General features: G+C 67.6%; 112 protein-coding genes, 2 tRNA genes, 2 pseudogenes and 1 riboswitch (1 of these 117 running past the window's edge). Of the genes and pseudogenes, 47 read left to right on the plus strand and 69 right to left on the minus strand.

Annotated features, from left to right (window positions below; all coding sequences use genetic code 11):
- Positions 1-287: 287 nt before the first annotated feature.
- Positions 288-1,124, plus strand: a complete 837-nt coding sequence (locus ABIC32_RS02565) for a hypothetical protein (RefSeq protein ID WP_354072119.1) — start codon at positions 288-290, stop codon at positions 1,122-1,124.
- 208 nt (positions 1,125-1,332) lie between these two features.
- On the opposite strand, the gene ABIC32_RS02570 is transcribed toward ABIC32_RS02565, so the two are convergent.
- The 4 genes from ABIC32_RS02570 to ABIC32_RS02585 all read right to left on the minus strand — a co-directional run bounded on the left by ABIC32_RS02570 (position 1,333) and on the right by ABIC32_RS02585 (position 3,910).
- Positions 1,333-1,656: a YnfA family protein gene (locus ABIC32_RS02570; protein WP_354072121.1), complete on the minus strand. Its 324-nt coding sequence runs from the start codon at positions 1,654-1,656 to the stop codon at positions 1,333-1,335.
- Positions 1,653-1,928 carry a GIY-YIG nuclease family protein gene (locus tag ABIC32_RS02575; protein WP_354072123.1) on the minus strand — a complete coding sequence of 92 codons (276 nt, stop codon included), beginning with the start codon at positions 1,926-1,928 and terminating at the stop codon, positions 1,653-1,655. The genes ABIC32_RS02570 and ABIC32_RS02575 overlap by 4 nt, the downstream gene beginning before the upstream one ends.
- A 180-nt stretch (positions 1,929-2,108) precedes the next feature.
- The gene (locus ABIC32_RS02580) at positions 2,109-2,885 is read right to left on the minus strand and encodes an RNA methyltransferase (protein ID WP_354072125.1); all 777 of its coding nucleotides are present in this window, start codon (positions 2,883-2,885) and stop codon (positions 2,109-2,111) included.
- 5 nt (positions 2,886-2,890) lie between these two features.
- Positions 2,891-3,910, minus strand: a complete 1,020-nt coding sequence (locus ABIC32_RS02585; RefSeq protein ID WP_354072127.1) for a phospholipase C/P1 nuclease family protein — start codon at positions 3,908-3,910, stop codon at positions 2,891-2,893.
- Between the two features lie 215 nt (positions 3,911-4,125).
- Between ABIC32_RS02585 and ABIC32_RS02590 the strand changes: the two genes are divergently transcribed.
- The gene (locus ABIC32_RS02590; RefSeq protein WP_354072129.1) at positions 4,126-4,746 is read left to right on the plus strand and encodes a DUF4168 domain-containing protein; all 621 of its coding nucleotides are present in this window, start codon (positions 4,126-4,128) and stop codon (positions 4,744-4,746) included.
- A 3-nt stretch (positions 4,747-4,749) separates the two neighbouring features.
- Here the strand turns inward: ABIC32_RS02590 and ABIC32_RS02595 are convergent, their stop codons facing one another.
- Positions 4,750-6,612 carry a monovalent cation:proton antiporter-2 (CPA2) family protein gene (locus tag ABIC32_RS02595; RefSeq protein WP_354072131.1) on the minus strand — a complete coding sequence of 621 codons (1,863 nt, stop codon included), beginning with the start codon at positions 6,610-6,612 and terminating at the stop codon, positions 4,750-4,752.
- Between the two features lie 165 nt (positions 6,613-6,777).
- Here ABIC32_RS02595 and ABIC32_RS02600 point away from each other — a divergent pair, with 165 nt between their 5' ends.
- The 5 genes from ABIC32_RS02600 to ABIC32_RS02620 all read left to right on the plus strand — a co-directional run bounded on the left by ABIC32_RS02600 (position 6,778) and on the right by ABIC32_RS02620 (position 13,157).
- Positions 6,778-8,637, plus strand: coding sequence for a vWA domain-containing protein (locus ABIC32_RS02600; RefSeq protein ID WP_354072133.1), 1,860 nt, complete (start codon positions 6,778-6,780; stop codon positions 8,635-8,637).
- 61 nt (positions 8,638-8,698) lie between these two features.
- Positions 8,699-9,106, plus strand: a complete 408-nt coding sequence (locus ABIC32_RS02605; RefSeq protein ID WP_354072135.1) for a CBS domain-containing protein — start codon at positions 8,699-8,701, stop codon at positions 9,104-9,106.
- Positions 9,107-9,183: 77 nt separating this feature from the next.
- Positions 9,184-9,753: a hypothetical protein gene (locus ABIC32_RS02610; protein WP_066624111.1), complete on the plus strand. Its 570-nt coding sequence runs from the start codon at positions 9,184-9,186 to the stop codon at positions 9,751-9,753.
- 90 nt (positions 9,754-9,843) lie between these two features.
- On the plus strand, positions 9,844-12,228 hold the full coding sequence (locus ABIC32_RS02615; protein ID WP_354072137.1) for a PAS domain-containing sensor histidine kinase: 2,385 nt from the start codon (positions 9,844-9,846) through the stop codon (positions 12,226-12,228).
- Positions 12,229-12,278: 50 nt separating this feature from the next.
- On the plus strand, positions 12,279-13,157 hold the full coding sequence (locus tag ABIC32_RS02620) for a hypothetical protein (protein ID WP_354072139.1): 879 nt from the start codon (positions 12,279-12,281) through the stop codon (positions 13,155-13,157).
- A gap of 27 nt (positions 13,158-13,184) precedes the next feature.
- On the opposite strand, the gene ABIC32_RS02625 is transcribed toward ABIC32_RS02620, so the two are convergent.
- The 5 genes from ABIC32_RS02625 to ABIC32_RS02645 form a co-directional block, all read right to left on the minus strand.
- Complete coding sequence (locus ABIC32_RS02625) at positions 13,185-14,381, minus strand: acetyl-CoA C-acyltransferase (RefSeq protein WP_354072141.1); 1,197 nt, start codon at positions 14,379-14,381, stop codon at positions 13,185-13,187.
- A 47-nt stretch (positions 14,382-14,428) separates the two neighbouring features.
- On the minus strand, positions 14,429-15,451 hold the full coding sequence (locus ABIC32_RS02630) for a flavin reductase family protein (RefSeq protein ID WP_354072143.1): 1,023 nt from the start codon (positions 15,449-15,451) through the stop codon (positions 14,429-14,431).
- A gap of 155 nt (positions 15,452-15,606) precedes the next feature.
- Complete coding sequence (locus ABIC32_RS02635; RefSeq protein ID WP_354072145.1) at positions 15,607-16,233, minus strand: DUF1190 domain-containing protein; 627 nt, start codon at positions 16,231-16,233, stop codon at positions 15,607-15,609.
- A gap of 4 nt (positions 16,234-16,237) precedes the next feature.
- Positions 16,238-16,651, minus strand: a complete 414-nt coding sequence (locus tag ABIC32_RS02640) for a DUF350 domain-containing protein (RefSeq protein WP_017506364.1) — start codon at positions 16,649-16,651, stop codon at positions 16,238-16,240.
- 25 nt (positions 16,652-16,676) lie between these two features.
- Positions 16,677-17,324 carry a DUF2491 family protein gene (locus ABIC32_RS02645; RefSeq protein ID WP_354072147.1) on the minus strand — a complete coding sequence of 216 codons (648 nt, stop codon included), beginning with the start codon at positions 17,322-17,324 and terminating at the stop codon, positions 16,677-16,679.
- Positions 17,325-17,462: 138 nt separating this feature from the next.
- Here ABIC32_RS02645 and ABIC32_RS02650 point away from each other — a divergent pair, with 138 nt between their 5' ends.
- The 7 genes from ABIC32_RS02650 (at position 17,463) to pelA (ending at position 27,716) form a co-directional block, all read left to right on the plus strand.
- The gene (locus ABIC32_RS02650) at positions 17,463-18,143 is read left to right on the plus strand and encodes a YjfI family protein (protein WP_354072149.1); all 681 of its coding nucleotides are present in this window, start codon (positions 17,463-17,465) and stop codon (positions 18,141-18,143) included.
- A 16-nt stretch (positions 18,144-18,159) separates the two neighbouring features.
- Positions 18,160-18,900, plus strand: a complete 741-nt coding sequence (locus tag ABIC32_RS02655) for a PspA/IM30 family protein (protein WP_045811908.1) — start codon at positions 18,160-18,162, stop codon at positions 18,898-18,900.
- Positions 18,901-18,903: 3 nt separating this feature from the next.
- Positions 18,904-20,082: a glutathionylspermidine synthase family protein gene (locus tag ABIC32_RS02660; RefSeq protein ID WP_354072151.1), complete on the plus strand. Its 1,179-nt coding sequence runs from the start codon at positions 18,904-18,906 to the stop codon at positions 20,080-20,082.
- Between the two features lie 71 nt (positions 20,083-20,153).
- A complete protein-coding gene (locus ABIC32_RS02665; protein WP_354072153.1) occupies positions 20,154-21,032 on the plus strand; it encodes a hypothetical protein in 879 nt (292 codons plus the stop codon).
- A 282-nt stretch (positions 21,033-21,314) separates the two neighbouring features.
- Entirely contained in the window at positions 21,315-22,943 is a 1,629-nt protein-coding gene (locus tag ABIC32_RS02670) for a family 43 glycosylhydrolase (RefSeq protein WP_354072155.1), read from the plus strand.
- A 183-nt stretch (positions 22,944-23,126) separates the two neighbouring features.
- Positions 23,127-26,537 carry a TonB-dependent receptor domain-containing protein gene (locus ABIC32_RS02675; protein WP_354072157.1) on the plus strand — a complete coding sequence of 1,137 codons (3,411 nt, stop codon included), beginning with the start codon at positions 23,127-23,129 and terminating at the stop codon, positions 26,535-26,537.
- Between the two features lie 102 nt (positions 26,538-26,639).
- Entirely contained in the window at positions 26,640-27,716 is a 1,077-nt protein-coding gene (pelA, locus tag ABIC32_RS02680; protein ID WP_354072159.1) for a pectate lyase, read from the plus strand.
- A 166-nt stretch (positions 27,717-27,882) separates the two neighbouring features.
- On the opposite strand, the gene ABIC32_RS02685 is transcribed toward pelA, so the two are convergent.
- From ABIC32_RS02685 to coxB, 11 genes are all read right to left on the minus strand, one after another.
- A complete protein-coding gene (locus ABIC32_RS02685) occupies positions 27,883-29,094 on the minus strand; it encodes a M16 family metallopeptidase (RefSeq protein ID WP_354072161.1) in 1,212 nt (403 codons plus the stop codon).
- Between the two features lie 58 nt (positions 29,095-29,152).
- Complete coding sequence (locus ABIC32_RS02690; RefSeq protein WP_354072163.1) at positions 29,153-29,893, minus strand: SURF1 family protein; 741 nt, start codon at positions 29,891-29,893, stop codon at positions 29,153-29,155.
- A complete protein-coding gene (locus ABIC32_RS02695) occupies positions 29,890-30,291 on the minus strand; it encodes a DUF983 domain-containing protein (RefSeq protein ID WP_292078914.1) in 402 nt (133 codons plus the stop codon). The genes ABIC32_RS02690 and ABIC32_RS02695 overlap by 4 nt, the downstream gene beginning before the upstream one ends.
- On the minus strand, positions 30,288-31,196 hold the full coding sequence (locus ABIC32_RS02700; RefSeq protein WP_055806286.1) for a cytochrome c oxidase subunit 3: 909 nt from the start codon (positions 31,194-31,196) through the stop codon (positions 30,288-30,290). Before ABIC32_RS02700 ends, ABIC32_RS02695 begins: the two co-directional genes overlap by 4 nt.
- 114 nt (positions 31,197-31,310) lie before the next feature.
- Positions 31,311-32,012, minus strand: a complete 702-nt coding sequence (locus tag ABIC32_RS02705; protein WP_354072165.1) for a hypothetical protein — start codon at positions 32,010-32,012, stop codon at positions 31,311-31,313.
- A gap of 73 nt (positions 32,013-32,085) precedes the next feature.
- Positions 32,086-32,502, minus strand: coding sequence for an NUDIX domain-containing protein (locus ABIC32_RS02710; protein WP_354072167.1), 417 nt, complete (start codon positions 32,500-32,502; stop codon positions 32,086-32,088).
- Complete coding sequence (locus tag ABIC32_RS02715) at positions 32,499-33,035, minus strand: cytochrome c oxidase assembly protein (RefSeq protein ID WP_045809756.1); 537 nt, start codon at positions 33,033-33,035, stop codon at positions 32,499-32,501. The genes ABIC32_RS02710 and ABIC32_RS02715 overlap by 4 nt, the downstream gene beginning before the upstream one ends.
- Complete coding sequence (locus ABIC32_RS02720; protein ID WP_017505721.1) at positions 33,032-33,202, minus strand: cytochrome c oxidase system small membrane protein; 171 nt, start codon at positions 33,200-33,202, stop codon at positions 33,032-33,034. Before ABIC32_RS02720 ends, ABIC32_RS02715 begins: the two co-directional genes overlap by 4 nt.
- A 4-nt stretch (positions 33,203-33,206) precedes the next feature.
- Positions 33,207-34,172, minus strand: coding sequence for a heme o synthase (gene cyoE / locus ABIC32_RS02725; protein ID WP_055806296.1), 966 nt, complete (start codon positions 34,170-34,172; stop codon positions 33,207-33,209).
- A gap of 88 nt (positions 34,173-34,260) precedes the next feature.
- Entirely contained in the window at positions 34,261-35,943 is a 1,683-nt protein-coding gene (gene ctaD, locus ABIC32_RS02730) for a cytochrome c oxidase subunit I (protein WP_055753981.1), read from the minus strand.
- Positions 35,944-35,960: 17 nt separating this feature from the next.
- A complete protein-coding gene (coxB, locus tag ABIC32_RS02735; RefSeq protein WP_055806299.1) occupies positions 35,961-36,941 on the minus strand; it encodes a cytochrome c oxidase subunit II in 981 nt (326 codons plus the stop codon).
- A 260-nt stretch (positions 36,942-37,201) separates the two neighbouring features.
- On the opposite strand from coxB, the gene ABIC32_RS02740 reads away from it, so the two are divergent.
- From ABIC32_RS02740 to ABIC32_RS02760, 5 genes are all read left to right on the plus strand, one after another.
- A complete protein-coding gene (locus tag ABIC32_RS02740) occupies positions 37,202-37,546 on the plus strand; it encodes a PadR family transcriptional regulator (protein ID WP_039244893.1) in 345 nt (114 codons plus the stop codon).
- Complete coding sequence (locus tag ABIC32_RS02745) at positions 37,543-38,142, plus strand: DUF1700 domain-containing protein (RefSeq protein ID WP_066549694.1); 600 nt, start codon at positions 37,543-37,545, stop codon at positions 38,140-38,142. Before ABIC32_RS02740 ends, ABIC32_RS02745 begins: the two co-directional genes overlap by 4 nt.
- Positions 38,139-38,921: a GIN domain-containing protein gene (locus ABIC32_RS02750; RefSeq protein WP_354072171.1), complete on the plus strand. Its 783-nt coding sequence runs from the start codon at positions 38,139-38,141 to the stop codon at positions 38,919-38,921. Before ABIC32_RS02745 ends, ABIC32_RS02750 begins: the two co-directional genes overlap by 4 nt.
- 120 nt (positions 38,922-39,041) lie before the next feature.
- On the plus strand, positions 39,042-40,073 hold the full coding sequence (locus tag ABIC32_RS02755; RefSeq protein WP_066549689.1) for a UbiA family prenyltransferase: 1,032 nt from the start codon (positions 39,042-39,044) through the stop codon (positions 40,071-40,073).
- A 22-nt stretch (positions 40,074-40,095) separates the two neighbouring features.
- Positions 40,096-40,920 carry a DUF3298 and DUF4163 domain-containing protein gene (locus ABIC32_RS02760; protein ID WP_354072174.1) on the plus strand — a complete coding sequence of 275 codons (825 nt, stop codon included), beginning with the start codon at positions 40,096-40,098 and terminating at the stop codon, positions 40,918-40,920.
- A 36-nt stretch (positions 40,921-40,956) separates the two neighbouring features.
- On the opposite strand, the gene ABIC32_RS02765 is transcribed toward ABIC32_RS02760, so the two are convergent.
- Genes ABIC32_RS02765 through ABIC32_RS02775 form a run of 3 tightly spaced genes read right to left on the minus strand, consistent with a single transcriptional unit; the run spans position 40,957 to position 42,546 of the window.
- A complete protein-coding gene (locus ABIC32_RS02765; RefSeq protein WP_354072176.1) occupies positions 40,957-41,904 on the minus strand; it encodes an alpha/beta fold hydrolase in 948 nt (315 codons plus the stop codon).
- Positions 41,905-41,941: 37 nt separating this feature from the next.
- The gene (locus ABIC32_RS02770) at positions 41,942-42,142 is read right to left on the minus strand and encodes a helix-turn-helix transcriptional regulator (protein WP_354072178.1); all 201 of its coding nucleotides are present in this window, start codon (positions 42,140-42,142) and stop codon (positions 41,942-41,944) included.
- Positions 42,139-42,546 carry a hypothetical protein gene (locus tag ABIC32_RS02775; RefSeq protein WP_354072180.1) on the minus strand — a complete coding sequence of 136 codons (408 nt, stop codon included), beginning with the start codon at positions 42,544-42,546 and terminating at the stop codon, positions 42,139-42,141. The genes ABIC32_RS02770 and ABIC32_RS02775 overlap by 4 nt, the downstream gene beginning before the upstream one ends.
- 127 nt (positions 42,547-42,673) lie before the next feature.
- Between ABIC32_RS02775 and ABIC32_RS02780 the strand changes: the two genes are divergently transcribed.
- Complete coding sequence (locus ABIC32_RS02780) at positions 42,674-43,648, plus strand: fatty acid desaturase family protein (RefSeq protein ID WP_354072182.1); 975 nt, start codon at positions 42,674-42,676, stop codon at positions 43,646-43,648.
- Positions 43,645-44,295, plus strand: a complete 651-nt coding sequence (locus ABIC32_RS02785) for a class I SAM-dependent methyltransferase (RefSeq protein ID WP_354072184.1) — start codon at positions 43,645-43,647, stop codon at positions 44,293-44,295. Before ABIC32_RS02780 ends, ABIC32_RS02785 begins: the two co-directional genes overlap by 4 nt.
- Here the strand turns inward: ABIC32_RS02785 and ABIC32_RS02790 are convergent.
- Positions 44,292-44,858: a type 1 glutamine amidotransferase domain-containing protein gene (locus ABIC32_RS02790; protein WP_112861320.1), complete on the minus strand. Its 567-nt coding sequence runs from the start codon at positions 44,856-44,858 to the stop codon at positions 44,292-44,294. The two genes, ABIC32_RS02785 and ABIC32_RS02790, sit on opposite strands and share 4 nt — an antisense overlap.
- A 106-nt stretch (positions 44,859-44,964) precedes the next feature.
- Between ABIC32_RS02790 and ABIC32_RS02795 the strand changes: the two genes are divergently transcribed.
- The 4 genes from ABIC32_RS02795 to ABIC32_RS02810 all read left to right on the plus strand — a co-directional run bounded on the left by ABIC32_RS02795 (position 44,965) and on the right by ABIC32_RS02810 (position 48,422).
- Complete coding sequence (locus ABIC32_RS02795; protein ID WP_354072186.1) at positions 44,965-45,354, plus strand: hypothetical protein; 390 nt, start codon at positions 44,965-44,967, stop codon at positions 45,352-45,354.
- Positions 45,355-45,432: 78 nt separating this feature from the next.
- The gene (gene ypfJ / locus ABIC32_RS02800; protein ID WP_307512521.1) at positions 45,433-46,284 is read left to right on the plus strand and encodes a KPN_02809 family neutral zinc metallopeptidase; all 852 of its coding nucleotides are present in this window, start codon (positions 45,433-45,435) and stop codon (positions 46,282-46,284) included.
- Positions 46,285-46,320: 36 nt separating this feature from the next.
- Entirely contained in the window at positions 46,321-47,958 is a 1,638-nt protein-coding gene (gene pgm, locus ABIC32_RS02805; RefSeq protein WP_307512522.1) for a phosphoglucomutase (alpha-D-glucose-1,6-bisphosphate-dependent), read from the plus strand.
- A gap of 5 nt (positions 47,959-47,963) precedes the next feature.
- Positions 47,964-48,422, plus strand: coding sequence for a hypothetical protein (locus ABIC32_RS02810; RefSeq protein ID WP_354072189.1), 459 nt, complete (start codon positions 47,964-47,966; stop codon positions 48,420-48,422).
- Here the strand turns inward: ABIC32_RS02810 and ABIC32_RS02815 are convergent.
- Positions 48,406-49,353 carry a retropepsin-like aspartic protease gene (locus ABIC32_RS02815; protein ID WP_354072191.1) on the minus strand — a complete coding sequence of 316 codons (948 nt, stop codon included), beginning with the start codon at positions 49,351-49,353 and terminating at the stop codon, positions 48,406-48,408. The two genes, ABIC32_RS02810 and ABIC32_RS02815, sit on opposite strands and share 17 nt — an antisense overlap.
- Before the next feature lie 184 nt (positions 49,354-49,537).
- Here ABIC32_RS02815 and thrC point away from each other — a divergent pair, with 184 nt between their 5' ends.
- Positions 49,538-50,971 (plus strand): threonine synthase, encoded by a 1,434-nt coding sequence (gene thrC, locus ABIC32_RS02820; protein ID WP_354072193.1) that lies wholly within the window; start codon positions 49,538-49,540, stop codon positions 50,969-50,971.
- Between the two features lie 6 nt (positions 50,972-50,977).
- On the opposite strand, the gene ABIC32_RS02825 is transcribed toward thrC, so the two are convergent.
- The 4 genes from ABIC32_RS02825 to ABIC32_RS02840 form a co-directional block, all read right to left on the minus strand.
- Positions 50,978-51,292, minus strand: a complete 315-nt coding sequence (locus ABIC32_RS02825) for a CsbD family protein (protein WP_295225791.1) — start codon at positions 51,290-51,292, stop codon at positions 50,978-50,980.
- 93 nt (positions 51,293-51,385) lie between these two features.
- Positions 51,386-52,339: a homoserine kinase gene (gene thrB, locus ABIC32_RS02830; protein WP_354072195.1), complete on the minus strand. Its 954-nt coding sequence runs from the start codon at positions 52,337-52,339 to the stop codon at positions 51,386-51,388.
- 4 nt (positions 52,340-52,343) lie between these two features.
- Positions 52,344-54,095, minus strand: a complete 1,752-nt coding sequence (locus ABIC32_RS02835; RefSeq protein WP_354072197.1) for an amino acid kinase family protein — start codon at positions 54,093-54,095, stop codon at positions 52,344-52,346.
- 102 nt (positions 54,096-54,197) lie between these two features.
- The gene (locus ABIC32_RS02840; RefSeq protein ID WP_354072199.1) at positions 54,198-54,338 is read right to left on the minus strand and encodes a hypothetical protein; all 141 of its coding nucleotides are present in this window, start codon (positions 54,336-54,338) and stop codon (positions 54,198-54,200) included.
- A gap of 187 nt (positions 54,339-54,525) precedes the next feature.
- A riboswitch (SAM riboswitch) is annotated at positions 54,526-54,642 on the plus strand.
- 75 nt (positions 54,643-54,717) lie between these two features.
- On the opposite strand from ABIC32_RS02840, the gene metX reads away from it, so the two are divergent.
- The 5 genes and pseudogenes from metX to galE all read left to right on the plus strand — a co-directional run.
- Positions 54,718-55,770: a homoserine O-succinyltransferase MetX gene (gene metX / locus ABIC32_RS02845; RefSeq protein ID WP_354072201.1), complete on the plus strand. Its 1,053-nt coding sequence runs from the start codon at positions 54,718-54,720 to the stop codon at positions 55,768-55,770.
- Entirely contained in the window at positions 55,767-56,948 is a 1,182-nt protein-coding gene (gene metB / locus ABIC32_RS02850) for a cystathionine gamma-synthase (RefSeq protein WP_354072203.1), read from the plus strand. Before metX ends, metB begins: the two co-directional genes overlap by 4 nt.
- A gap of 52 nt (positions 56,949-57,000) precedes the next feature.
- Positions 57,001-57,075, plus strand: a tRNA-Glu gene (locus tag ABIC32_RS02855).
- A 216-nt stretch (positions 57,076-57,291) separates the two neighbouring features.
- Positions 57,292-57,558 carry a hypothetical protein gene (locus tag ABIC32_RS02860; protein WP_354072205.1) on the plus strand — a complete coding sequence of 89 codons (267 nt, stop codon included), beginning with the start codon at positions 57,292-57,294 and terminating at the stop codon, positions 57,556-57,558.
- A gap of 78 nt (positions 57,559-57,636) precedes the next feature.
- A pseudogene (galE, locus tag ABIC32_RS02865) lies at positions 57,637-58,626 on the plus strand (UDP-glucose 4-epimerase GalE); the annotation flags it as partial.
- Positions 58,627-58,636: 10 nt separating this feature from the next.
- Here the strand turns inward: galE and ABIC32_RS02870 are convergent.
- The 4 genes from ABIC32_RS02870 to ABIC32_RS02885 form a co-directional block, all read right to left on the minus strand.
- Positions 58,637-59,581 (minus strand): hypothetical protein, encoded by a 945-nt coding sequence (locus tag ABIC32_RS02870; RefSeq protein ID WP_354072207.1) that lies wholly within the window; start codon positions 59,579-59,581, stop codon positions 58,637-58,639.
- A 4-nt stretch (positions 59,582-59,585) separates the two neighbouring features.
- On the minus strand, positions 59,586-60,746 hold the full coding sequence (gene carA / locus ABIC32_RS02875) for a glutamine-hydrolyzing carbamoyl-phosphate synthase small subunit (protein ID WP_354072209.1): 1,161 nt from the start codon (positions 60,744-60,746) through the stop codon (positions 59,586-59,588).
- Positions 60,747-60,843: 97 nt separating this feature from the next.
- Entirely contained in the window at positions 60,844-63,081 is a 2,238-nt protein-coding gene (locus tag ABIC32_RS02880) for a glycoside hydrolase family 3 N-terminal domain-containing protein (protein ID WP_307512541.1), read from the minus strand.
- Between the two features lie 234 nt (positions 63,082-63,315).
- Positions 63,316-64,095, minus strand: coding sequence for a ZIP family metal transporter (locus ABIC32_RS02885; protein WP_045809883.1), 780 nt, complete (start codon positions 64,093-64,095; stop codon positions 63,316-63,318).
- Positions 64,096-64,162: 67 nt separating this feature from the next.
- Between ABIC32_RS02885 and proB the strand changes: the two genes are divergently transcribed.
- Positions 64,163-65,320 carry a glutamate 5-kinase gene (proB, locus tag ABIC32_RS02890; protein ID WP_354072212.1) on the plus strand — a complete coding sequence of 386 codons (1,158 nt, stop codon included), beginning with the start codon at positions 64,163-64,165 and terminating at the stop codon, positions 65,318-65,320.
- On the plus strand, positions 65,317-66,579 hold the full coding sequence (locus ABIC32_RS02895; RefSeq protein ID WP_354072214.1) for a glutamate-5-semialdehyde dehydrogenase: 1,263 nt from the start codon (positions 65,317-65,319) through the stop codon (positions 66,577-66,579). Before proB ends, ABIC32_RS02895 begins: the two co-directional genes overlap by 4 nt.
- 177 nt (positions 66,580-66,756) lie before the next feature.
- Here ABIC32_RS02895 and ABIC32_RS02900 read toward each other — a convergent pair whose 3' ends face one another.
- Complete coding sequence (locus ABIC32_RS02900) at positions 66,757-69,168, minus strand: membrane-bound PQQ-dependent dehydrogenase, glucose/quinate/shikimate family (RefSeq protein ID WP_354072216.1); 2,412 nt, start codon at positions 69,166-69,168, stop codon at positions 66,757-66,759.
- A 232-nt stretch (positions 69,169-69,400) separates the two neighbouring features.
- Here ABIC32_RS02900 and ABIC32_RS02905 point away from each other — a divergent pair, with 232 nt between their 5' ends.
- From ABIC32_RS02905 to ABIC32_RS02925, 5 genes are all read left to right on the plus strand, one after another.
- Positions 69,401-70,828 (plus strand): NAD(P)-dependent oxidoreductase, encoded by a 1,428-nt coding sequence (locus ABIC32_RS02905; protein WP_066554497.1) that lies wholly within the window; start codon positions 69,401-69,403, stop codon positions 70,826-70,828.
- Positions 70,825-75,336 carry a glutamate synthase large subunit gene (gltB, locus tag ABIC32_RS02910; protein WP_354072218.1) on the plus strand — a complete coding sequence of 1,504 codons (4,512 nt, stop codon included), beginning with the start codon at positions 70,825-70,827 and terminating at the stop codon, positions 75,334-75,336. Before ABIC32_RS02905 ends, gltB begins: the two co-directional genes overlap by 4 nt.
- Before the next feature lie 28 nt (positions 75,337-75,364).
- Positions 75,365-76,678 (plus strand): ammonium transporter, encoded by a 1,314-nt coding sequence (locus tag ABIC32_RS02915; RefSeq protein WP_295240341.1) that lies wholly within the window; start codon positions 75,365-75,367, stop codon positions 76,676-76,678.
- Between the two features lie 115 nt (positions 76,679-76,793).
- A complete protein-coding gene (locus ABIC32_RS02920; RefSeq protein ID WP_137722377.1) occupies positions 76,794-77,216 on the plus strand; it encodes an Hsp20 family protein in 423 nt (140 codons plus the stop codon).
- A gap of 64 nt (positions 77,217-77,280) precedes the next feature.
- Complete coding sequence (locus ABIC32_RS02925) at positions 77,281-77,532, plus strand: DUF1150 family protein (protein WP_017506777.1); 252 nt, start codon at positions 77,281-77,283, stop codon at positions 77,530-77,532.
- A 43-nt stretch (positions 77,533-77,575) separates the two neighbouring features.
- On the opposite strand, the gene ptsN is transcribed toward ABIC32_RS02925, so the two are convergent.
- From ptsN to ABIC32_RS02965, 8 genes are all read right to left on the minus strand, one after another.
- Entirely contained in the window at positions 77,576-78,043 is a 468-nt protein-coding gene (gene ptsN, locus ABIC32_RS02930; protein WP_354072221.1) for a PTS IIA-like nitrogen regulatory protein PtsN, read from the minus strand.
- Positions 78,044-78,121: 78 nt separating this feature from the next.
- The gene (hpf, locus tag ABIC32_RS02935; RefSeq protein ID WP_055754032.1) at positions 78,122-78,766 is read right to left on the minus strand and encodes a ribosome hibernation-promoting factor, HPF/YfiA family; all 645 of its coding nucleotides are present in this window, start codon (positions 78,764-78,766) and stop codon (positions 78,122-78,124) included.
- A gap of 74 nt (positions 78,767-78,840) precedes the next feature.
- On the minus strand, positions 78,841-80,340 hold the full coding sequence (rpoN, locus tag ABIC32_RS02940; protein ID WP_354072224.1) for an RNA polymerase factor sigma-54: 1,500 nt from the start codon (positions 80,338-80,340) through the stop codon (positions 78,841-78,843).
- Between the two features lie 255 nt (positions 80,341-80,595).
- Positions 80,596-81,387, minus strand: coding sequence for an LPS export ABC transporter ATP-binding protein (gene lptB / locus ABIC32_RS02945; RefSeq protein ID WP_174087076.1), 792 nt, complete (start codon positions 81,385-81,387; stop codon positions 80,596-80,598).
- Between the two features lie 29 nt (positions 81,388-81,416).
- The gene (locus ABIC32_RS02950) at positions 81,417-81,911 is read right to left on the minus strand and encodes an LptA/OstA family protein (protein WP_165118279.1); all 495 of its coding nucleotides are present in this window, start codon (positions 81,909-81,911) and stop codon (positions 81,417-81,419) included.
- On the minus strand, positions 81,908-82,567 hold the full coding sequence (lptC, locus tag ABIC32_RS02955) for an LPS export ABC transporter periplasmic protein LptC (protein WP_354072226.1): 660 nt from the start codon (positions 82,565-82,567) through the stop codon (positions 81,908-81,910). The genes ABIC32_RS02950 and lptC overlap by 4 nt, the downstream gene beginning before the upstream one ends.
- Positions 82,568-82,574: 7 nt before the next feature.
- Positions 82,575-83,189 carry a ribonuclease D gene (locus ABIC32_RS02960; RefSeq protein WP_153923049.1) on the minus strand — a complete coding sequence of 205 codons (615 nt, stop codon included), beginning with the start codon at positions 83,187-83,189 and terminating at the stop codon, positions 82,575-82,577.
- 166 nt (positions 83,190-83,355) lie between these two features.
- Positions 83,356-83,442, minus strand: a tRNA-Leu gene (locus ABIC32_RS02965).
- Positions 83,443-83,666: 224 nt separating this feature from the next.
- Here ABIC32_RS02965 and ABIC32_RS02970 point away from each other — a divergent pair.
- From ABIC32_RS02970 to ABIC32_RS02980, 3 genes are all read left to right on the plus strand, one after another.
- Positions 83,667-84,527, plus strand: coding sequence for a WecB/TagA/CpsF family glycosyltransferase (locus ABIC32_RS02970; RefSeq protein WP_354072229.1), 861 nt, complete (start codon positions 83,667-83,669; stop codon positions 84,525-84,527).
- A 98-nt stretch (positions 84,528-84,625) separates the two neighbouring features.
- The gene (locus ABIC32_RS02975; RefSeq protein WP_354072231.1) at positions 84,626-85,957 is read left to right on the plus strand and encodes an FAD/NAD(P)-binding protein; all 1,332 of its coding nucleotides are present in this window, start codon (positions 84,626-84,628) and stop codon (positions 85,955-85,957) included.
- Positions 85,958-86,012: 55 nt separating this feature from the next.
- Positions 86,013-86,549 carry a polysaccharide biosynthesis/export family protein gene (locus ABIC32_RS02980; RefSeq protein WP_271041853.1) on the plus strand — a complete coding sequence of 179 codons (537 nt, stop codon included), beginning with the start codon at positions 86,013-86,015 and terminating at the stop codon, positions 86,547-86,549.
- A 7-nt stretch (positions 86,550-86,556) separates the two neighbouring features.
- Here the strand turns inward: ABIC32_RS02980 and fliE are convergent, their stop codons facing one another.
- The 3 genes from fliE to flgB are packed head-to-tail and all read right to left on the minus strand — an operon-like array spanning position 86,557 to position 87,719.
- Positions 86,557-86,859, minus strand: a complete 303-nt coding sequence (gene fliE, locus ABIC32_RS02985; protein ID WP_045809720.1) for a flagellar hook-basal body complex protein FliE — start codon at positions 86,857-86,859, stop codon at positions 86,557-86,559.
- Positions 86,860-86,869: 10 nt separating this feature from the next.
- Complete coding sequence (flgC, locus tag ABIC32_RS02990; RefSeq protein WP_369796239.1) at positions 86,870-87,289, minus strand: flagellar basal body rod protein FlgC; 420 nt, start codon at positions 87,287-87,289, stop codon at positions 86,870-86,872.
- Positions 87,290-87,314: 25 nt separating this feature from the next.
- On the minus strand, positions 87,315-87,719 hold the full coding sequence (gene flgB / locus ABIC32_RS02995; RefSeq protein WP_017506835.1) for a flagellar basal body rod protein FlgB: 405 nt from the start codon (positions 87,717-87,719) through the stop codon (positions 87,315-87,317).
- Positions 87,720-87,864: 145 nt separating this feature from the next.
- Between flgB and ABIC32_RS03000 the strand changes: the two genes are divergently transcribed.
- The 3 genes from ABIC32_RS03000 (at position 87,865) to ABIC32_RS03010 (ending at position 89,357) form a co-directional block, all read left to right on the plus strand.
- Complete coding sequence (locus ABIC32_RS03000; RefSeq protein WP_354072234.1) at positions 87,865-88,155, plus strand: FliO/MopB family protein; 291 nt, start codon at positions 87,865-87,867, stop codon at positions 88,153-88,155.
- Positions 88,152-88,964: a flagellar type III secretion system pore protein FliP gene (gene fliP, locus ABIC32_RS03005; protein WP_354072236.1), complete on the plus strand. Its 813-nt coding sequence runs from the start codon at positions 88,152-88,154 to the stop codon at positions 88,962-88,964. Before ABIC32_RS03000 ends, fliP begins: the two co-directional genes overlap by 4 nt.
- A 114-nt stretch (positions 88,965-89,078) precedes the next feature.
- The gene (locus ABIC32_RS03010; protein WP_017506838.1) at positions 89,079-89,357 is read left to right on the plus strand and encodes an HU family DNA-binding protein; all 279 of its coding nucleotides are present in this window, start codon (positions 89,079-89,081) and stop codon (positions 89,355-89,357) included.
- A gap of 78 nt (positions 89,358-89,435) precedes the next feature.
- Here ABIC32_RS03010 and ABIC32_RS03015 read toward each other — a convergent pair whose 3' ends face one another.
- Complete coding sequence (locus ABIC32_RS03015) at positions 89,436-92,285, minus strand: tetratricopeptide repeat protein (protein ID WP_354072238.1); 2,850 nt, start codon at positions 92,283-92,285, stop codon at positions 89,436-89,438.
- A gap of 123 nt (positions 92,286-92,408) precedes the next feature.
- Here ABIC32_RS03015 and ABIC32_RS03020 point away from each other — a divergent pair, with 123 nt between their 5' ends.
- Positions 92,409-92,798 (plus strand): DUF983 domain-containing protein, encoded by a 390-nt coding sequence (locus ABIC32_RS03020; RefSeq protein ID WP_055753964.1) that lies wholly within the window; start codon positions 92,409-92,411, stop codon positions 92,796-92,798.
- A 10-nt stretch (positions 92,799-92,808) separates the two neighbouring features.
- Here ABIC32_RS03020 and ABIC32_RS15245 read toward each other — a convergent pair.
- The 16 genes and pseudogenes from ABIC32_RS15245 to tolB all read right to left on the minus strand — a co-directional run bounded on the left by ABIC32_RS15245 (position 92,809) and on the right by tolB (position 106,929).
- Positions 92,809-93,387: pseudogene (locus tag ABIC32_RS15245) on the minus strand (DUF3885 domain-containing protein).
- 47 nt (positions 93,388-93,434) lie between these two features.
- Positions 93,435-94,010, minus strand: coding sequence for a nucleotidyltransferase family protein (locus tag ABIC32_RS03035; RefSeq protein WP_354072244.1), 576 nt, complete (start codon positions 94,008-94,010; stop codon positions 93,435-93,437).
- Positions 94,007-94,807 carry a bifunctional hydroxymethylpyrimidine kinase/phosphomethylpyrimidine kinase gene (gene thiD / locus ABIC32_RS03040; protein ID WP_354072246.1) on the minus strand — a complete coding sequence of 267 codons (801 nt, stop codon included), beginning with the start codon at positions 94,805-94,807 and terminating at the stop codon, positions 94,007-94,009. The genes ABIC32_RS03035 and thiD overlap by 4 nt, the downstream gene beginning before the upstream one ends.
- On the minus strand, positions 94,804-95,148 hold the full coding sequence (locus ABIC32_RS03045) for a DMT family transporter (RefSeq protein WP_017506766.1): 345 nt from the start codon (positions 95,146-95,148) through the stop codon (positions 94,804-94,806). The genes thiD and ABIC32_RS03045 overlap by 4 nt, the downstream gene beginning before the upstream one ends.
- A gap of 42 nt (positions 95,149-95,190) precedes the next feature.
- On the minus strand, positions 95,191-95,547 hold the full coding sequence (locus ABIC32_RS03050) for a DMT family protein (RefSeq protein ID WP_354072248.1): 357 nt from the start codon (positions 95,545-95,547) through the stop codon (positions 95,191-95,193).
- 64 nt (positions 95,548-95,611) lie between these two features.
- The gene (folP, locus tag ABIC32_RS03055; RefSeq protein ID WP_354072937.1) at positions 95,612-96,400 is read right to left on the minus strand and encodes a dihydropteroate synthase; all 789 of its coding nucleotides are present in this window, start codon (positions 96,398-96,400) and stop codon (positions 95,612-95,614) included.
- Positions 96,401-96,420: 20 nt separating this feature from the next.
- On the minus strand, positions 96,421-97,017 hold the full coding sequence (locus tag ABIC32_RS03060; protein WP_354072250.1) for a YdeI/OmpD-associated family protein: 597 nt from the start codon (positions 97,015-97,017) through the stop codon (positions 96,421-96,423).
- Positions 97,017-97,319: a winged helix-turn-helix domain-containing protein gene (locus ABIC32_RS03065; RefSeq protein WP_295165834.1), complete on the minus strand. Its 303-nt coding sequence runs from the start codon at positions 97,317-97,319 to the stop codon at positions 97,017-97,019. The genes ABIC32_RS03060 and ABIC32_RS03065 overlap by 1 nt, the downstream gene beginning before the upstream one ends.
- Positions 97,320-97,322: 3 nt before the next feature.
- The gene (locus tag ABIC32_RS03070; protein ID WP_316409296.1) at positions 97,323-97,976 is read right to left on the minus strand and encodes a hypothetical protein; all 654 of its coding nucleotides are present in this window, start codon (positions 97,974-97,976) and stop codon (positions 97,323-97,325) included.
- Between the two features lie 64 nt (positions 97,977-98,040).
- Positions 98,041-99,264: an acyltransferase family protein gene (locus tag ABIC32_RS03075; RefSeq protein WP_354072253.1), complete on the minus strand. Its 1,224-nt coding sequence runs from the start codon at positions 99,262-99,264 to the stop codon at positions 98,041-98,043.
- Between the two features lie 168 nt (positions 99,265-99,432).
- Complete coding sequence (gene ftsH / locus ABIC32_RS03080; protein ID WP_091749975.1) at positions 99,433-101,388, minus strand: ATP-dependent zinc metalloprotease FtsH; 1,956 nt, start codon at positions 101,386-101,388, stop codon at positions 99,433-99,435.
- 86 nt (positions 101,389-101,474) lie between these two features.
- Positions 101,475-102,719, minus strand: a complete 1,245-nt coding sequence (gene tilS / locus ABIC32_RS03085; RefSeq protein ID WP_502909307.1) for a tRNA lysidine(34) synthetase TilS — start codon at positions 102,717-102,719, stop codon at positions 101,475-101,477.
- Positions 102,710-103,555: a tol-pal system protein gene (locus ABIC32_RS03090; protein WP_354072256.1), complete on the minus strand. Its 846-nt coding sequence runs from the start codon at positions 103,553-103,555 to the stop codon at positions 102,710-102,712. The genes tilS and ABIC32_RS03090 overlap by 10 nt, the downstream gene beginning before the upstream one ends.
- A 41-nt stretch (positions 103,556-103,596) precedes the next feature.
- Positions 103,597-104,736, minus strand: a complete 1,140-nt coding sequence (locus ABIC32_RS03095) for a DUF3667 domain-containing protein (RefSeq protein ID WP_354072258.1) — start codon at positions 104,734-104,736, stop codon at positions 103,597-103,599.
- A gap of 127 nt (positions 104,737-104,863) precedes the next feature.
- On the minus strand, positions 104,864-105,427 hold the full coding sequence (gene pal, locus ABIC32_RS03100) for a peptidoglycan-associated lipoprotein Pal (RefSeq protein WP_039246161.1): 564 nt from the start codon (positions 105,425-105,427) through the stop codon (positions 104,864-104,866).
- Positions 105,428-105,567: 140 nt separating this feature from the next.
- Complete coding sequence (gene tolB / locus ABIC32_RS03105) at positions 105,568-106,929, minus strand: Tol-Pal system beta propeller repeat protein TolB (RefSeq protein ID WP_354072260.1); 1,362 nt, start codon at positions 106,927-106,929, stop codon at positions 105,568-105,570.
- A 123-nt stretch (positions 106,930-107,052) separates the two neighbouring features.
- Between tolB and ABIC32_RS03110 the strand changes: the two genes are divergently transcribed.
- Together ABIC32_RS03110 and ABIC32_RS03115 are read left to right on the plus strand one after the other, a co-directional pair.
- A complete protein-coding gene (locus ABIC32_RS03110; protein WP_197458414.1) occupies positions 107,053-107,304 on the plus strand; it encodes a CopG family transcriptional regulator in 252 nt (83 codons plus the stop codon).
- Complete coding sequence (locus ABIC32_RS03115; protein ID WP_066626804.1) at positions 107,301-107,735, plus strand: TA system VapC family ribonuclease toxin; 435 nt, start codon at positions 107,301-107,303, stop codon at positions 107,733-107,735. Before ABIC32_RS03110 ends, ABIC32_RS03115 begins: the two co-directional genes overlap by 4 nt.
- A 3-nt stretch (positions 107,736-107,738) precedes the next feature.
- On the opposite strand, the gene tolA is transcribed toward ABIC32_RS03115, so the two are convergent.
- The 6 genes from tolA to ABIC32_RS03145 all read right to left on the minus strand — a co-directional run.
- Positions 107,739-108,617 (minus strand): cell envelope integrity protein TolA, encoded by an 879-nt coding sequence (gene tolA, locus ABIC32_RS03120; protein ID WP_354072263.1) that lies wholly within the window; start codon positions 108,615-108,617, stop codon positions 107,739-107,741.
- A 5-nt stretch (positions 108,618-108,622) separates the two neighbouring features.
- Positions 108,623-109,078 carry an ExbD/TolR family protein gene (locus ABIC32_RS03125; RefSeq protein WP_039246166.1) on the minus strand — a complete coding sequence of 152 codons (456 nt, stop codon included), beginning with the start codon at positions 109,076-109,078 and terminating at the stop codon, positions 108,623-108,625.
- Between the two features lie 3 nt (positions 109,079-109,081).
- A complete protein-coding gene (gene tolQ / locus ABIC32_RS03130; RefSeq protein ID WP_185224505.1) occupies positions 109,082-109,834 on the minus strand; it encodes a protein TolQ in 753 nt (250 codons plus the stop codon).
- A 140-nt stretch (positions 109,835-109,974) separates the two neighbouring features.
- Entirely contained in the window at positions 109,975-110,409 is a 435-nt protein-coding gene (locus tag ABIC32_RS03135) for a hypothetical protein (RefSeq protein WP_307512603.1), read from the minus strand.
- A 26-nt stretch (positions 110,410-110,435) separates the two neighbouring features.
- A complete protein-coding gene (ybgC, locus tag ABIC32_RS03140; RefSeq protein WP_026108605.1) occupies positions 110,436-110,894 on the minus strand; it encodes a tol-pal system-associated acyl-CoA thioesterase in 459 nt (152 codons plus the stop codon).
- Between the two features lie 5 nt (positions 110,895-110,899).
- Positions 110,900-111,253 carry the final stretch of a hypothetical protein gene (locus ABIC32_RS03145; RefSeq protein ID WP_307512605.1) on the minus strand. The gene runs 510 nt beyond the window's last position, so the window shows 354 of its 864 coding nt (coding positions 511-864); the start codon falls outside the window, past its right edge; the stop codon is at positions 110,900-110,902.

Raw genomic sequence — 111,253 nt, forward strand, 5'->3', positions numbered from 1 at the left:
TTTGGGCGGCATCATGTCAGCTTGACCATAAGCAGATCGAATATTCGCGTTATTCTTGCATGGGCACGGAACCATCGCCTCAGTGAAGACGTTGCGCCGCCGACGGCCAATGCCGGAGGGCGGACACGCTCATCTATCATCGCTCTGCGCCGTCGCGCGGTTGTATTCACGACGACGCCACTTTCCTGACGCGACCGAATGTTTTCAACGGAGCCTGGCGGTTTTTACAGGCGTTTTGTCCCCATGACCATGCGGCGGCGTGTTCAACTCCCATCACGGATCGGCGATTGAGCGCGGCGCGCACACGGCGCTGGGCGCTGGCGGCGACGCCGATCCTGGCCGCGCATCTGGGGCTGGCGCTGCTGATGCACGGCCAGGCGGAGCCGATCGTCGAGGCGCCGCAGACGCCGCCCATGATGGTCGAACTGGTCGAGCCGCCCCCGCCGCCTCCGCCGCCGCCCGCGCGCGTGATCGCGCCCGATCCCTCGCCAAAGCCCGACGCGCCGGCCGCCGCCGCCCAGGCGGCCGCGCCGCCCAAGCCCGCGCCCCAGCGGCGACCGCCGGCCGTGGCGGCGGCGCGACCGAGACTGGTGGTCAGCAAACGCCCGCCGGACGTCGAACCCCTGCCCGCCGCGCCCGCCCCGCCGGGTCCGCCCCTGCCGCTGCTGGGCGCGGCCCAGATCGCCGGCGCCATGACGGTCGGCGCAGGTCCGGGCGGCGGCGGCGGATCGGGCGTCGGCGGATCGGGCGGTTCGGGAGGGACCGGCGCGGGTTCAGGCTCGGGCGGCGGGTCGTGCGACATGGTGCGCTGGGTCCAGGACGCGGTGCGCGACGACCAGGCCGTGCGCCGCGCTGTCATCGCCGCGTCCCAGGACATGGATGCGAACGGACGCGCCATCCTGGTCTGGAACGGCGACTGGCTGCAAAGCCGCAACCAGGCGGGCAAGGGTCTGGCGGGCGTGCGCCAGGCCATCGCCCTGGAAGTCGCCTTCGCCCCGGCCGAATGCAAGAGCCAGCGCATGACGGGCCTGGCGGTCCTGAAGCTGGAAGACCGCCCCGGCGGCGCGCAACTGGCCCTCGGCAAGGGCAGCTGGCGCTGGTCGGACCTGCTGGGCGCGGGCTGACGCGCCGACGCCCATTCAGACGGTCGCCCGCAAAAACACCGTCTAATTCGTCTAATTCGTCTGATCTCGTGCCTCCTCGACCGTGCGACACGCCCGCTGCGGGCGAACAGAGACAGGATCGCACGGCCTGAGGGCGTGGGCAGGAAGATGACGCTGGCGCGAGGCAAGGGGTTGAAATGTCTGCGATCGTGTCTCGCAGATCGGCTGGTTAGCCGCGCGGGCCGAACAGGATGAGCCCGGCGCCGATCAGACAGACAAGGCCGCCCAGAATGTCCCAGCGATCCGGCGGGGTCTTCTCGACCAGCGCCATCCAGATCAGGGAGGCGCAGATATAGACGCCGCCGTAGGCCGCGAAGGCGCGGCCCGCCGCGTCGCTGGGGACGAAGGTCAGGAGCCAGGCGAAGGCGATCAGGCAGGCGACGCCGGGCGCCAGCCACAGGGGTGAACGATCCAGCTTCAGCCAGGCCCAGAAGGCGAAACAGCCGCCGATCTCCGCCAGGGCCGCCAGCGGATAGATCAGCATAGGCTTCATGGGCGGACGCTATACCAGTCGTCGGCCAGATCGAGCCATTGCGGATTTGCGGCTTCGATCAACGCCAGTTTCCAGGACCGCCGCCATTTCTTCAGCGCCTTTTCACGCACGATCGCCTCAATGATGGTCTCATGCTGCTCGTACCAGACCAGGGTCTTGCAACCCTGCTCTGAAGCGAACCCCGGCGTGGCGCCAGTGCGATGCTGCCATATTCGCTGCATCAGATCGCTGGTGACGCCAGTATAGATCGTGCCGTTGCGAAAGTTCGCCATTATATACACGGCGATGACGGCGTCCGCTCTCATGTGCAGAACATGGGCATGCGGGCTGAAGCTGCACAATAGACGTCACTCCGGGGCCGCGCAGCGGAACCCGGAGCCCAGAGCGGCCCCCGCTCGATGATGCGGTCCTGGGTTCCGGGTTCTTCGCTACGCGAAGCCCCGGAATGACGGCTATTTTTCCTTCGCCGCCCGTTCGGCCGCCAGCTTGGCCAGGACCCGGCCGCGGCCGCGCGCCAGCGCGTGGATGGCGCCGCGCATGGTGGCGACCTCTTGCTCCGAGAAGGCGGCGCGGCCCAGCATGACGCGCAGGTTCTGGCTCATCGAGCGCTTCTTCTCGGGCGGATAGAAGAAGCCGCCGTTTTCCAGCTCTTCCTCCAGATGCTCGTACATGCCGATCAGCAGGTCGTTCGACGCCGGCGGTTCGCTGTCGCGGAAGCGCGGCGGCGGGGCGTCCAGGATCAGGGTGCGCCACTCATAGGCGTTGATCGCCACGGCCTGGGCCAGGTTCAGCGAGTGGTGCTTCGGATCGATCGGAATGGTGACGATGCCGGCGCACAGGGCGATGTCGGTCGTCTCCAGTCCGGCGCGCTCGCCGCCGAACAAGAGGCCCGTCTTCAGGCCCGAGGCCGTGTCGTCATAGAGGACGCGGCTGGCCTCGCGCGGCGTGCGCACGGGCTGGCGCGTCTCGCGCGGGCGGGCGGTCGTGGCGAAGACGGTGTTCAGGTCGGCGATGGCCTCGGCGACACTGTCGAACACCCGCACCCTGTCCAAGACCCAGTCGGCGCCCGAGGCCGTGGCCCAGGCCCGCTCTTGGGGCCAGCCGTCGCGGGGGCTGACCAGGCGCAGGTCCGACAGGCCGAAGTTGGCCATCACCCGCGCCACGGCGCCGATGTTCTCGGCCATCTGCGACTTGTCGAGGATGACAGCGGGAGGTGTCAGCTCAGGCAACGCAATCAGTCCTCGCCCACCATGGCGATCCAGGGGTCTGCGGTTCCGGCCTCGACCTCGGCGACCTTGACGGCGGGCCAGCCGATGGAGGCGCTGCCCGAGGCGGTCCAGGCGGCGACGATGAAGTCGCGCAGTTCGCCGGCGCCCGCCGCCAGACGTTCGTTGACGAAGGCCGCGCCGCGCGGGTCGCTGTCGCGGAAACCTCCGGCCTTCTCCAGACGATAGAAGGGGATCACCGTGCCCAGGGTCGTGGTCAGATAGGAGACGGTGCGCGCCTTGACGTCGAAACCGTCCAGTTTGGCGGCCGGCATGGCGGCCTCGACGGCGTCTAGACGGGCGACGCGGTTGGTGAACTCGCCCTCGAACACGGCGTGGGTCTGGCGCGAGTTGGTGAAGCCTTCCGGGTTCGGGAAGTCGCCCCAGCCGTTGTAGTGAATGCTGGTGTGATGCGGTTGCGAACCGTCGCCGACGTAGTGGCCCATGACGCCGATGTCGCGCAGGATCAGGGCCTCGCGGCGAATGCGGTCGGCGCGATACCAGGCCTGGCGCTCCATATTGGTCTCGCGCTTTTCGGCGGCGTTCAGCACGCGCCAGTAGGCGAAGTCGCGGCCCAGCTGCTGCCAGGCGTCCATCATGGCGTAGGGCAGATAGCCGGCGTCGTTGACGTCCAGACCGGCCTTGGTCAGGGCGGCGTCATATTCGGACTTCAGGCGCGGCAGGTCGTTGAGGTTCATGCCGCGCTGGTCGTAGACGCGCCCCTGGTCGTCCAGATCGACGAAGTGGGCGGTGTCGCGCTCGCGGTCGTGCGGCTGACCGGCGCCCTTCCAGCGGTCGGGCTCGCGCGCCAGTTCGCCCACGTCGGCAATGGCGGCGGGGGTGCGCAGGAAGGCCGGCAGTTCGTCCGGCAGGGCCCGCATCGCGGCCACGCCGATCAGGCGGTGGCCGGTGTTGCCCCAGGCGGTGACGGTGACAGCCGGCGCGGCGACCGCGACGAGGGCCAGGGCGGCGATGGCGAGACGTTTCATGGACAAACCTCAACAAGGATCACGCCCGTCTAACGCATCCTTGATCGCGCCTCCAGCGTCCAAGGGGTGGTGCGAGGCGCATCGGCGCCTAGGTTATGAAGGCTCCCCCTTCGTCTGTTTCAGGCTCCACGCCCTTGGGGAGCGATGACGTGATTGCGTCGTCGCCGTCGTCGGACGGCCCTTTCCAGTGGACGCCAGACCGAAAGGACATTCCCATGCGCACGCCCCGCATCGCCCTTCTTGCTTCCGTCGCCCTTCTTGCGACCGCCGCGACCGCTCACGCCCAAGACGCATCAACCACATCGCAGACGCCGGCGGCCGCGCCGATGGCCGGCTCGACCACCTTCACCGATGACGAGCTGAAGAAGTTCGACGACGCCATGGCCAAGGTGAGAGCGGTCAGCGACACGCTGAACGGCGCCCAGCCGACGCCGGAACAGCAGGCGCAGATGGCCGCCGCAGTGCAGGATTCGGGGCTGGAAGTGACGCGCTTCAACACCCTGTCCAACGCCGTCGCCGCCGATCCGGCCCTGGCGGCGCGCATTCGGGTGGTCAACGCTACGCCGCCCGCGCCCGGCACGCCGGCCGCCTCCGTGACGGACGACGAACTGAACCGCTTCGTCACCGCCATGACGCAAATCCGCGCCGTCACGGCCGAGGTGCAGAACAATCAGGCGACGCCCGAACAGAGCGCCAAATTGACGGCGGCGGTCGAGGCGTCCGGCCTGACGACCGAGCGTTTCAACGCCATCTCGCAACTGGTGTCCGCGACGCCCTATCTTCAGGCCAAGGCGCAACTGGCCGGCGCGCGTCTGGAAAAAGGCGTGAGCCAGTAGGGATCAGGTGTCGGCGGGCTCGCGCCGGGTGTCCGGCGCGGCCGGGCCCGCCTCGTCCTCGTTCAGCAGACGGCCTTCGCGGCGGGGCTTGATATAGGGGGCGGGCTGGGGCGTCGGCATATTGCCGCGCATCAGCTGACGGCCGGCCTTGAGCCCGCCGGTCAGCTGCAGGTCCAGTCGGGCCTCGTCGCGACGGCGCACGTCGCCGATGGTCTCGGCCGCCTCATGCTCGTCCAGCCCCAGTTCGACCAGGGCGCGCTCGCCGAACTTGAGCGCCGACTCGAAGGTCTCGCGGATCTGGTAGTCCACGCCGGCCTGGATCAGGCGCATCGAATGCCCTCGGTCGAAGGCGCGGGCCATGATCCGGGTGGTCGGGAACTCCGACTTGATTAGTTCGACGATGCGGTCGGCGGCCTCGGGCTTGTCGACGCAGACCAGGACCATCTCGGCCTCCTCCGCGCCCGAAGCGCGCAGGGTGTGCAGCTGGGTGCCGTCGCCGTAATAGACCTTGAACCCGAACTGGGAGGCGGCCTGGATCATCTCCACGTCGTTCTCGATGATCGACACGTCGACGTCGCGGGCCAGCAGGGGTTGGGACACGACCTGGGCGAAACGGCCGAAGCCGATAATCAGCACCTGGCCGCGCAGGTCCTTGGCGAAGTCCACGCCCTCGGCGCTTTCGGCGTCCTGGACCGGCTTGGGCGACAGCCGTGCAATCAGCAGCGAGGTCAGGGGCGTCAGGGCCATCGACAGGATGACCACCGCCGACATCATCGCGCCGATGCGGGCGTCGAACAGGCCGGCGGCGACGGCGGCGCCGTACAGGACGAAGGCGAACTCGCCGCCTTGTGCGAACAGGCCCGCGCGCTCGACCGCCTCATGATGCGAGGCCTTGAACAGGCGCGCGACGGCATAGATGCCCACGCCCTTGACCAGCATGAAGGCCACGACCCCGCCCAGCACCAGACGCCAGTCGGCGACCACGACCGACACGTCCAGCGACATGCCGACGCTGAGGAAGAACAGGCCCAGCAGGATGGCGCGGAACGGCTCGACATCGGCCTCCAGCTGGTGACGGAAGGTCGATTCCGACAGCAGGACCCCGGCCAGGAACGCGCCCATGGCCATGGACAGGCCGCCCAGGGACATGGCCCAGGCGGCGCCGACCACGACCAGCAGGGCCGCCGCCGTCATCACCTCGCGTCCGCCGTACTGAGCCAGCAGGCGGAAGACCGGATTGACCAGATATTTGCCGGCCAGCAGCACCCCGCCGACCGCCGCGACCGCGAAGCCGACGGTCTGCCACAGGGGCGGCGCCTGTTCGTTCGCCACGCCCAGCACCGAGGCCAGGACGGCGACGATGGCCAGAAGCGGCACGATGGCCAGGTCTTCGAGCAACAGGATGGAGACCGCCCGCTGGCCGGGCCCGCCCGCGATTTCGCCGCGCTCTTCCAGCATCTGCATGATGACGGCGGTGGACGACAGGACAAAGCCCATGGCGCCGACGAAGGCGACAGGCGCGGAGAAGCCGGCCAGCATGGCCGTCAGGGTCAGGATCAGGCCGCAGAACAGCACCTGGGCCGCGCCGAGGCCGAAGATTTCCTTTCTTAGTCCCCACAGACGTTTGGGCCGCATCTCCAGCCCGATGATGAACAGGAAGATGACCACGCCGAACTCGGCGACGTGCAGGATGGTCTCGGGCTCGCGAAACAGCTTCAGGCCGAAGGGACCGATGGCCAGGCCCGCCGCCAGATAGCCCAGCACCGACCCCAGGCCGATGCGCTTGAACACCGGCACGGCGAGCACACCCGCGGCCAGCAGAGCGGCCGCCGCGCCCAGATCCAGTCCCGTCGTCGCCTCAGCCATCGCATTCCCCCAAGCTTGGCCTCTATTGTGGGGGGCCTTGGCGGCGATTGCGAGAGGACACGAAAGACACGCTGAAAGATCATCGTGCGTCGAGGGGGATTTGGCGCCACAGTTTCGCCCCATGACGACCCGCGATTGGCGTCAAGAAAACAACCGGAGGAAGCCATGTCACGCGTCATCAGGATCGCGGCCCTGTCCGTTCTGAGCCTGTCGTTCGCCGCGCCGCCGGTCGCCGTGCCGAGCGTCGCCCTGGCCAAGCCGCTGGATGGCGAGCCGACGCCGGCGGCGTGCCGGCCTCTTGGCTTTGAGTTGGGATCGCCTGAGCCTGTCGTCGCACCACCCGCGCCGCGCGCCGGTCCGCCGACGCCGCCGGTGAGGATCACGCCGACCCGCAAGGAAGATCGCGTCCCCTACGGCGCCCCACCGCCACCGCCACCGCCACCGCCGCCTCCTCCGCCTCCGCCGCCCCCTCCATCGCCCGCCCCCGCGCCGTCATCGACGGCGGCCCAAGATATCGTCGTCACAGCCTCCCGGATCACGCGATCACCAGGCGCCCCGACGTCGCCCGGCATGATGACGCCGCCCCCTGTCGACACCGAACGCTATCCGGATGCGACGCCCAATCCGGTGAAGCGGACCAGCGATCAGCCGGTGTCGACCTTCTCCATCGACGTGGACACGGCGTCGTATTCGAACGTGAAGCGCTTCATCGACGAGGGGCGTGCGCCGCCCAAGGATGCGGTGCGGGTCGAGGAACTGATCAACGCCTTCGACTATGACTATGCCCGGCCGACCAGCCAGACCCGGCCCTTCGCGATCACGACGGCGGTCGCGGCCTCGCCCTGGGCTGACGGGCGCCAGATCGTGCACATCGGACTGCAAGGTTATGAACTGCCGGCGGGCGAGCAGCGGCCGCTGAACCTGACCTTCCTGGTCGACGTCTCCGGCTCGATGCGCAGCCCCGACAAGCTGGATCTGGCCAAGAAGGCGATGAACCTGGCCATCGATCGGCTGAGGCCGCAGGACACCTTGGCCGTCACCTATTACGCGGAAGGCGCCGGCACGACCCTGCAGCCGACCAAGGGCGACGAAAAGCTGAAGATGCGCTGTGCGGTCGCCAGCCTGAAGGCGTCGGGCGGCACGGCCGGGGCGACCGGCATGACCAACGCCTATGACCAGGCCCAGGCGAACTTCGCCCGCGACAAGGTCAATCGCATCCTGATGTTCACCGACGGCGACTTCAACGTCGGGGTGACCGACAACAAGCGGCTGGAGGACTATGTCGCCGAAAAGCGCGGGACCGGGATCTACCTGTCGGTCTACGGCTTCGGGCGCGGCAACTATCAGGACGAACGGATGCAGACCATCGCCCAGGCGGGCAATGGCGTCGCGGCCTATGTCGGGGACCTGAGGGATGCGCGACGCCTGTTCGGGCCGGCCTTCGACAAGGGCGCCTTCCCCATCGCCGACGACGTCAAGATCCAGGTCGAGTTCAATCCCGCCCGCGTCGCCGAATGGCGGCTGATCGGCTATGAGACCCGGCTGCTGAACGAGGAAGACTTCAACAACGACCAGATCGATGCGGGCGAGGTCGGATCCGGCGCCAGCGTCACGGCCCTGTATGAAATCACCCCCGTCGGCGGCCCGACGCAGATTCCCGAAAGGCGCTATCCCGATAACCGCATCGGGGTCGGCGGCGGCGATCCGAACGGCGAGATCGGCTTCGTCCAGGTACGCTACAAACAGCCGGGCCAGAGCCGATCGGACCTGATCCAGCAGCCGCTGACCAACCGCGCGGGCGGGCCAGTCAGCGCCCAGCCGCCCGAGGCCACGCGCTGGGCCATCGCGGTCGCCGGATTCGGTCAGAAGCTGCGGGGCGATCCGTGGATGACGGCCGACTATGGCTGGGACCGGATCATCGATCAGGGGCAAGGGGCCAGAGGCGAAGACCCCTATGGCGACCGGGCCGAGTTCGTTCAGCTGGTGCGGGCGGCCGAGGGCCTTGCCCCGATGCGAACGCCCTGACCGGAACCGCCACGCTCGCGGCGGGTTTTCCAGCGCAACGCTTCAACCAAGGAAACCCGCCATGAAGATCCGCGACGTGATGACCAAGGACGTGCATCTGGCCCGCCCCGCCGACACCATCCAGGACGTGGCCAGCCGCATGGCCAAGGGCGGCTTCGGCTTCGTGCCCGTGGCGGACGGCGATCAGCTGATCGGCACCATCACCGACCGCGACATCGTGGTGCGCGCCCTGGCCACGGGCGCAGCCTCGAGCGCCTCGGTTGTGGAGTTCATCACCCGCGATCCGCAGACGGTGCTGGACACCGACGACCTGAAGGTCGTGTTGGACCTGATGGGCACCAAGCAGATCCGTCGCGCCCCGGTCGTGGACAAACATGGCCGGGTGGTCGGCGTCGTGTCGCTGGGCGACCTGTCGACGCGGGTGAAGGAGAAATACGCCGGCGAGACGCTGGAAAGCATCTCGCGTTAAGACCTGCGTAACCGCGCCCCGACACCGGGCGTCAAGGATCGTCGTTCATGCTGTTCCTTCGAATATCGGAGGATGGCATGGCGCGCGCACAGTTCCAGAAGGGTCAGAAGGTCTGGGTCGAGTGCGTCGGCGCCTGGGCCTTTATCGAACAGGTCCAGCCCGTCTGGGCCAAGGGGTTCGAAGAGCCCGTACGCGTCACCTATGACGTCGGCTTGGGGCGCGAGTTCACCGCCAACGAACTGTTGCTCGCGACCGACGATCCGGCCTCGGATCAGGGCTTGGGCGACTGGCGGCTGCTGCGGGCACGCAACAAGTGGCAGCTACCCGAGGATTGCCTGCATCACCCCCACCCCGGCACCTATCCGGTCGTCGTCACCGATCGGGCGGATTGGGGCGGTTGGCGCGTGCCGGGCGCCGAATACGACCGCGATCCCCAGCATATCGAGTTTCAGGCCCGGCTGATCGCCGCCGCGCCCCAACTGATGCGCCTGGCCCAGGATCTGGTGGATCTGGTCGCCGAGACGCCTGACGATGCGCCGCCGGCTGTCCTGACCCTGGCCCGACAGGCGCGCGATACGCTGCATGGCGTGACGCGTGTGCTGGAGCCCGCGCCCGACCGCCTGCTGTCGCCGGTCGCCGCCGCTTAAAAACCCGTTAAAAGCGCGCACCGAGCCTCGACACGAATCCGCGACGCAGCCTAGATTCCCGCAACGAAGTGTTTGTCGGAGGGTCGGGGCTTGCGGGACGAGGAGCGGCGGGAAAATCGGTCGGGGCGTCGCGCCTCCGACCGCGCCGTCGGCGCACCCGCCTGGTTGCGGATCGCCGTCCTGGTCCTGGCGCTGATCGCGGCCGCCTATGCCCTGATGGCGTCGCGTGAGTTCAGCCGGCCGACCCGCGAAATTAGCCGCCTGGAAGCTGAAAATCTGAAGCTGAGCGCCGAGTTGGTCGCCAGCCAGACCGCGGCGCTGATCCAGTCGGCCGATGCGGGCCTGGCCGCGGGTCGCACCGCCATTGTCGCCAAACGCGCCCCCATAGAGGTCGTGGAAACCGCGCAGGCCGCCGCGCCCAAGGTCGCCTTCACCCTGGTCGGTCCCGGCGAGACGGTGCAGGCCGCCAAGGGCGAAGGATCGGTCGCCGCCGGCCAGGCCAATGCCGACGGTCTGAGGCTGGAGGCGCGGATCGCGCCGGTCCTGCCGACAGGCGGCGAGACGCGGATCGTGTCGGCGGGCGGCGTGGTGCTGGCCTCGGCGCGCGCCGCCGAGATCGGCCAACCCATCCGCACCCTGATCGGCGTCGATGCCTCGGCCCTGGTCGGTCAGGCCGAACCGCGTGCCGTGACGCTGGGGGGGCAGGCCGGCCTCGCTGCGGCCGCTCAGGCCCGGGCGGGCGGCCCTTATGTGGTCGCAATCTCGGAAGGGACGACCGCCTCCGTCTTCGACGACGCCTGGGTGGTGCTCGCGCCGCTAATGCTGGGTGTCGGGGTCGTGGTTCTGTTCGTCCTCTACGGCCTGCGCCAGACGCGCCAGCACCGCGAACGGGTGGCCACCGAAAAGCGGTTCCGCATCGCCGTCGAAGCCGCGCGGTGCGGGGTGTGGGAGTGGGATCTGGCCAAGGGCGAGGTGTCGCTGTCGGACTATATGGCCGCGCTGCTGGGCTTTTCGCGCGGCGGTGTGACCGACGCCGAAGATGTGATCGGCCGCGTCCATCCGCGCTTTCAGGAAGATTTCCGCCACGCCTTGCGCCAGGCGGCGGCCTATGGCGCCTTTGAGATCACCTTCCCGGTGGCGGGACCGGACGGGCGGGCGCGGTGGATCGACGCGCGGGGCCAGGCGCGCGGCGAGCGCGGCGACATGGGCTTTTCCGCCATCCTGGGCGTGGCGCTGGACATCACCGAGGCCCGCCGCGCCAAGGCCGCCGCCCAGGCCGCCGAAAGCCGGCTGCGCGACGGGGTGGAGAGCATCTCCGAGGCCTTCGTCCTGTTCGATCGTCAGGGGCGGCTGATCCTGTGGAACCAGGCGTTCGAGGACGCCTTCGGCTTCGATCACGGCGTGGTGCGGCGCGGCGCCATGAAGGACGAGCTGAACCGGATCGCCGGCCTGGCCATCAAGGCCGAGCATCGCCCAGCCAGCGGTCGTGCGGGCCTGCGCGAGGTCGAGCTGAACGACGGGCGCTGGCTGCAACTGTCCGAGCGGTTCACCTCCGAAGGCGGCTCGGTCGTCACCGCCGCCGACATCACCGCCATCAAACGCCAGGAGGCCGAGCGCCGCCGCGCCGCCGACGATCTGCGGGCCACCGTCGATCAGCTGGAATCCAGCCAGGAGAAGCTGTCGCTGCTGGCGCGCAAATACGAGGTCGCCATGACCCGGGCCGAGGCCGCCAACCAGGCCAAGTCCGAGTTCCTGGCCAATATGAGCCACGAGCTGCGCACACCGTTGAACGCCATCAACGGCTTCTCGGAGATCATGGCCAGCGAGCTGTTCGGGCCGCTGAACGAGAAATACAAGGGCTACGCCGGCGACATCCTGAAGTCGGGCCAGCACCTGCTCAGCCTGATCAACGACGTGCTGGACATGGCCAAGATCGAGGCCGGCAAGATGACCCTGCACTTTGAGCCGGTCTCCTTGCGCGAGGTGTGCGAGGACGCGGTGCGGCTGATGCGCGGCAAGGTGCAGGAGGCGGGCCTCAAGATCGCGGTCGAGGCCGGCGACCTGCCCGACATCGAGGCCGATCAGCGCGGCGTCAAACAGGTGATGCTGAACCTGATCTCCAACGCCGTGAAGTTCACGCCCGAGGGCGGCTCCATCGTCGTGTCGCTGAAACCCTTCGTGGGGGCCGAGGGCGAGGACCGCGTCCGCGTCGCCTGCGCCGACACCGGCATCGGCATCGCGCCCGAAGACCTGGTGCGTCTGGCCCGCCCGTTCGAACAGGTCGAGGGCCAGCATTCCAAGACCACCCAGGGCACCGGCCTGGGTCTGGCCTTGACCAAGTCGCTGATCGAAATGCATGGCGGTCAGCTGAGCATGGAAAGCCAGCCGGGCGTCGGCACGGTCGTCAGCTTCGACCTGCCGGTGAAGCGGCCGGATCAGACCGTGCAGCCGATCCGGGCGGCGTTCGCGGCTTGAGCATGGTCTGCACTATTGCAGATTGACGCGATGCGGATCACGCTCACCCCATGGTCATCAAGCTTTCCACATCGTTCGCCGTCGCCTTGGCGGCCATCGCCGCCGTGGGATCCTTACGAGCGCAGACTTCGGGCGCACTAGCCACGATTAGGGTGACAGGAGATCCCTATTACACACTGCCGCATGAGATCGTGATTGAACCCGATACACCGCACATCGGGCGAACCCGGCGGGAGATAGAGATGCGGACCTGGCGGGCTGTGAGGACATCCGAAGGCCGGACCGATAGCATCACCTCGGAGCAATGCCCGGCCCTTCGCGACGCTGCCTTGGCGTTCGGCAACGTATCCGGCCAAGCATTGCGGGCGCGCGCCCTGACCGTAGCGTCAGACCCCATTCCGATGGGACCCACGATGAAGGACGGCTTTTCAACGGAGGTGACGTTCACCGGGCTTCAGAGCGATGGCACGAGGGTCGAGCTCACGGCCAAGGGCGGAGCTTTCGCACAGTGGGGCCACGCCACCGTCGCCGCCCTGCTTGACTGTTGGGCGCCGCTGATTCCTTCACCGCCTTCTGACCTAACGCCGCTGCAGCTTTTGAGCGGCCTGGACCTGACCTCTTTCCGCAACTCGACTGGCCCTTCCAGAGCCGAAGGCTTGAAGCGTCCCCACGATTGGGGTTTCGCCCGCGTTGTAACCCGCGACGACGTCGTCGCCTTGGAACGCCCCGGCGACTGGATCGTCGGTTTGCGAACTATTCGATGGACGCCCGAAGGCTTCATCGTCTGCTTTACGGACAAAGCTCTGAACGGCGGTTCCTATAACGCGCAGAGCACCCTGCGGCTGACCAACGATGGCTTGGGCGGTTTCAAGGCGGAAGAAACGCTGGCGCCCGATCCCACCTGCCTGCCCAATGCGGGACAGGGCTGACCAGCCGCCAACGCCTAAACGCCTCCCCTAAACCAACTCCACGCCCATTGCGGTGGCTTCGCCGCCGCCGATGCAAAGGGCGGCCATGCCGCGGGTCTTGCCGTGGGCTTTGAGGGCGGACAGGAGGGTTGTCAGGACGCGGGCGCCGGAGGCGCCGAGCGGGTGGCCCAGGGCGCAGGCGCCGCCGTTGACGTTGATCTTGTTGTGGGGAATGCCGAGTTCCTGCATGGCGATCATCGGCACGATGGCGAAGGCCTCGTTGACCTCCCACAGATCGACGTCGTCGGCGCTCCAGCCCGCCTTCTTCAGCGCCTTTTGCAGGGCGAAGACCGGGGCGGTGGTGAACAGGTGCGGCTCGTGGGCGTGGGCGGCCTGGCTGACCACGCGGGCGATCGGCGTCAGGCCCAGGGCCTGGGCCGTCGACTGGCGCATCATGACCAGGGCGGCGGCGCCGTCCGAGATCGAGGCGGCCGAGGCGGCGGTGATCGTGCCGTCCTTTCCGAACGCGGGCTTCAGATTGGGAATCTTGGAGGGGTCGGAGCGGGTCGGCTGTTCATCGCGGTAGACGGTGACGGGACCCTTGCGGGTCTTGACCTCGACCGAGGCGATCTCGGCGTCGAATGCGCCTGATTCCTGGGCGCGCTTGGCCCGGCCGGCGCTTTCGATGGCGTAGGCGTCCTGCTGTTCGCGGGTGAACTGATAGTCCTTGGCCGTGTCCTCAGCGAACTGGCCCATCAGCTTGCCGGGGGTGTAAGCGTCCTCCAGCCCGTCCAGATACATGCTGTCAGAAATGACGTCGTGGCCGATGCGCGCGCCGCCCCGGTGCTTTTGCATCAGATACGGGGCGTTGGTCATGGACTCCATGCCGCCCGCCACGATCACGTCGGCCGAACCAGCGGCCAGCGCATCGTGCGCCATCATGGCCGCCTGCATGCCCGAGCCGCACATCTTGTTGATGGTGGTCGCCTCGGTCGAGACGGGCAGGCCTGCGCCCATGCCCGCCTGACGCGCCGGCGCCTGGCCGAGGCCCGCAGGCAGGACGCAGCCCATGATGATCTGCTCGACCTTTTGCGGATCGAGGCCGGCGCGGTCCAGCGCCGCCTTGACGGCCACAGCGCCCAGGTCAGTGGACTTGGCGTCGGACAGCGCGCCCTGGAAACCGCCCATCGGGGTGCGGGCGTAGGAGACGATGACGACGGGATCGGCGGACGTGGTCGCGGACATGGGGACGGCTTCCTCTATTTCGGGCGAGAGATAGCGATCCCGGCCGGTCAGGAAAAGTGCAGCCGCCGATACTTGCCCCGGAAATAGAGCAGCGGATCGCGGCGCGGCTCGAACCGGGCGCGCCTGACCCGGCCGATGATGACCAGATGATCGCCGGCCTCGACGATCTGTTCGGTTCCGCATTCGAAGCTGGCCAGGGCGCCCGAGAGGATGGGCGCGCCGGTGTCCCATGTCTCCCACGCCACGTCCTGGAACCGGTCGGCCTGAGATCGGGCGAAGACGCCGGAGGTCGGCTGCTGGCCGATATGCAGGACGTTGATGGCGAAATGTTCGGCCTGGCGGAAGCGGTCGACATTGGTGGACGAGCGGGCCAGGCAGAACAGGATCAGCGGCGGGTCCAGCGACACCGAGGAGAAAGAGTTTGCGGTCAGGCCGACGGGCTGTCCGGCCTCGTCCAGGGTCGTGACCACAGTGACCCCGGTGGCGAAACAGCCCAGGGCGTCGCGCAGGGTGCGAGGGTCGGAGCCGGCCTGATAATACAGGGCGTCGCGCGGGGCGTGGCGTTCGAGAAAGCCCAGAAGGGCGGCGTTCTCGGTCTCGACCGCGTCCGGCGCCTCGGCGCGCGCGATCGTCTGGATCGGAACGCCGGCCAACTGTGTCTCAAGCTCCGGCGAAACAGCCCCCTGCCCTTCGGCGACGACCACCAGACCGCTGGCCAGGGCCGGGCCGGTGACGGAAAGCGCGGGCGCGACGGCCTCCAGCGTCGTGTCGGAACAGACGATGGCCGGGCGAGAGGAAAGCTCGGTCAGCAGTCGACGCAGGGCGGCGGAGCTGTCGTCCGCTTTATCAAAATCGGCTGCGAGCATGACGTGGCGGCCGGCCTCGACCAGCGCGCGCACCGACCGGCGCCAGTCGCCGGACAGACGCTCGGGCGCGCCGATCAGCAGGACGATGGGATCCTCGGGGTCGCCCCAGCTTTCGACGTCCAGGCCTAGAGCGAAATCGGTTGCGTTGGACGCAGTCCGACGCGGCTCAGATTTCGCTCCAGCATCCTCTGGAGCCTGATTCACGGCATCAGCGGGATCGCGAAGCGATCCCCCCTCAGCCGATCAGGCTCTAGGTTCGGGGGCGGCGATGCGGTCATGAGGCGAGGCGGTCCGGTCTGTCGTGAAGCGTGAGAGCGATCCCTATTAGGGGAAGACCGGTGCCGGGCGCCAGAACTGTATCAGCCGCCGTAGCCTCGGCCGCCGCCGCCGAAGCCGCCGCGCGAGACGACGGTGGTTCGGCTCTGCACCCGCGTCGGGGCCTGACGGGCGACGTCGCCATGCTCGCGCGCATTGGTCAGGGTCTTGCCGGTGCGATAGTCGCGGTAGGCGTAGCCGCCGCCATAGCCGTTGGACAGCCGCCCCTCGCGGTCGCGGTACAGCGGTCCGCCGCCGCGATAGCCGCCGCCGTTCAGCATCTGGCCGACGATGAAGCCGGTCAGCAGCGGGGTGAAGAAGGAGCCGCCGTTGTTGTTCGGCTGGCATTGCGACGGTCCCCACTGACCCTCGCACTCCTCGCGCGTGGCGTAGCGCGGCGCGGTCTTTGCGGCCTCTTGCTGAGCCTTGGTCAAAGCGGCGTCGCATTCGTTGTCGGGAATGTCGTTGGCGGCCTTGCACTCGTCCAGCGACTGATAGGCCAGGGTCGGTTCGGGCTCGGGCGCCGGCACGCGCTGGGGCGAGCCGCAGGCGGCCAGCGAGAAGCTGGCGGTCGCCATCAGGCTGCTGACGTGCAGGACGCGCGAGCGCTTCAGCCGGCGCATGGTGTCTGTCTTGGCCAGATTGTGGGGCAGGTCTTTGGGGTCGGTCATGGGTTCACGACGTCATGCAGGCGGCGTTGAGCAGGCCGACGCAGATGGAGATGGAAGCCAGATAGACGGCCGCGGCGATCTCGCCCGCCTCGATGCGGACGACCAGATTGCGGAAGGCCATGCGGCTGATGGCGACGAAGACGACAATCTGGATCACGCCGGCCAGCAGCGCCCAGGCCGCGAACTCCATCAGGCTGACGGTGTGCGACAGGGCCGAGGCCAGAGGCAGGACATAACCGATCAGGGCGCCCCCCAGAGCGATGGCGGCGGCCGTGTTCCCCTCACGGATCAGCGTGTGTTCGTGATAGGGCGTGACCCACTGGTAGATCAGTTTGAAGGCCAGGGTGAAGGCGCCCGCCATGGCGAAGGCGATCAGGAAGGCGATCGCCCCCTGCTGAAAAATGAACCAGTCGAACATCGGTTTTGCCCCTCGGATTGCGCGCTCAGGCGCGGAACTCGGCCATTTCCAGCGGAATGCCGATCATGATTTCGTGCGTGGTGTCGCCGCCCTCGGGCTGCTGCTCAAGCGCCAGCATCAGCTCGCGCCCGCCGCCCAGCTCGCGCGCATACAGCATGCAGGTCTGGAAGATCTTGGCATAGGGCGTGGTCGCGGCGCGGTCGTCCCAGATCGTTTCCCACAGGGTGACGGGCGGCTGAATGGCGTCGCTTTCGGCGAACCAGAAGCGGGGATAGTCGGGTAGCTCCTCGACCGCGCCGTGAAAGACCGGCGCCGACAGGCGGTCGCGCCAGATCCGGCGTTCGCGCTCGCCCGGCGGATAGGCCGAGGTCCAGGGCACGAACAGGCTGAAGTCGTAGGATTCCAGCCCCGCCTCGTCGTCGCTCATGGCCTGAAGCATGACGTGGTCGTCGGTGTAGAAACGATGCACGAACTGACCGCTGTCCAGGCTGACCAACCCCTGCGCCGATATGTCCAGCACGTCGCGATCCAGGCTGAAATGGGTCTCGTCGCCCAGCCGGCGCCAAGCCAGCGGGTCCAGCGACACGGTGCGGCCCACGGTGATGTTGCGCACGGTCGCCAGCCGATTGGCGGGCGCGACCTTCTCCGACGATCCGAAAAGCTTCTTGAACATGGGCGACTATCTAGGCCCGATGCGCGCCGACGGCGAGCGAACAGAAGCGATGCGACCGAATGAGGCGGTTCATGGCGCGACATTCCGTCCGATCTTGCGTCAAGTCAAGCGTTCATGTTACGCGTTTCATGTAACGATATGCCGAACGACACATCGCCCCCTTCCGCCGCCAACGACCGCATTCGTGCGTGGCGACAGGCGCGTCGTGAGGCGGGCCTGGTCAAGCTGGAGCTTTGGGTGCCGGCCGCCGCTCGCGACGACGTCAAGGCGGCCGTGCGCGCCATCGTCACCGATTCAACGCGTGGGCCGCAGCTTGCCCCACGCCCGCGCCGCCCCACTTCCGATTCCATCACCCCTGGAGACGACCATCAAATGGACGCCGTGATCGAGACCCCCTGGACCGTGCCCGCCATCAAGGCGGCGCTGGACGGCTCAACCCTGCTGCGTGACGGCGAAATGACCCTGCGCGTGGTCGAGGGCGCCGAGCCGGTGCTGCTGGCGACCATGCACGAATACGGTGACCTGCCGGTCTATCTAAGCGTCGGCGGCGCCCAGATCGTCTGTTCGGTCCTGCTGTGGCCGGTGTCGGAGCAGAAGGACCGCCATGCCTTCAACGAGTTCCTGCTGAAGGCCCAGCGCGTGGTGCCCCTGTCCAACTTCGCCATCACCAATGTCGGTGGCGAAGACGTGTATGAGCTGATGGGCGAACTCTCTTGCAAGACGACGCTTCAGACCATCCTGATCGAACTGCGTACCCTGGCCGAGAATGCGATCGACGCCACCGAACTGCGTGAAACCTTCGGCGCCGACGCCGCCTGATCCCGGAAGACCGACCATGTCCATGCTTAGAAAACTGTCCGCCCTGTTCCGCGGCACGGCCCACGATGCGGCCCAAGGCGTCGTCGACGCCAATGCGCTGAAGATCCTCGACCAGGAAATCCGCGACGCCGACAATGCTCAAGGCAAGGCCAGAGACGATCTCGCCGGCCTGGTGGCGCGCCGCCGAATGGCCGAAAACGAACTTGCATCGTTCAGGGACCAGATCGCCAAATACGAAAGCTCGGCCCGCACCGCCCTGGGTCAGGGCAAGACCGATCTGGCGCGCGAAGTCGCCGGCCGCATCGCCGAGCTGGAGGTCGAGATCACCAGCCGCGGTCCGCTGATCGAGGACATGAAGACGGCCGAGACGCGCCTGCGCACGGCCATCGCCTCGACCGACCAGAAGATCGAGACGCTTCGTCGCGAGATCGACATCGTCAAGGTCAACGATTCTGTCCAGAAGGCCCAGACGTCGGTCGCCCTGAACTCGGCCGGCGCCCAGTCGCGCATCGGCTCGGCGGCGGACAGCCTGCAACGCATCAAACAGCGCCAGGCGATCCAGGAAGAGAAGCTGAACGCCAGCCAGGCGCTGGAGGATCGCCGCACCGGCGCGGACCTGGACGCCAAGCTGCGAGAGGCCGGCATCCTGCCCGGACATTCCTCTGCCGACGACGTGCTGGCCCGCCTCAGCCAGCCGGAGGTGACCGTGGTCACGCCGCGCATCGGCCAATCCACGCCTGACAAAGACCCGGCCTGATCCATGGAGCGTCTGCGCTTCGATCCCCGCACCGACTGGGACGCCAAGGCCGAGGAACTCGGTTTCACCTGGCGCCACACCGATGGCAAACCCTATTGGGACGAGACGGCGGCCTATGCCTTTTCGCTGGCCGAGATCGAGGACGGGATCGAGGCGCCGACCGAGGAACTGCACGGCCTGTGCCTGGAGCTGGTCAACGAGGCCGTCCAGTCCGAGCGGCTGATGGAACAGCTCGATATCCCGGAGGCCATGCGGGACTATGTGGCCGACAGCTGGAAACGGGGCGACCCGTCCCTGTATGGCCGGTTCGACTTCGCCTATGCCGGCTCGGGGGACGGGACGGGTCCGGCCAAGCTGTATGAATACAATGCCGACACTCCGACCAGCATCTATGAGACGGCGGTGTTTCAGTGGCTGTGGCTGGAGGATCAGATCAAGGCCGGCGCCCTGCCCGCCGATGCGGATCAGTTCAACAGCCTGCATGAGAAGCTGGTCGATCGGTTCCGCGCCATCTTCCCGAACGGCGGATTCGTGCATTTCGCCTCGGACGCCGATTTCGTCGAGGACCGCCAGACGGTGCGCTTCCTGGAAGACCTGGCCCAGCAGGCCGGGTTGGAGCCCCAGTTCGTCGCCATCGACCAGATCGGGCTGAACGCCGACGGCCGGTTCGTGGACCACGAGAACTGGATCATCCAGGCGATGTTTAAGCTCTATCCGTGGGAGCAGATGCTGCGCGACAACTACGCCGCGCCCCTGCCGACGGCGGACGTGACCGTGCTGGAGCCGGCGTGGAAGAGCATCCTGTCCAACAAGGCCATACTGCCTCTGTTGTGGGAGCGGCATGCGGGCCACCCCAACCTTCTGGAAAGCTATTTCGAGGGCGATCCGGCCGAGGCGGCGCTGGGCTCGTCCTATGTGCGCAAGCCGTTGTTCTCGCGCGAGGGCGACAATGTCGAACTGATCGACCGGGGCGTCAGCGCCGCAGAGGTGGTGGACGGCGGCTATGGCGCAGGGCGCTACATCCGCCAGGCGCTGTGCGATCCGCCCCTGTTCGACGGCAATCATGTGATCGTCGGGTCGTGGGTCGTGGGAACGGAGCCGGCGGGCATCAGCCTGCGCGAGGACACGGGCCGCATCACGAGGAACACCTCGCGCTTCGTGCCGCACTTCATCCGCGACTGAGGCGCCGGCAGGCAACCAAGCCGGACGACCGTCGTTTTGTCGGCTGACATCAACCGACAAGAAGCCTCCCCATGCGCAACGTCCGCCTCGCCCTGATCGCCACCACCGCCCTGACCCTCGCGGGCGGCGCTGCAGTCGCCCAGACGCAATATCCTTCGACGACCCAGGATCGGCTGGGCGCTGTCGTAGGCGCCCTGTTCGGCGATCGTCTGGGCCTGTCGGCCATGGATCAGGCCTGGCTGCGCGGCGGCCGTCCACTGCGTGACGGCCAGAGCCAGTTCTCGACCCGCGTGGACGCCAGCGTACGCGCCGGGAGCGTCTCCGCCTCGGCCGCGACCCGACTGCGCGCCGACTATTCGGCCTTGGTCGATCTGGAGAACCAATATGCCGTCGGCGGCATCTCGGCCCAGGAACGCGCCGATCTTAACGCCCGCTACACCGCCCTGACCCAGACGCTGGAAGCCGGCGCCTCGGGCTATGCCGACATGGACACCGTCGCCCAAGGCCGCGCGGAGTTCGACACCCGCGTCAACGCCGCCGTGACCGCGCGCCGCATCACCCGCACAGAGGCGACACGGCTGAAATCCGACTATCAGGCCCTGATCCAATTGGAGAGCCGCTACAGCGCCGATGGTTCTATCAGCGCCAGCGAGCGCGCCGATCTGGACGCCCGTCTGGACGCCCTGGACCTGCGGGTCGGCGATGGCCCAGCCGGACAGACGCCGTCCGCCAACCTGCCCGCCCGCACCCGTCTGGCGAACCTGGAAACCGCCCTGACCGCCGCCGAACGCTCGGGCGCCGTCAGCCGCACCGAGGCCGCCGACATCCGCGCCGAGGCCGGCGACCTCGTCCGCTTGGACGCCGCCTACAGCCGCACCAGCCCCTCGTCCGACGACACGGCCTACCTGAGCCGCCGCATCGGCGAACTGGAACTGCGCGCCCGTCGCTAAGCCTGACCAAGGCGTCCCGTGTGATCCGGTGCGGGACGCCTTTAGGCCTCAAGCGTCTGACGAGCGTCCGCTTGCTTTGACGCTGTGGCGCGGCCTTCTCGGGAGCGTCTCTTCGATACCCTCTAGTCAAAACGGCTTTTCCGTGCCTATCTAATGAAAATGTCTACCGGTGTCATATCCGGAAGCCGTCAACCAGAGCGGCAGACAGAGGAGACAGGTCAGGTCGGAGCACGGTGGATTTCAACCGGCGTTTTCCAGCCTTGATTGGAGGGAGGACGCGACTTGAGAACCATCGACCGCCGCGCCGCTTTGACCGGTCTGCTCGGAGGCGTCGCCGCTGCAGCCCTGCCCGTGCGCGCCGCCTTCGCCCAAACCAACGAAGAGGCCGCTCCGCTCGGTCGGGTATGGGCCTCGATGAAATGGCGTCGGGGGATCGAGGGCCAGCGTATGGCCGATCTCGGGAACGGGACTTTCCTCAATCCCATCATGTCGGGCGACCACCCCGATCCGTCGATTTTGAAGGACGGTGACGACTACTATATGACCTTCTCGTCGTTCGAGTCGGTGCCGGGCATCCATATCTGGCATTCGCGCGATCTGGTGAACTGGCAACCGGTGGTCGCGGCCCTGACGACGAACATCGGCTCGGTCTGGGCGCCGGAGCTGATCAAGCACGAGGGCAAGTTTTACTGCTACATCCCCGCCCGCTTCCCCGAGTATCGCTCCAACTACGTCATCTGGGCGGACAGGATCGAGGGGCCGTGGAGCGAGCCGGTTGACCTGAAGATTCCGGCCAACATCGACCCCGGCCACATCGTCGGCGAGGACGGCAAACGCTACCTGTTCCTGAACGGCGGCGACCGGGTGAAGCTGACCGATGACGGCCTGGCCACCGACGGCCCGGTCGAGCAGGGCGTCTATAACGCCTGGCGCTACCCTGACGACTGGATCGTCGAAGGCTTCGCTCAGGAAGGGCCGAAACTGCTGAAGCGCGGCGACTATTTCTACATGATCACCGCCATTGGCGGCACGGCCGGCCCGCCGACCGGCCATATGGTCATCGCCGCACGGTCGAAGTCGATCAACGGCCCGTGGGAGGACTGCCCGCACAACCCCATCGTCCGCACCGCCTCGGGCGCCGAGAAATGGTGGTCGCGCGGCCACGCCACCCTGGTCGAGGCCCCCACCGACGGCGATTGGTGGATGGTCTATCACGGCTATGAAAACGCCTATTGGAGCCTGGGCCGCCAGACCCTGCTGGACCCCATCGAGTGGACCGACGACGGCTGGTTCCGCGCCAAGGGCGGCGACCTGTCCCAGCCCATCGCGATGCCGCGCGGCGGCCAGGCCCTGCCGCACGGCATGGCCCTGTCGGACGACTTCTCGACGGACAAGTTCGGCATCCAGTGGAGCTTCTACGACCCGCAGCCGAACGAGAAGGATCGGCTGCGTCGCGAAAACGGCGTCCTGCACATGCGCGCCAAGGGCAAGGCGCCGGTCGATTGCTCGCCCCTGACCTTCGTCCAGGGCGAGCAGGCCTATCAGATCGAGTGTGAGGTCGAGATCGATCCCGGCGCGGTGGCGGGCCTGATCCTGTTCTACGACCGGGCGCTGTATGCCGGCCTCGGTTTCGACGCGACCCGCTATGTCACACACCAGTACGGGATTGAGCGGGGCCGGCCGGCCAATCCGCACGGCCGGCGCATGTTCATCCGCCTGACCAACGCCTATCAGAACGTCTATTTCGACACCTCCGGCGACGGCGTGACCTGGAACCGGTTCGACCGGGGCATGGAGGTCTCGGGCTACAACCAGAACGTCCGTGGCGGCTTCATGATGCTGCGGCCCGGCATATACGCCGCCGGCGAGGGCGAGGCGCGGTTCAAGAATTTCAAGTTCAAGGCGCTGTAATAAACGAGCACATTTTTGGTGTGGCGAAACACAGGTTTTCGTTTTATGACACCGGTGACATTGATGCTTAGGGCGCGTCGATTTCATCACGAGATTTTGGAGTTCCTCGATATTTGAGGGACAGGGGACTGTCGGCATCCGGCCCGCCAAGAGGCACGGAGCACGACAAGAGCGGAGGGAACTATGCGAAACCAACATACGGGATACCTGCGCGCGGCCGTTTCGCCAGCGGCGCTCGTTGTGGGGGCCATGCTGTTCGTGGCCCCGGTTCAAGCTCAAGAGAACCAGAGCCAGGACGCCACCGAAGTGGGTGAGATCGTCGTCACCGGCATCCGTGCGTCGCTGGCCAGCGCCTTGACCGAAAAGCGCCGCTCCAACACGATCGTCGACGTCATAAACGCCGAGGACATCGCCGACTTCCCAGATGCCAACCTGGCGGAATCGCTGCAACGCATCCCGGGTGTGTCCATCGACCGCGAAAACGGCGAGGGCAACTCGATCTCGGTACGCGGTCTGGGCGGCGACTTCACCCGCGTGCGTCTGAACGGGTTGGAAACCCTGTCCACCTCGGGCGCCAGCAACGCCGACGGCGCCCTGCGTCGCGACCGGGGCTTCCAGTTCAACACCTTCGCCTCCGAGCTGTTCAACTCGCTGAAGGTTCAGAAGTCCGCCGACGCACAGACGGACGAGGGCTCGCTGGGCGCCACGGTCGATCTGATCTCGGGGCGTCCGTTCGACTTCAAGGAACGTCGCCTGGCGTTGACGCTTCAGGACGCCTATTACGAGAACGGCGGCACTCACAATCCGCGCCTCGCCTTGCTGGCGTCCGATCGCTGGACCAGCAAGATCGGCGAGTTCGGGCTTCTGGGCTCGGTCGCCTACAATGAGCGCACGCAGGCCATCGACAGCTATTCGCGTCAGGTCGGCTCATTCGACTACACCTATCGCGGCGCGACCTTCAATAACGTGGGGACCAACGCTGCAGGCGATCACCAGGGCTTCGCCCTGCCCATCGGCACCAATCCCGCGACGGCCCTGCCCCGCGTCACCAATCCGGAAGCTCGCAATCTGCTGATCGGCTCGAACCCGGCCGCCTACAATCTGATCAACGGCGGCGCGACGCGCGGCTCGCTGGTGCGCATCCCGGCTCTCGCGACGCTGAACCACCGCGACGTGGAGCAGGACCGATTGGGCGTAACCCTGTCGGGTCAGTGGCGTCCGACCGAGCGGACCACGATCAACTTCGACAATCTGTATTCGAAGATGACCCAGATCTCGACCAACTATCAGATCGGGCCAGTGGGTCTGAACCGCAACAACACCAACGGCAACCGCACCACCACGGCGTTCAGCTACCAGACCTACCCGACGACCAGCGCCACCAACAACTCCTACGCCAACCGCCGCGCCGCCTACGCCAACTGCGCGACCCAGGCCGCGACCGAGTTCCGCGACGCGATCGACTGCGGCCAGTCGCTGTATGGCTCCACCCCAATCTTCACCACGGCGCCCGGCGCAACCAACCAGAACCTGGCCGCCGGAACGGGCAGCTTCAATCCCAATAATCTGGACGTCTACGACTACTACAATCAGCCGGGATCGGTCGGATACGTCGCGCACCCCCAGTATCTGGCCATGCGCGGCGCGTTCATCGGGCGGCCGTCGGTGCGGTTGATCGATGCGGGACTGAGCGAGACGGGCGCCAACGCCAACTATCTGGTGCTGGGCAATGTCGACTTCCGTTCGGCGGTCGATCAGGGCGGCTACACCACCGAATTCCGCCAGAACTCGATCAATATCGAGCACGAGTTCAGCGATACCTTCCGCATGTCGCTGCTGGTCGGCGATTCCAAGTCGACCAACGAGAACACCGGCCTGCTGGTCGACTTCATCCGGCTGGATTCGGGCCAGGGCGTCGCGGGCAATGACTACTTCGTCTATGACGACCGCGAAGGCGGCGATATGCCGATCATGAAGTTCGGCTTCGACGTGGCCAATCCGAACAGCTGGGACTTCGTGAAGGGCTATTCGGCCATTCGCAACTACCGGACCATCACCGAGAACGGCTACCGGACCGCCAAGGCCGACTTCGTCTGGGATATGAACGACGACTTCACGTTCAAGTTCGGCATCGGCAAGCGCAAGTTCGACTTCTACTATACGCGCTACGAGCGGCTGATCAGCGACACGATGAACCCGTCGCTCCTGGAGGGCGTGCGCTCCGGATTGGCGGCCGCCACGACCGTCGGCCAGATGGGACAGCTGATCAGCTGGGGCGACGGACTGAACGTGCCCGAAGGCACGCCGACCAGCTTCTTCGCGCCCAATCTGGAAGCCTTCAAGAACCGCTTCGGCTTCGACTGCGACTGTATCAACGCCTGGGGCGACTGGCGTCTGTCGGACCTGCGCAACGGCGGGGTCAACACCTTCTGGGTCGATGAGGACAGCCTGTCCTACTATGGCCAGATGGACTTCCGCGTGCCGCTGTTCATGGGCGAACTGCGCGGTAACGCCGGGCTGCGTCGCGCCGAGACCAAGATCGATTCCCGCGGCCGTTCGCCCAGCGGCCGTCCGGTGGAGAACGACAACCAGTACAACGACACCCTGCCGTCAATGAACCTGGTGTGGGAGCTGAACGACAAGCTGATGCTGCGTTTCGCGGCGGCCAAGGTCATGGCCCGCCCACAGATGACGGCGCTACAGCCCGGCGTCACGGCCTTCACTGTTCCGGTCGGCATCGGCGCGGACCCGGCCCAGTTCGACGGATCCAATGCGGCGATCACCCTGGGCAACACCAAGCTGAAGCCGTTCCGCGCGTCCAATCTGGACTTCAACGTCGAATGGTATTTCGCCCGCGACGCCATCCTGTCGGTTGCGGTCTTCCACAAGGAGATCGAAAGCTTCCCGCAGGTAGTGCTGCGCGAAGGCAAGCTGAGCGAGATCTTCAACGCCGAACAGATCGCCAATCTGCGCGCCGCCTATGACGGCCTGACCGATGTCGCCTCCGACAGCCGCCGGGCCTACATCGACCAGGACCTGCCCTTCCAGGTGCGTCAGTACAACGATGCGCCGGGCGGCAAGCTGGACGGGTTCGAGATCGCCTATCAGCAGAACTTCACCTTCCTGCCCGCGCCGTTCGACGGCTTCGGCATCCAGGCCAACTACACCCAGATCGAATCCGAGCTGGAATACATCCTGGACCCGGCCCGCAACCTGACCGGCACGGCGCCCTTCCTGGGTGCCTCGCCCAAGTCGTTCAACGCCACGATCTTCTATGAGGTCGAGAAGTGGAGCGCGCGTGTCTCCTCGGCCTATCGCGCCGCCTATCAGACCACCTATCCGTTGGCGTCGGGCGGTTGCGATCCGGGCGTGTGCGACTCGCCGCTGATCAACGACTTCATCGGCTCGGAAGAGACGCTGAACGTGGATGCGTCCTTCACCTACAAGCTGACGGACAACGTCACCTTCACCGCCGAGGCGCTGAACCTGACCAACCAGACCGATACGCGCTGGGCCTATCAGGCCGATCCGGTGGTCAACAACTATGGCTCGACCGGCCGCCAGTACTTCGTCGGCGCGCGGTTCGTGTTCTGATGACGACGATCGACAGCTGACTTCTCCCGGGACGCTGTCCCTTCAGGGGACGCCGCGAAACATCGGCGTCCCCTTCCTTTTGCCGATCCCGAAAGGCTCTCGATGAAGAACACGCTCCTCATCCTCGGCGTCCTGGCGATGACGGCCGGCGTCACGTCAGCACCGGCGTCAGCGCAAGAAACCGTCGCCGCCTCGCCCGCCGTCGCCTGGAGCAGCGCCGCCATTCGCCGTCCGGCCGACTGGTATGGATCGGACGAAGCGCGACGCCTCGCCGCGATCGTCATCCAGCATCAATCGGCCGAAGGCGGCTGGCCCAAGAACACCGACCTGTTCGCCCCGCCCCGCCCCGATCCGGACCCGGCGCTGAACAACACGATCGACAATGGCGGCACGACCCAGCCGCTGGCCTTTCTGGCGCGAACGATCGCGGCCGGGGACGCCGAAAGCCGCGCCGCCTTCGACCGGGGTCTCGACTATCTGCTGGCGGCGCAACGGCCCAACGGCGGCTGGGCCCAGTTCTATCCGCTGCGCGGCGGCTATCACGACCAGATCACCTACAACGACGACGCCATGGTCCATGTGATGGAGCTGCTGCGCGATGTGGGCGACGGCGCGACGCCCTATGGCTTCGTCGATGAAGCGCGGCGCGAGCGGGCGCGTCAGGCCGTGGCGCGCGGGGTCGAGACCCTTCTACAGACGCAGGTGCGGCGCGACGGCGTCCTGACCGGCTGGTGCGCCCAGCACGACGCTCAGACCCTGGCGCCCGCCTGGGCGCGTCGTTTCGAGCCCCCGTCCCTATCGGGTCAGGAAAGCGTCGGCATCGTGCGTTTCCTGATGCGCCTGCCCGACCCCGGTCCCGAGGTCGTCGCCGCCGTGGACGGCGCCGTCGCCTGGCTGGAGAGCGCCGCGCTTGCCGACACCACCGAGGTCTTCGTCACCGACGCCCAAGGCCGTCGCGACCGCATCCTCGCCCCAAAGCCCGGCGCGCGCATCTGGGCCCGGTTCTACGATCTGGAGGACGGCCGCCCCATCTACATCGGCCGCGATTCCGTCATCCGACGTGACCTGATGCAGATCGAGCACGAACGCCGCAACGGCTATCGCTACGTCGGCGAATGGCCCGAAACCCTGCTGACCCGCGACTATCCGGCGTGGAAACGGACGCTTGCAACGAGCTGACTGATACGATCGACGCGGCGCTGGTTCGCCTAGACATCGCACGAGTCTGGCCTAGCGTGGGCGCGCATGTCCCCCACAGCGAAGCCGCAGCAGGTCACTATACATCGCGTAATCGGCCACAGAACGTGTCACGCTATTTGCCCGCATCAGGGGCTGACGCGCATCCTCATTGAAACAGCGCCGCCGCGAAGGCTTCGCCCGCTGGTGCGGCCGACTTAGGCCCCAGGACGGCGCTGGCCGCCTGGCCAGAGGCCAGCACCCGGCCGCCGACCGCGCGAACGTCCTCGATCGTCTGGGCTTCCAGTTGCTCGGTCATAGACAGGCTGGAGCGCGGGGCGCCGAAGATCAGGGTCTGGGCGGCGTTGCGCCCGGCGCGGCTCATCGGATTTTCGTCGGACATCCACAGGCCGGCCTTCATCACCGCCTTGGCCCGCGACAGCTCCTTTTCGGTGGGCCCGACCTCGGCCAGGGCCCGCACCTCGGCCGCCGAGACCTCGGCCAGTTCTTTCGCCCGATCCGCCGCCGCCCCGGCGTAGATGCCCAAGACGCCCGTATCTTCATACGGCTCCTGATAAGCGTCGATGGCGTAGGCCAGGCCCCGCTCCTCGCGCGCGCTCTGGAACAGGCGCGAGGCCATGCCCCCGCCCAGAATCTCGCCGAACAGCCGCATGGCCGAAAGCGCCGGATCGGTCGCCGAAAGCGCCGGCAGTTGGAACACCAGATTGGCCTGTTCGATATTGCGCGTCAGCTTCGCATGGCCTCCGACGAAGGCGGCCGGCGCGGGTGCGTCAGCCGGCGTCGCGACCGCATCGCCGAACCAGCGCTCGGCCAGGTCCAGCAGCTCGGTCTCTTCCACCGCGCCTGAGACCGACACCACCATTCGGTCGGGCGAATATAGCCGCGCGCGCCACGCCTCGACCGACGCCTTGTCGGCCGGCTTCAGGCTGGCGACAGAGCCCAGGATCGGACGGCCCAGCGGTTGTTTGGCGAAGGCGCGCGTCTGCACCATCTCGAACACATGGTCGTCGGGCGTGTCGAAGGCCTCGGCGATCTCCTGGGCCACCACGTCCTTCTCGCGCTCGATCTCGGCCGGGTCGAGGGTGGGACGGAACACCAGGTCCGACAGCACCTGCATCGCCAGCGGCAGCGAGCCGTCCAGCCCTCGCACCTCGAAGCTGGTCCGCTCATAGCCGGTGGAAGCGTTGATGGTGCCGCCCTCGGCCTCGATCCGCTCGACGATCTCGCGCGCGGCCATGTCGCCGGCGCCCTTGAACACCAGATGCTCCAGCAGGTGCGACCAGCCGGACCGATCCAGCGGCTCCCACCGCGCCCCGCCCTTGACGGTGACGACGACGGCCAGGGTCTTCAGCCCCGGCATCGGATCGCAGATGACGCGGACGCCGTTGGACAGGGTGTGAAGCGTAGCGGTCAGGACTTTAGTCTTTCCTATCGCCGCGCACGCGGTGCGCGGCTGCTTGAGGACCGTCTTTCTTCATTCGACGGCGAAGCAGGGCCACATAGAAACCCGCAAGCGCGATCGCTAGTCCGAACCATGTCAGGGCGTATCCGAAATGGTTGTTGGAAAAGGCCGCAGGCGGCGCGGACGGCCTCAGCGCCGGGAACTCGGGATTGACGGCGGTGATGGCGAACACGGCCTCGGGCCGGACCGGGCCGGTGACGTTCAGCGCCTTGGCCATCGCCGCCGTGTCGCGGGCGTAGAAGCGGCCGTCGCGGGGCGCCGGGCTCATGGCACCGGGCTTGTCGAAGGTGCGGAACTCTCCGACCATCACCAGCGGCAGGGTGGTTTCGACCACGCGCGGACGCGCCGTCACGCCGTCGCCGACAAAGCCGCGATCGACCAGCAGGGTGAAATCCGCCCCCGCCAGCTTGCACGCCGAGATCAGCCGCACCCCGGCCTCGCCGTCATGGATGCTCTGAAGCTCGACGAAGGGCGCGCTGGCCAGGCCCGAACAGACGATCAGCGCCTTCCTGAACTCCAGATCACCTTCCGCCAGCACCTGCTCCAGCGGCGCGGGCGGTTTCGCCGCCGCCGCATCGGCCGCCGCGATCAGCCCTTCCTTCCACTTCAGCCGCTCGACCTGCCACACGCCCAGGCCGATCAGCAGGATCAGGCCCAGCACCGTCAGCACGGTCAGGATCCAGGGGAAACGCTTCATCGCTGGTTCCGATATTGCAGCCCGATCATCAGTCCCCGGCCCGGCCGCATCAGGGCCAGCGACAGGGCAACCACCAACGGCAGCCAGACGATCAGATGCACCCACATGGGCGGATGGTATTCGATTTCGACGAACAGGGCCGAGAAGCCGACGATGAAGCCGGCGATCTGCATGATGAAGCTGGCGGGGCCGTCGCCCGTCTGGATGGTGGAATAGTCAAGACCGCAGGCCGTGCAGCCGGGCGCCACCTTCAGAAAGCCCGCGAACAGCGCGCCCTGGCCACACCGGGGACAACGCCCCCGCAGCGCCCAGCGAACCGGCGTATCGGAAACGACGACGGCGCGGGACGATTCCTCGTCCCGCGCCGCTGCGATGTCTTCAGGGCCGTCTTGGATCAACCGAAGACGACATAGACGAAGGCGAACAGGAACAGCCAGACCACGTCCACGAAGTGCCAGTACCAGGCCGCCGCCTCGAAGCCGAAATGCTTCTGCGGGGTGAAGTCGCCCTTCAGCAGGCGGATCAGGCAGACCGCCAGGAAGATGGTGCCGATCAGGACGTGGAAGCCGTGGAAGCCCGTCGCCATGAAGAAGATCGAGCCGTACAGGCCCGAGTTCACGGCCTCCTCGTTGAAGAACAGCTTCTCGTGCAGGATGTGGTTGTACTCATAGGCCTGGACGCAGGTGAACAGCACGCCCAGGGCCACAGTGATGATCAGGGCGATCTTGGCGCCCTTGCGGTCGCCGACCTGGATCGCGTGGTGGGCCCAAGTGACGGTGCAGCCCGAGAGCAGCAGGGTCACGGTGTTCAGCAGCGGCAGTTGCCACGGCGACAGGACCTCGACGCCCTTCGGCGGCCAGGTCGACCAGGCCTTGGCGGTGTCGGCCCAGGTGCCGACTTCCGGCGTCAGTGCCCGCGACTCATGGAACAGGGCCATGTCGAAGAACATCCAGAAGAAGGCGACGAAGAACATCACCTCCGACGCGATGAACAGGATCATGCCGTAGCGCAGGCCCAGCGACACGACCGGCGTATGGTCGCCCGCCTTGGATTCCTTGATGACGTCCGCCCACCAGCAGAAGGCCGAGATCAGCACGCCAGCCAGACCGGCGAAGAAGACGCCCGGCTTGCCTTCGGCCAGGAAGTTGGCGGCGATCGGGCCGCCGTCCGCCGGCGCCAGGCCTTTCATCCAGATCACCGCGCCGATGAACATGATGGTCGCAGCGACCGAGGACACCAGCGGCCAGGGGCTGGGCGCCACCAGGTGGTAGTCGTGCTGCGGAGTGGCGTGGGCGTCAGCCATGAATCGCGTCTCTTCGTCGGCCAGAGTCGGTTGTTATAGCGGCTATAGCGTTCGATTTTCCCCGACGCCAGAGCCACGCCGTCTTTCCGCCTTGTTCGGGCATGCGGACGGGGCTCAGCCCTTGCGGGCCATTGGATCGGCGGGATCGTCCGGGCTGTCGGCCAATGCGCCGCCCATGCCCATTCCACCGCCGCCCATCCCTGCGCCCATGCCGCCCCCGCCCCCGCCACGGCCGCCCGTTGCGCCGGCCCCGGCGCCGCGGCCTCCGGTCGAGGACGGGCGCGTCGGGCCTTGCAAGGGCATGTCCGGTCCGGTCGGCACGGGCGCCAGGTCCAGCGCCTGACGGATGAAGTCGCGCAGCGAAACCACCAGATCATGCGTCCGCACCGGCCGCCCGGCGACCAGTTCACGCGCCGCCTGTTGCGCCAGTCTCACCTGGTCCTCGGTGCCCAGCAGGATGATATCCGCAAGACTGGCCTCGACCGCGTCGCGGATACGCCGGGTCCGGTCCGACCCCGCCGTCGCCTCGGCGCTGAGATCCAGTCCCGCCTCGCCTTGCGGGACGTTGCGGCGGCTCAGGTCGCGCTTGTGCGTCGGATCGACGGTCAGGTCGCCGGTGAAAGACCCGCCCAGCACCTTGTAGGCGGCGATCAGGGTCTTCAGTCGTTCGTTGATCTGGCGGTTCATCCGCTCGCGCCGTTGCTGGATGGTGAACATCATCACCAGCCGGATGCCCATGCCGATCAGCGTCACGAGCGCCAGCCCGACCAGGGTCAGCAGCAGACTGTGCCAGTTGGTGAAATCCAGACCGCGCAAATTCCGTCTCCGTCTCGGCGTGCAGCGTGCACCTGGAGATGAAACGCGCGCCGACGCGAACGGCGCCGTGGGATCAGCCGTTCATCGCCGCGAACGCCTTGGCCGAAAAAGTCGACAGCGGCTGGGGAAGGTCGTCCAGCGCGAACCAGCCGATGTCCGACAGCTTGTCCGGCTCGGTCAGAGACGGCTCGCCCGTGAAGTCGCGGGTGACATAGATCAGCGACACCCAGTGCTGGCCGTCGGCGAGAATGATCTCTTCGGCCAGGCACAGGAAATCGACCGCGCCGATCTTCAGCCCGCTCTCCTCCTCGGCTTCGCGCCGCGCGGCGTCGATGGAGCGCTCCATCAGGTCGACCTTGCCGCCGACGATGTTCCAGAACCCGGCCTCGGGCGCCTTCAGCCGTTTGCACAGCAAGACCCGCCCGTCGGCGCGCTGGATCACCAGGCCGCAGCCGACGCCGGGAAAGTCCACGCCCGGCTTCAAAGTCACGCCTTGGGCGCGTCCACGGAGGGGTAGAAGGTGTAGCTCAGGGTGATGTCGCGCGCGCCCTTGGCCTCACGGTCCGTGGCCAGTTCGGGGGCGATGAAATATTGGACCGGGAACTGGCGGGTCTCGCCCGCCGCCAGCGTCTGGTCGGTGAAACAGAAGCATTGCAGCTTCTGGAAATACGGCCCCGTCTGCTCGGGCGAGACATTGTAGCTGGCGCGCACCTGGATCGGCTTGTCCGAGGTGTTGGTCACGTCGAAATAGGCCAGGCCCGTCTCGCCGATCCGCACCCGCTGGGTCGACTGCTCGGCGCGGAAGGTCATCGGCACGCCGCGCACATTGGTGTCGAACCGCACCAGCACCGTCTCGTCCAGCACGGTGTCGGAGGCCTTGTCGGCCTTCATCGTCGTGCCGCCAAAGCCCGTGACCTGACAGAACATTCGATAGAGCGGCACCGCCGCGAACGCCGCCCCGGTCATGCCCATCACGCCGAAGACGCAGATGATGGCAATCAGATTCTTGCGGCCCGCCTTCATGGCTGGGACGTCTCCACCGCCGTCGCCAGCGCGCGCTCGGCCGCCTGGTTCTGTTGCAGGCGCAGCACCGTGGTGGCGAACACCAGCACGATGAAGGCCACCAGCGCCGAGGCGATCCAGACGTTGCGACGCTTGCGCGCGCGAAGTTCCTCAGGCGTCAGACGCATGGTTTTACGCTCCCAGACCGGACAGGGCCTCGACCAGCAGCGCCGAGAATAGCGCCATCAGATAGAGGATGGAAAAGGCGAACAGGTCCCGCGCCGGTTTGGCCTGGACCTTGACGTCATACAATGCGGCCTCGCGTCCCACGGCCTCGGCCTTGTCCGGCTCGTCGCCCGCGCGCGAGCGATAAAGGCGCACCGCAAGACCCAGAAAGCCCAGGCCGCCCGCGACCGACACGACCAGATAGATGATCCCGCCCAGGCCCGCGAAGGCCGGGGCGATGGCGACCGGCACGAAGACCAGGGTGTAGAGCAGTATCTGCAACCGCGTGGACTTGGCGCCCTTGGCCACCGGCATCATCGGAATGCCCGCCTTGGCGTAATCGCCGGCCGAATAAAGCGCCAGCGCCCAGCTGTGCGGCGGGGTCCACAGGAAGATGATGAGAAACAGCAGCCACGCCTGCCACGGCGCATGGCCCGTCGCCGCCGCCCAGCCGATCACGGGCGGAAAGGCGCCCGCCGCCCCGCCGATGACGATGTTCTGGGGTGTCCGCCGCTTCAGCAGCAGGGTGTAGAAGCCGGCGTAATAGACGATGGTCATGGCCAGCAGACCAGCCGCCAGCCAGTTGGTGTTCATCCCCAGCAGCATGACCGAGAACAGGCTCAGGATGACGCCGAAGGCCATGGCGTCGTTCTTGCGCACACGCCCCGCCGCCACCGGCCGGCCGCGCGTGCGCCGCATCAGGGCGTCGGTCTCGCCTTCCAGCGCCATGTTCAGCGCCCCGGCCGCCCCCGCCCCCACGGCGATGCACAGGATGGCGATGGCCGCGACCAGCGGATTGACCGATCCCGGCGCGACGATCAGGCCGGTCGCAGCGGTGAACACCACCAGCGACATCACGCGCGGCTTCAACAGCTGGAAGAAATCCTCCGGCTGGGCGGTCGAGAGAACGGGTCGGGTCTGAACTTCGGTCATCTGTGGGGGCCGCATAGCATACCCAAATGAAGAAGGCCGCCCCTTCCGACGGAAAGAGCGGCCTTCGATTTCGTATCGTTGGAAAGGCTTAGTGCTCTTCCGCCTTGATGACCGGCAGTTCGTTGAACTGGTGGGCCGGGGGCGGCGAGGACAGGGTCCACTCCAGGGTCGTGGCGCCTTCGCCCCACGGATTGTCGACGCCCGGACGACGACGGATCGCCGCCTCGGCCAGCATGATCAGGAAGACCAGCACGCCGACCGCCGTGATCGCATAGCCGATCGACGAGACGTGGTTCCACAGGGTGAAGGCTTCCGGATAGTCGATGTAGCGACGCGGCATGCCCTGCAGACCCAGGAAGTGCTGCGGGAAGAACACCAGGTTCACGCCCACGAACATGATCCAGAAGTGGGTCGCGCCCAGGAACTCGTTGTACTTCACCCCGAACATCTTCTCGAACCAGTAGTAGAAGCCCGCGAAGATCGCGAAGACGGCGCCCAGCGACAGCACATAGTGGAAGTGCGCTACGACGTAATAGGTGTCGTGCAGGCTGTAATCGATGCCGGCGTTCGACAGGACCACGCCGGTCACGCCGCCGACGGTGAACAGGAAGATGAAGCCGATCGCCCACAGCATGGGCGTCTTGAAGCTGATGGATCCGCCCCACATGGTGGCGATCCAGCTGAAGATCTTCACGCCCGTCGGCACCGCGATGATCATGGTGGCGGCGATGAAATAGGCGCGCAGATTGATGCTCATGCCGACCGTGTACATGTGGTGCGCCCACACGATGAAGCCGACGAAGCCGATGGCCACCATGGCGTAGGCCATGGCCAGATATCCGAACACCGGCTTGCGGCTGAAGGTCGAGACGATGTGGCTGATGATGCCGAAGCCCGGCAGAATCAGGATGTACACTTCCGGGTGACCGAAGAACCAGAACAGGTGCTGGTACATGATCGGGTCGCCGCCGCCGGCGGGATCGAAGAAGTGGGTGTGGAAGTTACGGTCCGTCAGCAGCATGGTGATGGCGCCGGCCAGCACGGGCAGCGACAGCAGCAGCAGGAAGGCGGTGATCAGCACCGACCAGGCGAACAGCGGCATCCGGTGGATCGTCATGCCGGGCGCGCGCATGTTCAGGATGGTGGTGATGAAGTTGATCGCGCCCAGGATCGAGCTGGCGCCCGCGACGTGCAGGGCGAAGATGGCCAGGTCGAAGGCGGGGCCGACGTGGCCCGTGGTCGACAGCGGCGGATAGGCCGTCCAGCCGCCGCCGAAGCCCTTGCCCGGTCCGCCGTCGGTGAACATCGACAGGATCAGCAGGCACCAGGCGGCGACCAGTAGCCAGAACGAGATGTTGTTCATGCGCGGGAAGGCCATGTCCGGCGCGCCGATCATGATCGGCACGAACCAGTTGCCGAAACCGCCGATCATGGCGGGCATGACCATGAAGAAGATCATGATCAGGGCGTGGGCCGTGACGACGGCGTTATAGCCGTGCTTGGACTGCTCAACGAGACCCAGCAGCTGGATCGACGAGCCTTCCTTGAAGATCTGGATGCCCGGCTCGGCCAGTTCCCAGCGGATCAGGCCCGACAGGGCGCCGCCCACGATGCCCGCCATGATGGCGAACATCAGATACAGGGTGCCGATGTCCTTGTGATTGGTCGACAGGAACCAGCGGGTGAAGAAGCCCAGCTTGTGGTCGTGATGGTGGTCGTCGTGAGCGTGACCGATGTGGGTCGCGTCGCGGGTTACGGTAGCGTCAGCCATGTGTCTCTGTTCGCCTCTTACTGGGCGGCCGGCGCGGCGGACGCCGCGGCGGGAACGGGTTGGTCGGCGGTGGCGCCGACGGGGGCGGCGACCGGGGTCGCGGCGTCGGCGGCGGGCGCAGGCGCGGCAGCAGCCGGAGCCGCGGCGGGCGCGGCGACCTTGGGCGTCATCGAACCGCCCTTGGAGGCGATCCACTGTTCGAACTGGGCCTGGGTCACGACCCGGATCTCCAGCGGCATGAAGGCGTGGTCGACGCCGCACAGTTCCGAGCACTGGCCATAGAAGACGCCGGTGCGCTCGGCCTTGAACCAGGTGGTGTTGATGCGGCCGGGAACGGCGTCGGTCTTCAGACCGAACGCCGGCAGGGCGACGGCGTGGATGACGTCCGAGGCGGTGATGACCAGCTGCACCGTCTTGCCGACCGGCACGACCATCGGCTCGGTCGCGGCCAAACGATAGGGCACGCCCTTGGCCTTGGCTTCCTCTTCCGGGAGCATATTGGAGATGTATTCCGCGACGCCCTGGTCCGGATACTCATAGGCCCAGTTCCACTGGTTGCCGGTCACCTTCACCGTCAGGTCCGGCGACGGCATGTCGTGATAGGCGAACAGCAGGCGGAACGAGAACAGGGAGATGAACACCAGGATCAGCACCGGCAGCACGGTCCAGATGATCTCGATCGTGGTGTTGTGGCTCCAGCGCGCGGGCGTCGGATTGGCCTTCTTGTTGTAGCGGAACACGATCCACGCCAGCAGGCCCAGCACCAGCAGGGTGATGGCCGTGATGATCGGCATCAGGATCACGTCGTGGAAGAAGTGCGCATCATGCTTCAGCGGCGACGCCGCCGGTTGCAGCGTGATGCCGCCCGGGGTCGGCTGACCCATCAGGTCCTGCGCCCACGTCGGCGCCGCAGCGAACATCGCCAGTCCGGCGCCCAGAACGATGGAGGACGCGCAAGTCGCGGCCTTCTTCAACGTCCCTTGGGCTCGCTTGCCCATCCCCATATGAGACTTCCCCATAAAACCGTTATGCAGCAGATACTTGCGAATGGCTCGCAAGAGATCACGCTGGCGCGATTCCCACGCCCGGCGTTCTCGGTCACCTATCGGATCGCTTTCGGCTTGCCAAGCGATCAACGGCGCTCAGGCCGCAAAGCCGCCTTCAGCTGGCCTCGATTAAATCGCTGTCATGTTTCGATAGCTACCTTGCGTCACAAGATACCTTGTCGTAGTCAATGACCATCAACGGGAGAGCCGAGGTGCCAGAAACTATCGAGATACAGCTGAAAAAGGGAGTGTTGGGGCTTTGCGTCCTGGCCCTGCTGAACCGGGCGGACAGCTACGCCTACGAGATCGCCAGCCGCCTGTCGGACGCGATCGATATGGGGGAAGGCACGATCTACCCCCTGATGCGCCGCATGCAGTCCGAAGGACAGGTCGAGACCTATCTGGTCGAATCCTCCGCCGGGCCGTCACGCAAATACTACCGACTGACCGAAGCGGGCCGGGGGGCCCTCGCCGCCCAGACTGCCGAATGGTCCGCCTTCACCAAGGCCGTCGACGCCATCGTGGCGAACGACGCCGATCAGGGAGCCGCTCAATGACGCGCGCCGAATTCATCGATCGTCTGAAGGAAGGCCTCGTCGGCCTGCCGACCACGACCGCCAACGACATCATCGCCGACTATCAGACCCACTTCGACGACGGCCTGGCCGCCGGCCGCACCGAGGCCGAGGTCGCCTCCGCGCTCGGCGATCCGGTCCGCCTGGCTCGCGAACTGAAGGCCGAGGCCGGCATCCAGCGCTGGCATCAGGAGAAGAACCCCTCCGCCGCCGCCGGCGCCGTCTTCGCGGTCCTGGGCCTGGGGGCGCTGGACATCCTGATCCTCCTGCCCCTGCTGATGGGCGTGATCGGGACCGTGTTCGGCTTCTTCATCGCCGCCATCGGCCTGTTCATCGCAGGCGGCGTGATCATGGTCGCCGGCCCCTTCGCCGGCTTCCCCGGCGGGCCGTTCGCGGCGATCCTGATGGGGCTGGGCCTGATGGCCGGCGCCGTCTTCATCGGCGCCCTGCTGACCATCTTCACCATCTGGCTGGTCAACGGCGTCGTCTGGTTCGCCCGCCTACACTACCGCCTGCTGAAGCCAGCGCTTGAGCCGACCAGCGTTCAATCCACCTCGACCTCGGGAGTCTCGGCATGATCCGCACCCTGTTCATCATCGCCGGCGCCGCTCTGGTGCTGTGCCTGGTCACCGTCGGCGGGGCGCTGGCGATCGGCGGCCACGACCTCCAGCGCCACGGCTGGGCCTGGACCATCAGGGACCAGGACGGCGAGACCATCCGCTTCGAGCGGGTCAAGGGCGGCGGGACCGACGACCTCGGTCCCTTCACCACCCGCACCCTGCCTTGGACCGGCGGCGAGACCCTGACCGTCGATTCCAGCATCGACGTCGACTATGTGCAGGGTGACGCCAACACCGTCGTCATCACCGGGCCCAAGGGTCTGACCGACCGTGTCCGTCTGGTCGACGGCCGCCTCGATCTGGGCGACGGCGACGAGCGGGTTGTGTTCGGCTGGAGCAACGGCAACTTCTCCGCCCGCTCCGAGCGCGACGAACTGAAGGTCGTCATCACCGCGCCCAAGGTGAACCGCTTCAACGCCAAGGGCTCGGGCGACCTGCAGATCACCGGCTATGACCAGCCTTCGCTGACGGTCGACATCGCCGGTTCGGCCGAGGTCACCGCCTCGGGTCGCACCGACGAGCTGAAGCTGGACATCGCCGGCTCGGGCGATGCGTCCCTCGGCGACCTGGCGACCCGCGACGCCTGGGTGGACATCGCCGGCTCCGGCGACGCCCGCATCGCCCCGACCGGCGACGTCAAGGTCGCCATCGCCGGCTCCGGCGACGTGGCCCTGGCCACCCGCCCCGCCAACCTGAACAGCACCGTCTCCGGCTCCGGCGACGTCTATCAGGACTGACGATCGCGCCGATCACTGTGGAAAGGGGCTGGGTTCACCAGCCCCTTTTTTCTGTGCGCCCGCCTTGGAAACGGGGAGCGGCGCCTTCACCCCTCGGGCCCTACGCGCTAAGTCAGCCGCATGACTTTCGCTCCCCTCCCCGACGCCGGCGCCAACTGGGTCGATCGGCATGCGCCGGAGGGGCTGAAGCCGTGGTTGAAGCTGGGGCGGTTCGATCGGCCCATCGGCATCTGGCTGCTGCTGTTGCCCGGCTGGCAAGGGATCGCCCTGGCCCTGGCGCAGTATCGGCAGGCGCCGGGTCTCTATGATCTGTGGCTGTTCGTTGGTTTCGGCATCGGCGCCTGCCTGATGCGAGCGGCGGGATGCGCCTTCAACGACATCGTCGATCGGGATTTCGACGCCCGGGTCGCCCGCACCGCCCAGAGACCCATCCCGTCCGGCCGTATCTCGGTCAAACAGGCCTGGGCCTTCGTCGTCGCGTGCAGCCTGATCAGCCTTTTGGTCCTGCTCACCCTGCCGACCGTCGCCGTCGGGCTGGGCGTGGGATCGCTGGCCCTTGTCGCCGCCTATCCCTTCATGAAGCGGATCACCTGGTGGCCCCAGGCCTGGCTGGGCCTGACCTTCAACTGGGGCGCCCTGATGGGGTTCGCCGCCGCCCTGCCCTTGGCGGCGGCCGCCTTGCTGCTGCCCGCCGATCTCGCCGGCGAGTTCCGGCCCTTTCTGTGGTCCCCGGCCAGCGAAAGCGGCCATGCGATCGCCCTGACGTGGCAGGCCTATCTCCCCGCCGTCCTGCTGTGGATCGGCGGCGTCTTCTGGACCCTGGGCTACGACACGATCTACGCCCTGCAAGACATCGAGGACGACGCCATGATCGGCGTGAAGTCCTCGGCCCGCCGACTGGCCTCGGCCGTGCGGCCCGGCGTTGCGGTCTTCTATGGTCTGGCGGTCGCGCTCGCTGTCTTGACGGGCCTGTCCGCAAATCTCGGTCCGCTGTTCTGGCTCGGACTGCTGATCTATGCCGCTCATCTGGCGCGTCAGGTCGTGCGGCTGGACCGCAACGACGGCGCCCTGGCGCTGAAACTGTTCAAGTCCAATCGCGAGGCCGGCCTGATCCTGCTGGCCGCTATCGCTCTTGGCTCAATCTCCCTGTGATCCCCCGATGATGGAGTTTCCCATGTCGCGCACCGCCCGAATCCTGCTGTTGTCCGCCGCCGTCGCCGCCACCCTGGCTGCCTGCCAGCGCAAGGAAGACAAGGCCCAGGCGCCGGCCGCGCCGGCCCCGGCCGCCGCGCCGGCCATGTCGAACACCCCCGTCGGCTATGACAGCAAGACCCCCTATGCCGCCGTCAAACTGACCCTGCCCCAGGCGATCAAGACCACGCCCGCCCTGCACGCCGCCCTCTACGCCGACACGGTGCGCGACCTGAAGCAGTTCGAGGAAGGCGCTCAGGCCGATCTCAGCGAGGCCGGCGGCGGCCCAAACCCTTATGAAAAGACCATCGCCTTCGCGCCGGGCGCCGAGACCGGCAAACTGGTCAGCCTGGCCCGCACCGATTTCGAGTTCACCGGCGGCGCCCATCCCAACACCAGTTTCGACGCCGTGATCTGGGACAAGACGACCAACAAGCGGCTGGGCTTCGCCGACCTGTTCCGGCCGGGCGCCGACCTGTCGGTCCTCGACAAGGCCCTGTGCGCCGCCGCCAACGCCGCCAAACAGGCCCGCTCGCCGGGTTCGGAGGCCGCGACCCTGGACGGCAAGATGTGGACCTGCCCCAAGGCCGTCTCGACGCCGTTCGTCCTGACGCCGGGCACGACGCCGGGCAAGGCAGGTGGCGTGACCTTCCTGATGGGACCCTATCAGATCGGCCCCTATTCGGACGGCCCCTACTGGATCGCCCTGCCGCAGAGCGTCTTCCGCGCCCTGCTCAACCCCGCCTACGCCGACCAGTTCGACGGCGCCCCGGTCAAGGCCGGCGACGTGACGCCGAAGAACGGCTGACGGCAACACCCTCCCCGCGCGCGGGGAGGGTGTCACTCACTTCGCCAGAAACGCGTCGACCAGTTCGGCGAACCGTGCCGGCTGATCGGCCATGATGAAGTGGCGCGATCCATCGACGCGGATCAGGGTCACGCCGGGCAAGGCCGCATACTCTCGGGTCCACATCGCATCGGCCATCGCCGCGGGCGCCCCGCCGTCGGCATCGGCGGCGTAAAGCGCCGTCACCGGCGTCGTCATGGCCGCCAGCCCCGGCCGCGCATCCGTGGTCATCACATCCTTCATGGCCGAGGCCATCGCGTGACGATCGGTCGCCAACGACCAGGCCAAGATGCGCGCCTGTTCCGACGGGGTGCGCGACAGCGCCTGCGCCGTCGCCTCCTGCTGAGTGCGGAAGCTCGCCGCGTCCGCCAACAGGATCATGCCCGCCGCCTGATCCGCGAACGGTCGGGCGCTTTCGGCCGTCGCGGTTGGCCCGAACATGGCGCTGTAGAAGGGCAGCGAGTCGACCGTCATCACCCGCCCGACCAGATCCGGCTGCTGCTGCGCCAGCAGAAGTCCGCTCAGACCGCCCATCGAATGGCCGATCACCGCCGGCCGATCCAGCCGCGCCTGACGGATATAGCGCGCCAGTTCATCCACCTCGGGCTGGATGAAGGCGCCGTCGCCGTGCGTCCAGGGTTCGCCGGCGAAACCCGCCAACTGCACGAGATGAACGCGGTGCGTCGCCTTCAGCCGATCCGCTGTCGCTCGCCACACTTCGCGCGAAGACGCCAGTCCGGGGATCAGGATGACGTCGGGGCCATGGCCCACCACCTCGACCGACAGCCGGTCGGAGACGAAGGGCGCGGCGGAGGAAGCCACAGGTGGCGCGGCTTGGGCTCGGACCTGATCGCTGGCCACGGCGCAGGCGATCACGACGCCCAGGATGACGGCAAGGCGCGATGGGGCGAAGACGCCCCGGCAAGGGCGAATGACGTTCGACATCACAGTCTCCAATTGTAAGGTTATTCTGACTTTTCGGTCAGCCCGCGTGCGGGTTTTCAAAGATTTCTTCGACCGGCCGCGCGAATACGGCGGCGATCCGATAAGCGAGGTCCAGCGATGGATCGTGCCGCTCTGTCTCCAGGGCGATCACCGCCTGACGCGAGACCCCCAGCGTCTGACCCATCTGTTCCTGGGTCCAGCCGCGCTCGACGCGTAGAAGCTTCAGACGGTTCTTCATCGGCTGCTCCGGATGAAGGGCGAAACGACGCCGTACAGGCCCCAGAAGACCGGAACGATCAGCCAGGTCTGCATATGCGGCGCGCCGGCGAAACTCTCGCCAAAGCCCCAGAAGGTGGCGACGGCCATGGCCAGTCCTGCGGCGACGATGAACTGTTTGGCCGTCACGCCGCGCACGAACTCGTCGCTTTCGCGCATCAGCGCCAGGGTCGCCCAAATCTGCCCGATCACCGGGGCCGACACCGCAGCCGCCAGCACCCAGGCCGCCGGTTTGCCCATCAGATCGTCGAACGCGTCCGTCGTCATCATGGCGATGCAGATCGCGACATAGGGCACGGAGAAGGCCATCGTGCGGACGATGTAGCGTCGATGCGCAGGCGTTCCGGTCTTCCAGGCGGTGAACATGTCGGCTCTCCTTGTGTAAGGACAACCTGACACCGTCCGAATGTCATGTCAACCTGACTTTTTGTCAGGCGCGCCCAACATTCTTGCGTCGCTTTTCCAGACGCGCGTCTGGGGCTAGACTCGTCTCATGTCCGCCGCCCCGCGCATCGCCCCGTCGGCCCTGTTCACACCCCAGGAGTGGACGCCGTTTCAAATGCGCTCGGCCTGGGCCGGCCCGCTGCTAGTGGTCCACTGCTGGGCGGTGATCGCCCTGGCTGTTCTCGCCGGCGTCCTGATCCCCTGGCTGATCCCGCTGTGCATAATGATCGTCGGAACGCGTCAGCTGGGTCTGGCCATTCTGATGCACGAAGCGGCGCATGGCGGCCTGTCGAAGTCGAACCGCCTGAACGATTTTCTCGGCCATTGGCTATGCGCCGTGCCGATCGGCGCCAGCCTGAAGGCCTATCGTCCCTATCACCTGACGCATCATCGCTTCGCCCAGCAGGCGGAGGATCCCGATCTGATGCTGTCGGCGCCGTTTCCCGTCAGTCCGGCCTCGCTGCGCCGCAAGCTGATCCGCGACCTGACGGGCCAGACCTTCTTCAAGCAGCGGGTCCTGCTGCCGCTAGCCCGAGCGCACGCGCGCTCAAGCAGCCCAAGGGGCGATAGCACAAAAGGAATGAGCGACAGCGCCCATGATTACGAGTCGATCGTGACGGGCCGATCCGTACTGCCCTTCCTCGCCTTCAACGCGGTCCTGCTGGCGGGCTTCATCGCCGCTGGTGTCTGGTGGGCCTTTTTCGTGTTGTGGCTGCTGCCGATGGCGACATGGTTTCCGATGGTGACGCGCCTGCGAAACATCGCCGAACACGCCTGCGTCGAGGGTTCGTCGGCCGACCCCTTTCGCGCCGCTCGCACTACCAAGGCCAGCCTGTGGGAACGCGCCTTCATCGCGCCCTACTGGGTCAACTTCCACGCCGAGCACCACCTGTTCATGCATGTGCCCTGCTGGAAGCTGCCGCGCCTCCACCGCGCCATCCATGCGAAGCCGCAAGCCGAGGCCGTGGAGGTCGCACCCAGCTATGCCAGCGTGCTGAAGGCTGTTACGCGCCAGCCGGAATGACCGTCCTCGATCCCGCCGCCTTCATCCGTGACAACACGCGACTTCAGCCCGTGCCGCACGCGCCCGAGATTTCTTTGTGGCTGGCCGACGAGATCACGCCGATCTGGCGGCTGACGGAAGAAGAGCTCGGCGAAATGGGCGTGCCGCCGCCCTTCTGGGCCTTCGCCTGGGCCGGCGGTCAGGCTCTGAGCCGGTATCTGCTGGATCATCCGCATGAGGTCGTCGGCAAGCGCGTGCTGGACTTCGCCGCCGGTTCGGGCCTGGTCGGCGTGGCGGCGATGCAGGCGGGGGCGACCCATGTCCTGTGCGCCGACATCGATCCCTTCTGCCAGGCCGCGGTCGCCGCCAATGCGACGGCGAACGGCGTGATGCTGGACTTCACCCAGGCCAATCTGCTGGACGCCGCCCCGCCGGATGTGGACGTCATTTGCGCGGGCGACATCTGCTACGAGCGCCCGATGACCGACGCCGTTCTCGCCTGGCTGGCCCAGGCCCGCGCCAAGGGGACGCGTGTCCTGATCGGCGATCCGGGACGCACATATTTCCCGCGCACGGGCCTGGATTTCCTGGCCGAATACCGCGTCCCGACCTCGCGCGAACTGGAGGACCAGGAAATCAAGCGGTCCTCAGTCTGGGCGATGCCTTAAGCGGCGGCTTGGCCCTCATGGCGGCCTTCGGCGAACTCCTCGATCATCTTGGCGTTGAAGGCGGGAATGTCGTCGGGGCAGCGGCTGGTCACCAGGCCCTGATCCACCACCACCGCCTCATTGACCACATTGGCCCCGGCGTTCTTCAGGTCGGTGCGGATGCTTTCGAACGACGTCATCGTGCGCCCCTCGACCACGCCTGCCTCGATCAGCAGCCAGGGCGCGTGACAGATGGCGGCGACCGGCTTGCCGGCGTCGAAGAAGGCTCGAACGAACTTCACCGCGTCCTCGTCCGCCCGCAGCAGGTCCGGGTTGGCCACGCCGCCCGGCAGCAGCAGGGCGGAATAGGTCGAGGCGTCGACCGCCGCCACCGCCTTGTCGGCCGTAACCTTGTCGCCGGGCGTCAAATGGTCGAAGCCCTGGAACTCGCCGGCCTTCAGCGACACGATCTCGACCACCGCGCCCGCATCCTTCAGCGCCTTCATCGGTTCATTCAGTTCGATCAACTCGACGCCGTCGGTCGCCAGGATGGCGACGGTCTTGCCGGAAAGGGATTGGGCCATGAGAAATGCTCCGTTCGTGAAAGGGGTTCGGCGCGATGAACCCACGGCGTGTCAAAGGGTTGCGGCTCCGCTTGGCGGCGATGGCGCGCGTCCCCACATCCTATCCATGCGATCCCTCCTGACCCTGACCGTTCTGTTGGCCGCTGCCGCCACGCCGGCCTTGGCCCAGACCTATCCGCAGGCCGGCCGCCCCTATGGCGCCTATCCGGGCGGCGTCCCCGCCGCGATCGCCGACCAGCACCGCTACGAGAACGACCGTCTGCGTTCCCAGGCGCAGTCGAACGCGGACCAGGCGCGTCAACAGCAGATCGAGACCCAGCTTCGCCTGCGCGCCATCGAAGGCGCACGCGAACCCACCGCTGTCCAGCCCTTGCCACCCCGCCCGCTCTACAGCCCCGAGCAGGAGCGGACCCTGCGCCAGTCCGCCGCCGAACGCCGCCAGCAGACAGCCCAAGGCATGAGCCAGATCGACAACTGGCTGGCCCGTTCGCAGTGAAGCGTCCAAACTGACGCATCCCTTCCCTTGCACCCGCGTTCCTGCCTAGCTTAACCAGGATCGGGCGGAGGATAGGGCATGCGCTGGCAGGGTGGACGGACGGGCGGCGGCGTCGAGGATCGACGGGGTCTCGGCGGCGGAGCCATCGCGGGCGGCGGCCTGGGCGTCGGCGTTCTAGCCATTATCGGCTACCTTGTCTTTGGCATCGATCCCTCGACCACGACCCAGCTCGCCAGCCAGTTCGGCGGAGTCGGCGCCGAGCAACAGCAGGGTCAAGTCGGGACGCCGAAGGATCAGGCCGGCCGTTTCGTCGATGTCATCGGCGCCAACATCGATGATGTCTGGTCGCAGAAGCTTGAGGGCTATCAGCGGCCCAACGTCGTGATCTATGAACAGGGCACGCCGACCGGCTGCGGCTTTGGGCAGTCGGCCATGGGTCCCTTCTACTGCCCGACCGACAAGACCGTCTATCTGGACCTCGGCTTCTGGCAGGAGATGGAGAACAAGCTCGGGGCCTCAGGCGCCGACTTCGCCCGCGCCTATGTCATCGCCCACGAGTTCGGCCATCACGTCCAGACGCTGACAGGCACCTCGGCTCAGGTTCGCCAGGCCCAGCAGCGCGCCTCCGGTCAGGCCGAAGCCAATCAGTATTCCGTCGCGCTGGAGCTTCAAGCCGACTGCTACGCCGGCGTCTGGGCCCGGAACGCCTCGGCCGTCTCCAACGGTCAGGTCGCACTCGAGCCCGGCGATATCGAAGAGGGCATGAAGACCGCCCAGGCCATCGGCGACGACACCTTGCAACGTCGCAGCGGCGGCCGCGTCTCTCCCGAAAGCTTCACCCATGGCTCTTCTGCGCAGCGGGTGGAATGGCTGCAGCGCGGCTATCAGTCGGGCGATCCGGCCTCCTGCGACACCTTCAGCGGCGCCTGATCGCCGCTCCCCCTCATAACGATTGATTGACTGACGATGCACGACCGCGCCGGCACGACCGCACGCCCCGAAGACCTGATCGATCTCGACGCCCTGCTCGACGCCTATGAGACGACCCGGCCCGACATGGGCGATCCGCAGCAGCGGGTCGTGTTCGGCACCTCGGGCCACCGCGGCTCCAGCCTGGACGGCGCCTTCAACCAGGCCCACATCCTCGCCATCGCCCAGGCTATCGCCGAATACCGCGCGGCGCAGGGCGTCGACGGCCCGCTTTTCCTCGGTCGCGACACCCACGGCCTTTCCGAACCCGCTTTCCGCACGACGCTGGAGGTGCTGATCGCCAACGGGGTCGAGGTGCTGATCGACGCCCGCGACGGCTTCACCCCCACGCCGGCCGTTTCGCACGCCATCCTGACCCATAACCGCACGAATAGTCGGCAGGCGGACGGCGTCCTGATCACCCCGTCGCACAATCCTCCCCGCGACGGCGGCATCAAATACAATCCCCCCTCCGGCGGCCCGGCCGGGGGCGAGGCCACGTCCGCCATCGCCGCCCGCGCCAACCAGCTGATCGAAGGCGGCCTGACCGAGGTCCGTCGCGTCCCCTTCGCCCAGGCGCATGCGGCGGCGGGCCGGTTCGACTACCTGTCCGCCTATATCGACGACCTGCCCAACGTGCTGGACCTGGACGCCATCCGCAACGCCGGCGTCCGTATCGGCGCCGATCCTCTTGGCGGCGCGGCCGTGGCCTATTGGGGCGAGATCGCTGAGCGCCACCGACTGGACCTGACCGTCGTCAACGACGCCGTCGATCCGCGCTGGGCCTTCATGCCCTTGGACGCCGACGGCAAGATCCGCATGGACTGCTCATCGCCCAGCGCCATGGCAGGTCTGATCGGCATGATGAAGGGCGGCTCGGCCTATGACGTCGCCTTCGGCAACGACGCCGACGCAGATCGCCACGGCATCGTCACGCCCGACGCGGGCCTGATGAACCCCAACCATTTCCTGGCCGCCGCCATCGCCTATCTGTTCGCCAACCGCCCCGGCTGGGGCGCGGACGTCGCGGTGGGCAAGACCCTGGTCTCATCGTCCATGATCGACCGGGTCGTCGCCGGCCTGGGTCGCCGCCTGCTGGAAGTTCCCGTCGGCTTCAAACACTTCGTCCCCGGCCTCTTGGACGGAACCGTCGGCTTCGGCGGCGAGGAATCGGCCGGGGCCTCCTTCCTGCGCCACGACGGCACGGTGTGGACGACCGACAAGGACGGCATCCTGCTGTGCCTGCTGGCCGCCGAGATCCACGCCCGCACGGGTCAGAGCGCCAGCCAACTCTACGCCGGCCTGACCGACCAGTACGGCGCCCCCGCCTACGCCCGCGTCGACGCCCCGGCCAATCGCACCGAGAAGGCCCGGCTTGCCGCGCTCAGCCCCTCGGACGTGACCGCGACCACCCTGGCCGGTCAGCCGATCACCGACATCCTGACGAAGGCCCCCGGCAACGGCGAGGCCATTGGCGGGCTGAAGGTCGTCACCGCCGACGCCTGGTTCGCCGCCCGTCCCTCGGGCACCGAAGACGTCTACAAGATCTACGCCGAATCCTTCCTTGGCGCCGACCATCTGGCGACCGTTCAGGCCGAGGCCAGGGCCGTGGTGGCGACGGCTCTGGCGAGCTGAAGTCGGTGTGTGTCCGCCGTTTCGAGATTTTCGCGGACTATTTCCAGTTCTACGTTTGCGACGAGACCTACGTCACCGACACCGCCGCCCTGTGGAGCTCGGACAGCGACCCCATGCTGGCCGTCGGCCCCGACCTGATCGCGATCGGCACGGTTCGCAACATGCTGGTCCCGGTCGAACTTGAAATCCTGACCACAGCGCCGACGCCCGACGCGGACGCCTGGGACCAGATGCGCGACTGCGGCCTGCGCCTGGACAGCGGCGCGCTGATTGTGTTCGGCTGCACGGACGATCCGGATCAGGCCGAGCGGATCGCTGTGCCTGCCGGCGACTATGCGGCCCGCATTTCGCACGGCGGACTGAACACCCTGTCCGAAGACGGGCTTGACGGCGACGACCGCTATCGCATCCAGCTCTGGCCGGGCACGGTTCGGCCGATCACAGTGCTCAAGCCCCGACCGTAATCTCCATCGGCCGTTCGACGAACAGGCCGGGGCCGCCCAGGTCCAGCGCAAGACGCCGGTTCTCGAACGCGGCCATGCCGACCAGGGCCTTGGGGAAGCCCGGCACCGCGACGTCGTCATAGATGGCGACCGCCGCCTGACGGTACAGTTCGTCGCCGATGGTCAGGGTGCGCACGACGACGGTCTCGGCCCGTACCGTGCCGCCCAGGACGATGCTTTGACCCGGCGTGCGTTCGCGTCCGTCGAGCAGGCCGGCGGCCTGGGCCGTCTCGCGCGTCACGGCCAGCACGGCCGAGGCGCCGGTATCGATCACCGCATTGACCGTCGCCCCTTCCAGGGTGATGCCCGCCTGAAGCGCCCTGCCGGCCCGTGTCACCGGCACGGGCTTCAGCGACGACGACGGCGTCCAGCCCTCGCGCGGCAGGAACCGGACCCGATGCTCCGCCGTGTCCAGCTCCAGCACCAGTTCACGCAGCACGTCCTGCCCCAGGATCAGCGCCGCACCCAATCCCTGATCGCCGGCCAGCGGCCCCAGGCCGAGGATCGCCGCCCGCAATCCGGTCAGCCGCAAGCCGCCGATCGCCACATCCAGCGTCGTCCCCCGTCCGACCTGGGCGTCGCCGCCGACGCCGTAAGCCACCATCGGGATGTTGAAGACATTGGTCAGGCCCAGCCGCTCGACCAGCGACCGGTCGATGACCGAATACTGCGCCCCGGAATCGATCAGGGCCCGCACCGGCTGTCCGTTCACCGCTGCCTCGACCGTCGGGGTCGGCGCGCGCGGTTCGGCATAGGGCAGCCAGCCGCTGGAGCCGTTCGCGGCGAAGGCGACCGTGGGCCCGCGCCAGACCACATGGTCGCGCAGCCACCAGGCCCCGCCCACGCCGCCGGCGACCAGCCCCAGCCGGATCAGAAGATCGCGTCGTCTCATGGTCCCTGACATGGACTGTCGCAGCGATCCGCGCCAGCGGGGCGATGTCGCAACCCCTCTTGCAGGACCGACGACATTGCCCCTGAGGCGGCAAAAATGTGCGCCTAAACCACCGCTTCCACGCCCAGACGTGGATTGTCGGGCCACAGCCCGCGAAAACCCGACAAAATCATCCAGAAAGCGGGTGACGCCGCCGCCCCGTCTGGCTACGACCATCGGCGTCATGAGCACCTCCAGCGCCCGCTACGTCTCGACCCGAGGCCAATCGCCCGAAACCGATTTCTCCGACGCCCTGCTGCGCGGCATCGCCCCCGACGGCGGCCTCTATATGCCGACCGCCTGGCCCGGCCTGTCGCCCGAAGCCTGGACCAGCAAGGCCGACTACAAATCCATCGCGCTGCAAGCCATCGCCCCCTTCATCGGCGACGCCCTGCCAGCCGGCGCGCTGGACCGCGCGCTGGACCGACTGACCGCCGGGTTCGACCATCCGCTGGTCACGCCTCTGGTCGAACTGGAGCCGGGCCTGTTCGTGCTGGAACTGTTTCACGGCCCGACCGCCGCCTTCAAGGATCTGGCGATGCAGCTGGTCGCCAGCCTGACGGACGAGGCGCTGGCCGCCTCGGGCGAGCGTCTGACCATCCTGACCGCCACCTCGGGCGACACCGGCGCCGCCGCCGTGCGCGCCTTCGCCGGCGCCAAGTCGGTCGATCTGGTCGTGCTCCACCCGCTGGACCGCGTCTCGCCGGTTCAACGCAAACAGATGACGACGGTCGAGGCGGACAATGTCCTGAACCTGGCCGTGCGTGGTGATTTCGACGACTGCCAGCGTCTGGTGAAGGGCCTGCTGGCCGACGAGGCCCTGCGCGAACGCGGCCGACTGTCTTCGGTGAATTCGATCAACTGGGCGCGGCTGGCCGGCCAGATTCCCTACTATGTCTCCGCCACGGCCCAGCTGGGCGGGGCCGCGACCTTCGTCGTGCCGACGGGCAACTTCGGCGACGCCTTCGCCGGCATCGCCGCGACGAAAATGGGCCTGCCGTCCAACGGCTTCGTCGCGGCGGTGAACCAGAACGACGCCCTGGCCCGCGCGCTGAACGACGGCCTGTATTCACGCCGTCCGGCGGTCGAAAGCGGCAGCGTCTCCATGGATGTGCAGGCGCCGTCCAACTTCGAGCGGCTGGTGTTCGAGGCGACGGGCCGCGACGCCGAGGCGACGCGCGGGGTGTTCGAAACCTTCGCCCGCGACGGCGCTATCGCCTTCGATCCGGACCTTCTCACCGCCTTGCGCGACCAGGTCTCGGCGGTCTCCATCGACGAGGACGAGACGCGCGCCGAGATCGCCCACGCTCATGAGGCCTGGGGCCGCGTCGTGTGTCCGCACACGGCCGTGGCGCTGGCCGCCGCGCGTCGCCAGGACCGCTCGAAAGGCCCCGTCGTCGCCCTGTCCACCGCCCACCCGTCCAAGTTCGGCGACTTCGTCTCGAACGTTCTGGGCTTCGAACCCGAACCCGCAAACGTCATCGCCGCCCTAGGCGACAAGCCCGAGCGGTTGACGATCGTCGATGGGACGATGGACGCGACGCGTGACGCCGTGGCGGCCTTTTCAGACCGCCACTAAAACGTCTTAGCGACGACCGCCGCCGGTCAGGGCGCGCAGCAGAAGCAGGCCGACGCCGGCGACCGACAGGGTCGTGACCAGCGGACGCTTACGCGCCTCGGCGGCGACGGTGCGGGCCTTGTCGCGGTAGTCGGCGGGGACCTTTTCGATCAGGCGATCGACCGAATCCATCGCCTTGCCGAAGGTTTCCAGCGAGCGGCCCTTGGCGTCGTTATAGGCGCCTTCGACCTGCAGCTTCTGGTCGCCGACCAGCTTGCCGACGCCTTTTTGGAACTTGCCTTGCGCCTGCGAGGCGGCGCCGTTGATGGTTTCGTCAGTCATGATCTTCGTCCTCGGGGAGCGGCGGACTTCGCCGTTGCACCATCAAAATCCCGGCCAAGCTTTCGGTTCCAGCGACGAAGCCGCGCAGGCGCCTCAGGCCGGTTCGGTCGCGCGCCAGTGGTCCATCCGACGCAGGAAGACCGCCGGATCCTTGGGCGTCACCAGATTGGCGGGATCGTGGAAAATGCGGTCGTGCAGCCGCGTCACGGTGAAGCGCAGGGCCGCCGCTTCGCCCAGTCGCGGCAAGGCCTCCCGCTCGGCGGAGTTCAGCGGCCGCACGGATTCATAGCCGCGCTGGAAGGCCGTCAGGGCGTCCGGCATGGCCCGCCCCTCTGCGTCGAAACCCCAGGCGGACAGGGCAATGGCGAGGTCATAGGCGAAGGCGCCCGTGCAGCCGAAATAGAAGTCGATCACTGCCGACACGGCGCCGTCCTCGAACAGCACATTGTCGGGGAAATAGTCGGCATGGATCGCCCCGCCCGGCAGATCGTCCGTAAAGGGATCGCCCAGGCGCGCCAGCGTCGCCTGGACCTGTCTAATCAGCGCGCGATCCGCGTCGGACGCCCGCCCTTCTCCCTCGACGCAGCGATCGGCCAGCCGACGCCACATGGCCGGCCCAACCGGATTTTCCCGCCTCAGCTCGAAGTCCGCCGCCGTCAGATGAAGCCGCGCCAGCACCGCCCCCGCAGCCGCCTGATCGGCCGATGACGGCGTGCGCATCCAAGCGCCGGTCTTCCATTCGATCACCGCCGCCGCCCGGCCATTCAACCGTCCAAGCCAGCCGCCCTTCCGGTCCTCGATCGGCGTCGGGCAGGGAAAGCCGCGCGCCGCCAGATGCGCCGTCAGCCCCAGGCAGAAGGGCAGCGAGGCCTCGTCCGTCCGCCCCTCGAACAGGGTCAGCACAAATCGGCCGCGCGTCGTGTCCAGCCGATAGTTGGTGTTCTCCACCCCCTCGGCGATGGCCGTCAGTTCGACCACCTCGCCGATGTCGTAGCCGGCCAGGAACGCCTCGGCGTCAGCGATGGAAACGGGGGTGAAGACGGCCATGGCCTTAGTTTAGGCCCGCATCGGCGCGCCGTGCACGCACGATCTCGGCCAGATCCGCCATGATGCTCTCGGTCGTTGCCCAACGCCCGGCGCCCCGGCCCCGGCAGCGCCAGACGCGCCCGTCGGCGCCGTAGACCTTCAGCGCATTGCCCTCGCCGCGCAGGGTCGAGAACAGCGGATCGCCATGGTCGGCGTTCAGCGACACCGACGGGCGGATCACCCCGTCCTTCAGATGGGCGGCGCCGATCTGGCGCACGCCGCCGGCGGCCGAGGTCGTCTCGTTCAGGTGATCACGCGGCACCTCGCCGTCGGGCGAACGGCCGAACGCCTCGTGGCACAGCAGCCGCACCTTGGCCGCCGCATCCAGGCCTTCCAGATCCGAGGACGGGTCCTCCTCCGCAAAGCCTGCCGCCCGGGCGTCCGCCAGGGCTTCGTTGAAGGCCGCCCCGTCGCCCAGCCGTTCCAGCATGAAGTTGACCGTGCCGTTCAGCACCGCCTCGAAGCCGACCACCTCGCCGGCCGCACGGGCCGCGCGGACGGTCTCGATCATCGGTGATCCGCCCCCGACCGAGGCGGACCAGAAGATGCGCCGTCCATTGGCTTTCGCCAGTTCTTGAAGGCCACCCGGATCGCGGCTGACCGCCTGCTTGTTGGCGCTGGCGACATCGCAGCCGGCCTCGAGCGCAGCGCGGATCACCGCGTGGCCCGCCTCGCCTTCCGACAGGGCTTCCAGCACGATGTCGGGCTTTTTGGCCCACAGGTCCGCCGGGTTGGAGGTGAACAAAGAGGCCGGACAGTCCACGTCGCGCGCCTTTTTCGGATTGCGCACCAAGACGCCCACGACCTCGTAGCGGGGATCATCGAGCAGCTTGGCCAGCACGCCGCCGCCGACCACGCCGCATCCGGCGACCGCGACCTTCAGCGGCGGCAGGGCGGGCGCGGGACCGGGCGGCGCCGACTTGTCGCCGATGACCGTGCCGTCGGCGCGATCCAGCGCCGCCACCTCGATCTCGACCCCGCGGCCTTCGCCCAGGTCGATGGCGTCGTGCTGGACCAGGGCGCCGCCCAGCTTGCGCGCCACATCCCAGGAGGCGCGGCGATAGCGCAGGGCCGGGGCCGTCTTGTCGTTGGGGTCGTGGTCGTAAAGGCCGTCCACGTCCTTGACCAATCGCACCTTCTTCAGCCCCAACTCGGCTGCGAGGAACACCGCCGTCAGGTCCGATCCGCCGCGTCCCAGCAGGGCCACCTTGCCGTCCGGCCGCACCGCGCCGAACCCGGGCACCACCACCACCTCGTGCCGATCCAGCGCCTGTTTCAGATGGTCGGGTCGCAGGCCGCAGGGTCGCGAATGCTCCGGCTCGCCCTCCGCCACAATGCCCAGTTCGCGCACCGACAGGGCGCAGGCGTCCAGACCGATCCGGTCGCAAGCGATGGCCACGAGCGCCGCCGACTTTTCCTCGCCCAAGGCCACATAGCCCGGCAGCAGGTCGTTGGAATGGGCCAGGCCCAGCGCCCGCGCCTCGCCCAGCAGCCGGTCCGTCGCTCCGCCGAAGGCCGAGACCACCGCCACCACCTTTCGGCCCGCCCGCACATGGCCATAGACGGCCGAGGCGACCAGCGGCGCCTCGGCCGGGCTGCGCAGGATGGACGAGCCGAACTTCAGCACCACCACCTCGGGCCCAACCCTGTCTGGTGAAGGCTGACTGCTGGGATCGAGGCTTTCGGATTTTTCTACGACGGCGAGTTGGGCGGACATCGGGGTTCTCGGGAAAGATCGGGATGGGGTGGGGTGAAAAGAAAAACCCCGCCTGGCGGACCGGGCGGGGTTCGGGTTCTGCGGTTGCCGGGGTTCGGCGCGCTAAACTCGTCCCGCCCGTTCGGGCATGGTGGTGGTGCCGGTGGTACCGCCGATAATCGTGCCGCCGAGAGTCATGCCGAAACGCGTCGCGGCGATGCCGGCGACGGTCGAAACTTCGGCGATGAGCGAGCGCTGTTGCACAGGGCAGGTCCGGTTGAAATCTGAGCCTAGGGTGATCGGACAACCCTGACCCTGTCAAGTCGCATTGGATGATTTGTTCACGACAAGGCGCTTATTGTGCGTTTTCACCCCCATCGAGTCGACCCATGCCGCCAATGAGGTTGAATTTTTCGCTTGACCGGCGGCGCCCGGATCATCAACGTAAAGTCACTCATCAAGACCAGCCGAGGGATTAGGCCCTTTGACGCTGGGGCAACCATCGGGTCTCACAGCTCGAAACGGTGCCAACTCCTGCGGGGTCCTTCGGGGTCGCGAGAGATGAGTGGAGCATCGACGAGACGACGCTCCACGCTCTGTCACCGCATCGAGACTTGCTGAGCGAGAACGATGCGGAACGACGATGACACTGGCCGAAACCACCCTGCTCGAAGACCCCGACTGTCGCCTCGCGACAGCCATCACCCCTGTCCGCGAACCGACGCGTGAGCGCGGCGGCGCCCGAGACGTCATCGTTCCCATTCCCACCGACTTCCGCCTCGCCTCGGGCGAAAAGCTGAACCAACCCAATGTCGTCGGCCGCCTGCACGGCCGGATCGGCGCCCCCGTCGTGGTGGTCGCCGGCGGCATCTCGGCCGGACGCTTCGTCCACCGGACGGAAACCAACGGCCTGGGCTGGTGGTCGGGCGCCGTATCGGTGCGCGGGCCCATCGATCTGAGCCGGCTTCAGGTCCTGGCCGTGGATTTCGCCCCCGGCGCAGAGTTCCTGGACAAGCCCGTCACCATCACCACCCAAGATCAGGCCCGCCTGCTGGCCCTGGTGCTGAACCATCTGAAGATCGAGCGCGTCGCCGCCTTGGTCGGCTGCTCGTACGGCGGCATGGTCGGCCTGGCATTCGCCGAACTGTTCCCCGACTGGGCCGAGCAGCTGATCATCGTGTCGGCCGCCCACCGCGCCCATCCCCAGGCCACCGCCTGGCGCGGCATCCAGCGCCGCATCCTGCAGTTCGCCGTCGCCGCCGGCCGTCCCGAGGAGGGCGTCGCCCTGGCCCGCGAACTGGCCATGACCACCTATCGCACGGCCGAGGAGTTCGACGACCGCTTCGACACCACCGCGCCCGCGGCTGTCGGCGGCGCCTATCCCGTCTGTGACTATCTGACGGCGCGGGGCCAGGCCTACCGCACCCACACCACCCCGGCCCGCTGGCTGTCGATGTCCGATTCTCTGGATCGCCATAGCGTGACCCCGGAAGCCATCACCACGCCCGTCACCCTGATCGGCTTCATCTCCGACCGTCTGGTGCCGATCGACGACATCCGCGAACTGGCCGCGCGGTTGCCGACCCTGTGGCGCTTCGTCGAGGCGCCCTCGCTCTATGGCCACGACGCCTTTCTGAAGGAGGACGCCTTCGTCGGCGACATCCTCCGCGCCGCCTTGAAGGATATCAAAGTATGACTGCCCGTCCCGCCAATCCGCACACCATCGCCGCCCGCACGGGCGTGGATACGGACACGGCCCACGGCGCGGTCATGCCGCCGCTCTATCTGTCGTCCAACTATTCCTTCGCCGGCTTCGATCAGAAGCGGAAGTACGACTACAGCCGGTCGGGCAATCCGACCCGCGACGTGCTGGCCGAAACCCTGACCGAGCTGGAGGGCGGCGCCGGCTGCGTCATCACCTCCACCGGCATGGCGGCGGTTGACCTGCCGCTGACCCTGCTGGAGCCGGGCGACCTGCTGATCGCGCCGCACGACTGTTACGGCGGCACCTGTCGCCTGCTGAACGCCCGCGCCCGAAAGGGGCATTTCGAACTGCTGTTGGTCGATCAGGGCGATCCCGTCGCCTTCGAGGCCGCCCTGGCGCTGAAGCCCAAGCTGGTGCTGGTCGAGACCCCGTCCAACCCGCTGCTGCGTCTGGTCGATGTCGCCAACATCTGCACCCGCGCCCATGCGGCGGGCGCCAAGGTCGTGTGCGACAACACCTTCCTGTCGCCGGCGCTGCAGAACCCGATCAAACTGGGCGCTGACTTCGTGGTCCACTCGACGACCAAGTTCATCAACGGCCATTCCGACGTGGTCGGCGGCGCCGTCATCTCGGCCGACGCCGAGGATCACCAGACCCTGGCCTGGTGGGCCAACTGCACCGGCGTGACCGGCTCGCCCTTCGACGCCTATCTGACCCTGCGCGGCGTGCGCACTCTGTTCGCGCGCATCGAGCGGCAACAGGCCACGGCCGGCAAGATCGCCGAAAAGCTGGCCGCCCACCCGGCGGTCAAGGCTGTCCACTATCCGGGCCTGAAGTCCCACCCCAACCACGCCCTGGTCGCGGCCCAGCAGGCCGGCCCCGGCGCCATGCTCAGCTTCGAACTGCAGGGCGGTGCGGACGCCGTGCGCGATCTGGTCGAGACGCTGGAGATCTTCACCCTGGCGGAGTCCCTGGGCGGCGTCGAAAGCCTGATCGCCCACCCCGCCACCATGACCCACGCCGCCATGACGCCGGAACAACGCGCGACGGCCGGCATTGGCGACGGCCTGGTGCGCCTGTCGGTGGGTCTGGAGCATGTCGAGGATCTGATCGCCGACCTGTTCCCGGCGCTGGACGCCCTCGTCCCGGCGAAGGCGGAAGCGGCGTAACTTTTTGCTTGCAGGAGCGGCCGAACCGGGGCAAATGCGCCGCCCCGGCTGCGGTCCCTTCGTCTATCGGTTAGGACGTCAGGTTTTCAACCTGAAAAGAGGGGTTCGACTCCCCTAGGGACTGCCACCGGCGGCGCCTTTTCAGCGCCCTTCCCGGACATCGTCGAGCAAACGCTCCGACCCCGGATTAAGATTTCGGTAACTATTTTGTCCGGAAACGGGCAGTAAGTCTTTCGATTCACGGACTTTTTTCGGACGCAGTCAGGAACTATCCACAGGGACTGTGGTTAACCCATCGTTAGCTCGGCGCAGAAGCGCCTCTCCCTCCTGCACCGAGATCCTCATGTTTATCGCCATCGCCCGCCCGGCGGTGGAGCCCAAAGGCCCCGACGCCGTCGCCGTCCCCGGCTCTCCCGCCATCGCCGAACTGTCGCCCCGCGCCCTGCATGCGCGCCTTCTCCAGAACGCCGCCCTGCGCCGCCTGCGCGGACTGGAGCGCCGCAGAGAGCAGCGTCTCGAAGACGCCGACTATTGGCTGCATGCCGCACCGATCGCCGTCCGGAAAGCCAGCGCCCTGCGCGAACAGCGCAGCTTCTCGCCGATCCCCTGAGGGTGGCCGCACACCTCTGGATACATTCGTCGGTGATTTGGGGTTGATTTACCGACCTTCGGTATCCGACAAGAGCGGATGGGCGAAGTCGGATCGGCGCTGACATCTGCGAAGGCGATCTTGGTCACGGGCGGTGCGGGCTATATCGGCGCCCATGTGTGCGAGGCCCTTGCCGCCGCCGGCTATCGGCCCGTCACCTACGACAACCTGTCCACCGGCCGGCGCCGTTTCGTGCGCTGGGGACCGTTGGTCGAGGGCGATGTCTGGGACGCGGACAAGGTGCGCCACACCCTAGTCGCCCACGACATCAGCGCCGTGATGCATTTCGCCGGCTCGTCCGTGGTCCTTGAATCAGTGCGCGCGCCGCTGGACTACTATCGCAACAATGTCGGCGGTCTGTTCGGCCTGTTGGGCGGGATGCGGGAAGCGGGCGTAAACCGGCTGGTTTTTTCCAGCACCTGCGCCGTCTATGGCGATCCCGGCGACGATCCGATCACGGAGGCGACGCGGCTGGCCCCCGTCACCCCCTATGGCCGCTCCAAATTGGGCTGCGAACAGATCCTGTCGGACGCTAGCGCAGCGCACGGGCTGAACGTCATCGCGCTGCGTTATTTCAACGCCAGCGGCGCCTCGGCGTCAGGCCTGATCGGCGAAGATCGGCCGGTCGAGACCCATCTGATCCCGCGCGCCATGATGGCCCTACGCGGCCAGATCGACGATTTCGCCGTTCATGGGACCGATTATCCGACGCCCGACGGCACGGCGGTGCGCGACTATGTCCACGTTTGCGACCTGGTCCAGGGCCACCTTGCCGCCCTGACCCAGTTGCTCGGCGACCGACGCGGCTTCTTCGCCTGCAATCTGGGTGCCGGTCGCGGCCATTCGGTGCGGCAGGTGCTTGAGGCTATCATGGCGCACAGCGACCTTCGTCTGCCCGACGCGGCCGGAGCGCGCCGTGCGGGCGACCCGCCGCATCTTGTGTCGGACATCACTCTGGCGCGTCAGGCGCTGGGCTTTGCGCCACGCCAGTCGGACCTGGCCTCCATCGTCGCCAGCGCCTGGGCCTGGCACAGCCGGCTCAGCGCAGTTCGGGCATCCGGCGGCGCAGAGACATCTTCCATTTTTTCAGCGTCTGCGCCGCGGTCCGAGGCCTTACTCGGCGGCGCTGCTCAAGCCCTCCTCCCCATAATGCATGGACCGGCGTTTCCAGATGCTGATGCCGATCGTGCTGATGGACGATGGCGCTGACATCGCCATCTGGATTGACGACCTTTCCATCTCGGAAGCCCAGCTTTGGCCCTGGCGTTAAGCCAACGGTCGCAATGCGCCCGTAGTTGGGTTGAACACGCGCCGCCACCAATCCTTGGTGGATCGCTAGGTTGAATGCGGCCTGATCTGCACCGAACGCCCCGCCAATCTCTCGTCGAGGCGCGTTGGGCAAGGACAGGATCAGTCGCGACAGGCGCGAGACCTCGGCGCGCGGCCCAACGATGGTGCCGACGCACAGACAGGCCTTGTCGGCCAGTTGCCGCGCCTGGGCGTCGCCGAACAGGGCGCGCAGATACTTCATGTTGAAGGCGTGATCGCCCAGCGGCGTCTCGGCCTCGACATAGGCCTCAAGTCCCTCGGGCGCCGGATCAAAGGGCGGCGCCTGGAAGATCACATCGCGCACGTCGCAGGCCAGGGCGACGCCTGACCGATCGCCCAGCAAACCGGCGAAGGCCACGAACCGCTGCATCACCGGATGCGGCGCCCACCCGCGCCAGACCGGCGCATCTATGGCGGTCACCCGATGCTGGGCCAGAAAGGCGCGCAGAGCCGGTTCGGCGTCGACCACCAGCGCCACAGGCCCCTCGAACACGGCCCGCAGCGACAGGACGAAAGGCGCGATGTCGGCCGCGTCGTATCCCGTCGCATAACCGACCACGACATCGCCGTCCGGCAGGGGCGTAAACCGGCGACCGACGTCGAACGCCTCGGCCAGCCAGTCCAGATAGTCCGACCGAACCGCCCCCTGCTTCATGGCCTCAGCGCGCGCCCATCAGATCGGCGAACCGGTCGAACAGATACAGGCTGTCGGTCGGCCCGGGCGAGGCCTCGGGGTGGTGCTGGACGCTGAAGATCGGCTTTTCCTTGACCGCGATGCCGCAGTTGGTGCCGTCGAACAGACTGACGTGGGTCTCGGTCACGGCGTCCGGCAGGCTGTCGCGATCGACGGTGAAGCCGTGGTTCATCGACACGATCTCGACCTTGCCGGTGGTCAGATCCTTGACCGGGTGGTTGGCGCCGTGGTGGCCCTGATCCATCTTCACCGTCTTGGCGCCCAGGGCCAGGGCCAGCATCTGGTGGCCCAGGCAGATACCCATCAGCGGCTTGCCGCTGGCGACCAGCTTCTGGATTTCAGGCACGGCGTATTCGCCCGTCGCGGCCGGATCGCCCGGACCGTTGGACAGAACCACGCCGTCAGGATTGCGGGCCAGAACTTCCTCCGCCGTCGTCGTCGCCGGGACCACGGTGATGCGCGCGCCGGTCGAGGCCAGGGCGCGCAGGATGTTGCGCTTCACGCCGTAATCGATGACGACCACGTCCTTGCGGCCTTCGGTCTTGGGGTGACCCTCCGGCCAGTCCCACAGCCCCTCGTTCCATTCGAACGCCTGCAGCGTCGATGCGGGCTTGGCCAGGTCCAGACCGACCAGCCCGGTCCAGCCCTTGGCCTGGGCGACCAGGGCCTCCAGGTCGAAGTTTCCGTCCGGGTCGTGCGCGATGACGGCGTGGGGCGCGCCCTTGTCGCGGATGATCTTGGTCAGGGCGCGGGTGTCCACCCCGGCCAGACCCACGACGCCGCGCCGCTTCATCCAGTCGTCGAAACTGGCGTCCGAGCGATAGTTGGCCGGGTCGGTCGGCACGTCGCGGAAGATGGCGCCGCGCGCCGAGGTGTCGGACCCGCCGCCCATCTGTTCGATGTCTTCGACATTGGTCCCCACATTGCCGACGTGCGGGAAGGTGAAGGCCAGGATCTGGCTCATGTAGGACGGGTCGGTCAGGATTTCCTGATAGCCGGTCATGGCGGTGTTGAAGACCACCTCGCCCAAGGCCGAGCCGACGGCGCCCACGCCGATGCCCTGCAGGATCGTGCCGTCCGCGAGCGCGAGAACGCCGGTGGCGCCCGGAAGAATCTTCGTCGTCATGGGCGCGCTCCTAAAATCGAATCCGGCCGATACGAAGGCCGAAGGCAAACGGCGGCGTCGTTAAGCCCTGCCGCCTGCCCCGTCAACGTGGCGCGCGTCACCGCCCGTCGGTGATGGACGCCGGACCGATCAGCTGGAACGTCGCCTTGGCCCCGCCCTGGGCGTGCGGCGCCAGCCAGACGTCGAACAGACCGGGCTCTATGCGCCAGGTCTCGTCCGCGCCGATGAAGCCCAGTTGGCGGGCGTTCAGGGTGAAGGTCACCTTCGTGCTCTGGCCCGGCTTCAGCGACACGCGCTTGAAGTCCTTCAGCAATCGGCCAGGCTGGGTCAGGCTGGCGACCCGGTCGTGGATATAGAGCTGCACCAGCTCCTCGGCCGGATGCGATCCGGTGTTGGTCACGGTCACGCCCAGATCCAGCGTGCCGGCCCAGGCCAGCTTGTCGCTCTCCATCTCGACCGGCCCATAGCTGACCGCGCCATAGGTCAGGCCATAGCCGAAGGGATAAAGCGCCGTATTGGTCGTCTCGCGATAGCGAGCCTTGTATTCCTCGCTCGCCAGATCGGGATTGGCCGGGCGGCCTGTGGTCTTGCGGTCGTAGGAATAGGGCTGCTGGCCCGACTTGTGCGGGAAGCTGACCGGCAGGCGCGCCGACGGGCCGTGATCGCCGAACAGGACGTCGGCGACGGCATGGCCCATCTGTTCGCCTAGGAACCAGGTCACGACGATGGCCTGGGCGTTCTTCACATTGCCTTCCAGCGCAAGCGCCCGGCCGTTCCTCAGCAGGATGACCATGGGCTTGCCCAGCGCCGCCATGGCGTCGACCAGGGCGACCTGCGGCGCGGGCACCACGATCTCGGTGCGCGACTGGGCCTCGCCCGACATGTTGGTCGCCTCGCCGATGGCCAGGACGATGACCTCGGCGTCGCGGGCGGCGGCGATGGCCTGCTCGATCCCGCCGTCCAGCGGCGTCTCGACGCCCGAACCGCGTGCGATGGTCAGGTTCTGCGGATCGCTCATCGCCGCGCGGAAGCCCGTCTCCAGCGAAACGCGTCGCTCGGGCGCGCCCCAGATGGTCCACGGCCCCCAGACATTGTCCACGTCGTCGGCGAACGGGCCGACCAGGGCGATCTTCTGGCTCTTCTTCAGCGGCAACAGGCCGTTGTCATTCTTCAGCAGCACGACCGACTTGCGGCCCGCCTCGCGCGACAGCTCGACGTGCTCGCGCGACCCGACCACCGCCTTTTCACGCACCGGATCGGTGCCGCGATAGGGATCGTCGAACAGGCCCAGCGCCGCCTTGGTGTTCAGGACGCGGCGCACCGCCTCGTCCAGACGCGCCATCGACACCTCGCCAGAGGCGACCAGGCTGGGCAGATGCTCCAGATACAGACCCGACACCATCGACACATCGACCCCGGCGTTGAAGGCCAGACGGGCGGCGTCGCGGCCGTCCTCGGCGAAGCCGTGGGCCACCAACTCCTGCTCGGAGGTGTAGTCGGAGACGACGAAGCCCTCAAAGCCCCATTCGCCGCGCAGGATGTCGGTCAGCAGCTTGCGGCTGCCCGAGGCCGGCACGCCATTAACGTCGTTGAAGGCGCTCATGATCGACAGGGCGCCGGCGTCCACCGACGCCTTGAACGGCGGCAGGAAGACCCCGCGCAGCGTCTGCTCGCTCATGTCGGTGGTGTTGTATTCGACCCCGCCGACGGCGGCGGAATAGGCGGCCATATGTTTGGCGGTGGCCAGGACTGCGTCACGGTCGTCCAGACCTTTTTCGCCCTGGAAGCCGCGCACGCGGGCGGCGGCCAGCAGGTTGTTCAGCAGAACGTCCTCGCCCGCGCCCTCGACGTTGCGGCCCCAGCGCTGGTCGCGCGCCACATCCACCATGGGGGCGTAGGTCTGGTGAACGGCTGACGCCGCCGTCTCGACCGCCGCGGCCCGCGCCGTGCGCCGCGCCAGTTCGGTGTCGAAGGCCGCCGCCTCGGCCAGAGGCACGGGGAAGATGGTGGACAGGCCGTGGATCACGTCCGCCGCGAACAGCAGCGGGATTTTCAGCCGGCTCTCTTCCATCGCCACGCGCTGGATGCGACGGCCCGCCTCGGCGCCGATGCCGTTGAACAGACTGCCGACCTTGCCTTCGCGGATCAGGGCGGTGACGCGCGCCGGATCGCCCGTGCCGTCCAGCGGGTTCACCGCTGTCGGCATCCAGCGGAACGGATCGGCCAGCAGGTTCAGTTGGCCCGCCTTCTCCTCGACCGTCATGGCCGCGATCAGATCCTCGATCTTCTGGCGGTGACGGGCGACGGTGCGGGACGCTTGGGCGGAAACAGGCATGGGGAACACTCCGGCGCCCATCAGGGCCAAAAGCCCCAGGCCAGACAAGAAATTTCTACGGGAAGCCGCAGGCTTGAGAGGTCGCGTCATTTAGGCTGGCGCTCCTTTCGGGGGATAATCGAGCAGCGAAGCGAGAGGCCTAGCCTCTCGGCCCCGAAGGCTTCAACCCCCGCCTGCTATGTAAATCGATGTAACGCCCCGGTGCGCGGTCACGCCGCGTTTCGCCGCCCCGCCTCATCCCAAGGCGATGTCCAGGAACATCATCCCTACAAGGCCGATCATCAGGCCGATCATCGACCCCTCGCCCTTGGACTTCTCGCGGGTCTCGGGAATGATCTCCGCAGTGACGACATAGATCATGGCCCCCGCCGCCAGGCCCAGCCCCCACGGCAGGGCGCCGGGCAGCAGATCGACCACGCTGGCCCCAATCAGCCCGCCGACCGGCTCGACCAGGCCCGAAGCCAACGCCGCCGCGAAGGCCGGCCAGCGGCCGTATCCCAGGGTCGCCATCGCCGCCGACACCGCCAGCCCCTCGGGCATGTTCTGGATGCCGATGCCGAGGGCCGTGGACAGTCCCTGATGCATGTCGCCGCCGCCGAAGCTGACGCCCACCGCCGCGCCCTCGGGGAAGTTGTGCAGGGTGATGGCGATGATGAACAGCCAGATGCGCCGCGACAGGTCGCGCGATCCCGCCGGTCCGATGGCCAGCATGTCCACCGGCGCGAACCGGTTCATCAGGCCGATCACCGTCGCCCCGATCAGCACCGCCGCCCCCATGACGCCGGCCGCCGCCGCCTGGCTGGCCCCGCCCGCCTGCAACACGTCCACGCCGGGAATGATCAGCGAGAAGAAGGAGGCCGCCAGCATGACCCCGGCGGCGAAACCCAGCAGGGCGCTTTGGGTCTGCACCCCCGCCTTGCGGAAGAACAGCAGAGGCACGGCGCCCACCGCCGTCATCATGCCCGCCGCCAGACTGCCCAGACCGCCTGCGGCGATGGGGGAAAGGGATTCCATCATCCGTCTGCATTGCGGCGAGACACGGCAAGAGACAAGCCCGAACCGTGGCGTTAGAGAAAGCTTCATGTCCCAGCGCGCCGCCCTCCCCGTCGGCCCGAACGCTGCGTCGGCGCTGGGCGCCGCCCGGCGGGTCGTGGTCAAGATCGGATCCTCCCTGCTGATCGACGCGGCCACGCGCCAGCCGACGCGCGACTGGCTGGCAGCCGTCGCCTCGGATCTCGCGGCGCTGAAGGCCGAAGGGCGCGAGGTCATCGTCGTTTCGTCCGGCTCGATCGCCCTGGGCCGGGGACGGCTGCCCACGTTGGGCGCAAGGCTGGAGGACAAGCAGGCGGCGGCCTCGGTCGGACAATCGCTGCTGATGGCGGCCTGGTCCGGGGCCTTGGACCCGCATGGCCTGATCGCGGGCCAGGTTCTGCTGACACGCGACGACACAGAACGCCGTCGGCGGTGGCTGAACGCCCGCGCGACCGTCGAGGCCCTGTTGACCCACGGCGTCATCCCCATCGTCAACGAGAACGACACGGTGGCGACCGAGGAAATCCGTTACGGCGACAACGACCGGCTGGCGGCGCGCACAGCCCAGCTGGCGCGAGCGGACCTGCTGATCCTGCTGTCGGACGTGGACGGCCTCTATACCGCCGATCCGCGCCGCGATCCCAACGCCGCCCATTTGCCCCTAATCGAGACGCTGAGCCCCGACATCCTGGCCATGGGCGGGGGCGCCAACGCCGATGCCGGCGTCGGAACCGGCGGCATGGCGACCAAGCTGGCGGCGGCCCAGATCGCCCGCTCGGCCGGATGCGCCACCCTCATCGCCTCGGGTCAGACCCTTTCGCCGCTCAGCGCCATCCGCGACGGCGCGCGCGCCACCCTGATCGCTGCGCCCGACGGCCCGATGGCCGCCTACAAACAGTGGATCGCCGGCAGCCTGTCGCCAACGGGGGTCCTGACGCTGGACGCCGGCGCCGTCACAGCGCTGAAGGCGGGCAAGAGCCTGCTGCCCGCCGGAGTCACGGGCGTCTCCGGCGCTTTCGAAAAGGGTGACTGCGTGCGTCTGATCGACCCGGACGGTCGGGCCGTCGGTGTGGGTCTGGCCGCCTACGCCGCCGACGAGGCCGCGCGCCTTCGCGGCCGCCGCTCGGACGAGATCGAGACCCTGCTGGGCTATCGCGGGGCCTCGGTCCTAATCCACCGCGACGACATGGTGCTGGACGACCGATGACCGATCTGAAGACCCGAATGCTTGACCTGGGCCAGCGCGCCCGCGCCGCAGCAATGCTCTTGCGCGAAGCCCCGGCCGCCGCCCGCACCCGCGCGCTGGAAAGCCTGTCGGCAAAACTAACGGCCGCCGAACCCGCCCTGCTGGCCGCCAACGTCCGCGATGTCGAGACCGCTCGCGCGAACGGCATGACCGAGGCCCTGATCGACCGGCTGTCGTTGAGCCCCGCCCGCATCGCCGGCATGGCCGAGGCGGTGGCGACCATCGCCGCCGTGCCCGATCCGCTGGGCGTCGAGACCGAACGCTGGACCCCCGCCAATGGCCTCGACATCGCCCGCGTTCGAACGCCGATCGGCGTGCTGGGCGTCATCTATGAGAGCCGCCCCAACGTCACAGCCGACGCCGCCGCCCTGTGCATCCGCTCGGGCAATGCCGCCATCCTGCGCTGCGGCTCGGACTGCCTTCAGTCTTCCCTGGCCATCGCTGCCCTGATCGCGGAAGCCCTCGCCGAGGCCGGCCTGCCCGCTGATGCGGTGCAACTGGTCGACACACCCGACCGTGAGGCGGTCGGTCTTATGCTAACCGGGCTGAACGGCGCCATCGACGTCATCGTCCCGCGCGGCGGCAAGAGCCTGGTCGCCCGCGTCCAGGACGAGGCGCGGACAGCGGTGCTCAGCCACCTGGAAGGCCTGAACCACACCTATCTGCACGAGGCCGCCGATCTTGAGACCGCCCGCGCCATCGTCCTGAACGCCAAGATGCGCCGCGTCTCGGTCTGCGGGGCGACCGAGACGCTGCTGGTGGATCGGGCGGCCGCCCAGCGCCTGCTGCCCCCCGTCGCCGCCGACCTGATCGCCGCCGGTTGCGAACTGCGCGGCGACGAAGCGGCCTGCGCCCTGGTCCCCGCAATGACGCCCGCGACCGAGGCCGACTGGACCACCGAATATCTGGCCCCGATCCTCGCCGTCCGCATCGTCGAGGATGTGGACGCTGCGACCGACCACATCGCCCGCTACGGCTCGGGCCACACCGAGGCCATCGTCACCACCGACGCCGAAGCCGCCGAACGGTTCGCCGCCAGGGTCGACAGCGCCATCGTCCTGATCAACGCCTCGACCCAGTTCGCCGACGGCGGCGAGTTCGGCTTCGGCGGCGAGATCGGCATCTCCACCAATCGCCTACACGCCCGGGGCCCGGTCGGGGCCGAGCAATTGACCACCTACAAGTATGTGGTGCGCGGCCAGGGCCAGATCAGGCCGTAGGTCGCGCACGCTCTCCCTCCCCGTTCCGGGAGGGTGGCTGAGCCGAAGGCGAGGCCGGGTGGGGGCGGCTGGCGACATGCCGCTGAACGAGAAAAGGCGGCTCGTTTCCGAGCCGCCCCCACCCGGTCGCTGACGCGACCACCCTCCCCCGCAGGGGAGGGAGATTGGTGCTTCGTCTCAGCCGCGCTGCGGCAGCGCATAGGCGATGACGTAATCGCCCTCCGGCGTTTCCATGAAGTGATGGCCGGCGGCGACGATCACCAGATACTGGCGGCCGTTCTGCTCGTAGATCATCGGGTTCGCCTGGCCGCCGGCGGGCAGGACGTCGGACCAGACGGTCTTGCCCGTCTCGATATCGATGGCGCGAATCAGGTCGTCGGTCGCTGCGGCGATGAAGATCAGGCCGCCCGCCGTTACGACCGAGCCGCCGTTGTTCGGCGTGCCGATTTCCAGCGGCAGCATCGAGGGGATGCCGAACGGGCCGTTCTTGCGCGCCGTGCCGAACGGACGGTCCCACAGAGTCTTGCCGCTCTGCAGGTCGATGGCGCGGATCCCGCCATAGGGCGGCTCCTTGCACAGCAGGCCGGTGAAGGGCATCCGCCAACCGGCGTTGACGTCGATCGCATAGGGCACGCCCATCTGCGGATCGCCCGCGCCCTCGGCCTTGGCGCCCTCGCCGGTCGTTTCTTCCTGATAGCGGGGGTCGTCGCGCGGGAACCAGCCCAGCTTGTTCGCCTCGGCGCGGGGCACCAGACGGTTGTAGTTGGGCATGTCGTTATAGTTGGCGATGATCACGCCGCGACGCGGATCCAGAGCCACGCTGCCCCAGTCCGAACCGCCGTTGTAGCCCGGATATTCGATGAAGCGACGGTCGGCGGTCGGGGGCGTAAACTGGCCCTGGTACGACGCCTTCTTGAACTGGATGCGGCACATCATCTGATCGATCGGCGACATGCCCCACATGTCAACTTCGCGCAGGTCAGGCTTGGCCAGGGTGTTGAACAGCGAATAGGGCTGGGTCGCCGCACGCTGCGCCGGTTCGACGCCGCCGCGCGGGGCGGGACGATCCTGCACGCCATGCAGGGGCTGGCCCGTGCGGCGATCCAGCACGAAGATTTCGCCGCGCTTGGACGGCAGGATCACCGCAGGCGTCACGCCACCTGCGGTCGGCATGTCGACCAGCGTCACCTGCGAACCCAGGTCAAAGTCCCAGACGTCGCGGCGAACGGTCTGATAGCTCCAGCGCGGCTTGCCGGTCGTGACGTCCAGCGCGACCAAGGCGCTGGAATACTGGTTCTCCTGGGGCCGGCGCAGCGACGAATAGTAGTCGGCGGCCGAGTTGCCCATCGGCAGATAGACCAGGCCCAAAGCTTCGTCGCCCGTCGCCGTCGTCCACATGTTCGGCGTGCCCGGCGTATAGGTCTGACCGGCCGGCGGAGCGGTGGTGATGTCGGGACGCATCATGTCCCAGGCGAAGCGCAGCTGACCCGTGACGACGTCATAGCCCTGGATGACGCCCGAGGCGTTCCACCGTTTCTGGCCGTCCAGCACCTGATGGCCCGTGACGATGACGCCGCGCACGACGACGGGCGGCGATGTGATCGACACCATGCCGGGATAGGGATTGCCCATCCCTTCCTTGATGCTGACGGCGCCGTTGGTTCCGAAGGCGGGGCAAGGCACGCCGGTGCGCGCATCGACCGCGATGATCCGGCCGTCCAGCGTGCCTTCGATGATGCGCGTCGCGCAGGGCTGGGCCTGATCGACGTTGGGCGCGGCGTAGTAGGTGACGCCCCGGCAGGCGGCGGTGTAGGGGATCTGCTCGTCCGCCACCTTCGGATCATAGGCCCATTTCTGCCGTCCTGTGTTGGCGTCCAGGGCGAACATCTTGTTGCGACCCGAGCAGAGATAGACGGTGTCGGCGATCTTCAGCGGCGTGGTCTCGGCGCCGAAGCGTTCGCCGGGCAGATCGCCGGTGCGGAAGGTCCAGGCCCGCTCCAGCTGCCCGACGTTGGTCTTGTTGATCTGGTTGAGCGGCGAATAACGCTGAGCGGCGTCCGATCCGCCATAGGCGGGCCAGTCCAGGCCGGCCTTGATCAGGGCGGGATCACCGAATGGTCCGCGCGCGCCGGGCACCGGGCTATCGACGCCGGGCGCGTTGATCTGTCCGACCACCAGGCCGAACACGACCGTCAGGGCCGCCAGCCCGAGCGCGCCGAAGCTTGCCGTCTTGCCGCCGCCGCGCGACCGCAATACCGGCAGCGTCGCCAGCACCAGGAACATCAGCACCAGCGGCCCGACCAGGCGTGGGATCATGGCCCAACCGTTCAGGCCCTTCTCCCACAGCGCCCAGATCACTGTGGCGACGAAGACCGCGCCATAGAGCCAGGCCCCACGCACGTCGCGATAGACAAGCAGAAGGCCCGACACGATCAGCGCCAGGCCCGCGATCAGATAATACCAGGAGCCGCCCAGCATCGCGAGCTGCACGCCGCCGACCGTCAGCACCAGACCGATCACGGCCAGCAGGATCCCGAGCAGCAACGTCAGCCATCCCCCAAGGCCGGTCGGGGTTGTCCATCGGGGCATGGGCGCACTCTCTGTGGTCTGCTGAAATCAGTCTTTCGAACGCCTCGAGACTGCGCCGGTTCCTATTGTCGCACCCCTGGAACAAAATCCTGTTGCGGCGCAAACGGCCACCATCAGCAACTTTTGACGACAAAACGCGTCCGATTGGATGATTTATTCTTTTTGTTTCGCTGAGAACGCCTCGCGGCAATAATATTTGCCTCTAACGCGTCGTTTGCGGCATATGCGAGATATGCATAAGACCCTGAAGCAAGGCGGGACATTCGTCGTCGAACCCCGCCGCCTGTCCAAGGCCTCGGCCGAACTGCGTGCACGCGGTTTCGGGGAGATCACGATTCCGCCCTCCACCGAGACGGCCGAGAAACAGGCGTCGCGCTGCACCGACTGCGGCGTGCCCTTCTGCCAGAACGCCTGCCCGCTTCAGAACAACATCCCCGACTGGCTGCGCCTGTCGGCCGAGAACGAGCCGCGCGAGGCCTGGCGCGTCGCGTCCCTGACCTCGACCATGCCCGAAATCTGCGGCCGCATCTGCCCGCAGGACCGACTGTGCGAGGGGTCGTGCACATTGAACCAGTCCGGCTGGGACGCCGTGACCATCGGCTCGGTCGAGGCCTGGCTGGGCGACCAGGCCTTCTCCAACGGCTGGGTCGAGCCGATCCGCCCGGCGGCCGAACGCGGCGAAACGGTCGGCATCGTCGGCGCCGGCCCGGCCGGTCTGGCCGCCGCCGACCGCCTGCGCTGCGAGGGCTATCAGGTCACGGTCTATGACCGTCACGACCGCGCCGGCGGGCTGCTGATCTACGGCATCCCCGGCTTCAAGCTGGAAAAGCATGTCGTGCAGCGCCGCGTGGACCGATTGATCGACGGCGGCGTCCAGTTCGTGCTGGGCTGCGAGGTCGGCAAGGACGTGACCCTGACCGAGCTACGCGAGCGCCACGACGTCGTCCTGCTGGCTATGGGCGTCTATCAGCCCCGCATCCTTTCCGCGCCGGGTCGCGGGCCGGACTCGACTGTCGCCGCCCTGTCCTATCTGACCCACCAGAACCGCCGCGACCTGGGCGACGCCGAACAGGACGGCTGGCACGAGGCGCGCGGCAAGCGGGTCGTCGTCATCGGCGGCGGCGACACGGCCATGGATTGCGTCCGGACCGCCGTCCGTCAGGGCGCGGCCAGCGTCACCTGCCTGTATCGTCGTGACCGCGAGAATATGCCGGGCTCGGCCCGCGAAGTCGTCAACGCCGAGGAAGAAGGCGTCGTCTTCGAATGGCTGGCAGCGCCCAAGGCCCTGCTGTCGCAAGGCGACCAGGTCACGGGCGTGCGCGCCGCGCGCATGCAGTTGACGGAAGGCCTGCCCGGTCAGCGTCGCGACATCGTGCCGGTTCCCGGCGCCGACTTCGACGTGCCGGCCGACATCGTCATCGAGGCCCTGGGCTTCTCGCCCGAGCCGTTCGCGGCGCATGAGGCCGATTTGCGCCTACGCGACGACGGCACCATCAAGGTGGGTTCGGTCAGCTTCGCCACCAGCCTGCCCGGCGTCTTCGCCGCCGGCGACGCGGTGCGCGGCGCCTCCCTGGTCGTCTGGGCCGTCCGCGAAGGCCAGGACGCCGCCGCCGAGATCGACCGCTACTTCAAGACCCGCACCGAGGAGGTCGCGGCATGACCTGGCTGAACAAATACGAACAAACCCGCGACCGGCTGGAAGCCGGCCACGCCTATGACCGCGCCTCCGAGCGCGACGCCTGCGGCGTGGGTCTGGTCTGTTCGATCGACGGCACGCCGCGCCGCGACGTGGTCGAATATGCGATCCGCAGCCTGAAGGCCGTGGCCCACCGCGGCGCGGTCGATCCCGACGGCCTGTCGGGCGATGGGGCGGGCATCATGGCCGAGCTGCCGCAAGGCTTCTTCGCCGAACAGGTGGCCTCCATCGGCCAATCCCTGCGTCCTGGGCCCATCTGCGTCGGTCAGGTCTTCCTGCCGCGCACCGACCTGGGGGCCCAGGACCGCGCCCGCGCCATCGTCGAGACCGAGGCCCTGCGCGCCGGCTTCTGGATCTATGGTTGGCGCCAGACGCCCATCGACCTGTCGGTCGTCGGGACCAAGGCCGGCGCGACCCGGCCCGAGATCGAGCAGATCATGCTGGCCCCGCCGCTGGACGACGCGGGCCAACCGCTGGATGGCGAGGCGCTGGAGCGCGAGCTGTATCTGTGCCGCCGCCGCATCGAAAAGACGGTCAAGACCGAGAACCTGGCCGGCGTCTATATCTGCACCCTGTCCGCGCGTTCCATCGCCTACAAGGGGATGGTGCGGGCCGAACTGCTGGGCGACCTGTATCCCGACCTGGAGGACCCGCGCTTCGTCTCGGCCTACGCGGTCTTCCACCAGCGCTATTCGACCAATACCTTCCCCGAATGGAAGCTGGCCCAGCCGTTCCGCATGATGGCCCACAACGGCGAGATCAACACGCTGAAGGGCAACCTCAACTGGATGAAGTCGCACGAAATCCGCATGGCGGCCGGCGCCTTCGGCGACCGCGACCGCGAGGTGAAGCCGGTGGTTCAGCCGGGCGGATCGGACTCGGCGGCCCTGGACAATGTCATGGAGGTGCTGGTCCACGCCGGTCGCCCCGCGCCGATGGCCAAGGCCCTGCTGATCCCCGAGGCCTGGGCCAAGGACGACGTGGTCATGCCCGCCGAACACCGGGCCTTCTACGCCTATTGCAACGCGGTGATGGAGCCGTGGGACGGCCCGGCCGCCATCTGCGCCGCCGACGGCCGATGGATCGTGGCGGGCAAGGACCGCAACGGCCTGCGTCCCCTGCGCGCCGTCGAGACGGTCGATGGTCTGCTGATGGCAGGCTCCGAGGCCGGTCTGGTGCCGATCCCCGAGAGCCGGGTGAAGCGCCGCCTGCACATCGGCCCCGGCAAGCTGATCGCCGTCGATCTGAAGCATGGCCGCGTCTATGACGAGCATGAGGCCATCGACGCCCTGTCCGCCGCTCACCCCTATACCGAGTGGCTGGACAATATGGTCGATCTGGAGCCGATCATCGGGCCCGGACCCGAGCCGCGGTCGGCCTCCGGCGAGGCCCTGACCCGCCGCCAGATCGCCGCCGGCTACAGCCGCGAGGACCTCGACCTGCTGCTGGACGCCCTGGTGCGTGACGGCAAGGAGGCGGTCGGCTCCATGGGCGACGACGCCCCGCCTGCCGTGCTGTCGGCCCTGCCCCGCCCGTTGTCGCATTACTTCCGCCAGAACTTCAGCCAAGTCACCAATCCGCCCATCGACCCGCTGCGCGAGGCGGGGGCCATGAGCCTGAAGACCCGGTTCAAGAACCTGGGCAACATCCTGGCCGAGGAAGAGGCCCAGACCGACGTCTTCGTGCTGGACAGCCCCGTCCTGACCAACGGCATGTACGAGCGGATGGTCGAGACGGTCGGGGCCGGCTCCACCGTGGTCATCGACTGCAGCTATGACGTTCCCTCGGACGAGGCCCGTCCGGGCGCCGGCCTGCGCGCCGCGCTGGACCGGATCATGGACGAGGCCGAGGCCGCCGCCCGCGACGGCGCCGCCTTGATCGTGCTGACCGACCAGGCTGGCTCGGCGGATCGTCTGGCCGCGCCGATGATCCTGGCCACGGCCGGGGTCCACGGCCGCCTGACCAAGGCGGGCCTGCGCTCCTATTGCTCGATCGTGGTCCGCACCGCCGAGACGCTGGACCCGCACGGGTTCGCGGTCCTGGTCGGGGTCGGCGCCACCACCGTCAACGCCTGGCTGGCCCAAGACCTGTTCCAGGAGCGTCTGGACCGGGGCCTGTATCCCGGCCTGACGCTGCGCGACGCCTGTCTGAACTACAAGGCCGGCATCGAGGCGGGTCTGCTGAAGACCCTGGCCCGCAAGGGGATCAGCGTCATCTCCGCCTATCGCGGCGGCTGCGAGTTCGAGGTGCTGGGCCTGTCGCGCGCCCTGACGGCCGAGTTCTTCCCCGGCGCCCCGTCGCGCATCTCCGGCATCGGCCTGGCCGGTCTGGAGCAGGCGGCGATGAAGCGGCACCGCATCGCCTGGGGCGAGGCTGTCCCTTCCCCGGCCATCGGCGGCTTCTTCAAGATCCGTTCGGGCGGCGAGGCCCACGCCCACGAGGCCAAGACCATCCACCTGCTGCAGGACGCCTGCAACCGCGGCGACTATCGCCGCTTCAAGCAGTTTTCCGAGGTCGTCCGCGCCCAGGCCGACCTGTCGCTGCGAGACCTCCTGGACTTCCGCGAAGGCACGCCCATCCCGCTGGACCAGGTCGAGAGCGTGTCGGACATACGCCGCCGCTTCCTGACCCAGGCCATGTCGCTGGGCGCGCTGGGGCCAGAGGCGCACGAGACGCTGAACATCGCCATGAACCGCATCGGCGCCCGGTCGGTCTCGGGCGAGGGCGGCGAGGATCCCGAACGCTATCAGCCGCGTGCGAACGGCGACGACGCCAACTCGGCGGTCAAACAGGTGGCCTCGGGTCGGTTCGGCGTCACCGCCGAATATCTGAACCAGTGCCGCGAGATCGAGATCAAGGTCGCGCAAGGCGCCAAGCCCGGCGAGGGCGGGCAACTGCCCGGCTTCAAGGTCACCGAGTTCATCGCCCGGATGCGCCACGCCGTGCCCGGCACGACCCTGATCAGCCCGCCCCCGCACCACGACATCTATTCGATCGAGGATCTGGCCCAGCTCATCTACGACCTGAAGGCCATCAACCCCGATGCGCGGGTGACGGTGAAGCTGGTGTCCGCCTCGGGCATCGGCGCCATCGCGTCGGGCGTGGCCAAGGCAAACGCCGACGCCATCCTGATCGCCGGCCACAACGGCGGCACCGGCGCCTCGCCCCAGACCTCGATCAAGCACGCCGGCCTGCCGTGGGAAATCGGTCTCGCCGAAGCCCACCAGGTGCTGACGCTGAATAATCTGCGCGGCTCGGTCACGCTGAGGACCGACGGCGGCGTCCGCACCGGCCGCGACGTGGTCATCGCCGCCATGCTGGGCGCCGAGGAATACGGGGTCGGCACCGCCGCCCTGATCGCCATGGGCTGTCTGATGGTGCGGCAATGCCATTCCAACACCTGTCCCGTCGGCGTCTGCTCTCAGGACGAGCGGCTGCGCGAGAAGTTCACCGGCACGCCCGACAAGGTGGTCAACCTGTTCACCTTCATCGCCGAGGAGACGCGCGAGATCCTGGCTTCCATCGGCGCGCGCACGATGGACGAGATTATCGGCCGCACCGACCTGCTGCGTCAGGTGCGTCGCGGCGGCTCGCACCTGGACGACCTGGACCTGAATCCCCTGCTGGTTCAGGTGGATGAGGGCGCGGCCGGCAAATGGGCCGACAAGACGATGCGCAAGCCCATCGCCGACAGTTTGGACGCCGCCGTGCTGAAGGACGCCGTCCGCTTCCTGGATCGCGGCCAGACGCTGGAGCTGTCCTATCCGCTGAACAACACCCAGCGCACGGTTGGCGCGGCCCTGTCCTCGGCCATCGTGCGCCGCTTCGGCGCGCAAGGCCCGGCGGGCCGTCTGAAGCTTCGGCTGGAAGGCATTGCTGGCCAGAGCTTCGGCGCCTTTGCGGCCAAGGGACTGGAACTGCACCTGACGGGCGAGGCCAACGACTATGTCGGCAAGGGGCTGTCGGGCGCCGAAATCTCGATCCGCACGCCGGAATGGCGCGAGGATCAGCTGATCTGCGGCAACACCACCCTGTATGGCGCGACCTCCGGCCGGCTGTTCGTCGCCGGCGCGGCGGGCGAGCGGTTTGCGGTCAGGAACTCGGGCGCTGAGGCGGTGGTCGAGGGCCTGGGCGCGCACGGCTGCGAATATATGACCGGCGGGCGCGTGGTCGTCCTGGGTTCGGTCGGCTGGAACCTGGCGGCGGGCATGAGCGGCGGCGAGCTGTTCGTGCTGGACCAACCCGGCCATGCCGAGCGCGCTTTGAACGGCGACCTGTCGGGCGTGACCGACATCGACGCAGAGGCGGCCGATCGACTGAAGGGCCTGATCGAGGCCCACCTGGCGGCGACAGCTTCACCCCTGGCGCGGCGTCTGCTGGCGGATTGGGACAACAGTCTGAACCGCTTCGTCCGCATCGTGCCCCTGACCGACATCGTCGCCCGCACGGAACGCCTCAAGACCTCCGCCTGATCTCCGCCGTCCGCCTCAGAAAGACGCCATGACCCGACCCGCCGCCCTCGCCGTCACGCTCGTCGCCGGGGCGGCGGCCTTCGCTTCACCGGCCCTGGCGGCCCCGGCGCTGCTGGCGCATCAGGCGCCGCTGGCCATCGATACGGCGGCGACCGCCTGGATCCTGACCTCGACGGCTCTGGTCCTGCTGATGACCCTGCCGGGCCTGGCCCTGTTCTACGGCGGCATGGTCAGGAAGAAGAACATCATCAGCGTCGTCGCCCAGTCGGCGGCCGCCTTCGCCATCGTCTCGGTCCTGTGGTTCCTGGTCGGCTACAGCCTGTCGTTCGGCAAGGGACCGGAGGCGGCCAATGGCTTCATCGGCGGCGTGCAGGCGGCCTTCTTGAACGGCGTGACCGCCCGAACGGCCCACAGCCTGCTGCCCGGCCTGCCCGAACTGCTGTTCGTCAGCTTCCAGATGACCTTCGCCATCATCACCCCGGCCCTGATCGCGGGCGCCTTCGCCGAGCGGATGAAGTTCTCGGCCAGCCTGCTGTTCTTCGGCCTGTGGCACCTGATCGTCTATGCGCCGATCTGTCATCAGGTCTGGGGCGGCGGCTATCTGGGCGGACTGGGCGTGCTCGACTTTGCGGGCGGCGCGGTCGTGCACGTCAACGCCGGGATCGCCGGCCTGGTCTGCGCCCTGGTGCTGGGGCCGCGTCACGGCTTCGGGCGCGACAACATGGCCCCCGCCAACCTGGTCTATAGCGCCATCGGCACCGGCCTGCTGCTGGTCGGCTGGCTGGGCTTCAACGCCGGGTCAGCGGGCGCGGCGGACGCGCTGGCCGCCACCGCCGCGTTCAACACGATCCTGGCCGCCGGCAGCGCCGCCCTGGGCTGGATGACCGTCGAATGGTTCGACCGCAAGCGTCCGACCTTGCTGGGCCTGCTGTCGGGCGTCGTCGGCGGTCTGGTCGCCATCACCCCCGCCGCCGGCTTCGTCGATCCCAAGGGGGCCTTCTTCATCGGCCTGATCGGCGGCCCGGCCTGCTATGCGGGCGCGGTCTGGCTGAAGCACGCGCTGAAATACGATGACAGCCTGGACGCCTTCGGGGTTCACGGTGTGGGCGGCATCGTCGGCGCCCTGCTGACCGGCGTCTTCGCCACCACGACCGTCAACGCCCTGTCGGAGGGGGCGACCGTGTGGAAACAGGCCGTCGGCCTGGTTGGCGTCATCGCCTGGAGCGCGGCGGGCACCTTCGTCGTCCTGATGATCTGCAAGTTCACCACGGGCCTGCGCGTCACCAAGGACGAAGAGGTCGAGGGGCTGGACTATACCCAGCACGGCGAGGCCATCCACTGACCCCACAGGCGCTGCCGGTTGATCCCGCCCTCGCCAGCCCCCATCTTCATCTGTGACGGACGGTCTTGCCGATTGCGGGAGACCGACCGCTCGGTCGCTGACGCAAGGACCCCAGATGACGACGACGCGCACCCTCTTGTTCGACAGCCCCTTTCTGCTGGGCTTCGACCACACCCGCGCCCTGATCGACCGCGCCGCCAAGGCCGCGGCGGAAAGCTATCCGCCCTACAATGTCGAGCAGATCGGCGATGCGGGCGTCCGCATCAGCCTGGCCGTCGCCGGGTTCGCGCCCGAAGAACTGGCCATCACCCTGGACGGCCGCCAGCTGACCATCGCCGGCAAGCGCGACGATGCGGGCAGGGGCGAACAGGCCTTTCTGCATCGCGGCATCGCGGCGCGCGGCTTCGTGCGAAACTTCGTCCTGGCCGACGGGCTGGAGGTCGAGGGCGCCCGGCTGGAGCATGGCCTGCTGCACGTCGATCTGATCCGGCCCGAGGCCGAGCGTCAGGTGCGACGTATTCCAATCACGGCCGGCTGAAAACAACAGCCATTCGAACCGCCCGGCGATCCGGGCGTTGTCAAAACTGAAGGAGGCGGTCCTAATGACGCCGATGACGATGACCAAGGAAGACTTTGCCGGACTGGGCGCCCCCGACCTGGTGTATGTGCGCGAGATCAAGGCCTCGGACCTGCTTGAAGAGGCGGTCGAGATCAAGGATGTGGATCTGAACCCCGGCCAAATGCTCTATGCCGTCCACAGCGCCGACGGCGAGCGTCTGGCGGTCATGATTGATCGCGACACCGCCTTCGCCGCCGCCGTGGCGCACGAGCTGGAGCCGGTTTCCGTTCACTGATCCGGAGGATGACGGCGCGCAGGCGCCGCCTTTCACCACGCAATCAGGCCGCCGTCGCGGCCGTAGCGTCCTTGACGAACAGGGCGCGGATCGCATCGGTCGTGCGCGCCTGTCTCAGTTGCTCCCGAAGTTCGGGCGACCGCAGCGCGCGCGAAACCGCCGCCAATGCCCTCAGATGCTCGGCCCCCGCCTTGGGCGGCGCGAACAGGCCGACGATCAGATCGACCGGCCGGTCGTCCACCGCATCATAGGCCACGGGCGTATCCAGTCGCACGAACACCGCCATCACCTTCTCGACCTCGGTGAGACGCGCGTGCGGCACCGCGACCCCGGACCCCAGCCCGGTCGATCCCAGCGTCTCGCGTTCCATCAAGGCGTCGAAAATACGGGCTTCGTCGAGGCCCAGCGCATGGGACGCCGCCTCGGCCAACGCGTGAAGCGCCTGTCGCTTGGACGACGCGCCGCTGCGCAGCACCACGCCCTTGGGCGCGAGCAGATCACCGATGTCCATTACACAACCTCGATACACGCAGCAGACAACGGCGCGGCCGCCCGTTTAGAGACAACCGCGCCGAAGTCAAACTGAGGCTTAGTTCACCGAACCGTTAGACTTGGCCGTCCGTTCGGGATCGATCCATCCCACATTGCCGTCCGGACGACGATAGACGACCGCCAGACCACCGTGGGCCGCATTGCGGAACAGCACGACCGGATAGCCGGTCATGTCCAGTTCCAGCACAGCCCGTCCGACCGTGATGGTGCGGATTTCGTGTTCGGTCTCGGCGATGACCATCCCCACCGGCGGCGGGCCGTCGTTCTCGCCGGTGTCGCCGAAGACATCGTCTTCCACGCTGTCGGGATCACGCAGCACGATGCTGCGTGCGACTTCGCGGGCGGCGTTTTCGGTCTTCTCGGGCGAGAGACCCTTGGGTCCGATGTGGTGGTCCTTAAGCCGGCGCTTGTAGCGGCGAACCCGCTTTTCGAGCCGATCCAGCGCCTCGGTGAAGGCCGAGTGGGCGTCGCCGCCCATTCCGGTCGTCACCAGGGTCTGGCCCGACGCGAGGCGGACCCAACAGTCCACCTTGAAGTTGTGGCCGTCCTTGGACACCACGACCTCGGCGTCTTCACCGCCTCGGGCGAAGTATTTTCCGACCCCGTCTTCGAGTTCCTGGGAGATGCGCGAGCCTAACGCTTCGCCGACATCCACTTGCTTGCCGCTGACTTGGACTTGCATGCCGATAGAACGCGCCCGACCCGATTTGGTGTCAATCCAGATCACCGATTTGTGGTCACGCTTGGCTGTGGATGTCAGCCGGTCTTCATCATCCGGCGGCGCTCGACCGAGGACGGAATCCTCAAGGCTTCCCGATATTTGGCCACGGTGCGGCGGGCGATGTCGATGCCCGTTTCCTTCAGGATTTCGACGATCCGGTCGTCGGACAAAACGTCACCTTCAACCCCCTCGCCGTCGATCATGGATTTGATCTTGTGACGGACGGCTTCGGCCGAATGGGTCGATGCCCCGTCCACCGACTGGATGGCGGCGGTGAAGAAGAATTTCAGCTCGAACACGCCCCGCGGCGTGGCGATATATTTGTTCGAGGTGACGCGGCTGACGGTGGATTCGTGCATGCCGATGGCGTCGGCGACCGTCTTCAGATTGAGCGGTCTCAGGAACTCGACGCCGAAGGCCAGGAAGGCGTCCTGCTGGCGCACGATCTCGGATGAGACCTTCAGAATGGTCTTGGCCCGCTGATCCAGCGACTTGACCAGCCAGTTGGCCTGGGCGGCGCAGTCGGCGACGAAGGTCTTTTCGGTATCCGATCGCGCGCCGGCCTGAACCAGACCGTGATAGCGTTTATCGACCAACAGGCGCGGCAGGGTGTCGGCGTTCAGCTCGACCCGCCAGCCGCCGGCGGGGTCCGGCCTCACATGCACGTCGGGCACGACCGTCTGCGCCGGCTCGCCGCCGAAGCCTGCGCCCGGACGCGGCGTCAGCGCCCGCAGTTCGGCGATCATGTCGGTCAGATCCTCGCCATCGACCTCGCAGACGCGGCGCAGGCCCGCCAGATCGCGCTTGGCCAGCAGGTCCAGATTGTCCAGCAGCGCCGCCATCGCCGGATCGAACCGATTGCGCTCGATCAGTTGCAGCTTCAGGCATTCCGGCACCGACCGCGCCATGATTCCGGTCGGCTCGAAGCCGTGACAAACGCTCAGCACCGCCTCGATCCGCTCCAGCGGCACGCCCAGCCGGTCGGCGAATTCGGTCAGTTCCCCCCGCAGATAGCCGCCCTCGTCGGTCGCATCGATCAGGGTCAGGGCGATGCCGTGGTCGGCTGGCGTCAGGCCCGCGCTCGACGCCTGGGCCTGAAGATGCTCCCACAGTGTCAACTCGTGCGCGTCGGGCCGCTCGCCCCCGCCCTCGAACATCTGGCCGCCCTTGCCGGCGCTGGACCAGTCCGACAGCCCAGGCTGGGCTTCGTCAGTCATCCGGTCGCTGGTGCGCTCGCCCGGCGCGGCGTCGCCATAGACATCGTCCGAACCCGCATCCATGCCGGACACGGCCTCATGTCCGACCCCGTCGCCGAACGACATTTCACCGTCCGCCGGCGCCTCGACGCGCTCGACCGGCTCGGGCGCATCGCCCTCCGGCTCCTCGCGTTGCAGCAGCGGATTGCGTTCCAACTCGGCGTCGACGAAGTCCTCCAGCTCGAGGTTCGACAGTTGCAGCAGCTTTATCGCCTGCTGCAGCTGGGGCGTGATGACCAGCCCCTGCCCCTGCCTGACCTCTAACCTTTGCCCTATCACGTTCGAAATCTTCCCGCCCGGCCGCCAAGTGGCCCGGAACTTGCTGGGACAGCATGTCGCCGAACCGGTTAACGCGAGACGAACGCGCTTTTTGTCTCCTCCCCATTTCATCGGGAGGTGGCGCGGCGCGTCCTTCAAGCGCCGTGACGGAGGGGGTCTTCACCGCATCGCTAGCGCTTGTGGGGCTCAAAAACCCCCTCCACCACGCTGCGCGCGGTTCCCCCTCCCCGCTTCGCAGGGAGGAAACGCTAATCGTCAGATGTAGTTTTCACCCAGATACACCCGGCGCACTTCGGCGTCGTGAATCGCCTCGTCGGACGTGCCTTCGAACAGCACTGCGCCGTTCGAGATAATTGACACCCGGTCAGTGATGTCCAGGGTCTCGCGCACATTGTGGTCGGTGATCAGCACGCCGATGCCTTGGCTGGCCAGATAGCGGATCACGGTGCGGATGTCGGCGATGGCCAGGGGGTCGATGCCAGCGAAGGGTTCGTCCAGCAGCATGAAGGACGGCCGTCCGGCCAGCGCCCGCGCGATCTCCACCCGCCGACGCTCGCCCCCCGACAGCGCCGTCGCCCGCGCGTGGCGCAGATGGTCGATGTGCAGTTCGTTCAGCAGCCGGTCGGTTTCGGCGCGGATCTGGTCGCGCGGATAGTTCAGCTCGACCACCGCCTTGACGTTCTGCTCGACCGTCATGCCGCGAAAGATCGAGGCTTCCTGCGCCAGATAACCCAAGCCCATGCGGCTGCGCTGATACATCGGCTGGCCGGTGATGTTCTCGCCGTCCAGCCAGATCGCGCCCGAATCCGGCGGGATCAAGCCGGTAATCATGTAGAAGCAGGTCGTCTTGCCCGCGCCGTTCGGGCCAAGCAGGCCCGCGACCTCGCCGCGCTGGACCGTCAGGGATACGTCGCGCACCACCTGACGCTGGCCGAACGACCGCGCCAGATTCATCACCCGCAGGCCCTTTTCCGCAGGCGCGGGCGCCACGGCGGCCGGTTGCGGCCGCTCGTCCAGGTTCAGGGCTGACAGTTCCTTGCGCGCCAAATGCTCAGGTCCGTGACGGCCAGACGGCCTCAGTTCGAGTTGGGATAGAAGACGCCCTGCACGCGGCTTCCGGCGGCGCCGCGCGGCGCGCCGTCCATGCGGGCGGTCTCGGTGTTGATGTTGTAGACCAGGCGCGAGCCGGTCAGGACGTTCTTGCCCTGGGTCAGGATGACGTTGCCCGTCACCACGATCTCGCCGTTGCCTAGGTTGTAGACGGCGCGGTCGCCGCGCATCGACTGGTCGGGCGTCACGAAATAGACCGTGCCGCTGGCCTCGGCGCGTTGCAGATCGCCGCCCTCGCCGCTGACCAGGGTCAGGGTGTCGGCGCGAAAGCGGTTGCCGCCCTGCGTCGCCTCGGCCCGGCCGCGCAGGATGATGCGGTTGGGGGCGTATTCGACCGAGTCTGCGCCATAGGCGACGGGCTGATTGGTCGCCTGAGCCTGCGCGTCCACTAGGGCCGGCATGCCCACGACGGCCGCCGCCGCGATGACGGCCAGCGTCTTCGAAATCTTCGTCACGATCATCCGCCTGACCCCTTGGGCGTCAGAACGCCCTTCACCTTGTTGTCGCCTGCGCCGTCGAACACGACGCGCTGTCCCTGATCGTAGATCGCATAGGACGATGCGTTGATGGTTCCAATAGGGCCGGAACCCTGAACGCCCTTTGAACCGGTGACGTTTCCGGTCGAGGTGTCGACCACCGCCTCGGGCGTGGTCAGGACAAAGCCCGTGCCGCCGTCCGAAATGCGCACGTTCGGACCGATCGTCACCGTCTTGGCCTGCTCGTCATAGATGCCGCCGTCGGCCGTCAGTTCGGTGACCTTGCGCCCGCCCAGGTTCAGCTTCAGCGCCGGGCCGATCAGTTTGAACTTGCCGGTATTGGGATCGCGCACGCCGCCCTGGGCGCCGACGGTGAAGGCGCGGCCCTGCGCGTCCTGACCGTGGAACAGGGGCGCATCCAGGCGAACCTCTTGGCTCTGGCTGGCCTTGCGCTCCACCCCCGACATAACGGTGCGGAACACGGTCCAGGTCAGGGCGCCGCCCGCCAGCACCAGGATGACGATCGGCAGAACGCGGCGATACAGCTTCACCCGCCGCGAGCGCGCACGCCAGCGGGCGCCGGCCAGGGCGACCCTGGCCTCGTCGGCCTCGATGCGGGACTGTTCGCCGTGTTCGGTCAAGCGCGCCTCAGCTGTGGGCGAAGATGTCGGTCTCGTCCCAGCCGGCCAGGTCGAGCGCCGACCGCGTCGGCAGGAAGTCGAAACATTCAGCGGCCAGTTCGGTTCGCCCTTCGCGCGCCAGCATCATATCCAGCTTGGCCTTGGCCGCGTGCAGATAAAGGACATCCGACGCCGCATAGTCCAGTTGCGCCTGGCTCAGCGTCTCGGCGCCCCAGTCCGAGGACTGCTGCGCCTTGGACAGGTCCACACCCACCGTCTCGCGCACCACGTCCTTCAGCCCGTGCCGGTCGGTATAGGTGCGCGCCAGCTTAGAGGCGATCTTGGTGCAATAGACCGGCCGCGTCTCGACGCCGAGGTGCAGCAGGAACATGCCGATGTCGAACCGGCCGAAATGGAAGATCTTGGTCACCGCCGGATCGGTCAGCACCCGCTTCAGATTCGGACAGTCATAGGCGGGCCGGTTCAGCCGCACGACATGGGCGTTTCCATCGCCCGACGACAGCTGCACCACGCACAGCGGATCGCGGCGGAAACGCAGACCCATCGTCTCGGAATCGATGGCGACCTCGGACCCCAGGTCCAGATCGTCGGGCAGGTCGCCCTCATGCAGGTAAACGGTCATGCTCAGGCTCTTACACGGCGAACGCGGCGCGCGAAACGGCCTACAGCAATGCTGAGCGCCGCGCGCCGCATTCACGAAACGGCCTCAAGCAGGAATGCGCCGCGCGCATTCCGATAGGCCAAAAAAAGAAAGCGCCGCACCGTTCGGTGCGACGCTTTCTGAAAAATGGTGCCCAGAAGAGGACTCGAACCTCCACGGCCGTTAAGCCACTGGCACCTGAAGCCAGCGCGTCTACCAATTCCGCCATCTGGGCCCCGTCGGCAGCGCCTTGCGGCGTTTCCATCGGGAAGGCGCGGACCTCTAAGGGAGGCTCCGGGCGGGGTCAACAAGGATTTTTCGCCTTTGCGAGATTTCTTGCTCAGGCGACGGGGCAAGCCTGGCCGCACGTCGTTTTCGATCCGCGTTCGGCGGCGACTTAATGGGCGCTAAGCCTGTTTTCTAACCCCGTCTTGAGGCGAGGTCGCCTACAAGCGCCGCATGGCGGACCCGTCTCTTAGCCCCTCTGCGCCAGAGCGCTTCGCCACGGAGCGCCGCGCTCGGCCGCGCGCGCCGTTCCGCCAGAACCGCCGCGCCCACGAGCGGGTCACGATCCTGGGTCAACCGATGGATCTGGTGAAGCCGGAAGAGGTGCTGCACCACATTCAGCAGGCGGTGCGACAGGGCGAAAAAAGCCTGATCGCCAATCACAATCTGCACAGCCTGTATCTGATGCAGAAGCGGCCTGAACTCGGCGCCTTCTACGACAAGGCCGATCTGATCGAGGTCGATTCGACGCCGCTGCTGGCCTTCTCGCGCGCCGTGGGCCTGCACAGCCGAGGCTTTCACCGCTGCACCTATCTGGACTGGCGCGACCATTTCTGGAGCGTGGCGAACCGCGAGGGCTGGCGCGTCCTGTCCGTCGGCGGCGCGCCCGGCGTCGGCGACGAGGCGGCCCGCCGGCTGAAGCTCCGCTATCCGGACGCCGACATCGCCATCCAGCACGGATTCTTCGACGCCCGGCCCGGTTCGCTCGAGAACGCGGCCGTCCTGGATCGGATCACGGCCTTTAAGCCCCACATCCTGTTCGTCGGCATGGGAATGCCGCGCCAGGAGCTCTGGATCGCCGAAAACTTCGAGCGCCTGCCCGATTGCGTCATCCTGTCGGTCGGCGCCGCCATCGACTATGAGGCGGGGGTTCAGAGCGCGGCCCCGCGCTGGATGGGACGCGCCGGCGTCGAATGGGCCTATCGCCTGCTGCACGACCCCAAACGGCTGTTTGTCCGCTACTGCGTCGAGCCCTGGACGCTTCTTCCGCTGGCCCTGCGCGACATCCTAAAGGCCAGGGGTCGCAACCGCTGATCACGTTATTCCTACTGGCCAGATAGATATTTATCGCCATGATCCTCTGGACGGCTGCGTGTTATCGATAGCGACGGAAACGGGAAACGGGGGTGCGCGTGCCGCAGCAGAATGGACTGCATGTCGCCATCGTCGGCGCGGGTTTCAGCGGCCTGCTGACCGCCGTCAATCTGCTGAAGGCCTCACGCGACGTGCGCGTCACCCTGATCGAACGGCGCGGCGTTTTCGGTCCCGGCACCGCCTATGACACCGGCAATCCCGGCCATCTGCTGAACGTCCGCCTGGACAATATGAGCGCCTTTCCCGACCAGCCCGGCCACCTCGCCGACTGGCTGGCCGAACAGCCGTCGTGGCGCGCCCAGGACGGCTTCATCACCCGCGGCGTCTATGGCGACTATCTTCAGGCCCTGCTGGACGAGGCGCTGGACGACGCCCCCGACCGACTGACCCTGATCGGCGCCGAGGCGCAATCCATCGATCGCCAGGAGGACGGCTGGCGCATCCTGACCAGCGAGGGAGAGGTCGCGGCCGATCAGGTCGTGCTGGCGCTAGGCAATCTGGAGCCCGCCTCGCCCCCTGGCGTCGAGGACGCGGTGCGCGCCTCCCCCGCCTATGTCGAAAACCCTTGGCGGTTCGATCCCCAGACGGCGCGCGACGCCCGCAATGTCCTGCTGATCGGTTCGGGCCTGACGATGGTGGATGCAGCCATCACCCTGCGCCGACCCGGACGCCGCCTGACCGCCCTGTCGCGTCACGGGCTTTTGCCCCGCGCCCACGCCACCGTTCCGCCCACGCCCTATGTCGGCGCCTTTTCGGGCAGCCCCGCCGAAATCCTGCGTCAGATCCGCGCTGCGACGGCCGAGGCGGACTGGCGCGCCGTGTTTGATCGCCTGCGCCATTCCGCGCGCGACATCTGGCGCGGCTGGTCGCGGGTCGAGCGCAGCCGCTTCCTGCGCCATCTGCGCCCCCTGTGGGACGTGCATCGTCACCGCCTGTCGCCCGGCCCGGCCCGTGACATCCATTCCATGCTGGCCGGCGGCGAGCTGACGATCCTGGCCGGCAAGCTGACAGAGCTGAAGGCCACCGACGTCATCGAGGTCTCGTGGCGTCCGCGCGGAAAGAAGCGCGCCATCAAGGAGCGGTTCGATCTGGTCGTGAACTGCACCGGGCCGCTGGGCGTGATCTCAAAGAGCACCGAACCGATGATCCGCGACATCCTGGACAAGGGTTACGGTCGCCCCGATCCCCTGGGCCTTGGGCTGCAAGTCGATGACGAGGGCAGTCTGCTGGATGGGGCCGGCGCCCCCGCGCGCGGCCTTCACGCCATCGGCCCCCTGACGCGCGGCGCCTTCTGGGAGATGACGGCCGTGCCTGACCTGCGCGGCCAGGCGCGCGATCTCGCCGCCCGTATCCTGTCGGACCGCCCCTAGACCCGAACAACCGACACGTTTAGCCTTCACACCCGAAGCGATCGGGGGCGATGACATGGGGGCAAGGACAGGCATCGGCCTGCTGGTCGCGATCCTGTCGCTGGGCCTGACGGCCTTTGCGCCTCAGAGCGTGTCGGACTACCGCCTCGCCTCCGCCGACAAGGTGCGCATCGACGTCTTCGGCGAGGCGGCGCTGGGCGGCGAGTTCGTGATCGACGCCAACGGCCGGATCGCCCTGCCCCTGATCGGCGAGGTCCAGGCTGCCGGCTTGACAGGCGCCCAGCTTCAGGACGCCGTCGCTCAAGCCTTGAGCCAAGGCTATCTGAATCAGCCGCGCGTCACCGCCCAGGTCCTGACCTATCGGCCGATCTACATCCTGGGCGAGGTCAATCGGCCGGGAGAATACCCCTATCTGCCGGACCTGACGGTGCTGAACGCCGTGGCGACGGCGCAAGGCTTCACCTATCGCGCCAACACGCGCCGCGTCTTCGTGCGTCGCGCCGGATCACCGGTCGAAGAGGCCCAGCCGCTGACCGCCGATGCGCGTGTTTCGCCCGGCGACACCCTGCGGATCGGCGAACGCTACTTCTGACCCGCCGTCAGATCGGCATCGCCATGATTTCCTTATAGGCGGAAATCACCTGATCGCGGACCGAGATCACCGTTTCCAGGGACGCCTCGGCCGAGCTCAGCGCCGTGACCACGTCGATCAAATTGCCCTGGCCCTGAACCGAGCGGGTCATCTGGGTTTCGGCCGCGCGCGACTGCTGGGTCATGTCGGTCATGGCGTTCTTGACAAGGTCGGCGAAGCCGCCGTCCCCGACGCCGGGCGCCTGGGCTGCTGTCGGCATGGCGCCGCCCTGAACGGCGGCATAGGCCTTGGCGGCCATCATCGGATTCATGGCCTAGTCCTCAGCGTTTGATGATGTCGAGGGTGCGGCTGTCCATCGACCGCGCCGTCTCGATGACGTTCAGATTGGCCTCATAGGCGCGCTGCGCCTCGCGCATGTCCATCGCCTCGACCAGGGTATCGACATTGGGCCGCATCACATAGCCCTGCGCGTTCGCGGCCGGGTGCGACGGGTCATAGTCCATCTTGAAGTCGCCCTGGTCGGGCCGGACCTCGGCCAGGGTGACGCCGGTCGCCCCATCGACCTCGCGCGCCTGGAAGACCGGGATCTGGCGGCGATAGGGCTCGCCGCCCGGCGTGCGCGCCGTCGACTGGGCGTTGGCGATGTTCTCGGCGATCACGCGCATGCGCGACTGCTGCGCCTTCAGGGCCGAGGCCGCCACCGCCATGGCGCTGTTCGAAGGGGGGATGGGATCAGGCATGGGTCAGTCCTTCTCGGCCATCGGCTCAGGCGCCCGGCCGCTTGGCGGCCATGCGGATCATGGACATGGATTTCTGGTAGAAGCCGATGGCGGCGTCATAGGCCATGCGGCTCTCGGCCATCTTCAGCATCTGCTCTTCAACCACGACCGAATTGCCGTCCAGCGTGGTCTCCGAATCGGGCGCCTTGGTCGGAGCGAACCGCACCGGTGAACCGGCCGGCGCGATATGGGCCGCATTGGTGCGCACCATCTGCAGCCCCCCGCCCGAGCGCATGGCGGCGGCGAAGTCGGTCGGCTGTTTCAGGTCGCGCCCGACGAAGCCCGGCGTATCGGCGTTGGCGACGTTCTCGGCGATGACCCGCTGGCGGGCGTCCAGCCAGCCCAGCCGGCCCTTGATCTGCCCCAGCAGCGGTATGTCGGCGACGCCCATGGCGGTCTCCCGTGCGACGCGAATGCGCGCGATGGGCAGAAAATGCCGCCTGGATGGTTAATAGGGGGTTATCTCAACGGCTCGTTAACCGTGCTGGTTAACATTCAGGGTCTAAGCGCGGACTGCGCGGGGCCTTTGCAGCGTCATGAATTTCCTCGATCTCGCCCGGGCGGTCTTCGGCCTGGCCTTCACCCTCGGCCTGATCGGGATCGCGGCCTGGGCTGCGCGCCGTTATGCGCCGCAAATCCTGGCGCGGCTGAATGCGGAGCGCGGCGAGCGCCGGCTTCAGGTCGTCGAGACCCTGGTGCTGGACCCCGCCCGTCGCCTCGTTCTGGTCCGCGTCGACGACGAGGAGCGGCTGATCCTGCTGGGCGAAGGCCGTGAACTGATCGAACCGCGTCAGCCCCCTGTCGGCAAAATGGGAGGCGGCCAGTGAAGCCCGCCGTCTTCGTCAAGCCGACCGGCGCCGAGCTGAAACGCGCGGCCCTGCTGTCGCTGTTCACCACTCTGGTCTGCCTGGCCTGGCCCGTCGCGGCCCTGGCCCAGCAGGCGGCGCAAAGCGGCTCGGCCCTGAACATTGATCTGGGTACCGGCGCCGGCCTGACCCAGCGCGTGATCCAGTTGGTCGGTCTGATGACCGTCCTGTCCTTGGCGCCGTCCATCGTCATCATGACCACCAGCTTCGTGCGGATCATCGTGGTCCTGTCGCTGCTGCGCACGGCGCTGGGCCTGCAACAGTCGCCGCCGAACGCCGTCCTGGTGTCTCTGTCGCTGTTCCTGAGCGCCATCGTCATGGCCCCGACCTGGCAGGACGCCTATGATTCGGGCATCCGTCCGCTGATGGATCAGCAGATCGAACTGCCCCAGGCCTTCGATCAGGCGTCCGAACCCGTAAAAACCTTCATGCTGGCCCAGGTGGACCGCGGGGACCTCGCCCTGTTCACCCGTCTGTCGAAGATCGACCCGCCCCAGAACGTCCAGGACCTGCCCCTGCGCGTGGTCACGCCAGCCTTCATGATCAGCGAGTTGAAGAAGGCGTTCGAAATCGGATTTCTCCTTTTCGTTCCGTTCCTTGTGATCGATCTGGTGGTGGCCAGCGTGCTGATGTCCATGGGCATGATGATGCTCCCTCCGGTGGTCGTCTCCCTCCCCTTCAAGTTGATCTTTTTCGTGCTGGTGGACGGCTGGCGATTGGTCGCCGGAAGCCTGGTCGAGAGCTTCCAACGGGCGTCCGGTACCGGATAATCCCCCGCCCCATATGGCTTTAAGCGTCATCGGCGCTTGCAAAGCATAGGGAAATCCGTGTTGATCCCCCGGTCCTCGCTCGGAATCGGGCGACTAACACTGGAAACGCTTCTTATGACCACTCAAGCCGAACTGATCGCCGCCGTCGCCAAGGACGCTGGTGTTTCGCAGGCCGACGCCGGCAAGGTGCTGACCGCGATCGTCGAAAACATCCACTCGACCCTGAAGTCGGGCGGCGACATCCGCATCTCGAACCTGGGCGTCTTCGACACCGCCGACCGCGCTGAGCGCGAAGGCCGCAACCCGGCTACCGGCGCGACCATCAAGATCGCCGCCTCCAAGGCCGTGCGCTTCCGCGTCTCCAAGCCGCTGAAGGACGCCGTCAACGGCTAAGCCTTTTCGGTCCTGCGATGCAGGACCGGCAATGCTCGACGGGCGGGGGTCGCGATGCGATCTCCGCCCGCTTCAATTTCAGGCGGCGCTCTTCGCGTCGGCTTCTTTTCTGAACGCCTGTTTGGCGCTGTTGACCCAGCCGACGAAGGTGTCGGCCTGGCTGGACAGATTGGCGAAGTCGCCCGTTCCCGCCACGCCCGATAGATTGTCATCCAGCGCGACCCGCAGCGCCGCCGCCGAACGCGCGCCGGGAACCATCGGCCCAAAGCGCCCGCTCAGCCGCTGCAACGCGGCCCGATCGCCCGCCAGCGAATAGCCGACGCCCGCCCGGATCAGCCAGCTTTCCTCGGCCGGCGTCAGCGGCGTGGTCGCGGTCTTGTAGCGATCGCCCAGCCGCGCCTCATAAATCGGCGCCGCCTCGCCCCACTTCTGCTGCTTCCAGAAGATGTCGGCCCGCACCTCGCGCGCCGGGTTCGACTGATCCCGGTCCAGCACCTCAAGCGCATGGTCGAACCGGCCCAGATCCATCAGGGCGCGCGCCTCCAGCGCCCGGCGCTCGCTGTTCATCGCATTGGGCAGCAGGGTGGTGCGCGAGCCCCAGATGGCCTGCAACGCCTTCTCCGGCTGGCGGTCCATCAGATAGACGGTGGCCAGATTGGTCGCGACCTGGGCCTTGGCCACTCCGTCCAGACGCTCGTCCACCTGGTGCTTCAGCAGTTCGGCGGCCTGATCCAGCAGGTCCACGTCGATCAGACGCCGCGACAGACGCCGGACCATCTCGTCGCCGTCCGCCCCGATCGGCGTCAGTTCGCGGAAGTCATAGAACAGCGCCAGCGCCTGCACCGGCTGCAAACCGTCCGCCGCCCCGTCCAGAAATAGGGCGCGGAAGGCGTTGGCCTGATCCGCCTGCACCTCGGCTGCGCCCGGCACGCCCGCCATTCGCTTGCCCGCGCCGCGCAGGGCGTCCAGCGCCTCGCGGTATCGCCCCTGTTGCAGATAGATGCCCGACAGTTTGCGCACGACCGCCATCTCGGTCGCATCCCCGCGCCAGCGCCATTTCAGCTGTTCCAGCTGGGCCGTCGCCTGATCCGGCGTGATCGCGCCCTTGTCCAGCTCCAGGCTGATGGCGCCGAGTTTCGCCGGCGTCGCGATCCCGTCCAGCGGCGCGCGCGCCACGGCCTTATAGACTGCCAGCGCCCGGGTCTTGTCGCCGTTCAGCTCGAACATCCGCGCCTGCACCAGACGCGCGGTCAGTTGATCGACCGCTGGCGCATCCTGGCTGAATACATAGGCCAACAGCTGCTGGGCGGCGGCGAGATCATTCATTTGGATCGCGGCCATGGCGTGGGCCGCGCCGAACCGCGCGCGCCATTCCTTGGGGAAGCTGTCGATGGCCGGTGCGCCGGCGGCGAAGTTGCGACGCGCCCCCTCCCAGTCGCCCATTTCGGAGGCGATATAGCCCAGCCAGACCTTGGTCGCCGGATCGCCCGCCAGAGCCGCGCCCGCGAAATCGACCTGGGCCTCCTCCAGCCGCCCGACGCCGACGCGCGCCACCCCGCGCAGGCCGCGCACCTCGGGCTCCCCTTGCAGGTTGGGCGCCTTGGCGATCAGGGCGTTCAGCACCCCGATGGCCTCATAGTTCAGGCCCGACCCGACCAGGAACCGCGCCAGCGCCATCCGCGCCTCGATCGGCGCGCGCGGATTGTCCGCCGCCGCGATCGTCTCCAGCCCGGCCGCATCCTGCAGCCGGCGATAGCGGTCTGAAAATCCCGCCTCGCCCGTCGCGGCCCAGGCCTCGTCGATCAGCGCCGGATAGGCCGCCCGCTTGGGCGCATCCGCATTGTGGTCGCCCGTCTCCAGCCCGGCCGCCGGCGACGACAAGGCTAGCCCCTTGGGCCGGCTCAGGGTCACCAGGTCGCCCGCCGCCTCGATCTTCAGGTCGTCGGCCGACGTCTCGACCGCTAGGCCCTGCGCGGTCGGGATTAGGCTCAGATCGACCGTGCGCCGTCCGCCGGCGTAGCCCTTGCCGGGCGCCAGGGCCGTCACCGCCGCGAACCGGTCGCCAACCAGCGGATCGGTCAGCCAGACCGCCTTGGTCGCCCCGGCCATCTGCGCCACCAGCACCGGCGCGCCGTCGTCGGACCGGCCGACCTCGACCCCGCCCGCCGCCCCGTCGGAGCCGCCCAGGGTCACGGTCCAGGTCCCGCCCTGCCCCTGCGCCGAGACGCCCAGCCCCTCGGGTTCGGCGATCCTCAGGGCCGTATAGCCCGGCCCCGCCGCCCACTGGGCGTTCTTGGCCGATCCCAGCGCCTTGGCGCCGCTCATATCCATGCGCGCGGCCGTGTCGAACACGACCCACACGGCATCGCCACGGCGGAAGACCGCCGCCCCCACCGGCGCGCCCCAGTCGAACGTCAGGACGGTCTTGCCGCCGGCCGTCTCGGCCCGCACCGGCACCACGGCCTTGGTCGTCTGCGGCGCGGCGGCGTCCCCACCCTCCGGCGCCTTGCCGGGCGCATAGAGGTTCAGCCACACCGCCCCGTCCGCCACGCCCGAGCGTGCATCCGCGCCCTGTTCCAGCGTCAGGATCAGGTCCGTGCCGCCCGCGCCCCGGCTCGGCCGCGTCTCGACCGACTTCACCCCCGCCGGCGGATCGACCTTCAATCGCGAAACGTCGGGCGCGGCGGTGGTCCCCAGCCTAACGACGACCTTGTCGCCCTCGCGGCTGACGCGCGAGCGCACCCCGATCACGCCGCCGAACTCGACCCGCGTGAACTCGGCGTTGGCGCCGATATTGATGGACAGCGGATCGCGCGACCGGCCGACTTCCTGGGCCAGCGGCGCCATCGGCGCGAACACGACGGCGCCGGCCGTGGCGGCGGCCACGGTCGTCTTCAGGATGCGCTTTGTCGGCGAGGCCCCGGACATATCTCCCGACCCATGCCGCACAAGGCCTTTAATCGCGGTTAACCGCCGTTCACCGTGATGAGGAATGGCCTTGGGACAACCGGTCCACGCGACAGCGCCGATTTAAGCGCCCATAATCGCCGCATGACCGATTACCCGCGCCTCAGCACCCTGAAGACCGGCCTGGCCTGTCGCTGCCCCCGCTGCGGCAAGGGCCCTCTGTTCAAAGGCTATCTGACGCTGCAGACGGAATGTCCGGAATGCGGGCTCAGCTACGCCTTCGCCGATCCGGCGGACGGCCCGGCCTTCTTCGTCATGACGGCCGTCGGGGTGGTGGGGATGATCCTGCTGATGGTGTTCGACTTCACCGTCCACCCGCCGATCTGGGTGCATCTGGTGGTGACCCTGCCCATCCTGGTCGCCCTGTGCCTGGGCTGCCTGCGCCCCTTCAAGGCCTGGCTGGTCGCCGAACAATATGTCCACAAGGCCGCCCCGCCCGAGTTCTCCTCGAACGGCAAGCACGGGCCTTTCTAGGGTTCGATCCTCAAAGGCCTTCGGGATGGGCGGACAGCCAGTTCTTGTGCGCCGTTTTCAGTTGAGCCACCTGCGACGGCTGAGAAAGGAAGAGGTCGACGCCTCCGTCATAGGGCGCAAAGATGGAGCCGTCGGCTTGCGCCATCCAGAGCGTCGGTCCAGCCTCATCGTCGGCGATCTTTTTCAGGAGATCATCGAACCTGCCATTGGACCACCGCGTCGGACCTGCGTGAACGCGCCAGCGGTACACTTCGCCGTCAACCGCGTCCACGAGTTCAAAGGCGAGTTGAAGATCGAAGGCTCGGGTCGCCGCGAACGGGTCGTGCACGTCGGCTATGTCAGTCGTGCCGGGCGCGCTCACCCAATGCGTCTAGACCAGCCAACACGGGCCATGTCCCAAAACGGCTGCGGCCAGAGCGTTCTGCCGGTGCAGGAGCGTGCGCCAGTCATCATCGCTGTCGGCATAGCGTTTGGATTGCGGCAGCGAGTGAAATCGAACCCAGTTCGCCGCACCGCCTTGTCTGAGCCGATAGCCGATGGGCCAATGATCGCCGTGAAACTGCGACCAGCTGTGTTCAAATCCGCTCATCGCCACAACCTAGCCGACTGTGATTGCGCGACGCCAGCAGGATATTTTTAGGGTTCGATGACCGTCAGCTCGGGCCAGCGCGCCCGCGCGCTGTCGACGGCCTTGGCCCAGCCCTTGGCCACCGGCCGGCTTGGGTTGGGCCGGATCGTCAGGTCGAACACATCCTCCAGCCCGAACGGCGCAGCGACGCTGAGGCTGTCATCCTCCTCCAGCCGCACCCCGACCGCAAAGGTCGGCGCCACGAACCGCCCCAGCGCCTCATCCGTCGAATGCAACGGCGCATAGGGTTCGCCGAACCGGTTCTGGAACCACAGATGCACCCGCGCTTGGTTGCGGACCTCGACCTGGCTGCGGAACGGTTCGTCGAAGGCGGCGGCGACGCGTTTGATGACGACGTCCTCGGCCTCGTAGGACAGGTCCGAACCGTCGAAATAGGCTAGGTCGTAGTCCTTGACCCCATAGCCCGCCGGCCGGCCCGTCCTGGCGTTCCACACGGCCTGATAGACCGCTCCCGACACCAGCCGCCAATCGGGCAGGCCCAGCGCCCGGATGGTCGTCAGGACGTGCATCAGGCCAGCGTCGGCGCGCACGATGGCGGTCAGGTCCGCCTCCAGCTCGCTCATCCCCGCACCGGCCAGCCGTGGTCCAGCGGCCCGTGTCCGCCGCCCAGGCCCGGCGCGCGGCGGATCGCCTCGCCGACATAGGCCCAGGCTTCGGCCACCGCGACCTCCAGCGGCCGACCCATCGCCAGCCCGGCTGCACAGGCGCTGGCCAGGGTGCAGCCGGTGCCGTGAGTGTGGCGGGTGTCGACCCGCTCGGCCTCCAGCACCGTCTCGCCGTCTGCGGTCATCAGCAGGTCGATCACCGTCGGCCCCGACACATGCCCGCCCTTCATCAGCACCGCCCGCGCCCCCATGGCTAGCAAGGCCTCGCCCGCCCGTCTCTGGCCGTCCAGGTCGTAGACCGCAAAGCCCGTCAGGGCCTCGGCCTCGGGCGCATTGGGCGTCAGCAGGGCCGCGCGCGGGATCATCAGGCGCTTCACCGCTTCGACCGCCGCATCCGGCAACAGGGGATGACCGCCCTTGGCCACCATGACCGGATCGACGACCGCCGGGGCGTCCGCCTCGTCCAGCAGGGTCGCGACCGTCTCGACCACCTCGACCGAGCCCAGCATGCCGGTTTTGACCGCATCGGTCCCGATGTCCTCCAGCACCGCCCGCGCCTGTGCTGCGATCAGATCGAGCGGCAGCGGATGGACCCCGTGGACGCCCAGGGTGTTCTGCACCGTGATGGCCGTGATGGCGGTGGCGGCGAACCCGCCCATCATCGTCACGGCCTTGATGTCGGCCTGGATGCCCGCGCCGCCGCCGCTGTCGGACCCCGCCAGGATCAAGACGCGTCCTTGATGAAGCGCGCTCATGCCGCCGCTCCCGAAAACAGTTTCAGCCCGACAATGCCCGCCACGATCAGCAAGATGCACACGGCCCTGACCGCCGTCGCCGGCTCGCCATAGACCAGGATGCCCACCACGGCCGCGCCCACCGCCCCGATGCCGGTCCACACCGCATAGGCCGTGCCGATCGGCAGCTTCTGCGTTGCGACCCACAACAGGATCATGCTGCCCGCCAGCGCGATCAGAACCCCCAGCGAGGTCCACGGCCGGCTGACGCCCACATTCTTGAGGCCCGAGGCCCACAGGACCTCCAGCAGACCGGCGACGACCAGCGTCGCCCACGGATTGATCGACATCACCCAGGACATGGCGACCAGATGGAACAGGCCGCGGTCCGGAGCAAGCTGCGATCAGCCGCCCAGCGGTCCCCTGAAGATGAAGAAGGCCCCAAGCGCGATGAAGGCGAACCCGACCAGATGGTTCACCGTCAGCTTCTCGCCCAGATACAGGACCGAAAAGCCGGCGAAGACCAACAGGGTGATCACCTCCTGCATCGTCTTCAACTCGGCCGGCGAATAGACCTGAATGCCGATGCGGTTGGCCGGCACCGCCAGCCAGTATTCGAAGAAGGCGATGCCCCAGCTGGCCATGACCAGCAGCCACAGCGGCTTGTGATCGAACTTCAGATGGCCGTACCAGGCGAAGGTCATGAAGACGTTCGACAGGCACAACATGACGATGGGGGCGATGTAGGCGGTCAGGGGCATGGGGCAGATCAGGGCTGTTGCAGACCTGCCCTCTACACCCGCTGCGACCGTCCGTCGCGGGCCTTCAATCCGCCGCCGTCACCGCCGCCTGGACCTTCAGCGCCTGCACCGTCTCGCGCACGTCGTGGACCCGCACCATCCGCGCCCCGCGCCGCGCGCCTTCCAGCGCCAAGGCCAGCGACCCGCCCAGCCGGTCGTCGGCCGCGATCGCGGTCGGGTCGATAGCTTGGATCGTGCGCTTGCGGCTGGCGGCGTACAGCACCGGAAAGCCCAGATCGACCAGCGCCCGCAGCCGCGCCGTCAGCGCCAGATTGTGCGCCAGGGTCTTGCCGAACCCGATGCCGGGATCCAGCCAGATCCGCTCGCGCGCCACGCCCGCCGCCATCGCCGCCTCGGCCCGCCCGTGCAAATAATCCCGCACTTCACCCACCACGTCGTCATAGCGCGGGTCCGCCTGCATCGTGCGGGGCTCGCCCTTCATGTGCATCAGCACCACGTCGCAACCCAGCTCGGCCGCGACCGCCAAACTGTCTGGTGCATGGCTCAGCGCCGTCACGTCGTTCCACATCGTCGCCCCGGCCGCGACGGCGGCGCGCGCTACGGCGGGCTTCATCGTATCGATGCTGATCGCCCCGCCCCAGCGCGCGCGGACGCCGGCGATGACCGGCGCGACCCGCGCGATCTCTGCGGCTTCCTCCACCGGCTCGGCTCCCGGCCGGGTGCTTTCGCCGCCGATGTCCAGCACGTCCGCTCCGTCCACGACCAGCCGCATCGCCTGATTGATCGCCAGTTCCGTCGAGGCCCACCGTCCCCCGTCCGAGAAGCTGTCGGGCGTCACATTGACGATGCCCATCACCTGCGGAATCGACACGGTCACGCCCTCTTCTGCGGGTGGGGCGTCTCGCCCCGTTTCAGCATCTCCACCAGGCGGGCGATGGCCTTGGCACGGCCCGCCGGGGTCTTTGGCGCCTCGGTGCGATAGGTCAGCGCGAACCGGTTCTGCGCCGTCAGGGTGTCGAACGTCGCCCGTGCCTGCGGCTCGGCGTTGATGGCGGCCATCAGGTCGTCGGGCGCGGTCGAGCCCTTGATGCGGTAGGCCGCGTCCCAGCGCCCGTCCGCCTTGGCCGCCTCCACGTGTTTCATCCCGTGCGGCGTCATCCGCCCTTCCTCAATCAGACGCGCGACATTGGCGACGTTGATCTGGCTCCAGACGCTCTTCTTACCGCGCGGCGAGACGCGTTGCAGGAAGCTGTCAGCATCCAGGCTTTTCTTGATCCCGTCGATCCAGCCCCAGCACAGGAGCACATCCACCGCCTCGACCCAGGTGATCGAGGCGACGCCCGACTTGATCTTGAAGATGCGGATCCAGAGCTCGGTCTCGCGGTCGTGGTTCGCAGCCAGCCAGGCCTCGAACGCCTCGGGCGTCTCGAACGCCCGCACCTTGTCCGGATCAACGACCATCGGCGCCATCAGGCCGACCGCCCGATCAGGCCGCCCAGCGCCTCCAGATAGGCGGCGAAAGCCTTGCGCCCTGACGCTGTGATGGACACGCGGGTCAGGGGCTTGTTGTTCACAAAGCTCTTGGCCACGGCGACGTATCCCGCCTCCTCCAGCTTCTTGATATGGACCGACAGATTGCCCTGCGTCGCCTCCAGCACCGTCTTCAGCTCGGTGAAGTCGGCGGCCTCGGCATCGGCCAGATAGACCATGATCCCCAGCCGCATCCGGCCGTGGATGACCTCGTCGATCTTGCCGAGCGCGTCCAGCCCCATGGATCAGCCGGCGTCCGTATCGACGGCGCGGGCCTTCAGCGCCGCACGCGTCATGATCCAGCCCGGTCCCGCGAACAGCACGAACAGGGCGAGGGTGCAGACGTAGAGATAGATCACCGCGTCGCGCACCAGCACGCCCAGCGCGACCGCCGTGAGCCAGCCGCCCAACGACGTCGTCAGCATCCAGGGCTTCTTCTTCAGACTGTAGGCCACGAACCAGGCCGCCGACTGAAGCGCGAAGATCATCGCCGGATAATAGAGCCAGACCGCGAAGTCCTGATCGCGGCGCGCGCCCACGCCGAACACGATGATGATCGCCAGATTGGCCATGCCCGCGCCGCTGAAGGCCGCATTCAAGGTGCGAGTGACGATGGGGCCGGCCGTCCCCGTCTTGCGGTCCTCACGCACGGCCCAGGTCAGGACGATCAGGAAGGCGACCGTGATGGCGACCACGAAGCTGAGATTTCCCAGAGGCGGCCAGCGCACGATCCCCCACACCTGACCGATATGGAACAGGCATTGCAGACCATAGAGCAGACCGCCCGCCAGATAGGCGACGCCCAGCGTCAGGGTCGCCCTGGGATTATTGCCGCCCTGGACAATGGCCTTCATGAAGGCCAGGTCGGCCTCGGGGCCGGTGCGGGACTTGTCGGACATCGCTGTGTGATTCCTGTGCGACGGGCGCGTCCCTCGGATGGACGCCGCTGGAAGGGTTTGCAAATTATTCGGCGGGGACCAGGGCAGGCGCAGGCCGGTTGCGCCACGGCACGCGCCGGCCATTCAGCCACCGTCCCATAAAGTTGTGGCGGATCAGCAGTTCGTAGGACGCCAGGCACACGGCGAAGACGCCCGCCGACACGCCGATCAGCTTCACCCACCACGGCCCGGCCCAGTCCTGCACCCAGACCTGGGCCAGCATGACCAGCGGCAGATGCACGATATAGATCCAGTAGGAGGCGTCGGAGAGGTAGCGCCGAACCGGACTGTGGCCCGAGGCGAACCGCAGGCATAGCCCCGTGGCCGCCAAGGCCGCGGCATAGACGGCGACCGCCGTGACGGCGGCGGCCAGGGCCTTGCTGGCCGTCGGCTCGCCCATCGGCACGATGCTCGGTCCGCCCGCCAGCACATAGGCCGCGACGCCCGAAACCAGCGCCATGCTGAGGAACAGCGGCGCCCCCTTTGCGATACGGTCCAACAGATCACGCCGCCGGTCCAGCGCGAACCCCAGGCCAAAGGCGAGGCCGAACCCGACCAGGGCGGAGGTGTTTGGGATCACGCCCGCGTCCGGCGTCGGCACGGCAAAGAAGGCGATCCACTTCGGATCCAGCCACAGCGCCAGGGCGAGCGGGGCGGCCAGCGCGGCAGGCGTCCACGGGCCAATCAGCGCGCCGGTGATCCTGTCCACGACCGGACCCGCTCGCCCCGCGCGATCCAGCATGCCGAGCACGGCCCGCACGATCAGGACGACGGCGTAGAACAGCGTCAGCACCCACAGAAACCACAGGTGGGTCAGCGGAACGTTGGTCCAGTCATACGTCGGCGGAGGCGGCGGCGGCGGCGGCGCCCCGGGCGTCACCAGACCATTGGCATAAGCGTTCCAGACCAGGGCCGTAACGATCCCCGCCATGACCGGAAACCAGAAGGCCGCCAGCGGCCCGGCGATCCGCATCGCCCGGTCCTTGGCGAACCCGACCCATCCCCGGCGCGCCAGCATCATATGGGCGAACAGTCCTGCGATCAGGAAGAAGGCCGTCATGCGAAACAGGTGGATGGCGAAAAACAGCCACGCCGCGCCGATTGATCGACTGTCGTCCGCCACGATCCAGATCTGCTGCGGAAAGAAGGACAGGCTGGTGTGAAGCAGCACCCCCAGCAGCAGCGCCCCGGCGCGCAACGCATCCAGTCCGTGCAGCCGCTCCACCTGCTCTGCTTGCGATATCACCATGACGTCCCTCCCGTGATCGAGATCGCCATATCTCACAGACAGGTTTGAAATGCAAACTTGTTCGTTTGAAAGTGTGACGTGTCGGCCAGCGAGTCAGCCATATGCCCAATGAAAAACCCGCCGGGAGAGCAATCTCCCGGCGGGTCCATCTTCAGATCAGGCCTGGGTTCAGTGAACCGTGGGCACGCTGGTCGCGGCCGGGGCGGCGACCGGGACCTCGATGTCCGTGCCGTCCGACACCGGCGTCACCGGCACCGAGACCGAAGGCCCGGCGTTGGGGAAGTTGTTCTCGTCACGGTTCGGCGCGACGCCCTTCTCCAGCAGGTCCTTGATCTCCTCACCCGACAGGGTCTCGTATTCAAGCAGGGCCTGAGACAGCTTTTCGTGATCCTCGGCCTTGGTCGTCAGGATCGTGCGCGCCTCGTCCCAGCCCGAGGTCACCAGGCGACGGACTTCCTCGTCGATGGTGCGCGCCGTCTCTTCGGAGATGTTCTGGCTGCGGGCGACCGAGTGGCCCAGGAAGACCTCTTCCTGGTTCTCGCCGTAGGCCACCGTGCCCAGCTTATCCGAGAAGCCCCAGCGGGTGACCATGGCGCGAGCCAGCTTCGTCGCCTGTTCGATATCCGAGCTGGCGCCCGAGGTGATGTTTTCCGGCCCGAAGATCAGTTCCTCGGCGACGCGGCCGCCCGCCATGATGGCGATCCGGTCGATCATCTGCTGATATTTCATCGAATAGCGGTCGCCTTCCGGCAACTGCATCACCATGCCCAGCGCCCGGCCGCGCGGGACGATGGTCGCCTTGTGGACCGGGTCGGCCATCTTGACGTTCATGGCGACGATGGCGTGACCGGCCTCGTGATAGGCGGTCAGACGCTTTTCTTCCTCGTTCATGGCCATGGAGCGACGTTCCGAGCCCATCAGCACCTTGTCCTTGGCGTCCTCGAAGTCGCGGTGGGTGACCATGCGACGGTCCTTGCGCGCCGCCGTCAGGGCCGCCTCGTTGACCAGATTGGCCAGGTCGGCGCCCGAGAAGCCGGGTGTGCCGCGCGCGATCGTCTTGACGTTGACGTCGGCGGCCAGGGGCACGTCCTTCATGTGGACGCGCAGGATGCGTTCGCGTCCCGAGACATCGGGGTTCGGCACCACCACCTGGCGGTCGAAACGGCCGGGACGCAGCAGCGCCGGGTCCAGCACGTCGGGACGGTTGGTCGCGGCGATCAGGATGATGTTCTCGGACGCCTCGAAGCCGTCCATCTCGACCAGCAGCTGGTTCAGCGTCTGTTCGCGCTCGTCATTGCCGCCGCCGAGACCCGCGCCGCGGTGGCGACCGACGGCGTCGATTTCGTCGATGAAGATGATGCAGGGCGCGTTCTTCTTGGCCTGTTCGAACATGTCGCGCACGCGGCTGGCGCCGACGCCGACGAACATCTCGACGAAGTCCGAACCCGAGATCGAGAAGAAGGGCACGCCCGCCTCGCCCGCGACCGCGCGCGCCAGCAGCGTCTTGCCGGTGCCGGGAGGGCCGACCAGCAGGGCGCCCTTGGGGATCTTGCCGCCCAAACGCTGGAACTTGCCCGGATCCTTCAGGAAGTCGACCACCTCCTGCAGTTCGTCCTTGGCCTCGTCCACGCCGGCGACGTCGTCGAAGGTCTTGCGTCCCTTGTGTTCGGTCAGCAGCTTGGCCTTGGACTTGCCGAAGCCCATGGCGCCCTTCGCCCCGCCCTGCATCTGGCGCATGAAGAAGATCCACACCCCGATCAGCAGCGCGATCGGCAGGATGCCCAGCAGCAGGCTCATCCAGATCGACTGGCCGCCCGACTTGGCGTCGATCTCGACGCCCGCCTGCAGCATCTGCGCCACCAGCTGTTCGTTCGGATAGACGGTGGTGGAGGTGAAGCGTTCGCCGTTCTTCAGCTCGCCGTTTACCTTGTCCAAGCGGATGGTCACCTGTTTGACCTCGCCCGCGTTCACGCGCTGCACCAGCTGGGAATAGCTGATGGCCTCGGGCTTGCCGGCCGGCTGGCCCGTCACGCCGTTCATGGCGCCGCCCTGCGACAGCGCCGCATAGCCCGCCAGCAACGCCAGAATGATCACGCCGGTGATCGCCAGATTACGCAGGTTCATTGAGGTCCTCGGTCGTCCGCGACCCCGGTGGGATCGACGGTCTGGATGTGTCTGTCTGGGAAAATAGGGGCTTAATCAGCGTTACGCTATCGGGTGGCGGAAATCAGGTCGTCTTCGTGCGTCGTTTCGTCCAGCGCCAGCCTGAGCCGTTCCGCGACAAGGCCGCGCCGTTCGACCCCTTCGCCTGCAAGAACCGGGGCCACCGCGTCGTCCCTGATCAACACAGGCCAGGCCCCGCGCGTCGCCGCCGGCAGCCGATTGATCTCGGTCCTGTCGGCGTCCGACAGGCGGGCCAACCGCCCCCGCGCCGCCACGACGGACCAGCCGGCACGATCGGCGCAAAAGACGAACCGGCCGTCCCAGACCGCCTCGACTCCGGGCGTCAGCGCCAGCGGCGAAATGTCCCGCCTGCGCAGCTCGCCGGCCTCGCGCATCAGCCGCACCGCCGCCCCGACAGCCTCGATGCGCGTTCCGCACAGGGTCGCCGCGAAATCCTCACCCGCCGTCAGCCGCGCCATCCAAGCTTCCAACCGCGCACCCCGGGGCGGCGTCGATCCGCCGCCGACGCACACCAGGGCCGCCGCCAGCGCCCGCGCGCCCACGTCCCGGTCCACACGCACCATGGCCTCGCCCTCGATCATCGGCCGCGCCCCGGTTTGCGCCGCCGCCTGCTCGATCGACCGGGGCGCCGCGCCCGCCAGCGCCTGCCGCGCCCGGCTGCGGCCGAAGCGGGGATCGGCGTTGGCGGGGTCCTCGATCCAGTCGGCCCCCTCGCCCGCCAGCCAGTCGCGCAAGCCCGCCCGCCGCTCGCCCAGCAGCGGCCGCAAAAGCATCAGGCCTCGCCCTTCGGGCCAGGCCGGCGACGGCGACCATTCGCGCACCCGTCCCAGCGTCGAGCCTTCGCTGCGCATCAGATCGGCCTCGGCGATATCGTCGGCGGTATGGGCGAACAGGACGACCGACGCCCCCCCCTCGCGCGCCGCATCCGCAATCAAACCATGCCGAGCCGCCCGCGCCGCCGCCGTCAGACCGGTCGCGGGCTTGTCTCCGCCCCAACTCAACCCGCGCCAGTCGGCTCCGGCGTCCCGCGCCGCCCCGGCCGCAAAGTCGGTCCAGCGGCCGCTGTCCGCATTCAGCCGGTGATCGACGGTCAGGGCCAGCACCGAACGCCCGCGCGTCCGCGCCCAGTCTGTCGTCAGCCGCAACAGGGCGATGGAATCTCCGCCCCCCGACAGGGCCAGCGCCAGCGGCCGGCCCGTGTCCCGCGTCAGTCGCGCATCCAGCCACGCGAATGCTCGCGCTCTGAGATCCGGGTCAGACGTCAGGCGCAGGCGCCCGTCGTCTTCAACTGGGCCGCCCGCGCCTTTTGCGGGTCCGAAGCGGCGGGCGCATAGCGACGTGTGAATTCAGCCAGGGCCGCGCACCCTTGCGGCTTCCGCTGCGTCGCGAACAGGGCGTCGGCCAGTTTCAGCGTCGTGTCCGCCGCCCAGCCGATGCGCGGCCAGTCCTTCAGCGCGGCGGCGTAATAGGGCACCGCCCCCGCCTTGTCGTTCGCCGCGACCCGCAGGTCGCCCAGGCGCGAGTTGGCCTCGCGCGATTGCGGCGTATCTGGCCAGGCCGCGATCACCGTTTCCAGCGCCCGCTCGCCGCGCGGCTTGTCGGTCGCCAACAGGGCCACCGCCGCCGCCAGGTCGCGCGTCGCATCGCCGGTGGGCGAAGTCGCCTCGATCGGCGCATTCAATTCAGCCTGGGTCTCCAGCTTCTGCAACCGGCCCTCGGCGTCCGCCAGACGCGTCTTCAGCGTCTCGTTCTCGCGCGTGGCCTCGTCCAGTTGGAACGTCAGCCGCTCGTTGTCGCCGTTGATCCGGCGCACCGTGGCCTCCAGATCGCCCAGGCGTCGGTCCATCAGGGCGAACTGCCCCTGCAGCGTCACCACCTCGGGGTCCGGCTCGACCAGCACGGGCTGGCCGACGGCGTTTCTCTGGGTCAGAGCGCGCTCCAGCCGGCGCACATTGCGGTCCAGCTGGTCCAGGCGGCGATTGTCCCACTCGGTCCGCTCCATGATGTTGGGCTGGGCCTGCTGGGCGACCGCGCCGCCTCCGATCAGGACAACCCCAAGGGCGGCGGCGGCGAGCAGATGAGCACGAGAAATCGAGAGCTTGGTCATGCGTCTAGCTTTCACCGATTTGGGGCCGCCGCAAGGCCGAGCTAGTGCCCCAAGCCCAGATAGACGATGGCCGTGATGAACAGGCCGACCACGATGTTGCAGAATACTAACAGCGCGATCGTCCGCCACAGGGCCGAGAACCAGGACAGCGAATAGGCGCCCTTCACCTGGGCGAACACATGCACGGGCACAGCCAGCAGCCCCAGCGGAATGACGATGGCGCCCAGCCACCCGGCGATCGTCGCCGACAGCACCATCAGCATCAGCAGCATGGCCATGAAGGTCAGCGAGTACAGAACGAACACCCCGTGGTCGTACAGGGTGAAGCCGCGCTTCCACAGAAACAGCAGGGCCACGAACGGGATGGACAAGGGCACCAGCAGGAAGGCGAACTTGTACACCGTCTGCTGGAACTTATAGAGCGCGAGGTCCGGGTTCTGCAGCTTCTTCAACACCGTGGCGCCGACGCCGTGGCCGTCCTTCTCGGCGTCCTTGCCCATGACCTTCAGCTTGCTCTCGCCGGCCTCTTCGGTCGCCATGTCCTTGATCCCGGCCTGCCAGCTGCCGGGCTTCAGACCGTCGGCGCGACCGTCGCGCTGCTCGGTCTCCAGCCGGACCAGGGCCGCGCGGCGGTCATCGACCAGCTTCTGTCCGGCGTTGATCGCCATCTGCATCGTCGGGTCCGGCCGAGCGCCGCTTTCGGCCCGCATCTGGACCAGGGCCTTTTCCGCCTCGGCCAGGCCGACGCGCTGGGACGCGATCCGTTCGGCCATCTCTGCGCCTTCGGTCTTGGATTCCGGGTGCGGCGCAAAGCTGAGCGCGAAGAACATCACGAACAGGGTGAACAGGAAGATCGCCAACGGCGAGACGTAGCGCGTGCGCTTGCCCTCGACCCACTCGCGCGTCAGCTTTCCGGGGTTCAGCCACAGCAGTGGCAGGGTGCGCCAGATCCGGGCGTCGAAATGCATGACCCCGTGCAGCAGCTCTTCGCCCAGGTGCAGCAGGCTGCGGTGGACATGGGTCGGCTGGCCGCAGTTTGCGCAGAAGTTGCCGCTGGTGTCGGCCCCGCAGTCGGAACAGACGCCGTGGGGGTGGGCCTCGCCGGCCTTGCCCGTCGGCTTTTCGATCGCGCCTGCGACCAGTCCGGCCGTGACAACGGCGCCCGCCCCTTCGATATCCATTCGCTGATCCCCCGATCCCTGTGACGACGGTTCTGCCGCCAGCCCGGCGTCAGGACAAGCGCGGAAACGAAAAGAGGCGCCGACCCTGCGGCCGGCGCCTCCTTCAGATCAGCCGATCAGCCGGTCGTCAGCGCGGCGCGCCCGAGACGATGGCGGTGTGGGCGTTGCGGTTGCGGGCGAAGGCGTCTTCGTTCGAGCCTTCCGCGATCGGCCGCTCCTTGCCGAAGCTGATAGTGTCGATCCGGCCGGCCGGAATGCCCCGGTTGATCAGATAGGTGCGCACCGATTCCGCACGGCGGGCGCCCAGCGCCAGATTGTATTCGCGCGTGCCGCGTTCGTCGGCGTTGCCCTCGATGCGGACCGTCACGGACGGATAGCGCTGCAGCCACTGGGCCTGGGCGTCCAGACGCGGCATGGCCTCGGGCCGGACCTCATAGGAATCCAGGTCGAAATAGATGCGGTCGCCGACGTTGACGACGAAGTCCTGTTCGGTGCCCGGCGCGGCCGAGCCCATGTTTCCGCCGGTCACCGGACCGGTGGGCGCGGTCGGATAGGCCGGTCCCGTCGGTTGCGTCGTGCCGTCGTTCGGACCGGGCACGCCGGTCTCGACCGGGGGCTTTCGGGTGCAGGCGGCCATGGCGGCGACGGCGCAGCCGACCATCGCTAGTTTGAGAATGCGGGAAGTCTTCATGGGGTCGTCTCCTGACGTATCGTTTCTGGCAAGGGGCGGGCCTCAAGCTTGGCTTTACTGTCTGCCTTGGCCGATTTTTCGACGCTAGAGGCGATAACGCACAGTTGAGCTTTAAGGCTCCGACGGTGTCGGTGCGGCGTTTAGGCGGGGCAGCTGTCGGCGCCCTGGTTCACGCCCAGATTGCTCGGGCCGCGGTCCAGCAGCGGCGACCAGGCCGGGTCGGTCCCGCGTCCGTTATAGCCCGCCTGCGACACCACGCGCCCCGACAGGTCCACGGTCCACAGACGCGTGTCGCCGCCCGGCGTCTGGCGCGCGAACATCACGTAGCGGCCGTTCGGCGCCCAGTTCGGCCCCTCCTCGAAATAGCTGGAGGACAGGATGCGCTCGCCCGAGCCGTCGGCGTTCATCACACCAGTCGAGAACCGGCCGCCGCCCTGTTTGGTGAAGGCGATCAGATTGCCGGTCGGGCTCCACGATGGGGCCGTATAGATGCCGCCGCCGCGCGAGATCGGCCGTTGGCCCGATCCGTCCGACCGCATGACATACAGCCGCGCCGAACCCGAACGGTCCGAGGTGAAGACGATCTGGCTGCCGTCCGGGCTGAACGACGGCGAGGTGTCGATGCCCGGGTCGCTGGTCAGGCGCGTGATCTGGCGGCTGCGCAAATCCATCACATAGACGTCGGTATTGCCGCCCCGGATGATCGAGAAGGCGATCTTGTTGCCGTCGTTGGAGAAGCGCGGCGCCAGCACCTGACCGTCGAACTCGCCCAGGCTCTCGCGCCGGCCCGTCGTCAGATTATAGAGGTAGATGCGGCTGTAATCCTTGCCCAGCGCCACATAGGTGATCTCGTCCGGCTGCGACAGCGAGAAGCGCGGCGACATGATCACCTCGTCGCCCTGCGTCAGATAGGTCGGGTTGAACCCGTCCTGGTCGGCGATGGTCAGCCGGTTGATCCGGTTCAGCTGCGTGCCCTCCTCGGACACGAAGATCACGCGGGAATCGAAAAAGCCCGCCTCGCCGGTCATGCGCTGATAGATGACATCGGAAATCTTGTGCGCGATCCGGCGCCATTGCTCCTGGGTCGCGGTGAACTGATAGCTGACCAGCTGGCACTGGCGGTAGGGATCATAGAGGCGGAAGCCCACGTCCAGCCGCCCGTCGCCGCGCGTCGTCACCCCGCCGTACAGCACCGCCTGCGCGCCGATCTGGGTCCACTGAGGGAAGTTCGGCGCATTGGCCAGGGTCAGGCCGGTCTCGATGAAGCTGGACGGGTTCAGCGGCTCGAAAAAGCCTGAGCGCTTCAGGTTGGCGCTGACGACATTGGAGATGTCCGACCCGTGCGTCCCGGCGAACGGCACCACCGCGATCTGAAGCGGGCGCAGCACGCCCTGATCGATCTCGACCTCGACCGGCTGGTTCTGCTGAGGCGTCTGCGCCGCCGTCGTCAGAGGAGCCATCGCGACAGCCGCCACGGAGGCCAGAAGAAGGTTCAGACGCATCAGATGCTCCCATAAGTCTCGAAGGATCGCCGCCCCTTATCGCCGGGCCGTTCGACTTTCGCCAGCTTCACGGGGAATAGGGCGACATTCGGGACGGGAGCGATCATTGATGCGTGATGCGTGATGCATTATCTTACAGCCATGCGCACTACACTCGCCATCGACGACGACGTGCTGAACGCCGCACGGGCCATCGCGGTTCAGACCCGAACCTCTGTGGGCGAAGTCATTTCCGATCTCGCGCGCCGCTCGATCACACAGGCCAAGCCGGACACGTCGCCCGAGTTCCGCAACGGTATTCGTCTCCTGCCGCACCGCAAGGGCGCTGTGGTGACGACCGAACAGATCAACGCTCTGCGCGATGAGCTGCCTTGATCGCGCTTCTGGACGTCAGCGTCCTGATCGCATTGATCGATCCAGCCCATACCGAGCATCTCACCGCCCACGCCTGGTTCGCAAATGAGCATCAGGCTGGTTGGGCGACCTGCCCGCTGACCGAAAACGGCGCGCTTCGAATCCTCAGCAATCCGAAATATCCAAACTCGCCGGGCGCGCCTGCGCAGGTGTTGCCCGCGCTTCACTCGTTGCTGAGCCAACCCGGCCATGTGTTCTGGCCCGACGACATCAGTCTGCTGAGCGACCGTTTGATCGCGCAGGATCGCCTGCTCACCTCGGGCCAGTTGACGGATACCTATCTGCTGGCCTTAGCCGTCTCGAACGGCGGGCGGCTGGCCACGTTCGACCGACGCCTGGCGCCCGACGCGGTGAAGGGCGGCAAGGCTGCCCTACATCTCATAACGGCCTGACGCTCAGCGATTACGGCACGCCCGTTCGGTGTTGAAGGTCGGGCGATAGACCCCGCCGGGGAAGCCCTGCGGCACGTCGAAGGGCGCGGTCTGGCGCAGGGCGCGCAGGGCGCCGTCGGCGGCGGCGCGATAGACGTTCGACGACTGGGCGTTGATCAGGCTGGGCCCGCGCGTGATCCGCCCATCGGCCGACAGGGTCAGCTCGACCTGGATGCGCAGCTGGTCCGCGCCGGGGATGTCGCAGGGCAGGATCCAGTTCGGATAGACCTGATTGAAGATGGCCGTGATCTGCGGGCCCGTGGCCTGGGACGCCGCGCCCGCCCCCTGCTGCCCCGTCGCCGGTCGGCCGCGATTGTTGGTCGGGCGCGTCGGTCCCGCCAGGGCGTCCAGGTCCAGGCTCGGCTCGGTGCGCTGGGACGCCGGGCGGGCCGGCGCGGGCGTCGCCGGCCGCGGGGTCGGCTGGGCCTTGGTCGGCGGCGCCGGCGTCGGCGGCTGGGGTCGAGGCGTCGGACGCGGCGGCGTCGGGGTCGGCGCGGGCTTCGGCGTCGGCGTGGGCGTCGGGGCCGGGCGCGGCGGCGTGGGCCGCGGCGGTGTCGGGGTCGGGCGCGGCTGGGGTTGCGGCGGCGTAGGCTCCGGCGTCGGCGGCACGGGATCGGGCTGCTGCACCGGGGCGGTCGCGGCGTCGTCGGGCGAGGGTTCGGGCTGCGGATTGTCCGCCGGCGCCGCCTGGATCACCTCTTCCGACACAATGGTCACCGGCACCGAGGCCACCAGCGGCGTCTCGTCCTCGTCCGTCTTGTGCGACACCATCAAGAAGGCGAGCGCGATCACCCCGGCGTGCAGGGCGAGCGATCCGAGGATGGCGGGGCTCGGCCGACGCAAAGGATTTAGGCCTCCGGCGCCGTGTCGGTGATCAGGTTCAGCTTGGTGAAGCCCGAGGCGCTCAACCGCGCCATCACCCGCGCCACGGCCTGATAGGGCGCGCGCCCGTCGGCCCGCACGAACACCGGCCGCTCCGCCGCCTTGTCGGCGCCGCCGGCCTCGGTCAACAGGCGCGTGGACAGGGCGTCGAACGCCGTCTCGCTGTCGCCGACGAAGATGGCACCCTGCTGGTCGATGCTGACCGACAGAGGTTCGGACTTGATCTCAACCGCGCTGGCCTCGGTCTTGGGCAGTTCGACCGGCACCCCCACCGTCAGCAGGGGCGCCGAGATCATGAAGATGATCAGCAGCACCAGCATCACGTCGACCAAGGGCGTGACGTTGATCTCGGTGAGAGGCCCTTTACGCCCCCTGCGTCCCCGGCGCCCGCCGCCGCTCGCACCACCACCGCCTAGGGCCATGGCTCAGACGCCCCGCTTCAGACTGAGGTCGCTGGACGGCGGGGGCGGAGGCGGCGGGGCCGACGGGCTGCCCAGGCGTCGCGCCACGGCGGCCTGCAGGTCGTCTGCGAACGCCTCCAGCCGACCCGTGAACTTGCCCGCGTCGATCGAGAACTTGTTGTAGGCGATATAGGCCGGGATCGCCGCCGCCAGGCCGATGGCCGTCGCAAACAAGGCTTCCGCAATAGCCGGCGCCACCGTCGTCAGATTGGTGTTGCCCGCCGCCGCGATCCGCCCGAACGCATTCATGATGCCCCACACCGTGCCGAACAGGCCGATAAAGGGCGAGGCGGTGGCCACCACCGACAGCACGCCCAGGCCGTTCTCAATCCGCTGGCCCTCGCGCGAGATAAGGCTGTTCATCGCCTTGTCGATCCGCACCAGCAGCAGCTCGCCCTGATGCTCGTTCAGCGCCCCGCGCTGACGCGCCTCGCGCCAGTCCGACAGGGCGATCACCAGCATGCGCGGCAAAGCGTGGTCCGGATCCGGCCCCGCCTGCGACGCCACCTCTTCCAGCGACCTGCCCGATTGAACCGATTTTTCGAAGTCGTCGGCGCGCTTGTTCAGCGCCGTGAACCGCACCGCCTTGTCGATGATGATCGTCCACGACCAGATCGAGGCCGCCGCCAGCCCGATCATCACGCTCTTGACCACCCAGTCGGCGGTCATGAACAGCTCGACCGGGTTCATCATCGCGGCGTCGACAGGCGTGGTCATTCAGGCGCTCCGGGCGGAATCGAGATCGTCACGTCCCCTCTTCGACCGAGCGGACGTGACCATTGTGTGGCGTCCGGCCCGTTTAGCCCCGACCCGTCCGCCCGTCATCTGACAGGCGCGTCATAAGGGTTAACAGCAGGTTACTCGGACGCCGTCCGCCGCGCATTCGGATCGACCGCGACAGAGACCGGGGCGCCGACGCTGATGATGACGCCCTCGTGGCCTTCCTTGGCTATGGAATAGGTGGCGGCGTCCTTCAGCAGTTGCTCCTCGCACTGGCGATCACCGGCCCGGCCCAGTTCGGCGCAGCCGCGCTTGGCCGCGTCGGTCCAGCCCAGAACCCGGCGCGTCGCCGCCTCGGCGCGCTTGATCGCCGCCTCGTCTTCTGCGGCGGCTTGCGCGATCAAGGCTTGGCGCGCGCCCTGCTGGTATTGCAGCTCGGCCTGGCCCGCCATCTTGCGCTCCCAGACCTTGTAATAGGGACAGCCCACCAGCGCGCCGCCGATCAGCAGCACGAAGAGCAGGATCGTGACGATCACCGCGCTGGCGGACATCTTGTAGGTTTCTGCGGCCATGACGTTTCCCCCTCGTTGGCGCGATCCTAGTCGGCGGTTCCACTGGCCGCCAGCCACGGCGTGACCTTCTCGACCAGTCCCTTCGACGGCCGTCGCGGCCGCCCATCCAGATGGATGCACACCGCCGTCACTTCCGCCCGGCACAGCACCTCGCCGGCCCGCTCCACGCTCTGGCGGATGATCAGCCGCACGCCCTTCACCTGCTCGTAGACGGTGCGCACCACCAGGGCGTCGTCGATCCGCGCGGGCTTCAGATATTTTATGTTCAGTTCCGACACCACGAAGGCCAGCGGCTCGGCCTCCTCCAGCAGATCGGCGTGCCCCACCCCGATGGCGCGCAGGAAATCGGACCGCCCCCGCTCGAAATAGCGCACATAGTTGGCGTGATAGACCAGGCCGGTGAAATCGGTGTCCTCATAATAGACGCGCACCGGCAACAGGTGATCGCGCCCCTCGAAACGGCCGGCGGTGGGTTGGTCGGAGATTGCGGTCACTGAAACCTCGTGCGTCGTGCAGTCGCCATAGCCAGTCCGATCGCGACAAGCCATCCGATCACAGGCGAAGCACCATATCCCACCACCGGCGCCGGATAGGCGCCCAGCAGATTGGCCGCCGACAGACCGATCCAGAAGCCCCCCATGGCCAATCCGACGGCGGCTGCAATGCCCCGCGCGCGCCATCCCATCCAAAGCAACGGGGCCGACAGCAGGATCAGCGCGATCACCGCCGCCACCCCGAGGACCGGCGCAACCGCCCAGACCATCGGCACGACATCCTCGACATAGGGAACGCGCGGCAGCGCCTGCGATTGCGCCAGGCTCCACAGCGCCAGAATCCAGGACAG

Source organism: Brevundimonas sp. 1080 (assembly GCF_040545985.1).
Classification (GTDB): Bacteria; Pseudomonadota; Alphaproteobacteria; order Caulobacterales; family Caulobacteraceae; genus Brevundimonas.

Coding starts and splice junctions, on each gene's coding strand:
- ABIC32_RS02570 (WP_354072121.1), bottom strand. CDS start 1,656: ATGAAGCCTATGCTGATCTATCCGCTGGCGGCCCTGGCGGAGATCGGC.
- ABIC32_RS02575 (WP_354072123.1), bottom strand. CDS start 1,928: ATGGCGAACTTTCGCAACGGCACGATCTATACTGGCGTCACCAGCGAT.
- ABIC32_RS02585 (WP_354072127.1), bottom strand. CDS start 3,910: ATGAAACGTCTCGCCATCGCCGCCCTGGCCCTCGTCGCGGTCGCCGCG.
- ABIC32_RS02590 (WP_354072129.1), top strand. CDS start 4,126: ATGCGCACGCCCCGCATCGCCCTTCTTGCTTCCGTCGCCCTTCTTGCG.
- ABIC32_RS02595 (WP_354072131.1), bottom strand. CDS start 6,612: ATGGCTGAGGCGACGACGGGACTGGATCTGGGCGCGGCGGCCGCTCTG.
- ABIC32_RS02600 (WP_354072133.1), top strand. CDS start 6,778: ATGTCACGCGTCATCAGGATCGCGGCCCTGTCCGTTCTGAGCCTGTCG.
- ABIC32_RS02605 (WP_354072135.1), top strand. CDS start 8,699: ATGAAGATCCGCGACGTGATGACCAAGGACGTGCATCTGGCCCGCCCC.
- ABIC32_RS02610 (WP_066624111.1), top strand. CDS start 9,184: ATGGCGCGCGCACAGTTCCAGAAGGGTCAGAAGGTCTGGGTCGAGTGC.
- ABIC32_RS02620 (WP_354072139.1), top strand. CDS start 12,279: ATGGTCATCAAGCTTTCCACATCGTTCGCCGTCGCCTTGGCGGCCATC.
- ABIC32_RS02625 (WP_354072141.1), bottom strand. CDS start 14,381: ATGTCCGCGACCACGTCCGCCGATCCCGTCGTCATCGTCTCCTACGCC.
- ABIC32_RS02635 (WP_354072145.1), bottom strand. CDS start 16,233: ATGACCGACCCCAAAGACCTGCCCCACAATCTGGCCAAGACAGACACC.
- ABIC32_RS02640 (WP_017506364.1), bottom strand. CDS start 16,651: ATGTTCGACTGGTTCATTTTTCAGCAGGGGGCGATCGCCTTCCTGATC.
- ABIC32_RS02645 (WP_354072147.1), bottom strand. CDS start 17,324: ATGTTCAAGAAGCTTTTCGGATCGTCGGAGAAGGTCGCGCCCGCCAAT.
- ABIC32_RS02650 (WP_354072149.1), top strand. CDS start 17,463: ATGCCGAACGACACATCGCCCCCTTCCGCCGCCAACGACCGCATTCGT.
- ABIC32_RS02655 (WP_045811908.1), top strand. CDS start 18,160: ATGTCCATGCTTAGAAAACTGTCCGCCCTGTTCCGCGGCACGGCCCAC.
- ABIC32_RS02660 (WP_354072151.1), top strand. CDS start 18,904: ATGGAGCGTCTGCGCTTCGATCCCCGCACCGACTGGGACGCCAAGGCC.
- ABIC32_RS02665 (WP_354072153.1), top strand. CDS start 20,154: ATGCGCAACGTCCGCCTCGCCCTGATCGCCACCACCGCCCTGACCCTC.
- ABIC32_RS02675 (WP_354072157.1), top strand. CDS start 23,127: ATGCGAAACCAACATACGGGATACCTGCGCGCGGCCGTTTCGCCAGCG.
- pelA (WP_354072159.1), top strand. CDS start 26,640: ATGAAGAACACGCTCCTCATCCTCGGCGTCCTGGCGATGACGGCCGGC.
- ABIC32_RS02685 (WP_354072161.1), bottom strand. CDS start 29,094: ATGCCGGGGCTGAAGACCCTGGCCGTCGTCGTCACCGTCAAGGGCGGG.
- ABIC32_RS02690 (WP_354072163.1), bottom strand. CDS start 29,893: ATGAAGCGTTTCCCCTGGATCCTGACCGTGCTGACGGTGCTGGGCCTG.
- ABIC32_RS02700 (WP_055806286.1), bottom strand. CDS start 31,196: ATGGCTGACGCCCACGCCACTCCGCAGCACGACTACCACCTGGTGGCG.
- ABIC32_RS02715 (WP_045809756.1), bottom strand. CDS start 33,035: ATGAAGGCGGGCCGCAAGAATCTGATTGCCATCATCTGCGTCTTCGGC.
- ABIC32_RS02720 (WP_017505721.1), bottom strand. CDS start 33,202: ATGCGTCTGACGCCTGAGGAACTTCGCGCGCGCAAGCGTCGCAACGTC.
- cyoE (WP_055806296.1), bottom strand. CDS start 34,172: ATGACCGAAGTTCAGACCCGACCCGTTCTCTCGACCGCCCAGCCGGAG.
- ctaD (WP_055753981.1), bottom strand. CDS start 35,943: ATGGCTGACGCTACCGTAACCCGCGACGCGACCCACATCGGTCACGCT.
- coxB (WP_055806299.1), bottom strand. CDS start 36,941: ATGGGCAAGCGAGCCCAAGGGACGTTGAAGAAGGCCGCGACTTGCGCG.
- ABIC32_RS02745 (WP_066549694.1), top strand. CDS start 37,543: ATGACGCGCGCCGAATTCATCGATCGTCTGAAGGAAGGCCTCGTCGGC.
- ABIC32_RS02750 (WP_354072171.1), top strand. CDS start 38,139: ATGATCCGCACCCTGTTCATCATCGCCGGCGCCGCTCTGGTGCTGTGC.
- ABIC32_RS02755 (WP_066549689.1), top strand. CDS start 39,042: ATGACTTTCGCTCCCCTCCCCGACGCCGGCGCCAACTGGGTCGATCGG.
- ABIC32_RS02760 (WP_354072174.1), top strand. CDS start 40,096: ATGTCGCGCACCGCCCGAATCCTGCTGTTGTCCGCCGCCGTCGCCGCC.
- ABIC32_RS02765 (WP_354072176.1), bottom strand. CDS start 41,904: ATGTCGAACGTCATTCGCCCTTGCCGGGGCGTCTTCGCCCCATCGCGC.
- ABIC32_RS02770 (WP_354072178.1), bottom strand. CDS start 42,142: ATGAAGAACCGTCTGAAGCTTCTACGCGTCGAGCGCGGCTGGACCCAG.
- ABIC32_RS02775 (WP_354072180.1), bottom strand. CDS start 42,546: ATGTTCACCGCCTGGAAGACCGGAACGCCTGCGCATCGACGCTACATC.
- ABIC32_RS02780 (WP_354072182.1), top strand. CDS start 42,674: ATGTCCGCCGCCCCGCGCATCGCCCCGTCGGCCCTGTTCACACCCCAG.
- ABIC32_RS02785 (WP_354072184.1), top strand. CDS start 43,645: ATGACCGTCCTCGATCCCGCCGCCTTCATCCGTGACAACACGCGACTT.
- ABIC32_RS02790 (WP_112861320.1), bottom strand. CDS start 44,858: ATGGCCCAATCCCTTTCCGGCAAGACCGTCGCCATCCTGGCGACCGAC.
- ABIC32_RS02795 (WP_354072186.1), top strand. CDS start 44,965: ATGCGATCCCTCCTGACCCTGACCGTTCTGTTGGCCGCTGCCGCCACG.
- ypfJ (WP_307512521.1), top strand. CDS start 45,433: ATGCGCTGGCAGGGTGGACGGACGGGCGGCGGCGTCGAGGATCGACGG.
- pgm (WP_307512522.1), top strand. CDS start 46,321: ATGCACGACCGCGCCGGCACGACCGCACGCCCCGAAGACCTGATCGAT.
- ABIC32_RS02815 (WP_354072191.1), bottom strand. CDS start 49,353: ATGAGACGACGCGATCTTCTGATCCGGCTGGGGCTGGTCGCCGGCGGC.
- ABIC32_RS02825 (WP_295225791.1), bottom strand. CDS start 51,292: ATGACTGACGAAACCATCAACGGCGCCGCCTCGCAGGCGCAAGGCAAG.
- thrB (WP_354072195.1), bottom strand. CDS start 52,339: ATGGCCGTCTTCACCCCCGTTTCCATCGCTGACGCCGAGGCGTTCCTG.
- ABIC32_RS02835 (WP_354072197.1), bottom strand. CDS start 54,095: ATGTCCGCCCAACTCGCCGTCGTAGAAAAATCCGAAAGCCTCGATCCC.
- metX (WP_354072201.1), top strand. CDS start 54,718: ATGACACTGGCCGAAACCACCCTGCTCGAAGACCCCGACTGTCGCCTC.
- metB (WP_354072203.1), top strand. CDS start 55,767: ATGACTGCCCGTCCCGCCAATCCGCACACCATCGCCGCCCGCACGGGC.
- ABIC32_RS02860 (WP_354072205.1), top strand. CDS start 57,292: ATGTTTATCGCCATCGCCCGCCCGGCGGTGGAGCCCAAAGGCCCCGAC.
- ABIC32_RS02870 (WP_354072207.1), bottom strand. CDS start 59,581: ATGAAGCAGGGGGCGGTTCGGTCGGACTATCTGGACTGGCTGGCCGAG.
- carA (WP_354072209.1), bottom strand. CDS start 60,746: ATGACGACGAAGATTCTTCCGGGCGCCACCGGCGTTCTCGCGCTCGCG.
- ABIC32_RS02880 (WP_307512541.1), bottom strand. CDS start 63,081: ATGCCTGTTTCCGCCCAAGCGTCCCGCACCGTCGCCCGTCACCGCCAG.
- ABIC32_RS02885 (WP_045809883.1), bottom strand. CDS start 64,095: ATGGAATCCCTTTCCCCCATCGCCGCAGGCGGTCTGGGCAGTCTGGCG.
- proB (WP_354072212.1), top strand. CDS start 64,163: ATGTCCCAGCGCGCCGCCCTCCCCGTCGGCCCGAACGCTGCGTCGGCG.
- ABIC32_RS02895 (WP_354072214.1), top strand. CDS start 65,317: ATGACCGATCTGAAGACCCGAATGCTTGACCTGGGCCAGCGCGCCCGC.
- ABIC32_RS02900 (WP_354072216.1), bottom strand. CDS start 69,168: ATGCCCCGATGGACAACCCCGACCGGCCTTGGGGGATGGCTGACGTTG.
- ABIC32_RS02905 (WP_066554497.1), top strand. CDS start 69,401: ATGCATAAGACCCTGAAGCAAGGCGGGACATTCGTCGTCGAACCCCGC.
- gltB (WP_354072218.1), top strand. CDS start 70,825: ATGACCTGGCTGAACAAATACGAACAAACCCGCGACCGGCTGGAAGCC.
- ABIC32_RS02915 (WP_295240341.1), top strand. CDS start 75,365: ATGACCCGACCCGCCGCCCTCGCCGTCACGCTCGTCGCCGGGGCGGCG.
- ABIC32_RS02920 (WP_137722377.1), top strand. CDS start 76,794: ATGACGACGACGCGCACCCTCTTGTTCGACAGCCCCTTTCTGCTGGGC.
- ABIC32_RS02925 (WP_017506777.1), top strand. CDS start 77,281: ATGACGCCGATGACGATGACCAAGGAAGACTTTGCCGGACTGGGCGCC.
- ptsN (WP_354072221.1), bottom strand. CDS start 78,043: ATGGACATCGGTGATCTGCTCGCGCCCAAGGGCGTGGTGCTGCGCAGC.
- hpf (WP_055754032.1), bottom strand. CDS start 78,766: ATGCAAGTCCAAGTCAGCGGCAAGCAAGTGGATGTCGGCGAAGCGTTA.
- ABIC32_RS02950 (WP_165118279.1), bottom strand. CDS start 81,911: ATGATCGTGACGAAGATTTCGAAGACGCTGGCCGTCATCGCGGCGGCG.
- ABIC32_RS02960 (WP_153923049.1), bottom strand. CDS start 83,189: ATGACCGTTTACCTGCATGAGGGCGACCTGCCCGACGATCTGGACCTG.
- ABIC32_RS02970 (WP_354072229.1), top strand. CDS start 83,667: ATGGCGGACCCGTCTCTTAGCCCCTCTGCGCCAGAGCGCTTCGCCACG.
- ABIC32_RS02980 (WP_271041853.1), top strand. CDS start 86,013: ATGGGGGCAAGGACAGGCATCGGCCTGCTGGTCGCGATCCTGTCGCTG.
- fliE (WP_045809720.1), bottom strand. CDS start 86,859: ATGAATCCGATGATGGCCGCCAAGGCCTATGCCGCCGTTCAGGGCGGC.
- flgC (WP_369796239.1), bottom strand. CDS start 87,289: ATGCCTGATCCCATCCCCCCTTCGAACAGCGCCATGGCGGTGGCGGCC.
- flgB (WP_017506835.1), bottom strand. CDS start 87,719: ATGGGCGTCGCCGACATACCGCTGCTGGGGCAGATCAAGGGCCGGCTG.
- ABIC32_RS03000 (WP_354072234.1), top strand. CDS start 87,865: ATGAATTTCCTCGATCTCGCCCGGGCGGTCTTCGGCCTGGCCTTCACC.
- ABIC32_RS03010 (WP_017506838.1), top strand. CDS start 89,079: ATGACCACTCAAGCCGAACTGATCGCCGCCGTCGCCAAGGACGCTGGT.
- ABIC32_RS03015 (WP_354072238.1), bottom strand. CDS start 92,285: ATGTCCGGGGCCTCGCCGACAAAGCGCATCCTGAAGACGACCGTGGCC.
- ABIC32_RS03020 (WP_055753964.1), top strand. CDS start 92,409: ATGACCGATTACCCGCGCCTCAGCACCCTGAAGACCGGCCTGGCCTGT.
- ABIC32_RS03035 (WP_354072244.1), bottom strand. CDS start 94,010: ATGAGCGAGCTGGAGGCGGACCTGACCGCCATCGTGCGCGCCGACGCT.
- thiD (WP_354072246.1), bottom strand. CDS start 94,807: ATGAGCGCGCTTCATCAAGGACGCGTCTTGATCCTGGCGGGGTCCGAC.
- ABIC32_RS03045 (WP_017506766.1), bottom strand. CDS start 95,148: ATGTCCTGGGTGATGTCGATCAATCCGTGGGCGACGCTGGTCGTCGCC.
- ABIC32_RS03050 (WP_354072248.1), bottom strand. CDS start 95,547: ATGCCCCTGACCGCCTACATCGCCCCCATCGTCATGTTGTGCCTGTCG.
- folP (WP_354072937.1), bottom strand. CDS start 96,400: ATGGGCATCGTCAATGTGACGCCCGACAGCTTCTCGGACGGGGGACGG.
- ABIC32_RS03060 (WP_354072250.1), bottom strand. CDS start 97,017: ATGGCGCCGATGGTCGTTGATCCGGACAAGGTGCGGGCGTTCGAGACG.
- ABIC32_RS03065 (WP_295165834.1), bottom strand. CDS start 97,319: ATGGGGCTGGACGCGCTCGGCAAGATCGACGAGGTCATCCACGGCCGG.
- ABIC32_RS03070 (WP_316409296.1), bottom strand. CDS start 97,976: ATGTCCGACAAGTCCCGCACCGGCCCCGAGGCCGACCTGGCCTTCATG.
- ABIC32_RS03075 (WP_354072253.1), bottom strand. CDS start 99,264: ATGGTGATATCGCAAGCAGAGCAGGTGGAGCGGCTGCACGGACTGGAT.
- ftsH (WP_091749975.1), bottom strand. CDS start 101,388: ATGAACCTGCGTAATCTGGCGATCACCGGCGTGATCATTCTGGCGTTG.
- ABIC32_RS03090 (WP_354072256.1), bottom strand. CDS start 103,555: ATGACCAAGCTCTCGATTTCTCGTGCTCATCTGCTCGCCGCCGCCGCC.
- ABIC32_RS03095 (WP_354072258.1), bottom strand. CDS start 104,736: ATGGATATCGAAGGGGCGGGCGCCGTTGTCACGGCCGGACTGGTCGCA.
- pal (WP_039246161.1), bottom strand. CDS start 105,427: ATGAAGACTTCCCGCATTCTCAAACTAGCGATGGTCGGCTGCGCCGTC.
- tolB (WP_354072260.1), bottom strand. CDS start 106,929: ATGCGTCTGAACCTTCTTCTGGCCTCCGTGGCGGCTGTCGCGATGGCT.
- ABIC32_RS03110 (WP_197458414.1), top strand. CDS start 107,053: ATGCATTATCTTACAGCCATGCGCACTACACTCGCCATCGACGACGAC.
- ABIC32_RS03125 (WP_039246166.1), bottom strand. CDS start 109,078: ATGGCCCTAGGCGGTGGTGGTGCGAGCGGCGGCGGGCGCCGGGGACGC.
- tolQ (WP_185224505.1), bottom strand. CDS start 109,834: ATGACCACGCCTGTCGACGCCGCGATGATGAACCCGGTCGAGCTGTTC.
- ABIC32_RS03135 (WP_307512603.1), bottom strand. CDS start 110,409: ATGGCCGCAGAAACCTACAAGATGTCCGCCAGCGCGGTGATCGTCACG.